Genomic DNA, 115343 nt, shown 5'->3' with positions numbered 1-115343 from the left:
CGGCCGCGAGCTGTATCGCTGGACGACCCTGAGTGTCGACGGAAGCCAGGTGTGGGCCAGCGACGGTCTGCAAATCACCCCCGATGCCTCCATGCACAAAGCCCCGGCCCTGGACACCATCATCGTCTGCGGCGGCGTGGGTATCCAGCGCACCGTGACCCGTGAGCATGTGTCGTGGCTGCAAGCCCAGGCGCGTCAGTCGCGCCGTCTTGGCGCGGTCTGCACCGGCAGTTGGGCCTTGGCCTGCGCCGGTTTGCTCGATGGCTTTGATTGCAGCGTGCACTGGGAATGCCTGGCCTCGATGCAGGAAGCTTTCCCGCGTGTGGCCATGAGCACGCGCCTGTTCACCCTCGACCGTAACCGCTTTACCAGCTCGGGCGGCACCGCGCCGCTGGACATGATGCTGCACCTGATCAGCCGCGACCACGGCCGTGAATTGTCGGCCGCCATCTCCGAGATGTTTGTGTACGAACGCATCCGCAATGAACAGGATCACCAGCGTGTGCCGCTCAAGCATATGCTCGGCACCAACCAGCCGAAGCTGCAGGAAATCGTCGCGCTGATGGAAGCCAACCTCGAAGAGCCGATCGACCTGGATGAGCTGGCGGTCTATGTCGCCGTGTCGCGCCGCCAGCTGGAGCGGCTGTTCCAGAAATACCTGCACTGCTCGCCGTCGCGTTACTACCTCAAATTGCGCCTGATCCGTGCGCGGCAGTTGCTCAAGCAAACGCCGATGTCGATCATCGAAGTGGCCTCGGTGTGCGGGTTTGTGTCCACGCCGCACTTCTCCAAGTGCTACCGCGAATACTTTGGCATTCCGCCACGCGATGAGCGCGTAGGTTCCAACACCACCCAGCAAGTGGCGATGATGCCGATTCCGCAGGCGCTGGTATTGTCACCGTTGTCGGGGCCGATGTCGGCGTTGAGCCAGGCGCGTAATGAGTCGACTTTCGCGAGTGTAAGGCTCTAGACCGAGGTGGCTGCATTCGCGAGCAAGCCCGCTCCCACATTCGACTGCATTTCAAAGATGGAACTCGGTCAAATGTGGGAGCGGGCTTGCTCGCGAATGCGATCTATCAGGCGCCAGAACTCTGCTTGAACTGCACCAAAGCCGGCAACAACTGCTTGTCGATCGCCTGGCGCACAGCCGGCAATATCGTCGCGCTGCCGGTGTACATCTGCTCCACCATGCCCTTTAGCGCCTTGGCGCGTGCGGCGCTCAACCCGCGCACCGCGCACTCGCAAGCCTGTTCGGCGCTGGCGCCGCTGGATACCTCAAAACCCAGCGAGCGCAGTTGGCTCAGCAGGTCATCCTGGTCAATCAAGTCCGCGTGCATCATGACGTTTATCCTGGTGTAGGGAGCGGGGTTGATTGGGATTCTGGTAGGCCCTCGGCCGGTCGGCAAGGGCAGAATCCACGAATGGCTCAGATGGCTATGAACAGGTCGTTTTCGGGTCATTTACCGATTGCAGTAATAGGCACACTGAAGGCCAGGCACGCACCTTGAAGGTTTGGTCACCCTCGGGATGTCACGCTCACACCAAGCACTCTGCCCCGATCCAGTCACGGCTGGCCCGGGGCTTTTTTTGGCTGGGGTTTGTGGTGGCTGTGCTGGCCTTTTCGCGAGCAAGCCCGCTCCCACATTTGACTGCATTCCAACTTTGGAACTCGGTCAAATGTGGGAGCTGGCTTGCCTGCGATGGCCGCACCGCGGTCTACCGCTGCAACACCAGAATCCTTGAGAGCAACTCATCCCGATCAATGTAGCAACCCTGAAAATGCCGCGCCCCCGAAGCCGGGTCAAACGCATTGCGCGCATGCAAAGTGCGGCGGTTATCAAAGCACCACAGTTCACCCGGATTCAGGCGCTTGACCAGGCGGAAGCGGTCTTCGCGCGTCATCGCAATAAAGCACCGATACGCCCGGTACAACAACGGCATCTGCTCCACGCTGGCCTCAAACGGCCCACGCAAAAAGTTGGCCATGCGAATCTCTGCCACATCGCCCAAGGCATCCAGCGCAATAATCGGTGCCAGGCGGCGATAGTCGCTGTGCCGGTCTTTATTGCGAAACTCCACGGGGGTTTCACACAGTGCACGAAACGCCTCGGGATCTTCGCTGCGCAGCGCCTGGGCGATGGCAAACCCGTCGACAAAAATGCTCTCGCCACCATCGGCATCGTTCACCAGGCAATGCAGAAACTGCAGCCCCGGTTGCAGCTCCCGTGTCGGCAAATCACTGTGCAGCGGCAGGTTGAAAGCGGTGTAGGCGTTACTGTCGGCATCGGCCTTGGATTGCACGTTGAATAGCACGCCAAAATTGCTCTCGCGAATAAACGAAATGCGCTTGGCGATCAGCGCCAGAGAGCCTGGCTCGGTGGGCACGCCACGGATTTGCGTAAGGCCGCAGTCACGCACGGCCAACAGCCATTGCAGCAGGGCTTTGGGGTCTTGCATCACCGCAGAGTATTCAAATAAGGGCAGCTCGAATGCGCTGTCCCACAATTGCGACTTGGGTTTGGCCGCACGGCGTTCGGCGCGCGATTGGTCGTCATAGGCGTGGGCGCGCAACCAGCCAGGGTCGTACTGGCTGCGATGGCCGCCGTGCCACTCCACACTCAGAAAACCTTGATCGATGCGCGCGCTGACGGCGCGCAGATGCTCGTCCACATCGACAATTTCCAGCACCTGCTCGCGGGTCACGCTGTACACGCATGCGCTGCACGGGCAGTTATCGCGCAGCCACTGATGATGAAACGGGCTGACACGCCCATCGGCCCACCGCACGCGAATCTGATCGTCCAGCACCTGCGCCTCGGCAAGGTCGCAGATCTTCGGGTAAGTACGGAAATCGGCAACAGCGGTGGCGGTTTGCATATGCGCTCCTTGTTATTTTTTAGGCGGTAATCCAATCACTCGGCCCAGCAAGGCAGGGCGCGGCAGGTCGGCCTGTTCGGCGCTGATGGCGATGAGTTTGTCCAGCGTGGCCTCGGTAAACGGCGCCGAATGCGGCCCCGCCAGATCGACGTGCAGCAGCATCTGTTCGTTGCCGGCCAGTTCCTTCGCATCGCCCACAAGGTGCAGGCTGTGATAGAGGTGCAACCGCTTGGCGTCGTGGGCGATCAGTTGGGTGTGCACCTCCACCTCGGCGCCGAGTTTTACTTCGTGCAGGTAGTTGAGGTGCAGTTCCAGGGTGAACAGCGAGTGGCCGCTGGCTTCGCGGTTTTCGCTGTCCAGCCCGAGGGTGTCCATCAGCGCGTCGGTGGCGTAGCTGAAGATCAGCAGGTAGAACGCATCACGCAGGTGGCCGTTGTAGTCGACCCAGTCGGGCTGGATGTGGGTGGTGTAAGTCGTGAGCGCAGGCATGGTGTGGATTCCGAAAATGTACTCGGTCAATTGTGGGAGCTGGCTTGCCTGCGATGGCAATGGTGGATCTTGCATCGCCATCGCAGGTAAGCCAGCTCCCACAGTGATCAACAGCGGTTATTCAGCGAAAGTCATACCGTGTTTTTCCTTAGTAGTCTTCACCGCCTCAAGCACCGCCAGCAGGCAATCATCACGATAGCGCTCCAGCGCCGAAATGCTGTGCTTACCCAGCTGATCACTGGTGCCATCGACCACATCATCAATCAACTTGTCGGTCAGCTCCGGTGCAGGCAAATACGTCCACGGCAACTGCAACGCCGGGCCGAACTGGGCCATGAAGTGCCGCATGCCGGCATCGCCGCCCGCGAGGGTGTAAGTCAGGAATGTGCCCATGAACGACCAACGCAAACCAGCGCCAAAACGAATCGCATCGTCGATTTCACCGGTGGTCGCCACGCCATCATTGACCAGGTGCAACGCCTCACGCCACAGCGCTTCGAGCAAACGGTCGGCGATAAACCCTGGCACTTCCTTACGCACATGCAGCGGGCGCATGCCGAGGGATTCATACACCTTGATCGCTGCTTGAATCGCCTCCGGTGCGGTGTTTTTACCGCCCACCACTTCCACCAGTGGCAGCAGGTAAACCGGGTTGAACGGGTGGCCGACCACACAGCGTTCCGGGTGGGTTGAACCCTCGTAGAATTCACTCGGCAACAGGCCCGAGGTGCTGGAGCCGATCAGTGCGTTCGGCTTGGCGGCCGCGCTGATCTTGCTGTGCAATTCCAGCTTCAGCTCCAGGCGTTCCGGGGCGCTTTCCTGGATGAAGTCGGCGTCTTTCACGCATTCTTCAATGGTGGCGACAAAGCGCAGGCGGTCCTGGGAGGCGCCTGGTGCCAGGCCTTGTTTCTCCAAGGCGCCCCAGGCGTTGGCGACGCGTTTGCGCAGGGCCGCTTCAGCGCCAGGCGCCGGGTCCCAGGCGACCACATCCAGGCCGTGGGCCAGGGCGCGGGATACCCAGCCGCTGCCGATAACGCCGCTGCCGAGGGCGGCGAAGGTTTTGATTTCGGTGATAAAGCTCATGTCGACAATCCCTGAATAATTCGGTGATCAAGGTGGGAGCTGGCTTTTGGGGGCGCTTCGCACCCCAGCGGGAGCAAGCTCCCTGTAAGCCCGGCTCCCACGGGGTTCGGTGATGTTTGGATAAATCAGCCGCGCTTGGTCAGGCCCATCTTGATGCGGCCTTCCGCCGGGGTCATGACCCGGGCACCGAGGCGGCTGAGGATTTCACTGGCACGTTCCACCAGCTGGCCGTTAGTGGCGAGCACGCCTTTGTCCAGCCACAGGTTGTCTTCCAGACCGACCCGCACGTTGCCGCCCAGCAGCACGGCTTGCGCCGCCATGGGCATTTGCATGCGGCCGATACCAAAACCGGCCCATACCGCGTCGGCAGGCAGGTTGTCGACCATGGCTTTCATGGTGGTGGTGTCGGCCGGTGCGCCCCACGGGATGCCCAGGCACAGCTGGAACAACGGGTTGTCGAGCAAACCTTCCTTGATCATCTGCTTGGCAAACCACAGGTGGCCGGTGTCGAAAATTTCCAGCTCGGCCTTCACACCCAGCTCTTGAATACGCTTGGCGCCCGCCCGCAACTGCGCCGGGGTGGACACGTAAATGGTGTCGCCATCGCCAAAGTTGAGCGTGCCGCAGTCCAGGGTGCAGATCTCCGGCAGCAACTCCTCAACATGGGCCAGGCGCGTCAGCGGGCCGACCAGGTCGGTGTTGGGGCCGAACTCCATCGGGTTCTCGCCGCCGCCGATTTCCAGGTCGCCGCCCATACCGGCGGTGAGGTTGACGATGATGTCGATGTCGGCCTCGCGGATGCGCTCCATCACTTCGCGGTACAGCGCCACATCGCGGCTGAACTTGCCGGTTTGCGGGTCACGCACATGGCAGTGCACCACGGTGGCGCCGGCCTTGGCGGCTTCCACCGCGGCTGCGGCGATTTGTTTGGGAGTGACCGGCACGTGTGGGCTGCGGCTGGTCGTGTCGCCAGCACCGGTGAGTGCGCAGGTGATGATGACGTCGTGGTTCATGAGGCGGTTCCTTACAGGCGGGCGTAGTGATGCCGTTCGCAGCCAACAGCGGCTGCGATACGGTGATGCGAATCAGGTTATTTGCTGGTCAATTGCAGGTTGGCTGCGGCCGGTTTGCCATCGAAGGTGGTCACGCCTTCGAGCCAGCGCTGCTGGTCTTGCGGGTGGTCCTTGAGCCACTGCCTGGCAGACTCGAGGGCGTCTTTGTGATCCAGCAACGGCTGCATCATCCGGCTCTCGTCGGCGGCGGTGAAGGTCAGGTTGGTCAGCAATTTGTGTACGTTGGGGCACTGCTCGGCGTAGGTCGGCGAAGTGACGCTCCACACCGTGGCCATGCCTTCATTCGGGCCCAGGGCGTCGTCGCTGCCGGTGAGGTAAGTCATGGCGACGTTGACGTTCATTGGGTGCGGCGCCCAGCCGAAGAACACCACGGCCTCTTTGCGGCGCACGGCGCGGTCGACGGCGGCGAGCATCCCGGCTTCGCTGGACTCCACCAACTGGAACTTTCCGAGGCCGAATTGATTCTTGGCGATCATCGCCTTGATCTGGGTATTGGCGCCCGAGCCTGGCTCGATGCCGTAGATCTTGCCGCCCAGTTCTTTTTCAAACTTGGCGATATCGGCGAAGGTTTTCAGGCCTTTATCCGCCAGGTAAGTCGGCACCGCGAGGGTGGCGCGCGCATCTTCCAGACTCGGTTTGTCGAGGACTTTGACCTGCTTGGCGTCGACAAACGGCGTGATGGTCTGGGTCATCAGCGGGTTCCAGTAGCCCAGGAACAGGTCCAGGCGCTGGTCACGAATACCGGCGAAGATGATTTGCTGGGAGGCGCTGGTCTGTTTGGTCTTGTAGCCGAGGCCGTCGAGCAACACTTGGGTCATGGCGCTGGTGGCGATCACGTCGGTCCAGTTCACCACGCCCATGCGCACGTTCCGGCAAGATTCTGCGTCGGCCGCGAATACGCTGGTGCTCAAGATGGCGCTGGCGCTGAGTGCAAGCACGCAGCGGCTGATCAGTCGGTTCATGGTGGATCCCTCGGCAGGTCGTTATTGTGGGGTCCGGCGTCTTTGTGCGCCGTGGGATCAAGTTACGCAGCTTGAGGGGAGGCAAAGCGCACGGCGGCGACCAGCTCTTGCACTGCAGCGACCTGTGCTCTTGAATGGCTGGTTGAACTGGCGTATCACAGTGAGCACGCTGCCCGTCCTACGAGAGCGCCACCATGTCCCAGGATTTCTACTTCTTGCTGATGCCGGGTTTCTCGGCCATCGGCTTTATCTCCGCGCTGGAACCGCTGCGCGTGGCCAACCGCTTTCGCGGCGAGCTGTACCGCTGGCACGTGTTGAGTGCCGATGGCGGCGCGGTGCTGGCGAGCAATGGCATGTCGGTGAACGCCGACGCCGCGCTGGAACCGCTGAAAAAGGGCGCGACGCTGATGGTAGTCGCAGGCTTCGAACCCTTGAAGTTCACCACGCCCACGCTGGAACACTGGCTGCGCCGCCTCGACCACGACGGCGTCACCCTCGGCGCCATCGACACCGGCGCCTGTGTGCTCGCCGAAGCAGGCTTGCTCGACGGCCACCGCCTCACCCTGCACTGGGAAGCCATCGACGCTTTCAAGGAATCTTATCCACAGCTCACGGTGACCCAGGAGCTGTTCGAGATCGACCGCCGGCGCATCACCTGCGCCGGCGGCACCGCCTCCATCGACCTGATGCTCGACCTGATCGCCCAGGCCCACGGCCCGGACCTGGCGATCCAGGTCTCCGAGCAATTCGTACTCGGGCGCATCCGCCCACGCAAAGACCACCAGCGCATGCAGATCGCCACGCGCTACGGCATCAACAACAAGAAGCTGGTGCAGGTGATCGGCGAGATGGAACAACACAGCGAACCGCCGCTGAGCACGCTGGCGTTGGCCGAGGCCATCAAGGTCACGCGGCGCCAGCTTGAGCGGCTGTTTCGTCTGCACTTGAACGACACCCCGAGCAACTTCTACCTCGGCCTGCGCCTGGAAAAAGCCCGGCAGCTATTGCGCCAGAGCGACATGAGCGTGCTGGAAGTGAGCATTGCGTGTGGGTTTGAGTCGCCGTCGTACTTTACCCGCAGCTACAGGGCGCGGTTTGCCAAGTGCCCGAGGGAGGATCGGCGACGGGAGGTGGTTTGACGGGCAATTATAGTTAATTATACTCGGCACTATAATTTATAGTCCCTTCCATAATTGAGTATAAACCATGTCGAAGAACAGCGGCTTCGTATTCCGCCGCCCCGCCCTGGCAAGCAGCATTGCCGATGGTTTGGTGGGGGCCGGTATTCAGGATTTTACCTCTGGCCTGTTTCTCGCTGCGCCGCGTCGCACTGGCAAAAGCACTTTTTTGCGCGAAGACCTGATCCCGGAGTGTCAACTGCGGGGTTGGCTGGCGGTGTACGTGGATCTCTGGGCTGATAAAGAGAAAGATCCGGCGGAGCTGATCGCCAGCGCGATTGCCGCGGCTCTGGTGCCCTATGAAAAGGGCATTCGCAAACTGGCCAAGAGTATTGGAATCGAGAAACTCAGCTTTCTGCGTACCCTGTCCTGGGACTTCACCAAGCCTCAATTGCCGGTGGGTGCAACGTTGACTCAAGCCTTGGAGTTGCTCCACAGCGCTGCCGAAAAGCCTGTCGTGCTGGTGATTGATGAAGCGCAGCACGCACTGACCACCGAGTCCGGCATCAACGCGATGTTCGCGTTGAAAGCTGCCCGAGACCAGCTCAACCAAGGCCGTGACGAGGAGGGCAGTGGCTTGCGCCTGGTCTTCACCGGCTCCAATCGCGACAAGCTCGCGCATTTGGTCCTCGGTAAAAGCCAGCCATTCTTCGGCTCCAGCATCACGCCGTTTCCCTTGCTCGGCAAAGAATTTACCCAGGCCTACACCGTGCACCTCAACGCGCATTTGGCCAGCACCAATCAGTTCAACGCTGCGGACATCGACGAAGCCTTCGAATTGGTCGGCCGTCGCCCAGAGATGCTGCGTACCATCATCGGCGAAGTGGCGTTGGAGTTGGGCGAGGCGAGCAACCTGGGCCAACTGCTGCACAGTCGCGCTGAACTGCTGCGTGCCGGCGTGTGGACCGAGTTTGAAAGCGCGTGGAACAACCTCACCATTCCCCAGCGTGCAGTATTGGAGGTGATGGTGGTGCGTTCGCAGAACAACGAACCCTTTGCGCCGTTTACCGATAGCACACTCACTGCTGTGAGTAAGGCACTGGAGGACATGGGCAGCGACGTGGTGCCGGGCACCCAGACCATTCAGGCCTGTATCGATGCCTTGCGTGACAAAGAGTTGGTGTGGAAGTCGAGCCGCGGCGGGTATGCCCTGGAAGACAAATCCTTTGGCGATTGGCTGCTGCACAGAAGCCGTACACCGAACTCCAAGACACCATAAATCAAATGTGGGAGCTGGCTTGCCTGCGATAGCCATAGGTATCTACACAACTTTTGAAGGCCGCCACTTTCTCCTGTGGCGAGCAGGCTTGTCCTGCGTTGGGCTGCGAAGCGGCCCCAAACCCAGACACTGAGTACTTTCAGGAAAATTGCAGTGCCTTTACTGGGGCCGCTTCGCAGCCCAACGCAGGACAAGCCTGCTCGCCACGACAGCCCACCTGCCACAGACTTCGTGCTAACCGGTTGTGTAGATACCCATGCTGCGATAGCGGTAGATCAGGCAGTGTAGCTTTATCTGGCAGACCGCCATCGCAGGCAAGCCAGCTCCCACATTGATTGGTGGTGTGGCTTTATTTCTTTACCAGAGCCGAGCATGCCGCCTTGTAGGCCTCATGCTGATACTTGTTCAGCGTCGCCGGCAGGGCAAAATCGTGCTTCTTGTTCTGCGCATTGATGGTCTGCGGCGACAGCAATGTCACCTCAACGCCGTCGAGCAACTGAAACACCCCTTCAATCTTGAACGTGGTCGGGCCACCGGCGAATTCGCCTTTCTTGCTGCGCTTCTTGATCGCGATGCGGGTGATGGCGTTTTCTTGCACAAACGCCTTCACGTGGGCAGCGAAGGCTTTTACGTTAGCCGCCTCATCGTCGTCATCGAGGGCGATTTTCTTGGTGGCCAGGGCCACATGGGTCAGCGCCTGGTTGTCCAGGGAAGCGACAGCGATGATGGCTTCGCTGCCTTTGATTTCGATGCCGCAAATAGTCATGAAATGGCCTTGGTAAGCGTAAATTGGCGCAGGCATGCCTTGGGTTGCACCTGCGAAATCAGATCAGTACTGTCGATCCTCTTCTTTGTGCCGATAGATTTTGAACAACGTCCAGAACATCAGGGCCTGACATAACGCTATCAGGACGGCGCTGGCGCTCATGATGTAGAAGTTCCATCTGCCGCTGTTGAAATTGGCCTTGAGGTTGTGAACGCTTGGAAACCATTTCGAGTACACCACTTGCACCGGGCTACCGACTTCGTACACGGGGCCGCCGGCGTAGCCGCTGGTGGTGGCCATACCGTCTTGATCTTGTTCGTCGTGTTTGAAGCTGTAATACACGTTGGTGATGGTGCCCCAGTTACCAAAGCTTTCCAGTTGAGTCACTTGCCCGGTCGTCTCCACGGGGGACGCCTTGATCAGGGCATAGGGTGCTCCCCGATCCTTGGAAAGAAACAGCATCAGGGCCAATACCAACGTGGCGACAAACAGCATGACGGCGCGCGTGAACAGAAAGTCCCGCTGCGCTTCGCGTGGGTAGTACATGTGAATTCCTTTTCAAGGGTGCTTCGCGATTGATCCGGCTTATTCCTGCCCGATCGACTCCAAAAACTCCGACCGCTCATCACTCATTCGCGCCAGGCAGTCATTCTGTTGAATCGCGTAGTCCTTGCTGCCATTCACCGCCGGGAAGGTGTCCACTGCGCAATCGGCATCGCGCAGTTTTTCCCATTTTTGCTGGGCGTCCTTCAGACGAGCGGTAATGTCGGCCAGCTGCGACTTGTTGCTGCCATAGGTTGAACCCATGCGTTCCAGCAAGCCCTGGTAGTTATCCTTGAGCAATTGCTCGGCGGTGGTTTTGTTATAGGTGGCGCATTCCAGGGTTTGTTTGTCGTTTTCGATGCCATCGCAAGGCGTGCTGTCGGTGTCTTCGGCGGCGTGAACGCCGGTTGCGATGAGTGCCAAAGCCAGGAAAATCGATTTCATTGCGCCGTCTCATATCAGGTGATGAGCAAATTCTGGCTCAAGCGTGGGACAAAGAACAGCCACCCGTCAGCGATGTCATGTAGGCCTTTGTCGTTGATTGACGCTTTCGGCAATTCCCCTGTCGTTTTTGCACCCGGCTCAGGTTGCCCCTGGGCATATGCTGACCCCAAAGCGCCGGCAGACGATTCGGCGCATGAATCGCCAATAAGGGGACGCCTGATGAGCCCAGCCGAGTTGCACGCCGACAGCATCGTTATCGACGGTCTGATTATTGCCAAGTGGAACCGCGACCTGTTCGAAGACATGCGCAAAGGTGGCCTCACCGCTGCCAACTGCACGGTGTCGGTATGGGAAGGCTTCCAGGCCACGATCAACAACATCGTTGCCAGCCAGACCCTGATCCGTGAAAACAGCGACCTGGTGATCCCGGTAAAAACCACCGCCGACATTCGCAAAGCCAAAGAACAAGGCAAAACCGGCATCATCTTCGGCTTCCAGAACGCCCATGCGTTCGAAGACCAGTTGGGCTACGTCGAGATCTTCAAGCAGCTCGGCGTGGGCGTGGTGCAGATGTGCTACAACACCCAGAACCTGGTGGGCACCGGTTGCTACGAGCGTGACGGTGGGCTGTCGGGCTTTGGTCGTGAGATCGTCGGCGAGATGAACCGTGTCGGCATCATGTGCGACCTGTCCCACGTCGGTTCCAAGACTAGCGAAGAAGTCATCCTCGAATCGAAAAAGCCGGTGTGCTACTCCCACTGCCTGCCGTCGGGCCTTAAAGAACACCCGCGCAACAAGTCCGATGAAGAACTCAAGTTCATTGCCGACCATGGCGGTTTTGTTGGCGTGACCATGTTCGCGCCGTTCCTGGCCAAGGGCATCGATTCGACCATCGACGACTACGCCGAAGCCATCGAATACACCATGAACATTGTCGGCGAAGACGCCATCGGCATCGGCACCGACTTTACCCAGGGCCATGGCCAGGATTTCTTCGAAATGCTGACCCATGACAAGGGCTACGCCCGCCGCCTGACCAGCTTCGGCAAGATCATCAACCCGCTGGGCATCCGCACCGTGGGCGAGTTCCCCAACCTCACCGAGACGTTGCTCAAGCGCGGCCACAGCGAACGCGTGGTGCGCAAGATCATGGGCGAGAACTGGGTCAACGTCCTCAAGGACGTCTGGGGCGAATAAGCCACCGCATTTCTCCCCCGGCCGTTCGTGTCGGGGGCACTACCAAGAATTTTCTGGAGTTAAGTTTCCATGGCCAAAATCGCCCCGCAATTGCCTATCGAAGTCGACAGTGAAACCGGTGTATGGACCTCCGACGCCTTGCCAATGCTGTACGTGCCGCGCCACTTCTTCGTCAACAACCACATGGGTATCGAAGAAGTGCTGGGCAGCGATGCCTACGCCGAAATCCTTTATAAGGCTGGCTACAAGTCCGCCTGGCACTGGTGTGAAAAAGAAGCTGAATGCCACGGCCTGGAAGGCGTTGCGGTGTTCGAGCATTACATGAAGCGCCTGTCGCAACGCGGCTGGGGTCTGTTCAAGATCCAGGACATCGACCTCGACAAAGGCACCGCCAGCGTCAAGTTGGAACACTCGGCGTTCGTCTATGTGTACGGCAAGGTCGGGCGCAAAGTGGACTACATGTTCACCGGTTGGTTTGCCGGTGCCATGGACCAGATTCTGCAGGCGCGTGGCAGCCAGATCCGCACTGTAGCCGAGCAAGTCTACGGAGGCTCCGAAGAGGGCCACGACGACGGCCTGTTCACCGTCAAGCCGTTGTAAGTCGAGGAACCGTGCCATGGCTTTCGAAGCAATGTTTGCGCCGATCCAGATCGGCAAACTGACCATCCGCAACCGCGTGCTCAGTACCGCCCACGCCGAGGTGTATGCCACCGACGGCGGCATGACCACCGACCGCTATGTGAAGTACTACGAAGAGAAAGCCAAGGGCGGTATCGGCCTGGCGATCTGTGGCGGCTCCTCGGTGGTGGCCATCGACAGCCCGCAGGAATGGTGGAGTTCGGTGAACCTGTCCACCGACCGCATCATCCCGCACTTCCAGAACCTGGCCGACGCCATGCACAAGCATGGCGCCAAGATCATGATCCAGATTACCCACATGGGCCGTCGCTCGCGCTGGGACGGCTTTAACTGGCCAACCCTGATGTCACCGTCCGGCGTGCGTGAGCCGGTGCACCGTGCTACCTGCAAGACCATCGAGCCGGAAGAAATCTGGCGCGTGATCGGTAACTACGCCAGCGCCGCCAAGCGCGCCAAGGCCGGTGGCCTGGACGGTGTGGAACTGTCCGCGGTGCACCAGCACATGATCGACCAGTTCTGGAGCCCGCGGGTCAACAAGCGTACCGACGAATGGGGCGGCACCTTCGAGGGCCGCATGAAGTTCGGCCTGGAAGTGCTCAAGGCCGTGCGCGCCGAGGTCGGTGACGACTTCTGCGTGGGCATGCGCCTGTGTGGTGACGAGTTCCACCCGGACGGCCTGTCCCACGAGGACATGAAGCAGATCGCCAAGTATTACGACGACACCGGCATGCTCGATTTTATCGGCGTGGTGGGCTCGGGTTGCGACACTCACAACACCCTGGCCAACGTGATCCCCAACATGAGCTACCCGCCGGAGCCGTTCCTGCACCTGGCGGCCGGTATCAAGGAAGTGGTCAAGGTTCCGGTGCTGCACGCGCAGAACATCAAGGACCCGAACCAGGCCACGCGCATTCTGGAAGGCGGCTATGTGGACATGGTCGGCATGACCCGTGCGCACATCGCCGACCCGCACCTGATCGCCAAGATCAAGATGGGCCAGATCGACCAGATCAAACAGTGTGTTGGCGCCAACTACTGCATCGACCGCCAGTACCAAGGGCTGGACGTGCTGTGCATCCAGAACGCCGCGACCTCGCGTGAATACATGGGCGTGCCGCACATCATCGAGAAATCCACCGGGGTCAAACGCAAAGTCGTGGTGGTCGGTGCCGGCCCTGCGGGGATGGAAGCTGCGCGGGTCGCGGCCGAACGTGGCCACGACGTGACCCTGTTCGAGAAGAAAGAGTTTATCGGCGGGCAAATCACCACCGCCTCCAAAGCCCCGCAACGTGACCAGATCGCCGGCATCACCCGCTGGTTCCAGCTGGAGTTGGCGCGCTTGAAAGTCGACCTGCGCCTGGGCGTGGCGGCGGATGCCGAGACCATCCTCGACCTGCGCCCAGACATCGTGGTGCTGGCAGTGGGCGGCCATCCGAATGTGGAGCAGAACGAACATTGGGGCGCCGCTGAAGGCCTGGTGGTCAGCAGTTGGGACGTGCTCGACGGCAAAGTGGCGCCGGGCAAGAACGTGTTGGTGTACGACACCATCTGCGAGTTCACCGGCATGTCGGTGGCCGACTTCCTGGCCGACAAAGGCAGCCAGGTGGAAATCGTCACCGACGACATCAAGCCAGGCGTGGCGATTGGCGGTACGTCGTTCCCGACTTACTACCGCAGCATGTACCCCAAAGAAGTGATCATGACCGGCGACATGATGCTGGAAAAGGTCTACCGCGAGGGCGACAAGCTGGTGGCCGTGCTGGAGAACGAATACACCGGCGCCAAGGAAGAACGTGTGGTTGACCAGGTAGTGGTCGAGAACGGCGTGCGCCCGGACGAGGCCATTTACTACGGGCTCAAGGAAGGTTCGCGCAACAAGGGCCAGATTGATGTTGAAGCCTTGTTCGCGATCAAGCCGCAGCCGTGCTTGAGCGAGGCGGGTGACGGGTACTTGCTGTTCCGCATTGGTGACTGTGTGGCGCAGCGTAATACCCACGCCGCGATCTATGACGCCCTGCGCTTGTGCAAGGATTTCTAGGCAACCACCGAACCACTGTGGGAACCGGTCAATGTGGGAGCCGGGCTTGCCCGCGATGCAGGCGACTCGGTCTTGAGTGACACCGAGGCGATGCCATCGCAGGCAAGCCAGCTCCCACCTTTATCCGGTTCCCATGCAAGACCTGTGTGGTCTTTGGGAGCTTCACCATGTTGAACACCTTGCTTCCTATTCTCTTGTTTGCAGCCATCGGCCTCGCTGCCCTCGGCGCCCTGCGCCGGGTAAACATGTGGCGCCGTGGGCGTGCTTCCAAGGTCGACTTGCTGGGCGGCCTGCTGGCCATGCCCAAGCGCTACATGGTCGACCTGCACCACGTGGTCGCCCGCGACAAATACATCGCCAACACCCACGTCGCCACCGCCCTGGGCTTTGTGCTGTCGGCGTTGCTGGCCATTCTGGTGCACGGTTTTGGCCTGCATAACCGTATCCTCGGCTACGCGTTGCTGCTGGCCTCGGTGCTGATGTTTGTCGGCGCCACCTTCGTGTACCTGCGTCGGCGTAACCCGCCATCACGCCTGTCGAAAGGCCCGTGGATGCGCCTGCCGAAAAGCCTGATGGCGTTCTCGGTGAGCTTCTTTCTGGTGACCTTGCCGGTGGCCGGGATTCTACCGGCTGATTTCGGCGGTTGGCTGCTCGCGGCACTGTTGAGCGTGGGCGTGCTGTGGGGCGTGAGCGAAATGTTCTTCGGCATGACCTGGGGCGGGCCGATGAAGCACGCTTTCGCCGGTGCCTTGCACCTGGCCTGGCACCGCCGCGCCGAGCGTTTTGGCGGCGGCCGCTCCACGGGTTTGAAACCGCTCGACCTCAGCGACAAATCCGCGCCATTGGGCGTGGAAAAACCCAAGGATTTTACTTGGAACCAACTGCTCGGCTTCGACGCCTGCGTGCAGTGCGGCAAGTGCGAAGCCGCGTGCCCGGCGTTCGCTGCCGGCCAGCCGCTGAACCCGAAAAAACTCATCCAGGACATGGTCGTCGGCCTGGCCGGTGGCACCGATGCCAAGTTCGCCGGTAGCCCGTACCCTGGCAAGCCAATCGGCGAGCACGCCGGCAACCCGCACCAGCCGATCGTCAACGGCCTGGTCGACGCCGACACCCTGTGGTCGTGCACCACCTGCCGCGCCTGCGTGGAAGAGTGCCCGATGATGATCGAGCACGTCGACGCCATCGTTGATATGCGCCGCCACCTCACCCTGGAAAAAGGCGCCACGCCGAACAAGGGCGCCGAAGTCCTGGAAAACCTGATCGCCACCGACAACCCCGGCGGCTTCGCACCGGGCGGTCGCCTCAACTGGGCGGCGGACCTGAACCTGCCCCTGCTTAGCGAAAAAGGCACCGCCGATGTGCTGTTCTGGGTCGGCGACGGTGCTTTCGACATGCGTAACCAACGCACCCTGCGCGCCTTCGTCAAAGTGCTCAAAGCGGCCAAGGTCGACTTTGCCGTGCTCGGCCTTGAAGAGCGCGACAGCGGCGACGTAGCGCGGCGTCTGGGCGATGAAGCCACGTTCCAATTGCTCGCCACACGCAACATCCAGACCCTGGCCAAGTACAGCTTCAAACGCATCGTCACCTGCGACCCGCACAGCTTTCACGTGCTGAAAAACGAATACGGCGCCTTCAACGGTAATTATGTCGTGCAGCACCACAGCACCTTCATGGCCGAACTGATCGGCGAGGGCGCGCTGAACCTGGGCCAGCATGAGGGCAACAGCGTGACCTATCACGACCCGTGTTACCTGGGCCGCTACAACGGCGAATACGAGGCGCCGCGCCAAGTGCTGCGGGCGTTGGGTATCGAGGTCAAGGAAATGCAACGCTCGGGTTTCCGTTCACGCTGCTGCGGCGGCGGTGGCGGTGCGCCGATCACCGATATTCCCGGCAAGCAGCGGATCCCGGATATGCGCATGGACGACATCCGCGAAACCGGTGCCGAGCTGGTCGCTGTGGGTTGCCCGCAGTGCACCGCGATGCTTGAGGGCGTGGTCGAGCCACGGCCACTGATCAAGGACATCGCTGAACTGGTCGCCGACGCGTTGCTTGAAGACGCCACACCGGCCAAGGCACCCATCAAGCGTCAACCTGCGGAGGTGCACTGATGAGCGACATTATCCGCCGCGACCCACGGGCCGAATGGATCGCCCGCAACCGCCTGCACCCGTTGCACGCGGCCATGCAGCCGGTGCAACACAGCTGGATGGGGCCGAACGGCGTCATCCGCAAAAATGTACATGGCGTGGGGTTTATCGGCCCCAACGGCATCAAGCGTATCGACCGCAGCGGCGCCCAGCAGGGCGGCGCGGCCAAGCGCACAGTGGCGGTGCAAGTGCAGTTGCCGCTGCACCAGGTGCCAGCGCCGGCGTTCTACATCAACGTGGTGCCGGACATGGTTGGTGGCCGCCTGAGCAGCCACGACCGCGATTTGCTCGGCCTGGCCCGGCAACTCGCCGGCAGCGACGGTGCAGTGCTGGCGGTGGTGTTTGGCGAACATAAAGAAAGTGCTTTTGCCACGGCGGGCGTCGATCGCCTGCTGGTGTTGGAAGGCCGCGAGTTCGAGGGTTATTCACCGGAGCAGCGCGTCCAGGGCTTGCGGGCTGTGGATAACCAGTTCAACCCACGCCATTGGTTGCTGCCTGACAGCCGCAGTGGCGGCGGCGAATTGGGCCGGCGTTTTGCCGCGAGCCTCAAGGAGCGCCCAGCCACACGCGTCTGGCAGATCAAGGGCGAAGAGTGCATCGGCCGCGCCGGTGCCGGCCAGGAGGATTTGGCCCGGCCATTGCCGCGCCTGATTCTGGCAGCAGTGGAATGCGCCGAGCCAGTCAGCGAAACCCGTCACGAAGCCTTGCCCGTGGAGTTATCCACAGCCTTGGCGCGCAGTTTGGCGCGCATCGAGGATCTCGGCGCCGTGGCGGTCGACCCTGGGGCGATTCCGATGGCCGAGGCGGAGTTTATTTTCTCGGGCGGCAATGGCGTAAAAGATTGGGCTTTGTTCCACCAGACCGCCGCCGCCCTGGGCGCCACCGAAGGCGCGTCACGGGTAGCGGTGGACGATGGCTTTATGGCGCGTGATCGCCAGGTTGGCGCCAGCGGCACCTGGGTCACGGCACGGGTTTACGTGGCCGTGGGCATTTCCGGGGCGATCCAGCACCTGCAAGGCATCGGTGCCTGCGACAAGGTGGTGGCGATCAACCTCGACCCTGGCTGCGACATGATCAAGCGTGCCGACCTGTCGGTGATCGGCGAAAGCGCCGCGATTCTGCAAGCCTTGATCGAGGCGGTGCAGGTGTACCGCAACGGCGCCAAGCGCGATGCAGCCTAGGGACATGACTATGACCACGAATGTAATCAGCCTGGTGTCCATCGGCGCCCACCCGACCTCTGGCCGACCACGTCGCGCCGAGCAAGATGCACGCGCTGTTGAGTTGGGCCTGCAGCTGGCTGGGGATAAGTTGCAGGTGCTGCATGCCGGTGACGTTAACGAGCCGACGTTGCGCAGCTACCTGGGCATGGGCCTGCCGCAGTTGCAGGTGTTGGAACAACCAGCGGGCAGCGACGCCTTGCCGGTGCTCAGTGATTATCTGCGCGATGCCGGTGCCCACGTAGTGCTCACCGGCAGCCAGGCGGAAACCGGCGAAGGCTCAGGCATGCTGCCGTTTCTGTTGGCCGAGCAATTGGGTTGGCCGCTGATTGTTGGGCTGGCGCACGTGGAGTCCATCGACGGCGGCGTGGCCCATGTGCTGCAAGCTTTGCCGCGTGGGCAGCGGCGGCGCCTGAAGGTGCGCCTGCCGTTCCTGGCGACTGTGGATAACGCCGCTCCCAAGCCACGGCAAAGCGCCTATGGCCCGGCGCAACGTGGTGAGCTGGCGGCCCATGAGGTCGAGGTTGAACACGATGAGTTACTCACAGGCGCAGTGTTGCAACCGGCCAAGCCCCGGCCCAAGCGCCTCAAGGTGATCAAGGCCAAGAGCGGCGCGGACCGGATGAAGGCGGCGACCGCCAAGGCCAGCGGTGGCGGTGGCCAAGTGCTCAAAGGTCTTAGCCCCGAGGCGGGCGCGGAAGCGATTCTGAAGCTACTCATTGAAGAAGGCGTGGTGCGCTGATTACCTGTGGGAGCTGGCTTGTGTGGGAGCTGGCTTGCCTGCGATAGCATCACCTCGGTCTGACTAATGGACCGAGGTGCCTGTATCGCAGGCAAGCCAGCTCCCACAGAAAGCTCGCCCGCCACACTGTCTTTACGATGCATCGTCCGGATTACCCACAATCCCTGTTGATCCGCCTGTGGATAACCTGTTCGCGGTTGTCCACACCCCCGGCTAATCAAGCCCTGCAGCCCTCTGTACGAAAAACAACCAGGCTAACTGGCGGTTTTTGCTTGGGTTTTTCCCTGGGTGAGAGTGGAAGCTTGAACAAACTTGCCCCCAAAGTCTGTTGGCGCTTCTGTGGATAAGATGTTCGCTATCGGCTGGGAGCCTTATAAACAAAGGCTTTCAGTGGTGTGATCAAAATATGATCAATTTGGCTTGTTCGCTTGCTGAAACCCCTGAATACCCCCGATTCATGCTGGTTTGGTACGGTTTTCCACAAGGCGTGCAAAGTTGCCCCCAAAGTCTGTTGGTGCTTCTGTGGATAAGGTGTTCGCGTACTGCTGCAGGCCACGTATTCAGTGGGTTTTAAGGGGTTGGTCAATTAGTGATCAGGTGTGTCTGAAACCGCACGACTTGAATAAGTCACGGATTTTCTTCAATTAATTTCGGGGGTTCAGCACACTTGCCCACAATTGCTGTGGGTGGCTTTGTGGATAAGTTGTTGGGCGAAGTCTGGAGGGTAGATTGGCAAAGGGCTGTAAGGGGGTTGATCGAAATTTGAACAGTGACCAATTTACATGTGGGAGCAGGCAAGCCAGCTCCCACAGTTTGATCTTTGGTGTGTCAGTTACTCGTGAGCGGCTACGCCCTTGAGATACGGCGCGGGCGCCGCGCCCAGGTTGTTCAGTAGCCGCTCGCTGTACCAATCGACAAAGTTCACCACACCAAATTCATAGGTCTTGGAGTACGGGCCCGGCTGGTACGCGGTGGAGTTGATCCCGCGCTGGTTCTCTTCGGCCAGGCGGCGGTCCTGGTCATTGGTGGCGTCCCAGACCTGGCGCATGCGGTCCACGTCGTAGTCCACACCTTCCACGGCGTCCTTGTGCACGATCCACTTGGTGGTGACCATGGTTTCCTGGGCGCTGATCGGCCACACGGTGAACACAATGATGTGGTCGCCCATGCAGTGGTTCCACGAATGCGGCAGGTGCAGGATGCGCATCGAGCCCAGGTCCGGGTTCTTGATGCGGCCCATGAGCTTGGCGCAGCCTTGTTTGCCGTCCAGGGTCATCGACACGGTGCCTTTGAGCAACGGCATGCGCACGATGCGGTTACGCAGGCCGAAGCTGGCGTGGGCATAAGGGATCTTTTCGGCGTCCCACGCAGCGGCGGAGGCGGCGACGTGATCTTTAAACGCCTGGTCGGCGCGCGGGTCGGTGACGTCGTCCCATTCCAGCAGGGTTTTCAGCAGTTCCGGGTGCGATGCGTTGCAGTGGTAGCACTCGCGGTTGTTTTCCAGCACCAGCTTCCAGTTGGCCTTTTCGAACAAGGTGGTTTGAATCGCCACCTTGGTGTTCTCCATGTCGTAGGGTTCCATGTAGTGGTTCAACGTCGACAGGAAGTCATCAATGGCCGGCGGGTTTTCGGCCAGGCTGATGAAAATGTAACCGCCGGCCGTTTTCACGTTCACCGGCTTCAAGCCGTACTGCTTCATATCGAAGTCGGCGCCCATCTCGGTGCCGGCGAACAGCAGGCGGCCGTCCAGCTCGTAGGTCCACTGGTGGTAGTGGCAGACGAGCTTGGCGACCTTGCCCTTGTCGCTGGTGCACAGGCGCGAACCCCGGTGGCGGCACACGTTATGGAAGGCATGCACCACGCCGTCGGCGCCGCGGATCACGATGATCGGGTTCTTGCCGATTTGCAGGGTGATGTAGTTGCCCTTGGTAGGGATCTCGCAGGTCATGCCGGCGATCAACCACTCTTTCTGGAAGATCTCCTGCATGTCGATATCAAACAACCGCTCATCAGAGTAGAACGGCTGCGGCAGCGAAAAAGTGCGCTCGCGCTCTTGCAGCATTTGCGCGGTGGCCTTGCGTGCGGGTTCCAGCGGATCGCCCAAGCTTAAGGTTGCGGTGACGTCCATCGTGTGTGTCCTCATGGCCATTCTGTGTGGCCGGCGAAAGTGGCTAATCAGGTTTTGCGGCAAGGCGTAAAGAAAGCGTCGTTGTTGCCAGCGAGTGTGGGGCCGCCGATGCACCGAACCTTGTCCATTAGCGACATGGCCCACTCTGATCCCGACGCGCAAGCCCCGTGGTATGGGGGCTGGTCGCGATAAGTATGTGAATGTCGCAGATAGGTAAATGGGCGGTTCCGGCGTTACGCAGAATCGCCACCATAAAGCCGAGCATCGGCAGTGGAGAGCAAGCATGTCCAACAATTTCCTGAACCCGGTAACCACCCAGACCTGGGCCAATGGTCGGCACATCGTCCGTTGCGTCAAAGTCATCCAGGAAACCTGGGACGTGCGCACCTTTTGCTTCATGGCTGACCAGCCGATTTTGTTCTTTTTCAAGCCGGGGCAGTTCGTCACCCTGGAGCTTGAGATCGAAGGCCAGCCGATCATGCGCTCGTACACCATTTCCAGTTCGCCGTCGGTGCCGTACAGCTTTTCGGTGACCATCAAGCGCGTGCCGGGTGGGCGGGTTTCCAACTGGCTGCACGACACCCTGCATGAAGGGCAGGAGTTGGCAGTGCACGGGCCGGTCGGGCTGTTCAATGCCATCGACTTCCCAAGCCCCAAGGTCCTGTACCTCAGTGGCGGTGTCGGTATCACGCCGGTAATGTCCATGGCGCGCTGGTTCTACGACACCAACGCGAATGTCGACATGACGTTTATCCACAGCGCCCGCTCGCCCAAAGACATCATTTACCACCGCGAGCTGGAGCACATGGCGTCGCGGATCGACAACTTCAGCCTGCACCTGATCTGTGAAAAACACGGTCTGGGCGAGCCCTGGGCGGGTTATCGCGGTTACCTGAACCACAAGATGCTGGAATTGATGGTGCCGGACTTCCTTGAGCGCGAAGTGTTCTGCTGCGGCCCTACGCCCTACATGAGCGCGGTGAAACGCCTGCTGGAGGCTGCCGGCTTTGACATGACGCGCTATCACGAGGAATCCTTCGGCGCTACGCCACCGGAAGCCCGCGCCGATGCGGTGGAACAAGCCGAGCAAGCCGCGGACGCGCCAGAGATCGACCTGGCAGACCTGCATCAGGTGGAATTTATCGCCTCTGGCAAAAGCATTCGTGTGGCGCCAGGCGAAACCGTGCACGCGGCCGCGGCCAAGCTTGGCCTGCTGATTCCCAAGGCGTGCGGCATGGGCATTTGTGGGACCTGCAAGGTGATGAAGCTGGGCGGGGAGGTCGAGATGGACCACAACGGCGGGATCACCGAGGAAGACGAAGCCGAAGGCTACATCCTGTCGTGCTGCAGCGTGCCGAAGGGTGACGTGCGTATCGAGTTCTAATAGGGCGGGACGCGGAGCGCCCCAGGAGGCGTTCCCACGCAGAGCATGGGAACGAGCTGGTTGAGTGTCCCCCCCGATCGTTCCCACGCTCCGCGTGGGAATGCAGCCCGTGACGCTCCGCGTCACACAGTGCCCAGTATCAAGGCATGCCCACAGGGCGGGACGCGGAGCGCCCCAGGAGGCATTCCCACGCAGAGCGTGGGAACGAGCTGGTCGAGTGTCCCCCCCCCGATCGTTCCCACGCTCCGCGTGGAAATGCAGCCCGTGACGCTCCGCGTCACACAGTGCCCAGTATTCAAGTCATACCCACAGGGCGGGACGCGGAGCGCCCCAGGAGGCATTCCCACGCTCCGCGTGGGAACGATCACTAGTGCCACTGTTGAATTTCGATGAGTCCTTCTTGCCCTGCGTAATTGCGCGCACTGGAATACCGCCAGTGTTCGGCTAGGTCCACATATCCTCGTTTCACCGGGTTGTGGTGAATGTAATCAAGCTTTTGGTGCATCACCCCCTCGCTGTACACCAACTCAGCGTGTGAGCCTTCCTGCCAAAGTTGATAAACCCGGTCTGCCTTGTGCGCCCGTTTGCTGAACCGCAGGCGTTGTAATACACGCTCTGCGCCTCGGCGCTGCAAATCATCAATGATGGTACGGGCGGTAAAGGATTTGAATTGGCTCACGCACTTGCCGAGGTCGGGGGCCTGAGCGAGGAAGTGCAAGTGGTTTTCGAGGACGACGTAGCCGAAGAGATTCAAGGCATGGTGGTTTTGTTGATATCGCCAGCAGTCCAAAAGATGACCAACGATGTAGTCACGGGCGAACAGCGGTAGCCACTCCATGACGGTGCAGGTGAGGAAGTGCGGCTTTTCGGGTTCGGTGATGACGTATCGGCTTCTGCCCATGGATTCGTCCTTGAATCTGGGTGCGGCTTGGACGCAGAGCGTCCGGGGATGCATTCCCACGCAGAGCGTGGGAACGATCATGTACATTCGGTTAATCGCCCCCGCGCGAGCGCGGGGGGCGATCGGGTCAGCTTGGTTAGCGTGCGTAGATCTGTATGGCGAACTGCTCACCTGACGCTGTCAGTTCAAAGGTTTTTTCGGTGATGACCAGGGTTCTTGAAGGCTCCCTGATGGTGTCACCGACTTTCGCCAGTTTCCTGAACTCATCCCAGCTCACAAACGTGGTGCTGAGACTGCCTTCCTGCAACGCTTTAGTGTTGTAGCATTGAACTTCCATGGTCTAACCCTCTGCTGGATTTCCGTTTCCGGCCGATTATTCGGCAGGCAGTTTTTCCCGAAAGGTGGCCGCTGCAGCGGCGTTTTCCTTTCGGGTTCCAAGAGGCTAGTCGATGAAAATGGGCTGTGATGCTGTCAGAAACACCAAATAACAGTCTCGGCAATGCGCCAGTATTCGTAAGACTTAAGCGTTCATCACTTCCCTGATGTCTGCGGCTAATTCTCTTACACGTTCCTCTTCGGTATCCCACGCACACATGAACCGTGCGCCACCTTTGCCAATGAAGGTATAGAAGCGCCAGCCCTTGGCCGTCAGCGCCGCGATGGCCGGTTCCGAGAGTTGCAGGAACACGCCGTTGGCCTGTACCGGGAACATCAGTTCCACGCCGGGAATGTCCGCCACCAGGCTGCTGAGCAATTGCGCGCAGTGGTTGGCGTGGCGGGCGTGTTTGAGCCAAGCGTCGTTTTCCAGCAGGCCGACCCATGGGGCGGAGAGAAAGCGCATTTTCGAGGCCAGTTGGCCGGCCTGTTTGCAGCGGTAGTCGAAGTCTTCAGCCAGTTTGCGATTGAAGAACAGGATGGCTTCGCCGACGGCCATGCCGTTTTTGGTGCCGCCGAAACACAGTACATCCACACCGGCTTTCCAGGTCAGGTCGGCCGGGGAGCAGCCGAGGAACGCGCAGGCGTTGGAAAAACGCGCGCCGTCCATGTGCAGGTTCAGGCCCAGCTCTTTGCAGGTGACGCTGATGGCGCGGATTTCTTCCGGGGTGTACACGCTGCCCACTTCCGTGGCTTGGGTGAGGGTGACCACGCGCGGTTTGGGGTAGTGGATGTCCTGGCGCTTGAGCGCGATCTCGCGGATCGATTCCGGAGTCAGCTTGCCGTTTTCGGTGCGCGCGGTGAGCAGCTTGGAGCCGTTGGAGAAAAACTCCGGCGCGCCGCATTCGTCGGTTTCGACGTGGGCGGTTTCCGAGCAAATCACGCTATGGTAGCTCTGGCACAGCGAAGACAGCGCCAGGGAGTTGGCTGCTGTACCGTTGAAGGCGAAGAACACTTCGCAGTCGGTTTCGAACAAATTGCGGAAACCGTCGGCGGCACGGTGGGTCCACTCATCATCGCCGTAGGCGCGTTGATGGCCCTGGTTGGCTTGTTCCATGGCGGCCCAGGCTTCCGGGCAGATGCCGGAATAGTTGTCGCTGGCGAATTGTTGGCTCTTGTCAGTCATGGCCCATTCCTGTGGTCGATGTTGGTGCGCACTGTAACCAAGATTGTCGCGGGTACGCACGCACTGTAAATGCAAAGTCACTGGGGAATTATGCACGGTACACACACGTTGGCTGTCGGACGCGTCCGTGATGGCGCACTGGATCTGCTCAAGTGGCTGGCGCTGCTGAGCATGGTACTGGACCACTTGCGATATGTCGGTTTGAGCCTGGACGGTCTGTACGTGCCGGGACGTCTGGCGTTCCCGTGGTTTTGCCTGGCGATTGCGGCCAATTTGCACCGTGTCGCCCATGCTCCCGTGACCGGCCAATGGCGCTACCTGGGCTGGCTGTTGCTGTTCAGTGTTATCAGTGAAGTGCCCTACCGGCTGTTTATCGAGGATGCCGATACGTTGAACGTGTTGCCGACATTGGCGCTGGGGTTACTGGTTGCCCGAGGATGGCAGCAGAAGGCGTTTTTTGATCGAGGATTGGCGCTGATTGCCCTAGTCATCGCGGCGCTGTTTTCTGCCCAGCTGATGTTCGGGTTTTTCGGTGTGTTACTGCCGCTGGCGATGCTGCTGGTGTTTCGCCGCCCTTGGTATTTCAGCCTGTTGCCGGGTTTGGTCTGCCTGGCGGGTAATCAGTGGCAGATCCTGCTCAATAGCGGCACGCCTGTGGCGCTTATGGGGTTGGCCGCTTGCCTGATTGCACCCTTGGCGGGTCTGGCCTTGTTGCGATACGGCAAAAACGTCTCGCCACCGGCCATGCGTCGCTGGGCGTATGCGCTGTATCCCTTACATTTTTTACTCTTGTGGGTGGTTCGAAAGGCTATTGGCTGACGTCGACCCGAGCCAACAAGGTGGAAACGGATGAGCTGCGTAGAAGTCGCGCATTTTTTGTACGTCGCGCTCGAACCAATCCCGCAGCCATTGGCAATATTGAAGTGAAATAGCCTGCCTGTGCATGGGGTTGGCGCTTTCATCGACAATACATTGCGCAGCCATCATGCCGGACATCAGCGCCTTAAGTACGCCATGTGAGGCGCCCGGGTCCAACCGGCTGGCGGCGTCTCCGATGATGGAATAGCCATTACCCGCCGCCTGATCACAGATTGACCAAGTGACATCGGCCCCCCGGATCGTTCCTTCACAGGGTAATTGTTCAAAGCAGGCCGGAACAGCAGCTATCTTCGGCGATTTATCGTGTAAAAAGCGCAATCGCGTCCAGTGATAAAGCTGCTGGCCGATGTGAGCCGTCCAATACCAGCCCGATGGGTCTGCGAAAATGCCGAGGGCGCTCTCCTGGACTGTTCCTCGCTTATAGCCATACACGGCTGTCAGCGGCGGCGAGCAGCGACGCGAGGTCAGCCTTAATTGGTGTGCCAGCCAGCCATGAGCGCCACTGGCATCAATAAGGTGCCTGCAAAACAGTTGCCCGGCCTGGGTCTGGAGGCCTACCACTCGATCTTTTATCTGCAACACGCTCTTTGCCTGGCAGGGTTGCAGGACGTGGACACCTAAGGCGACAGCTTGATCCAACAGCAACCCGTCCAGCGTTGCTCGGGGAATCTGAAACCCCCGCCATGGTCCGCTTTGGTCTTGCCCGAAAGGCACAAAGTGTCGTTCCTTGTCCCACTTTACCCAAGTACCCGCAGGCCGGATGAAGGTATCGCCACGGATTTTTTCAGCCACGCCCAGTTGCTGAAGCAGCGGCTCTATGCCGGGGTGCAGGGTTTCGCCCGGGCGGTGTCGCGGAAAAGACAGGCGCTCAATCAGTGCCACCTTCAAGCCCTGTTGAGCGCAGGAAATGGCCGCCGAGCAACCCGCCGGGCCGGCACCGATTATGATCACGTCATAGCGGCCTGCGCTGTCGGGCATGGCCAAGCCTAAACGCGCTGCCAGGGTCTGACACCCTGTTGGCGCAACATAACGTGCGGCCATACCAAATACGTAAAGGTTTCCGTCAGCCTGATACGCGCTTGGTCAAACGCGGGTGATTCAACCGGCGTGTAGCGAAACACTTCAATTCGGTAGCCTATGTCGTTGGGGCCAACTTGCAGGTTTGTGTTCAGCGTAACGACGTTGGAGTCGCCGGGCGTTGCCAGGCTGAATGTGTCGATAAACCAATTTCTGGACGTGGCACCCAATGACAGTTTGACTCGCCGAAAGGCATCGATTCGTCGTTGATATTCCTGTGAGTCGACTTTGCCTGTGAGTGCCAATGAGAACTTCCCGTTCAGCGCGTTCTCTGTGTAGTCGGTATAGAAGTAAGTTTCGTACGCTCTGTGGGGCGCGTTATTGGCGACGTATTTTTTTGGAGCGGGTACGCCATCCCACGGGAAACCGCCACTTTTGCCGATCTCCTGATCCAGCATCGGCTTTATCGTTGGGCCCGCTCTGCCTCCCGGCTCATAGGATTGTGCTGAGTCCGGTGCGACAGCTGGCCAGAATGAGCTCAGTGCTGCGCAGAGCTTGGCGTCCTCAGGGAACGGGCTGCCCAGTGTGTAAGCCGCCAAGTGCGCCACCCCGTTCAAATCGTCTCCGTCGAAGCCGATGCCCACATCCCAACCGGGCGCAAACACCCCAGCCCCAGCATCAGTAAGCCAGGAAGCGCGCTTTGCAGAGACTACTTTCGGTTGGCGCACGGCCGAGGAAGGCGAAGTATCAAGCGGGGCCACAATCGCCGTAATGCTCACGTCGGCGCCGGAAAATGACGTCGGAAAAGACTGGATGTTGCCGGGGAAGCGCGAGTCGGACAGGCAGCGCGGTTGAACGGCAAATATATTGCGTCGAGTATCAGGATCCAGAGTTTCGAGCCATTCCAGCAGGTGCCGTTGCTCGCACTGGGGATAAAAGTCAGGTGCACAGACCAGTGAATACGCCGCCACGCGTTTTGGGATCGTGGCGTCCAACGCTGTGCATCGGGCTTGAATCGATCCATCGGCGGTAAAGTCCAGGTAGTGCAAGGCTTTGAAGCCGCCCTTGCGCAGTTGGGTCAGCATGTCTGGCCGACGATTGAGGTTGGTGATGTTTCCTGCACCATCGACTTTATGTCGAATATGCACGAATGCCGGCGAATCAGGGCTCATCGCTAAGCTGGAAACAGAAATGAAGGGGTCATTTGGAACATTGAATGACAAGGGCTTGCCTTGGTATTGAGCCGCTTCAACCAAGTGTTTATGGGGCGTAGCAGCTATTAACCCGAGGCCATAGGCGTGCTCGGGTAGCCAATCGGCGAGGCCTTCGGTTATGACAAAGGGCGGCTGGCTGATATCGGGTTCTGCCCAACCCGAATCTGGCTTCAACTCTAGGTGTATGCGGCGTATTTTTTCGTTTTTGTGCTGTGCGTGGAGTTCCACGTCCAGCGTCATACCGGCAATGCATTCATTGCCGTTGAACAGTTTATGCAATGGCACCCAGAAATCGATCGTTGCGTCATCGGCGTTGACGCCAAAACGCATAGGCCCAAAACGCGCCCTGTCGCCCTTAAGCTGCACGGCGATGTAGGCAGCGTAGCGCGCCGGCAAGACCCGGATAGCGTGATCGTCGCCTTCCACAAAAGGCAGGAAGCCTCTGCTTGAAGCGTCGTACAACGCCGCGGCATTGCCGACCCTTGCTATGCCGGTCCGCGAAAAACACAAATCGGCCTGAACCTTGTGCACCGTGTCCGGTGCTGCGCGGTATTCCAGCGCAAACACGACGACTGCCATGGGCCTTCCATTGGCACGCGCCCTCAGTTGCGCAAGGCTGGGCGCCTGCCGGGCGTAAACGTAGTTTAGGACGGTTTCAAGCTCTGCCGGTGTGGGATACACCTGGAGTGGGCCGCCCTTGGCATCGCTTGTCACGTTGGGGTGGGCCAGTGCGTGGTACAGCAGGCTGTGTGCGGGTTGGCCAGGTTCAATGCCACGTGTTGCGGCCAGGGCAAAGTCTTCAAAGCCCGCCAGTGTGCGGTCTGGTTTCAGTGTTTTACCCAGTTCGGCCTCAAGGTTGGTTGCCAGGATGTCGAGACCGTGGTGAAGCAACAGAGTGTGCCAGCCATGGGGGGCCAGGCGTTTGCAAATAGCCATCACTTGGTTAAGTAGCGCCATGCCTGCATTCCTCGACGGTGTAGGGCGTTCAATCTTCTGGATTGAACAGTGAATGCGTCGAATGCATAAGCTGGCGCTGTTTGATTGGCAAGCGTAGCCAAGTTTTCAGGCGTGCGAGGCTTAAAGTGTCAGGTTTCTGTTTCTAAATCTTCAGGCGGCCCAAGCCATCCCAGTGTTTTATCACCCACCCGTCAAGCCATGTCGTAAACGCACCTTTGCGTGGCGTGCGTAGGCATTTGACCTCTCTGCGCCAGCCCTACCATCGCATCAAAGGGCCCTGCATGGGCCTTAACAATACGAAAGGCTGGGAGAGACGCGATGTTCAGCAAACAAGACCAGATCCAGGGATATGACGACGCACTGCTGGCGGCGATGAATGCCGAGGAGCAGCGTCAGGAAGATCATATCGAGCTGATCGCGTCAGAGAACTACACCAGCAAACGCGTGATGCAAGCCCAGGGCAGCGGCCTGACCAACAAATACGCCGAAGGCTACCCAGGCAAGCGTTACTACGGCGGCTGCGAGCACGTGGACAAGGTTGAAGCCCTGGCTATCGAGCGCGCCAAACAACTGTTCGGCGCTGATTACGCCAACGTCCAGCCGCACTCCGGTTCGTCCGCCAACAGTGCGGTGTACCTGGCGCTGATCAATGCCGGCGACACCATTTTGGGCATGAGCCTGGCCCATGGCGGCCACCTGACCCACGGCGCCAAGGTGTCGTCTTCGGGCAAGCTGTACAACGCCGTGCAGTACGGCATCAATACCGACACCGGCCTGATTGATTACGACGAAGTCGAGCGCCTGGCCGTCGAGTGCCAGCCGAAAATGATCGTGGCGGGTTTCTCTGCCTACTCCAAGACCCTGGATTTCCCACGCTTCCGTCAGATCGCCGACAAGGTTGGCGCACTGCTGTTCGTCGACATGGCCCACGTCGCCGGCCTGGTTGCCGCCGGCCTGTACCCGAACCCGCTGCCGTACGCCGACGTGGTCACCACCACCACCCACAAGACCCTGCGTGGTCCACGTGGCGGTTTGATCCTGGCCAAGGCCAACGAAGCGATTGAAAAGAAACTCAACGCTGCCGTGTTCCCCGGCGCCCAGGGCGGCCCGCTGATGCACGTCATCGCTGGCAAGGCCGTGTGCTTCAAGGAAGCGCTGGAGCCAGGTTTCAAAGCCTATCAACAGCAGGTGATCGACAACGCCCAGGCCATGGCCGAGGTGTTTATCAAGCGCGGCTACGACGTGGTGTCCGGCGGCACCGATAACCACCTGTTCCTGGTCAGCCTGATCCGCCAGGGCCTCACCGGCAAAGATGCAGACGCTGCCCTTGGCCGCGCCCACATCACCGTCAACAAGAACGCCGTGCCGAATGACCCGCAGTCGCCGTTCGTGACCTCGGGCCTGCGTATCGGCACCCCGGCGGTGACCACGCGTGGGTTCAAGGTGCCGCAATGCATCGAACTGGCCGGCTGGATCTGCGACATCCTCGACAACCTCGGCGATGCCGATGTCGAGGCCAACGTGGCCAAGCACGTGTCTGCCCTGTGCGCTGATTTCCCGGTTTATCGCTGAGCGCGGTTTTGGAGTAATGACTATGCAACGCTACTCGGGCTTCGGCCTCTTCAAGCACTCACTCAGCCACCACGAAAACTGGCAGAAAATGTGGCGCACGCCCACGCCGAAAAAGGTCTACGACGTGGTTATCGTCGGCGGCGGCGGGCATGGTCTGGCAACGGCCTACTACCTGGCCAAAGAACACGGTATCACCAACGTAGCAGTGGTCGAAAAAGGCTGGCTGGGCGGCGGTAACACCGCGCGCAACACCACCATCGTGCGCTCCAACTACTTGTGGGATGAGTCGGCGCACCTGTACGAACACGCGATGAAACTGTGGGAAGGCCTGTCCCAGGACCTGAACTACAACGTGATGTTCTCCCAGCGTGGCGTCTACAACCTGTGCCACACCCTGCAAGACATCCGTGACTCCGAACGCCGCGTGAGCGCCAACCGCCTCAACGGTGTGGACGGCGAGTTGCTCAACGCCAAGCAAGTGGCCGACGAGATTCCCTACCTCGACTGCTCAAAAAACACCCGCTACCCGGTACTTGGCGCCACCGTGCAACGTCGCGGCGGCGTAGCCCGCCACGATGCCGTGGCCTGGGGCTTCGCGCGTGCGGCTGACGCCCTCGGCGTGGACTTGATCCAGCAGACCGAAGTGATCGGCTTTCGCAAGGAAAACGGCGTGTGCATCGGCGTCGAAACCAACAAGGGCTTTATCGGCGCCAAGCGCGTGGGTGTGGTCACTGCCGGTAACTCCGGGCATATGGCCTCGCTGGCAGGCTTCCGCCTGCCGATCGAATCCCACCCGCTGCAAGCGCTGGTGTCCGAACCGATCAAGCCGATTATCGACAGCGTGATCATGTCCAACGCCGTGCACGGCTACATCAGCCAGTCCGACAAGGGCGACCTGGTGATCGGCGCCGGTATCGACGGCTACAACGGCTACGGCCAGCGCGGCTCGTACCCGGTGATCGAACACACTATCCAGGCCATCGTCGAAATGTTCCCGGTGCTGTCGCGGGTGCGCATGAACCGCCAGTGGGGCGGCATCGTCGACACCACGCCGGACGCCTGCCCGATCATCTCCAAGACCCCGGTGCCGAACATGTTCTTCAACTGCGGTTGGGGCACCGGTGGCTTCAAGGCCACGCCGGGCTCAGGCAACGTGTTTGCCGCCAGCCTGGCCAAGGGTGAAATGCACCCATTGGCAGCCCCTTTTTCCATCGACCGTTTCCACAACGGTGCGTTGATCGATGAGCATGGCGCTGCGGCCGTCGCCCACTAACAGGAGAAATTCCCTATGTTGCATATCTTCTGTCCTCACTGTGGCGAACTGCGCTCCGAAGAGGAATTCCACGCGTCCGGCCAAGCGCACATCCCGCGCCCGCTGGACCCGAACGCCTGCACCGATGAAGAGTGGGGCGACTACATGTTCTTCCGTGACAACCCGCGCGGGCTGCATCACGAGCTGTGGATTCATGCCGCCGGTTGCCGTCAGTACTTCAACGCCACCCGCGACACCCTGACCTACGAAATTCTTGAAACCTACAAGATTGGCAGCAAGCCGCAATTCACCGCCAAGGCTTCTGGAGAGAAGGTATGAGCCAGATCAATCGCCTGTCCAACGGTGGTCGCATCGACCGTAACAAAGCCCTGACGTTTACCTTCAACGGCCAGAGCTACAAAGGCTTTGAGGGCGACACGCTGGCCGCAGCCCTGCTGGCCAACGGCGTCGACATCATCGGCCGCAGCTTCAAGTATTCGCGCCCTCGCGGCATTTTTGCCGCCGGCGCCGAAGAGCCGAACGCGGTGCTGCAAATCGGCGCTACCGAAGCCACCCAGATTCCCAACGTGCGCGCCACGCAACAGGCGTTGTACCAGGGCCTGGTCGCCACCAGCACCAACGGTTGGCCGAACGTCAACAACGACGTGATGGGCATTCTCGGCAAGGTTGGCGGCAAGCTGATGCCGCCGGGTTTCTACTACAAAACCTTCATGTACCCGCAATCGTTCTGGATGACCTACGAGAAGTACATTCGTAAGGCTGCGGGCCTTGGCCGCTCGCCGACCGAGAACGACCCGGACACTTACGACAACTTCAACCGTCACTGCGACGTGCTGATTGTGGGTGCCGGCCCTGCTGGCCTGGCCGCTGCACTGGCCGCTGCGCGCAGCGGTGCCCGCGTGATCATTGCTGACGAACAGGAAGAATTCGGCGGCTCCTTGCTGGACTCGCGTGAAAGCCTCGACGGCAAGCCGGCGGCCGAGTGGGTTGCCAGTGTGATCGCAGAACTCAAAGCCCTGCCGGACGTGGTGCTGCTGCCGCGTGCCACCGTCAACGGTTACCACGACCATAACTTCCTGACCATCCACGAACGCCTCACCGACCACCTCGGTGACCGTGCGCCGATTGGCCAGGTGCGTCAGCGCATCCACCGTGTGCGTGCCAAACGTGTGGTGCTGGCGACCGGTGCTTGCGAGCGTCCGCTGGTGTACGGCAACAACGACGTGCCGGGCAACATGCTCGCCGGAGCAGTCTCCACTTACGTGCGCCGCTACGGCGTGGCACCGGGCAAAAAACTGGTGCTGTCGACTAACAACGACCACGCCTACCGCGTCGCGCTGGACTGGCTCAATGCGGGCCTGCAAGTGGTCGCCGTGGCTGATGTGCGCCACAACCCACGTGGCGCCCTGGTGGAGGAAGCCCGCGCCAAAGGTATTCGCATCCTCACCGGCAGCGCCGTGATCGAAGCTCGTGGCAGCAAGCACGTGACCGCTGCGCGGGTGGCGGCGATTGACGTCAAAGCGCATAAAGTCACCAGCCCCGGCGAGTGGCTGGACTGCGACCTGGTGGCCAGCTCCGGCGGCTACAGCCCAGTGGTTCACTTGGCTTCGCACCTGGGCGGCAAGCCGACCTGGCGTGAAGACATCCTCGGTTTCGTACCGGGCGAAGCACCGCAAAAACGCGTGTGTGTCGGTGGTATTAATGGCGTGTACGGCCTGGGTGATTCACTGGCCGATGGTTTTGAAGGCGGCGTACGCGCGGCCAGCGAAGCCGGGTTTGCGCCGGTGGAAGGCACACTGCCAAAAGCCTTGAGCCGTCTGGAAGAGCCGACCCTGGGCATCTACCAAGTGCCCCATGACAAACCGACCGCACGCGCGCCGAAGCAATTTGTCGACCTGCAGAACGACGTCACCGCCGCTGCGATTGAGCTGGCGACCCGCGAAGGGTTCGAATCGGTCGAGCACGTCAAACGCTACACCGCACTGGGCTTCGGCACCGACCAAGGCAAGCTCGGCAACGTCAACGGCCTGGCCATTGCGGCCCGTTCGCTGAACGTGACCATCCCGCAGATGGGCACCACCATGTTCCGTCCCAACTACACGCCGGTGACCTTCGGCGCCGTCGCGGGCCGTCACTGTGGGCACATTTTCGAGCCGGTGCGCTACACCGCGCTGCAAGCCTGGCACGTCAAAAACGGCGCCGAGTTTGAAGACGTCGGCCAGTGGAAACGCCCTTGGTACTTCCCGCGCAACGGTGAAGACCTACATGCCGCCGTGAAGCGCGAATGCCTGGCCGTGCGCGACAGCGTCGGCCTGCTCGATGCGTCCACCCTGGGCAAAATCGACATTCAAGGCCCGGATGCCCGCGAGTTCCTCAACCGCATCTACAGTAACGCCTGGACCAAGCTCGACGTGGGCAAGGCCCGCTACGGCCTGATGTGCAAGGAAGACGGCATGGTCTTCGACGACGGCGTAACCGCCTGCCTGGCCGACAACCACTTCCTGATGACCACCACCACCGGCGGCGCGGCCCGCGTACTCCAGTGGCTGGAAATCTACCAACAGACCGAGTGGCCAGACCTCAAGGTGTACTTCACCTCGGTCACCGACCACTGGGCAACCATGACCTTGTCCGGCCCCAACAGCCGCAAGCTGCTGGCGGAAGTCACCGACATCGACCTGGACAAGGACGGCTTCCCGTTCATGACCTGGAAAGAAGGCCTGGTTGGCGGCGTACCGGCGCGGGTGTTCCGTATCTCGTTTACCGGCGAGCTGTCGTATGAAGTCAACGTGCAGGCCGACTACGCCATGGGCGTGCTGGAGCAGATCGTCGCTGCAGGCAAGAAGTACAACCTGACGCCGTACGGCACCGAGACCATGCACGTACTGCGGGCCGAGAAGGGCTTCATCATCGTCGGGCAAGACACCGACGGCTCGATGACCCCGGACGACCTGAACATGGGCTGGTGCGTAGGTCGTACCAAGCCGTTCTCGTGGATCGGCTGGCGCGGGATGAATCGCGAAGACTGCGTGCGTGAAGAGCGCAAGCAGTTGGTGGGCTTGAAGCCGGTTGACCCGAATGTATGGCTGCCGGAAGGCGCGCAGTTGGTGTTCGACCCTAAACAGTCGATCCCGATGAAGATGGTCGGCCACGTGACCTCAAGCTATGCGCACAACTCGCTGGGTTATTCGTTTGCGATGGCGGTGGTCAAGGGCGGCTTGAAGCGTATGGGTGAGCGGGTGTTCTCACCGCAGGCGGATGGCAGCGTGATCGAGGCAGAGATTGTGTCCTCGGTGTTCTTCGACCCGAAAGGCGATCGCCAGAACATCTGATAGACCGAGGCGCCTGCATCGCAGGCAAGCCAGCTCCCACATTTGGAATGCGTTCCCCTGTGGGAGCTGGGCTTGCCCGCGATGAGGCCGCAACAGTCACCACAGAATTCAGAACAGGTGCTTTATGACAGCAGCCAATGTTTACCAACAACGCCCCACCACCGGCGCCAAGGCCGAGTCGTCGCTGCACCATGCCGATCTCGCCAGCCTGGTCGGCAAGGGCCGCAAGAACGCCGGCGTGACCGTGCGGGAAAAGAAACTCCTCGGCCACCTGACTATTCGTGGCGATGGCCACGACGCCGCCTTCGCGGCCGGTGTACACAAAGCCCTGGGTATCGAACTGCCTGGCGCCTTGCAGGTGATCGTCAAAGGCGAAACCAGCCTGCAATGGCTTGGCCCGGATGAGTGGCTGTTGATCGTGCCAAGCGGTGAAGAGTTCGCCGCCGAACAAAACCTGCGCGCTGCCTTGGGTGAGCTGCATATCCAGATCGTCAACGTCAGTGGCGGCCAGCAGATCCTCGAACTCAGCGGCCCGAATGTGCGCGACGTGCTGATGAAGTCCACCAGCTACGACGTGCACCCCAACAACTTCCCGGTAGGCAAGGCGGTGGGCACCGTATTCGCCAAGTCGCAGCTGGTGATCCGCCACACGGCTGAAGACACCTGGGAACTGCTGATCCGCCGCAGCTTCTCGGATTACTGGTGGCTGTGGTTGCAGGATGCGTCGGCTGAGTTTGGCCTGAGCGTCCAAGCCTAATCAAAATTTCGTGGCGAAAGGGCTGTTGTGGCGAGGGGGCTTGCCCCCCGTTGGAGCGCGCAGCTGTCCCAACAAGGTCGACGCGTTTTGTCTGAAACAACCCAGCGACAGGTTTTAGGGCTGCTACGCAGCCCAACGGGGGACAAGCCCCCTCGCCACACAAACCTGAGGATTGAAAAATGAGCCGCGCACCCGATACATGGATTTTGACCGCCGACTGCCCCAGCGTGCTCGGCACGGTGGACGCGGTCACCCGCTACCTGTTTGAGCAGGGCTGCTACGTCACCGAGCACCATTCGTTCGATGACCGCCTTTCGGGCCGGTTTTTTATTCGCGTGGAATTCCGGCAGCCCGAGGGTTTTGACGAGCAGGCGTTCCGCGCTGGCCTGGCCGCGCGCGGTGAAGCCTTTGGCATGATCTTCGAGCTGACGGCACCGAACTATCGGCCAAAAGTGGTGATCATGGTGTCCAAGGCCGACCACTGCCTGAATGATTTGCTGTACCGCCAGCGCATTGGCCAACTGTCGATGGACGTGGTTGCGGTGGTCTCCAACCACCCGGATTTGAAACCTTTGGCCGACTGGCACCAGATTCCCTACTACCATTTCCCCCTCGACCCCAACGACAAGCCGTCCCAGGAGCGTCAGGTATGGCAAGTGATTGAAGAGACCGGCGCCGAACTGGTGATCCTTGCGCGCTACATGCAAGTGCTGTCGCCGGAGCTGTGCCGCAAGCTCGATGGCAAGGCTATCAACATTCACCACTCGTTGCTGCCGGGGTTCAAAGGTGCCAAGCCGTATCACCAGGCCTACAACAAGGGCGTGAAACTGGTGGGCGCCACGGCGCATTACATCAACAACGACCTGGATGAAGGCCCGATCATCGCCCAGGGCGTGGAGGTGGTGGACCACAGCCACTATCCCGAGGATTTGATTGCCAAGGGGCGTGATATTGAAGGACTGACGTTGGCGCGGGCCGTTGGGTATCACATTGAGCGGCGGGTGTTTTTGAACGCCAATCGAACGGTGGTGCTCTGACGGCTGCCATCGCAGGCAAGCCAGCTCCCACATTTGAAATGTATTCACAAATCAAAATGTGGGAGCTGGCTTGCCTGCGATGAGGCCATCAGCATCAACACAAGGAAACAGCATCTGTAACCCGAGCACTTAAACGCGCTGCCTGCCTGGGCGACGCGGTTCCATAAAAACAACAGCGAGGTGAAAGCATGTCTGGTAATCGTGGTGTCGTGTATCTCGGCAACGGCAAGGTCGAAGTACAGAAAATCGACTATCCCAAAATGCAGGACCCCCGTGGCAGGAAGATTGAGCACGGCGTTATCCTGCGCGTGGTCTCCACCAACATCTGCGGTTCCGACCAACACATGGTGCGCGGCCGCACCACTGCCCAGACCGGCCTGGTGCTTGGCCACGAGATCACCGGCGAAGTGATCGAAATGGGCAGCGGCGTCGAAAACCTGAAGATCGGCGACCTGGTATCGGTACCGTTCAACGTCGCCTGTGGCCTTTGCCGCTCCTGCAAAGAACAACACACCGGCGTATGCCTGAGCGTCAACCCGGCCCGTCCTGGCGGTGCTTACGGCTATGTCGACATGGGCGACTGGACCGGCGGCCAAGCCGAATACGTGCTGGTGCCTTACGCGGACTTCAACCTGCTCAAACTGCCGGACCGCGACAAGGCCATGGAGAAAATCCGTGACCTGACCTGCCTCTCCGACATCCTGCCGACCGGCTACCACGGCGCCGTGACTGCGGGCGTTGGCCCAGGCAGCTCGGTGTACATTGCCGGCGCCGGCCCTGTTGGCCTGGCAGCTGCGGCGTCTGCACGCCTGCTCGGCGCTGCGGTGGTGATCATCGGTGACGTCAACCCGATCCGCTTGGCCCACGCCAAGGCCCAGGGTTTCGAAATTGCCGACCTGTCCAAAGACACCCCGCTGCACGAACAAATCGCCGCCTTGCTGGGCGAGCCGGAAGTGGACTGCGCGGTAGACGCCGTAGGCTTCGAAGCCCGTGGCCACGGCCATGAAGGCGTCAAGGCGGAAGCGCCGGCCACCGTACTCAACTCGCTGATGGGCGTGGTGCGCGTGGCGGGCAAAATCGGTATCCCGGGCCTCTATGTCACTGAAGACCCAGGTGCTGTGGATGCCGCCGCAAAAATGGGCAGCCTGAGCATTCGGTTTGGCCTGGGCTGGGCCAAATCCCACAGCTTCCACACCGGGCAAACGCCGGTGATGAAGTACAACCGTCAGCTGATGCAGGCGATCATGTGGGACCGTATCAACATTGCGGAAATTGTCGGCGTACAGGTGATCAGCCTGGATGATGCGCCACGTGGGTATGGCGAGTTCGATGCGGGTGTGCCGAAGAAGTTTGTGATTGATCCGCATAAGCTGTTTAGCGCAGCGTAAGGCGATAGATAAGGGCGACCCAAGGGTCGCCCTTTTTTTATTGCGAATCAGTCTGTGATAAAAAGCCAGCTGATGAACATACCGGCAAGGGAAAGGAAGGTAACGAGTGTCGGTACGACCATCCAGCACTTGAGGTGCAGGGGGATTTTTTCAACGTCCTCAACAAGTACCATGCCTCTCCATTGAATGACTTTTGGGATAAGAATAACTGTGGCCATGGCGAATACGCGTTGAGGCCGTCCTTCAAAGTGAGCATGACGAAGCGTGTGCCTGCAGCCAACTATAAAGGTGCTGTATTGCATATAGCGCTCAGCCTCATCGAGCTTTTTGTACATAGCGGAAAAGACAATCGGGAAGGTGAGTAGCAGGAGGGCGAATGAGCCCACTACAAAATAGTCCAGGTACATCTAATCCTCCACAGCCCGATAGAGCACGTCGCCTACCCATTCTCCACCCTTGCCTCCAATAGTGCCAAAGGCGAGACCGCCCGCAGCCCCCCCGACGATGGCGCATGCCAGCGCTCCGGTGCCGGCCGTGGGGATACCGAAAGCGATCATGCAGGCGACGGTACCGCTATACACGCCTGCAATACCGCCTGCGGATGTGCCACCCACGGCGCCCAATAACTTGCCTCCTTCAACATACTTCGCTTTCGTACATTCTTGCTCACGTTCTCTAGAGCAAGCCTCAGCTATCTCCAACGCAGCCGCCCCAACATCCAGCACGATGCCAATGTAAGTACCTTTCTTCAATAGCTGGGAGGCCTTGGCTACACGCTTGACGGTCTCTTCATACTTGCGAATCTCTCCATGATGCCAATAGCTCTTAGTGGAAATTCCCAGCATTTTCTTGATTGAACTTTCACTCTTCAACCCCGTACCAAAGCGCGCCATCCCCGAGAGTTGGGTATCAAGCCTTGCAAACAACGCCCTGCGTTTAACCAGAAAGTCATTCCTTGCACTCGCGGTGCCCTTCCTCAGGTACTGCCTATGCAGCTCATCGATTTCCTTAAGGGTCGTCTCGATCTGCGCCAAGTGCTTGCTCCAGGCACTACTGGCACTGCCAATGCCCAGGGACGCATGGGCCATGATGGCCTGTAACTGATCGTAGTTTTTGATCAGGAATTGATCCGTCGCGGAGTGTGCGAACAACGCCTGTTTGATGTTCTGCGCCGAGCGCATCAGTTGGGCTTCTTCCGTCGTGCAAGACGCGGTACGCGCATCGGGAATGATCACCAACTGCCCTGGCAATACCACGACGTTGCCAATGTGTTGGTTGAGGATGTCGAACTTGGTTTGAATGTGAGGGTTGAGTGAAAGGTCGAGTTTAAGCAGCGGATAAGGCTGCGGCCGTTCATTAATAAATGCGTAGGGTCCCTGCATAGCGTGCACCTCCAAGTGACTGAGGCGCACGACTATAAGAAGGCGCTACAGGCGAGGTAAGACGCGTACAGGGGCGTTTTTGACGTTTCAGAAAGGGACTACGCAAGTCCCGGCAAACGCTGACGTGTTTGATTCATTTGAGCTTTGTAAGTCGCAGGTACGGGTCGGCCACTTCACCGTTTTTTATCACCCGCTTGCCGCCATAGTCGCAGTGACTTTTACCGTCGAGCCCGTTGATTTCCTCAGGTTTGAGTTCGTACTCCGGGGCCAGATAGTTATCGTTGGTTCCGGCGATAGGGGTCGCCTTGGGTGAGCTGTAGCGATGGTTGAGTTCCGAGTTAAAGACCTGCTTTACGTGTAGGAAAGGGCAACAGGGCGCTGCCCTTCTTTACATCGGGTATTTAAGCCTGCAAACGCCGGCTGATCACATCCAGCAAATCACAGCCATCACGCAGTGGAATGGCACACAGCAGGGCGAAGTCCTGGAGGACGAGGTTGTCGGTGTTCAGGCCTTCGCGAAACGCGAGGTTTTCCATGACTTGGGTGACCGCGCGGATGCGGTAGACGGCGGCGTCGTGGAGCACGTCGAGCGGGACTTGGGTGTCGATGAGCAGGGAGGGAGTGGTGGCGTCGTGGCCGGTGAGCGGCATGTATCGGTTCATGTTTTAACCTTTATTTCAGAGAGTGAGGCTACCACTCACACGTCGCCAAACGAATGGGTGGCAGCTGTACGCAGGTTGGCGAACCGGTGAAATAAAGCAAAGGCCGGCAGACCCGAAGGTCTCCCGCGCACAGCCGCCATAAAGCAGCTCTACGCGTGCAAAAAAACCTGCAAAGGAGCAGGTGCTTTTGCATGCATTATTTCAATCGAGTCGCCAAACCCGTGTCGCCATATGGGCGACCGCCGAACTATAAGCGCCATCCTCCGCCGGGAGCAAGTCGCGCGGCCGCTGAAGCTCAAATGTGGGTCACAGATGGGTGAATGAACACTTGAGGGTGTCCAGGGCTTCGCAATAGGTGCCTCTCCAGTCACCGCTAGGGGTGAGATTCCATCCCGGCACGGGTTTGAGCGTGATCGAAAGGTTTGCGTCGTTACCCATTGGCCCTTTGTAGGTGCAGATGACGGCTGTGTTCTGTGCATCGTATCGGGCATCGTGAAACGTCGAGTCAGCCAGATAGGAGGCGGGCGCCAATGGGTTTTGACCTTTCCAAGTGCGCCCGTCAGCCTGCGATGTTTCATAGCTGAAACCGCCACCGGCCAGGGCGGTTTGATTGATGCTCTGGATCGACGGGCAGGTTGAAGTCGCCGCGATGGCATTCGCTACCAGCCCTGTCATTGCAGACAAACCCGCAAGCATTGCACGCTTCATGTTTGTCTTCCTGTGGAGTGAAGGACAGACATGCTGCGGCTGATACACGGGGTTGGCTACTGTTATAAATAACAGTTCTTTAGCGTATTTTTTTAGGGTCCCGGCGTTGGTTATTTCAAATTCGCCCAATCGACGAAAAGCAAATGTGGGAGCTGGCTTGCCTGCGATGGTGGCTCAGAAAAGGATAAGTTGACTGGCCCACCGCTATCGCAGGCAAGCCAGCTCCCACAGGTATTGAGTTGTGTCAGCGAGAGGCCAGGGCGCCTTGGTACAGCACGGGGCCGGTGGGTTGTCCGGTGGGTGAGCCGCCTTGTGGCTCCAGGCTGACGGCCAGGGTCGCGGGTGCAGTCAGCAGCGCTTGCTGTTCCTGGCTCAGCTGGATTCGGCCTTTACCCGAGGTCGGCACCAGCCCCAGAGAGACGGGTTTGCCACCGGGTGCGATGACCCACAGTTCCAAGGCACGTGTCGGCTCTACAGCCGCCAACGTCAGCGGCTCCACTTGCAGGTGATCGCCAAACGCCTGCACCTGCAACGCCGGTTGCTGGTTAGCGGCCACCAATGTGGCGTTGTATTCGGCGCCGATATCACGCTGATAAAGCACGCCCACCAGCACCGCCACGACGATCGCGCAGGCAGCGGCCAGCAGCCGGACATTCAGCCAGAATGGTTTTTTCGCCGGCACGTGCAGCACTTGCGGTTCAATTCTGGCCTTGATGCCTGCCCACACATGCTCGGGCACTGGCCGCTCGGGCACGGTGCCGGTCAGGCTGGCGAGGGCATCCTGCCAATGGCCGAGCTCCACGCGCAGCGCGGCATCGTCCAGCAGCAGGTTTTCAAAGCGCCGACGCGCAGTGGCGGGCATCAGGCCGATGGCGTAGTCGGCGGCCAGGGCGCGGCGCAGGGCGGTGGTTTGGTAGTTCATGATTCAAGGCACCTACGCAGGCGCTCCATGCCGCGACGAATCCAGGATTTGACCGAGCCCAAAGGCGCCGCCAAGTGTTCGGCCAGTTCCGAGGCCGACAGGCCTTGAAAGTAAGCCACGGTAATCGATTGGCGTTGCATGCCGTCGAGGGTGTCGAGGCAGCGGTTGAGGGCGCGGGCTTCGCGCTCGCTGTCGAGCTGTTCATGGGCGCTGGGGCTGTCGTCGAGCAGGGCGTCCTGCTGGCCGTCGGCTAAGGGTTGTTCGCGGTGTTTGCGCAATTGGTCGATGGCCAGGTTGCGGGTGATGTTGACCATCCACGTCATCGGCGACGCCAAGTGAGCCTGGTAGCGCGAAGCGTTGTACCAGATGCGCACAAAGGCCTCCTGCAACACTTCTTCGGCCAGGTCTGCGCGCCCCATGAAACGGAAGGCAACGCCGTGCAGCCGTGGCGAAACACTGCGGTAAAGGGTTTCGAACGCCTGGCGGTTGCCCAGGGCGCATTGGGCCAGCAAGGGCCGCAACGGGTCAGCATCGTGGACGGAAATAGGGCTTCTCCAGGCTCTCGTTCGAGGGCGACGGGACTGCGCACGGTAGGCAGAGGGTAGTCCAGCTTGAGCATTCATTCCATCCGACTCCGAGCGGTGCATGCTGGATATACGCAGGGACGTGACATTTGGATGCAGATTTTTCTGAACTAATCTGTAGGTGGGAACATTCCTTCGGGACTGTCAGTCAAACGCCTGCTTTTAGCTCCTACATTCAGAGGTTGTCTTGATGAAGATTTCACGCGGTTTTGCCCTGTCTTGCCTGTTGACCATGGCCGCCAGCCCGGTGTTTGCCGCAGGTTTCAGCCTCGGTGACGTGGCCAATGCCGTCTCCGGTGCCCAGGGCAGCAACAACAAGGCGGCGGCTGCAGCGCCTAGCTCTGAGACCGCCGGCCTGCTGAGCGCCCTGACTTCGCAACTGAACATCACCCCCGAACAAGCGGTGGGCGGTACCGGCGCCATGTTGGGCCTGGCCAAGAATAAACTGAGCGGTACCGACTATTCGCAATTGGGCAAGAGTGTGCCGGGCCTGGATCAACTCTCGGGCAGCAACTCCCTGGGCAGCCTCGGCGCCTTGAGCGGGCTGCTCGGCCAGAGTGGCGGCAGCAAGACCAGCGGCCTGGACAGCGTGCTGGGTAACGTGAAGAACACCAGCGACCTGAACACCGCCTTCAGCGCGCTGGGCATGGATAACAGCATGGTCGGCAAGTTTGCTCCGGTGATCCTGCAATACCTGGGCGGCCAGGGCGCCAACCAGTCGGTGCTGGGCAAACTGGCCTCGGCCTGGGGCACTGGCAGCTAAGGCTGCTTAGACGGAATATCTGTTGAGGGTTAAGCCCGGGGAAAAGAAATGGCGACTTGCTGCAGGTCGCCATTTTTTATTGGTCAGGTGAGTGTCAGATGGCTTTTTCATTCAGGGTTTCGCACGGCAAATGCTTTGAACATACACCGCAACATTCCCTGAGGAACCTAATTGGATGTCTCACCACATAAGTGCAAGGCGCGGGCGCACTCATTGGTTGCCGCGCCTTTTGCAACCCAATCAGGCAGGTACACATATGAATAGCATCTCTACAAGCAACCATGCTGCCAATCCGGCATATACCAGTGCCAATACCTTCATCGCAGATGACAGGTGCGGGCCGAAGTTAGATTCCGAAGCCGCCACACGCGACAGGGCCCAAAGGTCGTCTGTCAATAAAGGCCCGTCGAAGCCGGGGACCAATGATGCTACACGGGATGCTGGACTCCCAGATGAGGTAATCAGATGGGCAGTTGATATGTCGATGAGTAGTATGAAACGCCCTCTACGCAGTTTTCTGCATGACTGATCGTCACTGCGCTTGACCGCTACCTTGCTAAGTGCGTGTGTTGATCAACTGCTCGATGCGCGCGTCTTTCTCCATCCAGAGCTGGTTCACCCAGTTCTGGACGGTCTGGCGAAACGCCGGATCATTCTCGTAATCCCCTTGCCATAACGCCGGGTCCAGCTCACGGGTGCGGATATCAATGATCACCTTGGGCACTGTGCCGCAGATCAAGTCCCAGAACCCCGGAATTTTTTGCTGATGTTGTTGAGTTGGATAAACCACGGTCACATCGAGGACCGCGTCCAACTGCTCGCCCATTGCCGCCAGTACGAACGCCACGCCGCCCGCCTTGGGCTTTAGCAGCCGGGTAAAGGGCGAGTCCTGTTGTTGACGTTTGGCCTCGCTGAAGCGCGTGCCTTCCAGGTAATTGACCACCGTCACCGGTTGGCGCTTGAACAGCTCGCAGGCCTCTTTGGTGATCTTCAAATCCTGCCCCGCCAGCTCCGGGTGCTTGGCCAGGAACGCCTTGGTGTAGCGCTTCATGAACGGGTAATCCAGCGCCCACCAGGCCAGGCCCAGGAAGGGCACCCAGATCAGCTCTTTTTTCAGGAAGAATTTGAAGAACGGCGTACGCCGGTTCAGCGCCTGGATCAGCGCGGGAATGTCGACCCAGGACTGGTGGTTGCTGATCACCAGGTAAGACGTATCGCCGCGCAGCTCGTCGCCACCGCGAATGTCCCATTGGGTGGGGATGCACAGCGCGAAAATCAGCTTGTCGATCTCGGCCCAGGTCTCGGCGATCCACATCACGGCCCAGGAGGCATAGTCGCGAAAGCGGCCGGGGGCCACCAGCTTGAGCAGGGCAAACACCATCAACGGGCCGAACAGCACCAGGGTGTTGAGTAATAGCAGCAGTGTGACAAAACAGCCGGTGAGCAGGCGGCGCATAAGTAACTCTTGGAATCGGGTGGGCGGGCCATGATAAGCAAGCTGAGTCTAGAGGCCAAATCGCAAATTGCCGCACGAATGTGATCTTTCCCACGCTTTGCGTGGGAATGCCTCGTGTGACGCTCTGCGTCACGACTTAAGAGCTGACGCGGAGCGTCCAGAGCTGCGTTCCTACGCAGAGCGTAGGAACGATCTAACTAAACAACGCTTTTGCGGTCTAGAATCCGCCTACTTCTTTTCAAGGAAATCACTTCGTGAAACTGCTCCTTGCCTTGCTCGCCCTGGCTGCCGTGCCCGTCATGGCGGCCGAACCGACCCTCTACGGTCGCTACGAATACATCCAACTGCCGGAGATCGGCCAAACCTTCAAGGCCAAGATGGACACCGGCGCGCTGACGGCCTCGCTGTCGGCCCGCAACATCGAAACCTTCCAGCGCGATGGCGACGACTGGGTGCGCTTCCGCCTCGGCGGCAAGGACGCCAGCGACAAGGTCTATGAGCACAAAGTCTCGCGCATCAGCAAAATCAAAAGCCGCGCCGACGAGGACGATGACAAGGACGAAGCCACTGTGGCCAAGCGCCCGGTCATTGACCTGGAAATGTGCCTGGGCAACGTCAAGCGCACCGTGGAGGTCAACCTCACCGACCGCAGCAGCTTCAACTACCCGTTGCTGATCGGCGCCAAGGCCCTGCGTGAGTTCGGCGCGGCGGTAAACCCGGCCCGTCGCTACACTGCCGACAAACCGGACTGCTGATTGAACCCATGCCGCACATCCTGATTGTCGAAGACGAAGCGGCGATAGCCGACACGCTGATCTTTGCCCTGCAAGGCGAGGGTTTTACCACCACCTGGCTGAGCCTTGGCCAGGAGGCGTTGGCCCATCAACGCCAGACGCCTGCCGACCTGATCATCCTCGACATCGGTTTGCCGGATATCAGCGGCTTTGAGACCTGCAAGCAACTGCGCCGCTTCAGCGAAGTGCCGGTGATGTTCCTCAGTGCGCGCGACGGCGAGATTGACCGCGTGGTCGGCCTGGAGATCGGCGCCGACGATTATGTGGTCAAGCCGTTCAGCCCCAGGGAAGTGGCGGCGCGGGTTCGGGCGATTCTCAAACGCGTCAGCCCGAGCGCCGCGCCCGCCGTGTTCCAGGTCGACCTGGAGCGCATGCAGATCAGTTATCGCGGCCAGGCTTTGAGCCTCACGCGGCATGAATTCCGCCTGCTGCAAAGCCTGCTGGAACAGCCCGAACGGGTGTTCAGCCGCGAGCAGTTGCTCGACGCGGTGGGCGTGCCGGCCGATGCCGGCTACGAGCGCAATATCGATAGCCATATCAAAAGCCTGCGCAGCAAACTGCGGAGCATTGCGGCGGATGCCGAGCCGATCCAGACCCATCGCGGCCTCGGCTACAGCTACAGCCCGAGCCACAGCTGATGCGCCTGGGGCTGCGGATCTTTCTGGTGTATGCGCTGTTTATCGGCCTCACGGGTTACTTTGTGCTCAACACCGTGATGAAGGAAATCCGCCCCGGCGTGCGCCAGTCCACCGAAGAAACCTTGGTGGACACGGCCAACCTGCTGGCTGAAATCCTGCGTCTTGACGTAAAAAATGGCACCCTCGGCCAAAGCCACTGGCCTGAATTGCTCAAGGCCTACGGCAATCGCCAGCCCGGCGCGACCATCTGGGGCCTGCCGAAAAACCAGGTCAACCACCGCATCTATGTGACCGACGCCAACGGCATCGTGTTGCTCGACTCCACGGGCGAAGCGGTGGGCCAGGACTATTCACAGTGGAACGACGTGTACCTCACCTTGCGGGGTGAGTACGGCGCCCGTTCCACCCGCAGTGAGCTGGACGATCCCACCTCGTCGGTGATGCACGTGGGCGCGCCGATCCGCGACAACGGGCAAATCATCGGCGTGGTCACGGTGGCCAAGCCCAACAGCTCGTTGCAGCCCTATGTGGATCGCACCGAGAACCGCTTGCTCTGGTACGGCGCCGGGTTGGTGGTGTTGGGCCTGCTGCTGGGCGCATTGCTGTCGTGGTGGCTGAGCGTGGCGCTGCATCGGCTCACGGCGTATGCGCAGGCGGTGAGCGAAGGGCGCCGGGCCGAGTTGCCGCATTACCGCGGCGGCGAACTCAAGCAGCTGTCTACCGCTGTGGAGCACATGCGCACGCAGTTGGAAGGCAAGGCCTACGTCGAACATTACGTACACACCCTGACCCACGAATTAAAAAGCCCGTTGGCCGCCATTCGCGGTGCGGCGGAATTGTTGCAGGGCGATATGAGCCGCGAACAGCAGCAGCGTTTTATCGGCAATATCGACAGCGAAAGCGCACGCTTGCAGCAGTTGATCGAGCGGCTGCTCAACCTTGCCCAGGTGGAGCAGCGCCAGGGTTTGGAAGAACAGACCCGCATGCCGTTGGCGGCCTTGGTCGATGAGGTACTCAAGGCGCAATGTGCGCGAATCGAAGGTGCCGGCCTGCAGGTCGAACAGACGATTACGCCCGATGTAAAGGTGTTCGGTGAGCCTTTCCTACTGCGTCAGGCGCTGGGCAATCTGCTGGATAACGCCTTGGATTTCACTCCGCCGGGCGGCACCTTGCGCTTCAGCGCACAGACGCAACATAACGACGTGCAGGTCAGCCTGTTCAATCAGGCCGCGCCGATTCCGGACTACGCCTTGCCGCGCCTGAGCGAGCGTTTCTACTCGCTGCCGCGCCCGGTCAGCGGGCGCAAAAGCACTGGCCTGGGCCTCAACTTTGTTGAGGAAGTAATGAAACTGCATGGCGGCGTGTTGCAGATCGGCAATGTGCCAGGCGGCGTGCAGGTGGTGCTGCATCTCCACACAGTCTCCACAGTGCCCACATAAATCGCCCACACGCGCGGCTCACGCTCTGCCCATCAAAACAGGGAGAGCCCCATGAACCGCAGCCTGCTTTTCAAACTTGGCGCCATCGCGCTGCTGATCCTGCTGTTGCTGATTCCGCTGCTGATGATCAACGGCATCATCAGCGACCGCCAGCAAATGCGCGACGGCGTATTGATGGATATCGCCCGCAGCTCCAGCTACAGCCAGCGCATTACCGGACCCGTGATGGTGGTGCCGTATCGCAAGACCGTGCGTGAGTGGAAACTCAATGAAAAGCTCAACAAACGCTACGAGGAAACCCGTGAAGAGCGCGGTCGTCTGTATTTCTTGCCGGACCGCTTTGAGCTCGACGGCAAGGTGCAAACCGAGTTGCGATCGCGCGGCATCTACCAGGCGCGCCTGTTCCATGCCGACAACCGCATCAGTGGGCGTTTTGAGCTGCCGGCGCAGTTGGGCATTACGGAAAACTTTGCCGATTACCGGTTTGATCCGGCGTTTCTGGCGGTGGGTATCAGCGACATTCGCGGCATCGAAAACGCTCTGAAGTTGGAGCTGGGCAGCCAACGCCTGGCGTTTTCACCGGGCTCGCAAGTGGACTGGCTGGGCGAGGGTGTGCATGTGACGCTGCCCGAGCAGGACAGCAAACGACCGGGCGTGGTGGACTTCGCTTTTGACCTGCGCCTGCAAGGCACCGAGCAGTTGCAAGTGGTGCCGGTGGGCAAGACCAGCCAGGTGTCACTCGCGTCCAACTGGCCGCACCCCAGTTTTATCGGCAACTTCCTGCCGGCGCAGCGCGAGGTCACTGACAAGGGCTTCAGCGCCAATTGGCAGACTTCGTTTTTCTCCACCAACCTCGAACAAGCCTTGCAAACCTGCCTGGATCGCCAGGGCTGTGAAGACTTCAGCAACCGTAGCTTTGGCGTGAACTTCATCGACCCGGTTGACCAGTACCTCAAGAGCGACCGCGCGATCAAATACGCGCTGCTGTTTATTGCCCTGACGTTTGCCGGCTTCTTCCTCTTCGAAGTGCTGAAAAACCTCGCGGTACACCCGATCCAGTACGCATTGGTGGGCTTTGCCTTGGCGTTTTTCTACCTGCTGTTGTTGTCGTTGTCCGAACACTTGGGCTTTGCGTTGGCCTACCTGATCTCCGCCAGTGCCTGTGTGTTGTTGATTGGTTTTTATGTGTGCCATGTGCTGCGCAGTGTTGTGCACGGCCTGGGTTTTTCGGCGGGGTTGGCGGCGTTGTATGGCTTGTTGTACGGGCTGCTGAGCGCCGAGGATTACGCGCTGCTGATGGGCTCGCTGTTGCTGTTCGGGCTGCTGGGTACGGTGATGGTGCTGACGCGCAAACTGGATTGGTATGGCGTGGGCAAGCGCAAGGATCGGGAGGTGGTGCAATGATCGGCTTACGCGAAGATCAGCAGGTGCGCGCGCAATTGGTCGGAAAAATCAACGCGTTATTTTGTGCGGCAAATGGGCTTTGTGAGGCGAGCGGGCTTGCCCCGCGTTGGGCTGCGCAGCAGCCCCAAAACCTGCCACAGAGGCGTTTCTGGTACACCGCGTTTTACTTGACTGGGGCCGCTTCGCAGCCCAACGCGGGGCAAGCCCGCTCGCCACAAGGGAGCGTATTTCACCCCGTTAGAGCGGTGGCTGAGTCTCCAGCATCGAAGGCCGTTGGCTGACCTCGGCATACCAATCGGCAAGCTTGGGGTTGCTGGCACGCCATTGCAGGTCGGGGTGGCGAAAATCCATGTAACCCAGGGCACAGGCCACGCTGATGGCGGCGATGTCGAAGTGGCTGGCCAGTTCGGCAATTGCATCGGCTTCCAGCTCGGCGAGGGCGCGGTGGATCTTGTTGCGCTGGCCCTCCAGCCATTGGTCCCAGTGTTTTTCTACCGGGCGCATGGCGGTCTCGTAACGCACCAGCACGGCAGCATCCATGATGCCGTCGGCCATCGAGGCGAGGGTGAGGCGGCGCCAGCGGGCCGAGCCGTCACGCGGGATCAGCGGGTTGCCGACGTGCTGGTGGTCGAAGTAATCGAGGATCACCCGGCTGTCGTGCAGCACCGAGCCATCGGCCAGGCGCAGGGCCGGGATCTTGCCCACGGGGTTGTCCTGCACCACCTGTGCATCGGGGTTGACCGGCGTCGGCATGCAGCCATGCAGGGCCACGCGGTCTTGCTGGCCGGTCTCGATCAGCAGCACGCGGACTTTGCGAACAAAGGGTGAAGCGGGGTTGTGAAACAAGGTCATGCTGGGCGCTGACATGGGCATTCCTCGGAAAAGGTAGGGGCTAGCCTAGTAGGATTGTGGTTGTTTTTGAAGGCCCTATCGCAGCGGTGCGACGACTCGACAAGCCAGCTCCCACACTTGACTGCGTACACACATCAACCTGTGGGAGCTGGCTTGCCTGCGATGAGGCCTTCAGCCACGCCGCTTGAGCAAGGCCCAAGCCCCAATTGCCGCCGGAATACCCAACCCCACCCAACTCAACGAATCCCACAGCCCGTCACCCAACAGCGCCGCAAACAACCCCGCCGCGCTGAGCAGGCCTATCCCCAGCGGAATGCCGAACACCTTCCAGAAACTCGACTGGCGCGGCTTCATGACTTGGCCGCCTTGCGCCGCACAATCCACAGGTAAACCCCGCTGCCCAACACGATGATGGTCAGCACATCCAGCACCGCCCAGAGGATCTTCATCGGCATGCCGCCATAGTCGCCAAAGTGCAGTGGCTGGGACATGCCCATGGCGTCCATGTACCACGGCCGTTCGGCGATGGCGGTGACGGCCAGGGTGCTGGCGTCGATCAGCACCGGCGTGAGCAGGTGTGAGGTCAGATGTGTGCTGCCCTTCATGAACACCGCGTAGTGGTGCTCGCTGGAAAAGCGCGTGCCGGGAAAGGCGATAAAGTCCGGCTCCATGCCGGGCGCGGCTTTGGCGGCGATGCTCAGCAGTTCGGTGGCCGGTGCGCGCTGGGTCAGCGGCGGCGCGTTTTTGTATGGCTCGATCATGGCGCTGAGGCTGTCCTGGCGCCAGGCTGCGATGATCAGGTCGGCGCAGGCGCTGATCACGCCAGTCACACCCACCACCAGCGCCCAGGTCAGCGTGACCACACCGATCAGGTTGTGCAGGTCGAGCCAGCGCAGCCGGGCGGATTTGTCTTTACGCACGGTGGCGAATTTCAACCGGCGCATAAACGGCAGGTACAGCACCGTACCCGAGACAATCGCCACCACAAACAGAATGCCCATGAACGCCAGCAGCAACTTGCCCGGCAGCCCGGCGAACATGTCCACGTGCAGGCGCAGCAGGAACAGGGTCAGCCCGCCATTGGCCGCCGGGGTTTCCACGGCCTCACCGGTGCGCGCATCGAGCATGAAGGTGTGGGACGAATTCGGCTCGGTGCCGGCCGTAGCGGCCATGATCGCAATCACGCCGTTCTTGTCGTCTTCGTCCCACGCCAGGTACTGCATGGCCTCGCCGGGGCGATGAGCCTGGGCCTTGGCCACCAACTGCTCAAGGTTCAGTTGCGGCGTATCGGCGGGCATCTGTGCCAGTTCTGGCTCGTTGCCCAGCAGGTGGTCGATCTCGTGGTGAAACACCAGCGGCAGGCCGGTAAGGGCAAGCAGCAGCAGGAACACCGTGCAGATCAGGCTGGTCCAGGTGTGGATAAAGGACCAGCGGCGGATGGTTTTGCTTTTCATTTTCTAGCCTTCAGACACACCGAAGCCGCCCACAGGGGCGGCCCGGTTGTTAACTCAGCCGATTACCACTGATAGGTGGCGCTGGCGACGACGCTGCGTTGGTCGCCGTAGTAGCAATAGAAACCATCGCAGGTTGAAATGTAATCCTTGTCGAACAGGTTGGTTGCGTTCAGTTTCACCGAGGCACCTTTGAGGCTGTTGTCCAGACGGCCGAGGTCGTAGTGCACTGCCGCATCGAACACGGTGTAGGCGTCGGCCTTGCCCAACCACGTATTGCCTTGGTCGCCATAGGTATTGCCGGTGTAGCGAGCACCCAAGCCAATACCGAAGCCGTCGAGGACACCCGTGTGCCAGGTGTAATCTGTCCACAGGCTTGCTTGCTGGTTTGGCATCAGTTGCAGACGATTACCTTTGTAGTCGCCTTTTTGCACCTCGGATTTGGCCAGGGTATAGGAAGCGATAACTTTGAGGTTTTCGGTCACATCAGACACAGCTTCCAGTTCCAGGCCTTTGACTTTCACTTCACCGGTCTGGTTGGTGACTGGAATGCTGCCGGCGGTAGTGGTGGTTACCAGCACGTTTTTCTGGGTCAGGTCATACACGGCGGCACTGAGCAAAGTGTTCGAGCCCGGTGGCTGGTACTTGATACCCAGTTCCCACTGTTTGCCTTCGGTGGGTTTGTACGATTCGGTCGCCGAGACGCTGGCATTGCTCGCAGGTTGGAAGGATTCAGCGTAGGAAATATAGGGTACGAAGCCGGAATCAAACACGTAGCTGAGTGCGGCGTTGCCGCTGAAATGTTTGATTCGGTCGGTATTGGTCGCATCTTTCTGGTTGAAGTACGTGGTGCCCTGATGCACCCAGTCTTCGCGGCCGCCCAAGGTCAGGCGCCATTGGTCAAGCGCCATCTGGTCTTGAGCGTACAGGCCGGTCTGCACGGTTTTCTGGTTGTAGTCGTAATAAGCCCCGGAGCGAGCGGGACGAACGATGGGCTGGCCGTAGATCGGATTGTTAACGTTGGTCTTCAGGCCATCGCCGTAAATCGACAGGTAAGAGGTATCGGTGCGCTGGTGATCCAGGCCGAGCAGCAGGGTGTGTGAGATATCGCCGGTGGCGAAGTCGGCCTGGAAGTTGTTGTCCAGGGCCAATTGGCCGATGTTCTCGTCCACGTTTGTCGACGTGCGGCCGACGTTGCCGTCTGCATCAACCATCGTGTAGGGATACGCACCTACGGTGAGTGTCTGAAATGACAACTCCGATTTGGTGTAGCGCAGGTTCTGACGGAACTGCCAAGTGTCATTGAAGCGATGCTCGAAGGCATAGCCCAATGCGTAGTAGGTGCGGTCGTAGAACTCGTAGTTCGGGTCGCCCAGGTTTTTGTGATGGGAAATATCACCCAGTGGTGATTTGATCTTGGTGCCCTGGATGGGCAAAAACTGGCTGGTGGCGCCGGTATCGTCGCGGGTGAACTGCGACAGGAAAGTCAGCTTGGTATCCGGGTCGATATTCCAGGTCAGGCTCGGCGCAATGTTGTAGCGCTTGTTGTCGATGTGATCGATCTGGGTGCCGGCATCGCGCACCACGCCACTGAGGCCATACAGAAACTGCCCTTCATCATCGATCTTGCCGGTGCTGGCGAAGTTGATCTGGCGGTAGTTGTCACTGCCGTATTGCACCTGGATGGCGCTGCTTTGTTCTGCGCTGGGACGGCGGCTGACCATGTCCAGCAGGCCGCCCGGTGGCGTTTGGCCGTAGACCGACGAGGCCGGGCCACGCAGCAGGGCGAGGCGGTCGAGGTTCCAGGTTTCGGCTTTCGGGTTGGCGTACACGCCGCGTGGCAGTGGCAGGCCGTCGAGGAACTGGGTCGGCTCGAAGCCGCGCACGCGCATCCAGTCATAGCGGGTGTCGCTGCCGTAGCTGGCGGACACGATGCCGGGCATGTATTTAACCGCGTCATCCAGGTTCTGGACGTTGCGGTCCTGCATCTGCTCACGGGTGGCGATGGAGATCGAGCGCGGCGCTTCGACCAGCGCGGTGTCGGTCTTGGTGCCAGCGGCGGTGCGCTTGGCCAGGTAGCCGTCGACTGGCCCCCAGGCGCTTTCATCGCTGCCCTGGGCAATGATGCTGGTCTCCGGCAACGCGACGACGCCTTCCGGAACAGGCACCAGCGTAAACGTCCCGGCACTGCTTTGCTCCAACTGCAACCCGGTACCACGCAACGCCTCGTGCAATGCGCCCTGGGCATCAAACTGACCTTTGACCGGTGCAGAGGTCTTGCCCGCTGCCAGCGAAGGGTTGAGCGTCAGCGCCAAACCGGCCTGGCTGGCGATCTGGTTCAGGGTGCTCGCCAATGGCGCAGCCGGCAGGTTATAGGCGCGCACGCTGGAAGCTTGCTCGGCGGCGATCAGCGCGGTGCTCGTCAGCGGGGCGCTGAGGGCAATGGCGACGGCCAACAGGCTGGGGCGCAACAAGGTATCTAGCGTGCGGGACATAGGGCGGCTCCTGAATGAAAATATTTCTCAATTGCCTAGGTGCCGGACGAGAATCAAAAAGTGATAGGGCTGGGTAAAAATATTTTTCTGAGGTGGCTTTGAGGGCCTCATCGCAGGCAAGCCAGCTCCCACCTTTAACCGTGTTCACACTTCCAAAGGTGGGAGCTGGCTTGCCTGCGAAGGCGATCGCCCTAGCGCTGAAAAACCTAAGGCTTACCCTTCACGGTCACCCACCACGGCGTGTGCTGCTCGATTTGCACCGGCAGGGTCGGCAGCAGGGCATTGAGCGCCAGCGTGGTGTCGTGCAGCGGGAAGCTGCCGGTGATGCGCAGGTCGGCCACGTTTTTGTCCACGCCCAGGTAGCCGGTGCGGTAACGGCTCAGCTCGGCAACCACATCGCCCAGGCGGGCGTTGTCGACCACCAGCATGCCGCGCGTCCAGGCGTCTGCGGCGGGTGTCAGCACCAGCGCAGGGCCGAGGCCGTCGCTGCGCATCAGCACTTGTTGGCCTTGCTTGAAAATCTGCTCCTGATGCAGTGCCTCAGGCTGGGCGGCTACGGCAGATTGCAGCACGCTCAGACGCGTGGCGTCGTCTTCGCGCTTGACGATAAACCGCGTGCCCAGGGCTCGCAGGCTGCCGTCGCGGGTTTGCACGTAGAACGGGCGCGCATCGTTGTGGCCGGTTTCGACCAGGATTTCGCCTTCCTGCAACACGATCAGCCGGCGTTTTTCATCGAAGCGCACGTCAATGGCGCTGTGGGTGTTGAGGTTGATCAGCGTGCCGTCGGCCAGCTTCAGCGTGCGTTGCTCGCCGGTAGCGGTGCGTTGGTCGGCCAGCCAATAGTGGATCGGCACGTAACGCTCACCGGCAAACAGCGCCAGGCCAATCACCAGCGCGATGCTGGCCAAACCGCTGCCCAACTTGCGCACGCGCTGGCGAATGCCTTGGCGTGACTGCAACAACGCTGCCCGCGCCGGGCCAGAGGCTACGCTGAAGCGCTGGTCGAGCATGCCCAGCTGGCGCCAGGCGCGTGCGTGTTCTTCATCACTGGCCAGCCATTTGCCGAACTCTTCTTGTTCCACGGCGCTGCCGTCGCCCGAGTCCAGCGACAGTTGCCAGGCAATCGCCGCATCCAGCACACGGGCCGTGACCGGTTTGGAGCCTGTCACAGCGGCTCGCCATACAGTGCGATGTAGCACTGGCGAATGCCCTGGGCCAGGTACTGGCGCACACGCGGCACCGACACACCCAGGCGCTGGGCGATTTCGGCGTGGCCCAGGCCGTCGAGGCGGTTATAGAGGAAGGCGGCGCGGGCCTTGCTCGACAGTTTGCCGAGCAGGCGGTCGATGGCCTTGAGGTCTTCGAGGATCAGTTGCTGTTGTTCGGGCGAGGGGTGTTCGCTTTCCGGGATCAGCATCAGTTCGGTGAGGTAGGCCTGTTCCAGCGCCGCGCGGCGGAAGTAGTCGAACAGCAAGCCTTTGGCGATGGCCACCAGAAACGCGCGTGGCTCGCGCGGTTCGCGCAGTTCGTCACGGCCCAGCAGGCGCATGAAGGTGTCCTGGCTCAGGTCTTCGGCGCGGCTCGGGCAGGCCACATTGCGTCGCAGCCACGCCAACAGCCAGCCACGATGGTCGCGATACAACGCGCCAACAAGCTCACTGTGTGGGGTTTGGACCGACGACAAGGCATCACCGAATAAACAAGGGGTTTAAACTAACGAGAATTATTCGCGATTGTGTCAGAGGCCGGAAGTCGGCGCAATTGGCGTCTGTCGGGTAGTGGCCTGTCGCGATTATCTAATGTGGCGAGCGGGCTTGCCCCGCGTTGGGCTGCGCAGCAGCCCCAAAACCTGATGGCCTGATTCCACCGGATATACGGTGGCGTATTTGCTGGGGCTGCTTCGCAGCCCAACGCGGGGCAAGCCCGCTCGCCACAAGGTGCGGGGTGTTTAGAAAAAGGGTGTTTGTTTGCGCCGTGTCCATTGGTTCAAGCGCTCTTGCAGCACCTGTGGGCTGTCGATTCCTTGTTGGCGCGCACGGCTGAACAGGATGAGCATCAGCTCTGCGGTGGCCAGCGCATCGGCGCTGGCGTGATGGCGTTCGCCCACGTGCAGCTTGAAGTGGTTGATCCAGTCGTCGAGCCCGGCCTCGCGAATATTCGCATCGGGGCACAACAGCGGGGCGATGTCGGCGACATCGAGGAACGGATGGGCCAGCCGATAGCCCAGGCTGTCCTTGAGCGCCCGGCACAGCATGTGTTGGTCGAACGGCGCATGGAACGCGAGCAACGGGCTGTCGCCGACAAAGTCCATAAAGTCCAGCAAGGCTTCTGCCGGGTCGCTGCCGGCGGCAATCGCGCTGGGGCCGAGGCCATGGATCAGCACGCTGGGGCCAACCTTGGTGTTGGCCCGTTGCAGGGTGCGCTCGAACATCTGCGAGAAATCCACTGCGCCATCCTCAATCACGACTGCGCCGATGGACAGCACCTGGTCGCGGTTGAGGTTCAGGCCGCTGGTTTCCAGGTCGACCACCACCCAGCGTTGCCCGCGTAAAGACCCGTCGCCCAAGGCTGCGGGCTTGGGCAATTGCGCCAGGCGCTGCTGTTGGGTTGCGTCGAGACCAGGCTTGTTCTTACGCAGCCAACCGAACAGGTTCACAGCTGATACCGAAATGTCAGGCTGCTTTGCAGGCGTTGGGCCTGGCGCAGGGATTCGCGCAGGATGCGCCGGTCCAGGTGGTTGAGGCTGTCGGGGTCGACACGGTTGGAATACGGCAAGTTCTCGCGGGTTTGCAACTGATGCTGCTGCATGCGGGTTTGCTGGATAAAGTGATACGCCTCCTCATAGGCGGCGCCATCCAGCGGTTCAATGACCTCCTTGGCCACCAGTTGGCGCAGGCGCTCCAGGGTATTGTTGGCGTGGATACCATTGGCCAGGGCCAACAGGCGCGCGCCATCCACAAAAGGTGTAAGGCCTTGTACCTTGAGGTCGAGCGTGGCCTTTTCGGTGCCTTTGCGCGTCAGCACAAAGTCGCGAAAACGCCCCACCGGCGGGCGCTGGCGCAAGGCGTTCTCGGCCAGCATGCGTTGGAACAACCGGTTATCGGCCACCTGATCGAGAATGCCCTGGCGCAGTTGCTCGCAACCGTGCTCGTCACCCCACACCACACGCAAGTCGAAATAGATGCTCGACCCCAGCAAGTTCTCCGGCGTGGCTTCGCGGATAAATGCACCGAAGCGCCGCGCCCATTCAGCCCGCGACAGGCACAGCTCAGGGTTGCCGGCCATGATATTGCCCTTGCACAGGCTGAAGCCGCACAGCGCCAGGCTCTGGTTGATCTGCTGCGCCAGCGGCAGCAAGCGGCCACGGATCTCGGCGGCTTCGGCGGCGTCCTTGGCCTCGAACAGGATGCCGTTGTCCTGGTCGGTAAACAGGGTTTGCTCACGGCGGCCTTCACTGCCGAAACACAGCCAGCTGAAGGGCACGCCAGGGTCGCCTTTGTCGGCCAGGGTCAGTTCGATCACCCGGCACACGGTATGGTCGTTGAGCAGGGTAATAATGTGGGTGATCTGGGTGGACGATGCGCCATGGGCGAGCATGCGTTCCACCAGTTGGCCGATCTCGCCGCGAATCACCACCAGGTTGTCCACCCGGGGCGCGTTGCGGATGGTGCGCGCCAGGTGCACCAGGTCGACCCGTTGCAGGGAAAACAGGTCGCGCTCGGACACCACCCCACACAAGCGCTGGTCTTTCACCAGGCACACGTGGGCGATATGCCGCTCGGTCATGGCGATGGCAGCATCGAAAGCGCTGTGGTCCGGGCTTAAAAAGAACGGCGCCTGGGTCATATGGCCAGCAATGGCTTGATTGAAATCGCCGGTGCCGTCGGCGACCACCTGGCGCAGGTCGCGCAAGGTGAAAATCCCCAGTGGCGCCTTGTGCTCATCGACGATCACGATGCTGCCCACTTGTTGCTCATGCATCAGCGTCACCGCCTCGCGCAGCGGCGTGGTCGGGCTGCAGGTGACCGGATGGCGCATGGCCAACTCACCCAGGCGGGTGTTCAGCGAATACTGGGTGCCCAGGGTTTCCACGGCCTTTTGCTGCACCTGCTGGTTGACCTGATCCAGCAGACTGCTGACACCGCGCAGGGCAAAATCGCGAAACGGGCTGGAAAGGGCGAACAGCTTGATAAACGCCGGCTTGTTCAGTTGCAGGCAGAAGGTGTCTTCGGCGGCTTTGTGCTCGGTGCGGGTCGCCCGCTCACCCAGCAACGCGGCGAGGGGGAAGCACTCGCCGGTGGTGATTTCAAAGGTGGTTTGCGTTGAGTCCGGCCGTTCGCCGACTACCCGGCCCTGCTTGACGATATAGAAGTGCTCTACCGGCCCGCCGGACGGTTTGAGAATGCTGTCGCCGGGGCCGTAGAAGCGCAGTTGGCACTGTTCGACCAAAAACGCCAGGTGGGCGTTTTCCATCTGGTTGAACGGGGGGAAGCGTTGCAGGAATTGCAGGGTGCCGTGGATGTTCTGCAATACGGCGGTTTTTCCCGCCTGCGTGAAAGCATCAGCTTTACTCATAACAGTGACCGCAGTTTTTTTGTCGTTATCGTCCTGCATGGTCGGCTCCCGCGCGGCGGGTGCCCATTGGACGTAAGTCTAGGTCTCGGCAAAACCCACAACGACTAGGGAAAAACCTTACATGACTATCGTCCAAACCCCGTAGAACGCCCACTAGGCAAACTTTCCGACGAAGTGCACATTGTTCGCCCTTCCGCAGATGTCTGACGAGTGTGCTGGGAGATTGAATAGAACTGCTGAGAAACGTATGTCCGACCACGATATTTTGAGTGATGCCGAGCGCGAGGCGCTGAGCGCCGTGATGCTGGAACCTGATTTGCCGCCACAACGGGTGTTGATTGTCGATGACGACAAGGACGCACGTGAATTGCTCGCGGAAATCCTGGGTCTGGACGGTATTCGCTGCATGACCGCCGACAGTGGCGAGACAGCGTGGGATTTGTTGGAGTCCAGCAGCTCCATCGGTTTGCTGATCACTGATTTGCGCATGGCACCGAGCAACGGCCTGCAGTTGATCAAGCAAGTACGCAGCTCCACGCGCGCAGCGCTGCCGATCATCATCATGTCGGGGGATGCCGAAGCCCGTGATGTGATCGACGCCATGCACATGAGCGTGGTGGATTTCATGCTCAAGCCGATTGACAGCGTGAAGTTGGCGCGGATGGTCAAGCGGGAGCTGGGGATGGCTTCCTGATTCTGTGGCGTATGTGCTGGCGCCATCGCAGGCAAGCCAGCTCCCACAAAGGAATGCATTTCGAAGGTGGGAGCTGGCTTGCCTTATATGCGGCCTACTCGGTTGTCCTGGCGGCCCATTAAAAAAGCCCTGATCTTGCGATCAGGGCTTTTTATTTACAGGCTATTTTTAGCCTTGAACTCCCGACGCCTGCGATGCAACACCGGCTCGGTATACCCATTCGGTTGTTTAGTCCCTTCAATCACCAACTCCACCGCCGCTTGAAACGCGATGTTGCTGTCGAAATCCGGTGCCAACGGACGGTACAACGCATCCCCGGCATTCTGACGGTCCACCACCGGCGCCATGCGCTTGAGGCTTTCCATTACCTGGGCTTCGTTGACGATGCCGTGGCGCAACCAGTTGGCGATGTGCTGGCTGGAGATGCGCAGGGTGGCGCGGTCTTCCATCAGGCCCACATCGTTGATGTCCGGCACTTTCGAGCAGCCGACGCCCTGGTCGATCCAACGGACGACATAGCCGAGGATGCCCTGGGCGTTGTTGTCCAGTTCGTTGCGGATTTCTTCTTCGGACCAATCGGTGTTACTGGCCAGAGGGATGGTCAGGATGTCGTCTACCGAAGCACGCTCGCGTTTGGCCAGTTCGGCCTGGCGGGCGAACACATCAACCTTGTGGTAGTGCAGCGCGTGCAGCGCAGCCGCCGTCGGCGATGGCACCCAGGCGGTGTTGGCGCCAGCCAGTGGGTGAGCGATTTTCTGTTCGAGCATCGCCGCCATCAGGTCGGGCATGGCCCACATGCCTTTACCGATCTGCGCTCGGCCTTGCAGGCCGGTGCTCAAGCCGATATCGACGTTCCAGTTTTCGTAGGCGCCGATCCATTTTTCCGCCTTCATGGCAGCTTTGCGCACCATCGCGCCGGCTTCCATGGAGGTGTGGATCTCGTCGCCAGTGCGGTCGAGGAAACCCGTGTTGATAAACACCACGCGCTCGCTGGCCGCCTTGATACAGGCCTTGAGGTTGACCGTGGTGCGGCGCTCCTCGTCCATGATCCCGACTTTGAGGGTATTACGCGGCAGGTTCAGCACGTCTTCGATGCGGCCGAACAGCTCATTGGTAAACGCTGCTTCTTCGGGGCCGTGCATCTTCGGTTTGACGATGTACACGGAACCGGTGCGGCTGTTCTTGCGGCTGCTGTTGCCATTGAGGCTGTGGATCGCCGCCAAACTGGTCAGCAGGCCGTCGAGAATGCCTTCCGGTACTTCATTGCCGTCTTTATCCAGGATCGCGTCGATGGTCATCAAGTGGCCAACGTTACGCACGAACAACAGCGAACGGCCGTGCAGGGTCACGTCCTGGCCATCCAGGCCGGTGTAGACGCGGTCGGCGTTCATGGTGCGGGTGAAGGTCTTGCCGCCCTTGGCCACTTCTTCGGCCAGGTCGCCCTTCATCAGGCCGAGCCAGTTGCGGTAGATCACCACTTTGTCATCGGCATCGACGGCGGCGACGGAATCTTCGCAGTCCATGATGGTGGTCAGCGCCGCTTCCATCAGCACATCTTTGACGCCGGCGGCATCGGTCTGGCCGACCGGGGTGCTGGCGTCGATCTGGATTTCGAAGTGCAGGCCGTTGTGTTTAAGCAGGATCGCAATCGGCTCGGCCGCAGGGCCCTGGAAGCCGATCAGCTGTGCATCGTCGCGCAGGCCGCTGTTGCTGCCGCCCTTGAGGCTGACGATGAGCTTGCCATCCACAACCTTGTAACCGGTGGAATCGACGTGGCTGCCGGCGCTGAGTGGCGCGGCTTCGTCGAGGAAAGCACGGGCGAAGGCAATCACCTTGTCGCCACGCACTTTGTTGTAGCCCTTGCCCTTCTCGGCGCCGTCGGCTTCGCTGATGGCATCGGTGCCATACAGCGCGTCATACAACGAGCCCCAGCGTGCATTGGAGGCGTTGAGGGCGAAGCGGGCATTCATCACCGGCACCACCAGCTGTGGGCCGGCCATGCGCGCAATTTCGTCATCGACATTTTGGGTCGAGGCCTGGAAATCTGCGGCTTCTGGCAGCAGGTAGCCGATATCTTGCAGGAAGGCTTTGTAGGCCACTGGGTCGTGGGCTTTGCCCGCGTGGGTCTGGTGCCAGGTGTCGATCCGCGCCTGGAAATCATCGCGTTTGGAGAGTAGGGCTTTGTTCTTCGGTGCCAGGTCGTGGATGACCTTGTCGGCGCCGGCCCAGAACTGGTCGGCAGTGATGCCGGTACCGGGAATGGCTTCGTTGTTCACGAAGTCGAACAGGACTTTGGCGACCTGCAGGCCACCGACTTGAACGTGTTCAGTCATTGCTTGCCTCACTCTGCGGAGCTTATGCGCTGTTTCAGATTTTCATTATGTAGTGCACGGTTGGGCATACTACATGATGACTTGCGGTTGTGAAAATTAGACTAAATACGTCGTTTGGCGACTCATTTTGGTCGTACGGTCACAGCGGAGAATCGGATGTTCTCAAAAAACTATTGGATTGTTCCAGATAAATATAAAAATGGTACACGATTTGTTCCTGGCCACTTCTCCAGGCCTTGGCTGTGTGTGGGAGCCTATAATCGATGATCAACCCACAGAGGGCTTCGCCATGGACCATCTTGTACTCACTATTATCGCCGCCGACAAACCCGGCCTGGTTGAACGCATTGCGCAGAACATTGCTGCCCACGGCGGCAACTGGCTGGAAAGTCGAATGGCGCACATGGCCGGGCAGTTTGCCGGGATTTTGCGGGTCAGTGTGCCGACGGAACAGCGTCAGGCCCTGGTGGGCGCGCTAGAGGACTTATCCACACACGGCATTCGTGTGCTGGTGGGCGAGGGCAGCAGCGGCCAGGCCTCGGCGTCCAAGTCGATCATGATGACCTTGGTGGGCAATGACCGCGCGGGCATCGTGCGCGAAATCACGGCGCTGCTGAGCAAACAAGGCGTGAACCTGGCAAGCCTGAGCACGGATGTGCGTCCGGCCCCCATGAGCGGCGACCCATTGTTCAGTGCCGAAGCGCGGTTGCAAGTGCCGGCAGCGTTGTCCCTGGATACCTTGCAGCTGTCCCTGGAAACCTTGGCCGATGATTTGATGGTGGAACTGCACCACGAGGAATAATCGGTCCATAAGGTTATGCATGGAAATCTTGCATGGGCCTGTGGATAACCTGTAGAGACCCGGCGCCAGGCCACGCCGGCCGGGCTTCTCTGTCTATTGAGCAAAAAACGAGCAGTTTCAATGGCTTGTGCACAAATGGCGGGGATCAGGTTGTGGATAACCTTGGGGTGAATGCCTGCAAGCCACGTGCACTGTGGCCTGCAGAGGTTTGTACGTTATTTGATCAGCGTTTGCGCACCGTCAGCCAGGCGTCCAGGCTGTAGACCACCAGGCCCGCCCAGATAAATGCGAAAGCAATCAGCGTGCTGGTCGCCAGGTGTTCACCGAACAGCAGCACCGCCTCCAACAGCACCAGCGTCGGCGCTACGTACTGCAAAAAGCCCAGCGCGGTATAGGGCAGATGCCGTGCGGCGGCGTTGAAACACACCAGCGGAATCAGCGTGACCGGGCCTGCGGCCACCAGCCACCAGGCTTCGGAGGTGCTCCAGAATGCCATCTGTGCGCTGTGGGCGGTCGGGTTAAACAGCAACCATGCCACGGCGATCGGCACCAGCATCCAGGTTTCCACCACCAGCCCCGGCAGCGCTTTGACCGGCGCCTGTTTGCGGATCAAACCGTAAAAGCCGAAGGTCAGCGCCAGCACCAGCGACACCCACGGCAAACTGCCGACTTGCCACACTTGCTGCGCCACACCCACCGCCGCCAGCCCGACGGCGATCCATTGCAGGCGGCGCAGGCGCTCGCCCAGGATCAGCATGCCCAGCAGCACATTCACCAACGGGTTGATGTAGTAACCCAAGCTCGCTTCCAGCATGCGCCCGCTGTTCACCGACCACACATAGGTCAGCCAGTTGGCCGCAATCAACGAGCCACTGAGTGCCAGAATCGCCAGGCGTTTGGGGTTGTCGCGCAGTTCACGGAACCAGCCGGGGTGCCTCCACACCATCAGCAGCAAGCCGCCGAACAGTGCCGACCACAACACGCGGTGCACGATGATTTCGGCGGCGGGAACACTGGCGATGGCTTTGAAATAAAGTGGGAAAAGACCCCAGATGACATAGGCACTCAGGCCCAGGATGTACCCCTTGCGGGGGTTGGCGGCGTGCATTGCAGAATCCTTGCTCAGGCAGCTTACAAAGCCCGATTGTAAGGATTTTTGTCAGCCAATGGATGGGCTTTTCTGTGGGAGCTGGCTTGCCTGCGATGAAATCACCTTGGTGCCACTGATACACCGAGTTGTCTGAATCGCAGGCAAGCCAGCTCCCACACAGGTGGTGTACTGCGCTTTAGAAGAGTTTCAGGGGTTCTTCATTCAGTGCCGACAGTTGCTCACGCAAGGCCAACACCTGGTCGCCCCAATACCGCTCGCTGCCAAACCACGGAAAGCTGTGGGGGAATGCCGGGTCATCCCAGCGCCGTGCCAGCCAGGCGCTGTAGTGCATCAGGCGCAAGGCGCGCAGGGGTTCGATCAAGGCCAGTTCGCGTGGGTCGAAGTCGTGGAACTCCTGATAGCCGTCCATCAATTCCGACAACTGGCCCAGGCATTCCTGACGGTCACCCGCGAGCATCATCCACAGGTCTTGCACGGCCGGGCCCATGCGGCAGTCATCCAGGTCGACGATGTGGAACATCTCGTCGCGGCACATCATGTTGCCGGGGTGGCAGTCGCCGTGCATGCGGATGTTCTTGTGCGGTGTGGCCTTGTACACCTCTTCCACGCGCTTGAGCAGGTCGCGCGCGACGGACTCGTAAGCGGGCAGCAGGCTCTTGGGAATGAAATTGCCTTCAAGCAAGGTGTTGAGTGAATCGTGACCGAAGTTCTTCACACCCAGGGCTTCGCGGTGTTCAAACGGGCGGGTGGAACCCACCGCGTGTAAACGGCCAAGCAATTGCCCGAGGCGATACAGCTGATCCAGGTTGCCCGGCTCCGGCGCACGGCCGCCACGGCGTGGGAACAGCGTGAAGCGAAAGCCTGCGTGTTCGAACAGGCTTTCGCCGTTGTGGACCAGCGGTGCAACCACCGGCACTTCGCACTCGGCCAGTTCGAAGGTGAAGCGGTGTTCTTCGAGGATCGCTTCGTTGGTCCAGCGCTGCGGGCGGTAGAACTTGGCGATCAGCGGCTCGGAGTCTTCGATGCCCACCTGATACACACGGTTTTCGTAGCTGTTAAGCGCCAACACGCGCGCGTCGCTGAGAAAGCCGATGCTTTCGACGGCGTCGAGTACTAAATCGGGGGTGAGTGTTTCAAACGGGTGGGCCATGCGAACTCCTGCGCGCAGCAGGGCGCCGCGTCCGGCCGGGTATGGTAACGCACCAACGCTGAGATAGGTGGCGACTGTGCCATTGCCATCGCAGGCAAGCCAGCTCCCACACTTGAGCGTGGAATGCGCTCAAAGGTGGGAGCTGGCTTGCCTGCGATGAGGCCCTGTCAGGCGCCGACTATTCCGCCATCATCACGCCGAATCGCCATCACCGACGAGCGCGGCTTGCCGTTGGGCAGATGCTCCGGCCAGATCGAACCGCCGGTTTCCCCCGGATGTTGAATCCCCACAAACAGGGTCTTCTGGTCCGGCGAGAAGCTGATGCCTGTAACCTCGCACGCCACCGGCCCGACCATGAAGCGGCGGATTTCCCCGGTGTTGGGGTCGGCGCAGAGCATCTGGTTATTGCCCATGCCGGCGAAGTCGCCCTTATTGCTGTAGTCGCCGTCGGTGAGGATCCACAGGCGCCCGGCCTTGTCGAACCCCAGGCCGTCGGGGCTGTTGAACATGTTTTGCGGGTTGATGTTGGACGAGCCGCCTTTTGGCGTGCCGGCATGCACACCGGGGTTGCCGGCTACCACAAACAAATCCCAGGTGAAGGTGTTGGCGCCGTGGTTATCCGCATCGGCTTTCCAGCGCAGGATCTGGCCGTAGACGTTTTTCTCACGCGGGTTCGGCCCGCCCACCGGCTGGCCGTCTTCGCCGCGTTTGGCGTTGTTGGTGAGCGTGCAATAGACCTGGCCGTCGGTAGGGCTGACCACGATCCACTCCGGGCGGTCCATGCGTGTGGCTTTCACCACACTGGCGGCCAGGCGCGCGTGGATCAGCACTTCGGCCTGGCTGGCAAAACCCGTGCTGGCGTCGATGCCGTTTTTGCCGTGGGTGAGTTCGACCCATTCGCCTTTGCCCTTGGGGTGGTCGGCATTGCCGTCGCCGGCATCGAAAATCGCCACGTACAAGGTGCCGTGGTCGAGCAGGTTCTTGTTGGCTTTGGGGTTGTGATGGTTGATCGGGTCGCGGCTGACGAACTTGTAGATGAACTCGCCACGCTCGTCATCGCCCATGTACACCACGGCGCGGCCATCACGGGTTTCTGCCAGTGCGGCGTTTTCGTGCTTGAAGCGGCCCAGGGCGGTGCGCTTGACCGGCGTGGATTGCGGGTCGAACGGGTCGATTTCCACCACCCAGCCGTGGCGATTGAGTTCGTTGGGGTTCTTGGCCATGTCGAAGCGCGGATCGTGCAGGTGCCAGTTGATCTCGCGGCTGGCGGCCACCACGCCGTAGCGTTTTTGCCCGGCGTCGAAGCTTTGTTGCGGGTTGCTGCTGCCGAAGCAGTCGGTGAAGTTCTCTTCACAGGTCAAGTAAGTGCCCCATGGCGTCTTGCCGTTGGCGCAGTTCTGGAAGGTGCCGAGGGCTTTCTTGCCGGTTTTGTCGGCGCTGGTTTTCAGCCAGGCATGGCCGGCAGCGGGGCCGCCCAGGCGGATCGGCGAATTGCCGTGGATGCGGCGGTTGTAGCGCGAGTCCTGCACGAACTGCCACGTGTCGCCCTTGCGCCGCACCTCAATCACCGACACGCCTTCGCTGGCCTGGGCCTTGCGCACGTCTTCGGCCGATTGCGGCGCGCCGCCATGGGCGTAGAGGTAGCGGTAGTTGGTGTATTCGTTGTTGATCGCCATCAGCGCACGGTTGTTGTCGCCGGGGAAGGCGAACAGGCTCATGCCGTCGTTGTTGTCGCCGAACTGCTGTTCCTGGGCTTTGGCGGTGCCGTTGCCGGTCGGGTCGAAGGCCGGCACGTTGTTGTGCAGCGGTTGGCCCCAACTGATCAGCACCGAGGCGGAGTAACCCGGCGGCAAGGTGATGGCGTCGCTCGTGGCGGCGGCGATGCTGGTAAAACCCAGCAAAGGGCTGGCGGTGGCAGCGTTCACGGCCATTGCGCTGCGGGTGAGCAGGTTGCCGCCCAGGAACATTGCAGCTCCGCACAGGGCGCCGGCGCCGATAAAACGGCGGCGGGTGAGGCCGACCATCTGTTCAAGGTCGGTGGCTTGGTTTTCTTCTAATAGGCTCATTTCAGGCTCCCTGCGGTTTTTGCAGACACCTTAAGGAGCGCTCGTGACGAATTTGTTGCAGCTTGAAGACGGCGGGCGCCTAGGCTGGTGTGCCGAGCAGCACATTGCTGGGTGAAAATTGCACCTGGACCGGCGCGCCTTCGCCGGCACCCAGTGCCTGGAGCGCGGCGGGCTGCGCCAGGGCGCATAAAACCTGGCCGTTGGGCAGGGTGATGCGCACTTCGCTGGGGCCGTCATCGGCGTCGAGAATCGTCTCGATCACACCACTCATGCAATTGTGTCCAGGTGTTGCGATGTGCCCGATAGCGAGCAATTCAAGCCATCCGGCCTTGATCAAGGCGACCACTTCAACGCCGGTTTCCAGCTCCAGCCGCTGCGTGCTGTCGTGCGTGATCTGCGCACTCAGGCTTAAACCGCCCGAAAGTTGCAGGCGAATCAGGTCATTGCGGCCTTGGTGTTCGATGGCGCTGACCTGGCCGTGCAATTGGTTGCGGGCGCTGGTGCGCAGCATCAAGCGGCCGAGCAAGTTGAAGTCGCTCGCGTCCTCATCCGAACCGAGCACCTCGGCCTGCAGCACTAGCAGGCGTTGGTACAGGCGCAGCACGCGCTCACCTTCGGCCGTCAGTTTGGCCCCGCCGCCGCCTTTGCCGCCGACGCTGCGTTCCACCAGCGGCTTTTGCGAGAGATTGTTCAGCTCGTCGATCGCATCCCACGCGGCCTTGTAACTCAGGCCAGCGCTCTTGGCCGCGCGGGTGATCGAACCTTGCTCGGCAATATGCGCCAGCAAGGCGATGCGCTGGGGACGGCGGATGATGTGTTGGCTGAGGGAAGTCGACAGAGACATGTGGATACGCTTCGATAAGGTCAGCGGACGTTGCAGGCGCGGCGCACGGGAGTCAAGTCATGTGCCCGGTTTTGGCGTGCGGGCCAGGCAGTACACATCGACCTGACGGGCACCGGCGGCCATCAATAGCCGGGCCAGGCTGTGGGCGGTGGCGCCGGTGGTGAGTACGTCGTCCACCAGCGCAAAGTGGCGGCCCTGCACCTGGGCGCCCGGTGCCAGCGCAAACGCAGTGAGCAGGTTGCGTTGGCGGGTCTTGGCGTCGAGGGCCTGTTGCGCGACGGTTTCATGGGGGCGTAACAACAGGTGTTCATCGTGTGGGAGGTCGAGGTCTTCGCTGAGCCAGCGGGCCAGCATCAGCGCCTGGTTGAAGCCGCGTTCACGCAGACGCTTGCGCGCCATGGGCACCGGCAGCAGGCAGTCGGGGCGGGTGAGTTCGGTGTTGTCGAAGCGGTGTTGCAGAGACTGTCCCAGCAGCCGCGCGAGCATAAGGCCGAGTGGCCAGCGCGATTGGTGTTTGAAGCGGCTGATTAGCGTGTCGACGGGGAAACCGTAGGTCCAGGGGGCGACCACCTGTTTAAAGGCGGGCGGCTTTTTTTGACAGGGGCCACAGATCAGACCTTCCATCGGCAGTGGCAGGGCGCACACTTCGCAGTGCTCCAACAGCCAGGGCAGCTCGGTTTCGCAGACGTTGCACACCGAGTGACTGGCGTTTGTTGCTTCATCGCAGATTAAACAGGGCTGGTTGTTTTCTAACCAGATGTAAACTTGGTGTTTGTATCCAGGTTGACAGTGCATGAATCTTCCTTAAATATGCCGAGCATCCGTGTCATGCCTGTGGGTATTGCCTTTCCCGCAGCGTAAGCCCAAGCATAATCAAGGAATCGCCCATGAGCGCCAGCACCTCTGCCACCCTGCGTCACGATTGGTCTTTAGCCGAAGTCAAAGCGCTGTTTGTGCAACCCTTCAATGACCTGTTGTTCCAGGCGCAGACCGTGCACCGCGCGCATTTCGACGCCAACCGCGTGCAGGTCTCGACCTTGCTGTCGATCAAAACCGGCGCCTGCCCGGAAGATTGCAAATATTGTCCGCAGTCGGGCCACTACAACACCGGTCTGGAAAAAGAAAAGCTGATGGAGGTGCAGAAGGTCCTCGAAGAGGCCGCTCGCGCCAAAGCCATCGGTTCGACGCGCTTCTGCATGGGCGCCGCCTGGAAGCACCCGTCGGCCAAAGACATGCCCTACGTGCTGCAGATGGTCAAAGGCGTGAAGGCCATGGGCCTGGAAACCTGCATGACCCTCGGCCGTCTCGACCAGGACCAGACCGAAGCCCTGGCCCAGGCCGGCCTGGACTACTACAACCACAACCTCGACACCTCGCCTGAGTTCTACGGCAGCATCATCACCACCCGCACCTACGGAGAGCGCCTGCAAACCCTGGCCTACGTGCGTGATTCGGGGATGAAGATCTGCTCGGGCGGCATCCTCGGCATGGGCGAGTCCCTCGACGACCGCGCCAACCTGCTGATCCAACTGGCCAACCTGCCGGAGCATCCGGAGTCGGTGCCGATCAACATGCTGGTGAAGGTTGCCGGTACGCCGCTGGAAAACGCCGAAGACATCGATCCGTTCGACTTTATCCGCATGCTCGCCGTGGCGCGCATCCTGATGCCGCAGTCCCATGTGCGCTTGTCGGCCGGCCGTGAGGCGATGAACGAGCAGATGCAGGCCCTGGCGTTTTTCGCCGGTGCCAACTCGATCTTCTACGGCGACAAGTTGCTGACCACCGCCAACCCGCAGGCCGACAAGGACATGCAACTGTTCTCGCGCCTGGGGATCTTGCCGGAAGCGCGTGAAGAACACGCCGATGAAGTGCATCAGGCGGCGATTGAGCAGGCGTTGGTGGAGCAAAAGAGCAGCGAGCAGTTTTATAACGCGGTGGTTTAACGCCTCTCTCAACATTTGAAACGCAATCCAACTGTGGGAGCTGGCTTGCCTGCGATAGCGGTCGTCCAGGCACATTGATACTGAATGTGCCGCCGTCATCGCAGGCAAGCCAGCTCCCACATTGGATCGGGTTCAACCTGAACTGCCGAGGCCTGCATGTCTTTTGATCTCGCCGCGCGCCTCGCTGCCCGCCGTGCCGAACACCTCTATCGCCAACGCCCTTTGCTTGAGAGCCCGCAAGGCCCGCAAGTAATAGTGGATGGCCAACCGCTGTTGGCGTTTTGCAATAACGACTACCTGGGCCTGGCCAATCACCCGCAAGTGATCGAGGCCTGGCGCGCCGGTGCGTCCCGTTGGGGCGTGGGCGGTGGCGCTTCGCACTTGGTGATCGGCCATGCCACGCCGCACCATGAACTCGAGGAAGCCCTGGCTGACCTCACCGGGCGCCCGCGTGCGCTGCTGTTTACCACCGGCTATATGGCCAACCTGGGCGCGGTCACCGCATTGGTGGGGCAGGGTGATACGGTGCTCGAAGATCGCCTTAACCACGCTTCGCTGCTGGATGCCGGCCTGCTGTCCGGGGCGCGTTTCAACCGCTATCTGCATAACGACGCCGACAGCCTGGCCAAGCGCCTGGAGAAGGCCACCGGCAATACTTTGGTGGTCACCGATGGCGTTTTCAGCATGGACGGCGATCTGGCCGACCTGTCTGCGCTGGCCCGTGAGGCACGCGCCAAAGGCGCCTGGTTGATGGTCGATGACGCTCACGGCTTCGGCCCGTTGGGCGCTACGGGCGGCGGAATTGTCGAGCATTTCGGCTTGAGCCAGGAAGATGTGCCGGTATTGGTTGGCACCCTCGGTAAAGCCTTCGGCACGGCCGGGGCGTTCGTGGCGGGCAGTGAAGAGCTGATCGAAAGCCTGGTCCAGTTCGCCCGGCCCTACATCTACACCACCAGCCAGCCACCGGCATTGGCCTGCGCCACCTTGAAAAGCCTGGAGCTGCTGCGCACCGAGCACTGGCGGCGTGAGCACCTCAATGGCCTGATCCGCCAGTTCCGTCAGGGCGCCGAACAGATCGGCTTAAAGCTGATGGACAGCTTTACGCCGATCCAGCCGATCCTGATTGGCGACAGCGCCACCGCTATGCGCCTGTCGCAGATGCTGCGCGAGCGCGGCCTGATGGTCACGGCCATCCGCCCACCGACCGTGCCGGCCGGCAGTGCGCGTTTGCGCGTGACACTGACGGCGGCCCACAGCGCGGCCCAGGTGCAGCTATTGTTAAACGGATTGGATGAGTGTTTCCGGTTGTTAAGTATTACGGAGCCCGACCATGCGTGATCGACTGGTATTGCTGCCCGGTTGGGGGCTTGGCGTGTCACCGCTGGAGCCTCTGGCTGCCGCCTTGCAGGGTTTGGACGAACACCTGCAAGTGCATATCGAGCCGTTGCCGGTGCTGGCTTCCAGCGATCTGGATGAATGGCTCGACGAACTTGACGCCACGCTACCGGACAACGCCTGGCTGGGCGGCTGGTCCCTGGGCGGCATGCTCGCCTCTGAACTGGCGGCGCGGCGCGGCGAGCGCTGCTGCGGGCTGCTGACGTTGGCGAGCAACCCGTGTTTTGTCGCCCATGATGGTTGGCCCAGTGCCATGCCCGCCGAGACATTCGACGCATTCCTTGCCGGTTGCCATGCCGATTCTCAGGTCACCCTCAAACGTTTCGGTTTGCTGTGCGCCAAAGGTGCCGCAGACCCACGTGGGCTGTCGCGCCTGTTGGTCGGCGGGGCGCCCAATACGTCGCCAAGCGTGTTGATGCCTGGTCTGGAACTGCTTGCTCAACTGGATACCCGCGCCGCTTTGCAGGCGTATCGCGGCCCGCAACTGCACCTGTTTGCGGGGCAGGACGGGTTGGTGCCCGCTGAAGCTGCAAGTGACCTGTTGGTGTTGTTGCCGGACGTAGAAATCGGCCTGATTGAACAGGCCGGTCACGCTTTTCTTCTGGAAGACCCTCACGGTGTAGCGGGGGCCATCCAGGCTTTTTTGCATGAGTGTGTTGATGACTGATTTATCCCAGCCGCCACTGCCGGGCGGCTTGCCGGACAAGCGCCAGGTGGCGGCCTCGTTTTCCCGCGCCGCAGCCAGCTACGACAGCGTGGCCGAGTTGCAGCGCGCAGTCGGGCATGAGTTGATGTCCCGCCTGCCAGCTGCAATCGCGCCCGGCCGATGGTTGGATGTGGGCTGCGGCACGGGTTATTTCAGCCGTGCGCTGGGCGAATTGTTGCCAGCAAGCCAAGGGGTGGCGCTGGATATCGCCGAAGGCATGCTCAGCCATGCGCGGCCTTTAGGGGGCGCGCAGCACTTTATTGCGGGGGATGCAGAACGCTTGCCGCTGGCAACTGAGCGCTTCGAGCTGCTGTTCTCCAGCCTGGCGGTGCAATGGTGCGCGAATTTCGACGCGGTACTCAGTGAAGCCTATCGTGTGCTGCAACCCGGGGGCGTGTTCGCATTTGCGAGCCTGTGCGTGGGCACCCTGGACGAGCTGCGCCAAAGCTGGCGTGCAGCGGATGGCCTGGTTCACGTCAACCGCTTCCGCACCTTCGAGGCCTACCAACAGCTATGTGCTGCCAGCGGTTTGCGGGTGCTGAGCCTGGAGCGCCAGCCCCATGTGTTGCATTACCCGGATGTGCGCAGCCTGACCCACGAACTCAAGGCTTTGGGCGCGCATAACCTCAACCCCGGTCGCCCGGGAGGGTTGACGGGCCGCGCGCGGATTGTTGCACTGGTGCACGCTTACGAGCAGTTCCGCCAGGCCCAGGGCCTGCCCGCCACGTACCAAGTGGTGTACGCCGTACTGGAGAAACCGTTATGAGCGCCGCTTATTTCATCACCGGCACCGACACCGATGTGGGCAAAACCACCATCGCCGCCGGGCTGCTGCATGCCGCGCGGCTTGCGGGTAAAAGCACCGCCGCCGGAAAACCGGTGGCCTCAGGCTGCCAGCTGACCGCAAAAGGTTTGCGCAACGCGGACGCCTTGGCACTGCTGGCCGAATGTTCACTGCCGCTGACGTATGCCGAGGTCAACCCGGTGGCATTCGAACCCGCGATTGCGCCGCACTTGGCCGCGCGGGAAGCGGGTGTGGCGCTGACGGTGCAATCACTGTTGAAGCCTATGCAGCACATACTCGCGCAGCACGCCGATTTCACCTTGATCGAAGGCGCAGGCGGCTGGCGGGTGCCGTTGGCCGATCAGGACAACCTGTCAGACCTGGCCATCGCGCTCAAGCTGCCGGTGATCCTGGTGGTGGGCGTGCGTCTGGGTTGTATCAGCCATGCCTTGCTCACTGCTGAAGCCATTGCGCGCGACGGTTTGCCGTTGGCGGGTTGGGTGGCGAATATCATCGACCCCAAGACCTCTCGTCTGGAAGAAAACCTCGCCACCCTGGCCGAGCGGTTGCCCGCGCCGTGCCTCGGGCGCGTGCCGAAGCTCAAGCAGGCCAGCGCAAAAGCGGTGGCCGAGTACCTGGAATTGGACCTGCTTGACTGATTTTGGCTATCGCTAAGGCATTATGCCATTAGTGTTTTTGACGGGCGTTTTGCCAGGATGTCTGCTTCAATTCAAGTTCACGATTCTCTAAAGGCAGGCTTACGCCATGGAAATCTCTGGAAGCAGCGCGTTTTATTCGGGGCTGAGCACCATTCAGGCCGGGCAGAACCGCCTCGACCAGGCCGCCGGCAAAATTGCCGGCGCCGCGACGACCCAGCCCTCGGACGCACAAAGTGATCGTCTGCAAGCCAACGATCGCGCCCAGCCGTCCAACTCGGCCAGCAACATGGTCGAAATGGCCCAAGGCAAATTCCAAGTGGAGCTGGGCGCGAAAGTCGCCAAGGCTTCGGATGAAATGCTTGGTACGTTGATCGACACCTACGCTTAACTTTCTATCGGCACACGCCGGCTCTTCTGTGGGAGCTGGCTTGCCTGCGATAGCATCGACTCAATCTTCCTGATATACCGCGGCGCCTGTATCGCAGGCAAGCCAGCTCCCACACAAGCCAGCTCCCACATTGTCCTGCGTCATCTCGCTGAACTTCTAAACTCCTTTTAAGCGTGGCACTGCGCCGCAGGCCTTGCCGTGCCTGGAGTTGACTCACGTCATGACAAACGGCCTCGGTGCGATGCTTGACAACCCCAGGTCGTAAACGTATGTTTCAAACACCTGTTTGACCGCCATAACAAATCCACGCGGTTGTTCATCCCAGATACATCAGCAGAGGTTTATCGCTATGCCTGACTACAAGGCCCCCTTGCGTGATATTCGCTTCGTTCGTGACGAACTGCTCGGTTATGAAGCGCACTATCAGAGCCTGCCGGCTTGCCAGGACGCTACCCCGGACATGGTTGACGCCATTCTTGAGGAAGGCGCCAAGTTCTGTGAGCAAGTGCTGGCACCGTTGAACCGCGTGGGTGACATCGAAGGGTGTACCTGGAGCGAGTCAGGCGTAAAAACCCCTACTGGTTTCAAAGAAGCCTACAAGCAGTTCGTCGAAGGCGGCTGGCCAAGCCTGGCCCACGACGTGGAGCACGGTGGCCAAGGCCTGCCGGAATCCCTGGGCCTGGCCGTGAGCGAAATGGTCGGCGCCGCCAACTGGTCGTGGGGCATGTACCCTGGCTTGTCCCACGGTGCGATGAACACCATCTCCGAGCACGGCACCCCGGAACAGCAAGACGCTTACCTGACCAAGCTGGTTTCGGGTGAGTGGACCGGTACCATGTGCCTGACCGAACCGCATTGCGGCACCGACCTGGGCATGCTGCGCACCAAGGCCGAACCTCAGGCTGATGGTTCCTACAAAGTCTCCGGCACCAAGATCTTCATCTCGGCCGGTGAACACGACATGGCCGACAACATCGTCCATATCGTACTGGCCCGCCTGCCGGACGCACCGGCCGGCACCAAAGGTATTTCGCTGTTCATCGTGCCAAAATTCCTGCCGAACGCAGACGGCTCGGTCGGCGAGCGCAACGCGGTGACCTGTGGTTCCCTGGAACATAAGATGGGTATCCACGGTAACGCCACCTGCGTGATGAACTTCGACGCGGCCACCGGTTTCCTGATCGGCCCGGCGAACAAAGGCCTGAACTGCATGTTCACCTTTATGAACACCGCTCGCCTGGGTACCGCGCTGCAAGGCTTGTCCCACGCCGAGATCGGCTTCCAGGGCGGCCTGAAATACGCTCGCGACCGCCTGCAAATGCGCTCGCTTACTGGCCCGAAAGCGCCGGACAAAGCCGCTGACCCGATCATCGTGCACCCTGACGTGCGCCGCATGCTGCTGACCATGAAAGCCTTCGCTGAAGGCAACCGTGCGATGGTGTACTTCACCGCCAAGCAAGTGGACATCGTCAAATACGGCACCGACGACGAAGCCAAGAAGCAAGCCGACGGCCTGCTGGCCTTCATGACCCCGATCGCCAAGGCGTTCATGACCGAAGTCGGTTTTGAATCGGCCAACCACGGCGTGCAGATCTACGGCGGCCACGGCTTTATCGCCGAGTGGGGCATGGAGCAAAACGTGCGCGACAGCCGCATTTCGATGCTGTACGAAGGCACCACCGGCATCCAGGCACTCGACTTGCTGGGCCGTAAAGTGCTGATGACTCAAGGCGAAGCGCTCAAGGGCTTCACCAAGATCGTGCACAAGTTCTGCCAGGCCAACGAAGGTAACGAAGCCGTCAAAGAATTCGTTGCACCGCTGGCTGCACTGAACAAAGAGTGGGGCGAGTTGACCATGAAGGTCGGCATGGCCGCGATGAAAGACCGTGAAGAAGTCGGTGCCGCCTCGGTGGACTACCTGATGTACTCCGGCTACGCGTGCCTGGCTTACTTCTGGGCCGACATGGCACGCCTGGCCGCCGAAAAACTGGCTGCCGGCACCACCGAAGAGGCGTTTTACACCGCCAAGCTGCAGACGGCGCGCTTCTACTTCCAGCGCATCCTGCCGCGTACCCAGACCCACAAGGTCACCATGCTGTCGGGCGCCAACAACCTGATGGACATGAAAGAAGAAGACTTCGGCCTGGCTTACTAAGCCCAGCCGGTCTCTTGGAAACCGCCGCTGCCTTTGGGAGCGGCGGTTTTTTTATGCGCGATAAAAAACACAGCACAGCACTCAGGGATTGCGCTTGGCTGCCGTTACAGTGATGGCAATGTGATACAGGTCACATTGAATGTGCTTAACTGTGCTCGGTGAAGGCACTGTGCCATCTTTCTGAGTGGGTCGGAGCTTTACCCTTGTCACGCGTGTCCGCCGTACGTTTCAGTCATTTTCTTCCTTCGTTGCTGCTGTTGCTGGCCGGGCTCTCGGCTGCGTATGTCAAAGATCTCAACGTGTTCTTCACCTCACTGTTCAATGTGCTGCCGACTTTGGTGCTGTTGCTCGGCGGAGCCTACTGCGCGGTGTATCGGCGTCAGCGTGAGCTGTTTTTGATGATCACGGTGTACGTCGTTTACTTCCTGCTCGACACCCAGACCGACTACTACCGCGACCACGGCAGCGTTCGCGATGACGCCGCCGTGGTGTTCCATCTGTGTTGCTTGCTGTTGCCGTTGCTGTTCAGCATTTACGCGTTGTGGCAGGAGAAAACCCACCTGTTCCGCGACTTCGTGGCGCGCTGCGCCGTGCTCTTTGCGTTCGGCAGCGTGGCGCTGGCGCTTGAACAGAGCTTTCCCCAGGCCTTACTGAGCTGGCTGGCGGAGATTCGCTGGCCGGCGCTGCATGGCAGTTGGATGAGCCTGATCCAGCTGTCGTACCCGATGTTCCTGATTGGCTTTGTCACCCTGGCGGCGCAGTACTGGTATCAGCCGCGGCCCTTGCACGCCGCGCAATTGGTGGGTTTGCTGGGGCTGTTCTGGATGTTGCCGCAAACCTTCATCCTGCCGTTCACGCTGAACATCATGTGCAGCCAGGTAATGCTGATGATTGCCGCCGGTGTGGCGCACGAGGCTTATCAAATGGCCTTTCGCGATGAACTCACCGGCTTGCCGGGGCGGCGCGCGCTCAATGAACGCATGCAACGGCTGGGGCGCAATTACGTACTGGCGATGAGTGACGTCGACCACTTCAAGCGCTTCAACGACACCCACGGCCACGATGTCGGTGACCAGGTGCTGCGGCTGGTGGCCAGCAAGCTGTCGAAGGTCAATGGCGGCGGGCGTGCGTATCGCTATGGCGGGGAAGAGTTTGCCGTGGTGTTCGCCGGCAAGACGTTAGACGAGTGCATGCCGCACCTGGAAGAGATCCGCGAGATCATCGCCAACTACGACATCAAGCTGCGCAACCCGGACCGCCCTCACGACGACCAACAGGGCCGCCAGCGTCGGGCGGGCAGTGGCGCCTCGAGTGTGTCGGTGACGGTCAGCATCGGCGTGGCCGAGCGCCAGGCCGAACAGCGCACGCCCGAAGAAGTGCTCAAGTCCGCCGACCAGGCGCTCTACGCCGCCAAGGGCGCCGGGCGTAACTGCGTGGTCGCGTCTGGCCAGAACCGCCGTGGCGCGGTGCGCATGGAGAGCGCTGCCGGTTGAGTGATGGCGGTGTATTCAGCGGTTCTACAGTGATTGTTCGGGGCGGTGGCCGGCAGTAGGTTGAAGGTATCTGCTGCCGGAGACATTGCCATGCCTGACTACAAAACTCCCCTGCGCGACATGCGCTTTCTGATCGACAACGTATTTGATTTTCACGGCCATTACGCCGCGCTAGGCGCCACCGACGCAAGCCCGGATATGGTCAGCGCGATCCTCGAAGAAGGCGCCAAATTCTGCGAAAACGTGTTGTCGCCACTTAATCGCAGTGGCGATGAAGAAGGCTGCCACTTCGACAACGGCGTGGTCACTACCCCCAAGGGCTTCAAGGAAGCCTTCGCCCAGTACGTGGAAGGCGGCTGGCATGGCGTGGCGGCGGACCCGGCCTATGGTGGCCAGGGCTTGCCGCTGTCCCTGGGGCTGGTGCTCAGCGAGATGATCGGCTCCAGCAACACCTCCTGGGGCATGTACCCGGGCCTCACCCATGGTGCCATGTCGGCGATCCACGCCCACGGCACCGAGGAGCAGAAAGCTACGTTCCTGAGCAAACTCACCGCCGGCGAATGGACCGGCACCATGTGCCTCACCGAAGCCCATTGCGGCACCGACCTGGGCCTGATCAAGACCCGCGCCGTGCCCCAGGCGGATGGCAGTTACGCGATCACCGGCAGCAAGATCTTCATCTCGGCCGGCGAACACGACATGAGCGCCAATATCATTCACTTGGTGCTGGCTAAACTGCCGGACGCTCCGGCGGGCACCAAAGGTATCTCGTTGTTTATCGTGCCCAAGTTCCACGCCGATTCAGGCGAGCGCAACGCGGTGCACTGCGGCTCTATCGAGCACAAGATGGGCATCAAGGCCTCGGCCACCTGCGTGTTGAACTTTGACGGCGCCAAGGGCTTTTTGATTGGCGAGGCGAACAAAGGCTTGAACTGCATGTTCACCATGATGAACCACGCACGCCTGGGCACTGGCATGCAGGGTTTGTGCAATGGCGAGACAAGCTTCCAGGGTGCGATCAAATACGCCAACGACCGCCTGCAAATGCGCTCGCTGACCGGCGCCAAGGCCCCGGATAAAGCCGCCGACCCGATCATCGTGCACGCCGACGTGCGGCGCATGTTGCTGACCATGAAGGCCTTCAACGAAGGCAATCGGGCGCTGACCTACTTCACCGCGCAATTGCTCGACACCGCGCACTTGAGCAACGACGCCGCCCAACGCCAGGAGGCCGAAGACCTGTTGGCGTTCCTCACGCCTATCTGCAAAGCCTTCATGACCGAAACCGGGCTGGAGGTGACCAACCACGGTATGCAGGTGTTCGGCGGCCACGGCTACATTCGCGAATGGGGCATGGAGCAGCTGGCGCGTGATGCGCGGATTGCGCCGATCTACGAAGGCACCAATGGCATCCAGGCACTCGACTTGCTTGGCCGTAAAGTGCTGGGCAGCCAAGGCAAGTTACTGCGCGGGTTTACCAAGCTTGTGCATAAGTTCTGCGCGGCAAATGCTGAGCATCCGCAGCTCAAGAACCAGGTGGAGCAGCTCAACCAACTGAACCAGCAATGGGGCGAGCTGACGATGAAGGTCGGCATGGCCGCCATGAAAAACCCGGATGAAGTGGGCGCGGCGGCGGTGGATTACTTGATGTACAGCGGTTACATCATTCTGGCGTACCTGTGGTTGCGCATGGCGATCGCGGCGCAGTCACAGGACGACGCAGAGTTCGCCCAGGCCAAATTGGCCACCTGCGATTTTTACTTCAAGCGCCTGTTGCCACGTACCGCAACGCACCGCGCCGCTGTGGAGGCGGGCAGTGAGTGCCTGATGAGTTTGCCTGCGCAGTTGTTTGCGCTGTAAAGGTGACTGATTCACGGTGGTCAAAATGTGGGAGCTGGCTTGCCTGCGATGCACATAGGTATCTACACAGCCGGTTGACACGAAATATGTGGAAGGTGAGCCGTTGTGGCGAGCAGGCTTGCCCTGCGTTGGGCTGCGAAGCAGCCCCAAAACCAGACGCTGAGTTCTTTCAGGGAAATTGCGGTGGCCTGTACTGGGGCCGCTTCGCAGCCCAACGCAGGGCAAGCCTGCTCGCCACAACAGCCTAACCGGTTGTGTAGATACCCATGCTGCGATGCGGGCACCTCGGTGTATCAGGTACATAGAGTTGATGCCATCGCAGGCAAACCAGCTCCCACACAAGTTCACATTGGCATTGGGTTGTGACTAATAAATACCTAATAGTCACTAACAGACCCTATGTGTCTCAAATGTTGTTCGGTTACACTCGGAGCCTGTAAAACCGATCCTATCGAATCACTTTTCCTGTTCTCACGAGGTTTGCCATGGCTGATTACAAAGCGCCGCTGCGTGATATGCGCTTCGTCCTCAACGAAGTTTTTGAGGTCGCCAACACCTGGGCCCAATTGCCGGCATTGGCAGACACCGTAGATGCCGAAACGGTTGAGGCGATCCTTGAGGAAGCCGGCAAGGTCACGGCCAAATCCATCGCGCCGCTCAGCCGTCATGGCGACGAGCAAGGTTGCCGTTGGGCGGACACTGCTGTCAGCACGCCGGATGGTTTCCCACAGGCTTACAAGACCTACGCCGAAGGTGGCTGGGTGGGCGTAGGCGGCGACCCGATCTTCGGCGGCATGGGCATGCCCAAGGCAGTCTCGGCCCAGGTTGAAGAGATGATCAACTCGTCGAGCCTGGCGTTTGGCCTGTACCCGATGCTGACCTCCGGTGCCTGCGTTTCCATCAACACCCACGCCAGCGAGGAGCTCAAGGCCACCTATCTGCCGAAAATGTACTCGGGTGAGTGGGCCGGTTCCATGTGCCTGACCGAAGCGCATGCCGGTACTGACCTGGGCATTATCCGCACCAAGGCCGAGCCGCAGGCGGATGGGTCCTACACCATCAGTGGCACCAAGATCTTTATCACCGGCGGCGAGCACGACCTCACCGACAACATCATCCACCTGGTGCTGGCCAAACTGCCGGATGCGCCGGCCGGGCCAAAGGGTATCTCGCTGTTCCTGGTGCCGAAGTTCATGGTCAATGCCGACGGCAGCCTGGGCGCGCGCAACCCGGTGAGCTGTGGCTCGATCGAGCACAAGATGGGCATTCAGGCATCCGCGACCTGCGTGATGAACTTCGATGAAGCCGTGGGTTACCTGGTGGGTGAGCCGAACCGTGGCTTAGCGGCGATGTTCACCATGATGAACTACGAGCGTTTGGGCGTGGGTATCCAGGGCCTGGCGTCGGGTGAGCGCTCTTATCAGAACGCGATTGAATATGCGCGCGACCGTCTGCAAAGCCGTTCGCCGACCGGCGCCCAAGCCAAGGACAAAGTGGCCGACCCGATCATCGTGCACCCGGATGTGCGCCGCATGTTGCTGACCATGAAAGCGTCGAACGAAGGCGGTCGCGCGTTCTCCACCTACGTGGCCACGCAATTGGACATCGCCAAGTTCAGTGAAGATGCCGCCGCCCGCGAACGTGCGGACAACCTGGTGGCGCTGCTGACACCTGTTGCCAAAGCCTTCCTCAGCGACCTTGGCCTGGAAACCACCGTGCTCGGCCAGCAGATCTTTGGCGGCCATGGCTACATCCGCGAGTGGGGCCAGGAGCAGTTGGTGCGTGATGTGCGCATCACCCAGATCTACGAAGGCACCAACGGCATTCAGGCCCTGGACTTGATGGGGCGCAAGATCGTTGGCAGCGGCGGGGCGTTCTACACCTTGTTCGCCGACCAGATCCGCCAGTTCATCGCGGCTTCAGGCGCCGAGCTGGCTGAATTCACCCGACCGCTCAGCGCAGCTGTGGATAACCTGGATGAGTTGACGGCCTGGGTGCTGGACCGCGCCAAGACCAACCCGAATGAAATCGGCGCCGCTTCGGTTGAGTACCTGCACGCCTTTGGCTATATGGCGTATGCCTATATGTGGGCACGCATGGCCAAGGCCGCGTTGGGCAAAGAAGCGCAGGAAGACTTCTATGCCAGCAAGCTGGGTACCGCGCGTTTCTACTTTGCCCGCTTGCTGCCACGTATTCATTCGCTGAGTGCGTCGGTAAAAGCCGGTAGCGAATCATTGTTTTTGCTGGATGAAGCACTGTTTTAAGGGCTTGGAGGGCGTGTAAGCATTCTCTTACATGACGTGCTGCTATTCGTCCTCTATCGCCAAATTGGATCCACGGATAATCTACTTCACATGGACGTCGCGCAGGAAGCGCAAAGCAACAACAGGGACACGTAGGATTCTGCCAGGATGGCGGAGTGAAATGGATGTCAGGGAAACAGTCTGCAAAGCCCCGCTTCGGCGGGGTTTTCTTTTGCCCGCGAAAAAGTCAGGCGCTTGCCGACGGGGCATTCATCACGTCTTCCAGCAAGGTGCGCAACAGCGCCACCGTCGCTTGCTGGCGCTGTACGTCGCGGCACACCAACCCTACTTTCAGCGGCACTCTTGGTTCACTCAAGGGCTTCCACAGCAGCGCCTGGCTGTTGTGCTGATCCTGGGAGCGCCCCGGCAATACCGTGGCGAGCTGGGTATGGGGCAGGCTGTCGAGAATCCCTGCCATGGTATTCAACTCCGCCTGCACTTGGGGCCGTCGTCCTAAGTTGGATAACTGGCTTTGCCAGATCTGGCGCACCTGAAACTCTTCCCCCAACAGCAGCATCGGCAACTCGGCTGCCTGTTTCAGCGAGACTTTCTTGAATTCCCGCAGTGGATGGTCTTCGGGGATGACGACCTTCAGTTCATCTTCGTACAGCAGCACGCCCGTCAACCCCGGCTGACGGGGTGGCAAGTAGCTGATGCCGATATCCAACGAGCCGTTGAGCAAACGCCGCTCGATCTCAAGCCCAGTCAATTCATAGATCTGCACCACCAGATGCGGTTGGGCTTTGCGCACGCGCTCGAGCATTTGCGGGACCAGGCTGGTGTGCACGGTTTGCAGCACGCCAATGGCCAAGGTGCGCATTGCCTGGCCCTTGAAGTTGCGCAACGCCTCGACGGCTTGCTGCATGCCATCGATCAGCGGCAAGGCGTGGTTGTACAAGGTGTGCGCTGCCAGTGTCGGCAACAGGCGCTTGCTGCTGCGCTCGAACAGGCTCACGTCCAGGTTCTGTTCCAGCTGGCGGATCTGTTGCGACAAGGCCGGTTGTGAGATCGACAGGCGCTCGGCGGCACGGCCCACGTGGCCTTCCTCATACACCGCGACGAAATAACGCAGTTGCTTGAAATCCATAAGACTTACTTATCGAAAAAGCTGGAAAATCGAAATGGCCGATGGCCCCTCGGACGCCTAGTCTAGCGCCTATTCGCAGGGCTTACAGGGCCGGATCGGGCAATGAACAGCGTTTATGTTGATGGCGTTTACATAGGCAAGGCAAAACACCCCCAGTCAAGGTCTGCTGGGCCTGCCGACCAAGGTCCGGTTGCTAACGGGGGTAAATTGTGAATTTGTTCCGTCGACCTGCGCCGAGCCTGGACGATCTGGTTCTGGATATACCGCGTGACGATCTTTCCAGCGAACGCCTGATGCCCACTGTGGCGCGTCCGGCCCAAGTCTTCGTGCGGGGCCAAGGCTCGTGGCTTTCGGACAGCGATGACCGTGCCTACCTGGATTTCAGCCAGGGCGGCGCCGCCAATAGCCTCGGCCACAGCTCGCATATAGTGCTCACGGCCCTGACTGAGCAGATGCAAGCGTTGATCAACCCCGGTGTTGGCCTGTACAGCCAGGCGCAACTCAATTTGGTTGACCGTCTGTGCCATCGCACCGGCAGCGACCAGGCTTACTTGCTCAACAGCGGGTCTGAAGCCTGTGAGGCAGCGATCAAGCTGGCGCGCAAGTGGGGCCAACTGCATCGCGGCGGTGCTCATCACATCATCACGGCCAGCGGCGGTTGCCATGGTCGAAGTTTCGCCACCATGGCCGCGTCGGCGGGTGCTGATAACAATCGTTTCGAGCCGCAATTGCCAGGCTTCAGCCACGTGCCTTTCAACGACCTGCCAGCTCTGCACGCCGCCGTCGATGCGCAAACAGTCGCGATCATGCTGGAACCGATCCAAGGCGCAGCCGGGGTGATTCCTGCGACTGAGCATTACCTCAAAGGCGTTGAACGCCTGTGCCGCGAGCTGGGTATTCTGCTGATTCTTGACGAAGTGCAAACCGGCATCGGCCGCTGCGGGACGTTGCTCGCTGAAGAACAGTACGGCGTGCGCGCAGACATCATCACGCTCGGCAAGGGCCTGGGCGGCGGTGTGCCGCTGGCCGCGCTGCTGGCGCGGGGCAAGGCCTGCTGTTTTGAAGTGGGCGAGCTGGAAGGTACGCATCACGGCAATGCGCTGATGGCGTCGGCGGGTGTCGCGGTACTCGACGCTGTGCTGGAAAGTGGCTTTCTCGAGCAGGTCCGCGAAGCCGGCTTGTACTTGGGAGAAGGGCTTGCCCGTTTGGCCTACCGTTATGACCATGGGCAATTACGCGGCAACGGTCTGATGTGGGGCCTGACGCTGTCGGACGATTGCGCAGAGGCGGTGGTAAAGGCTGCGCTGCACGAAGGCTTGATCCTCACGGCCGCGCAGCCTGACTGCTTGCGTTTTACCCCTGCCTTGAACATCAGCAAAAGCCACATCGACGAAATGCTCCTGCGCCTGGCGCGCGCCTTCTCCCGCGTGCGCACCGCACAACTGCAATGCCGCAAGGGCATCGCTGTTTAACCTCATATTCCTGAACCGTCTCGCGGCATACGCGGCGCCTCCAGCCTGATTCTTTTGGCTGGGGGCGTTTTTTTGTCCGTGAAGTATTTGGATTGGAAACGTTGATTGAGCATTCGTGAAAACAATGGCTTTCTAGCGAGTATCGGCAAGGACTGCCGCTGGGCACAGAAAATTTCTACGTGCTCCATTTCTAATCTGTACCACTGGGTGGTATGTTTCAGGGAAGGGATATCCATGAGGCTTAGGTTGTTCAAGACACGGCATTTTGCTGATGCGGCCGCCAAGGCCTGGATCTGTGACTCGCAGTTAAGAGAGGCATTCAGCGAGATGCTGAAGGGCCAAGCCGATAACCTGGGAGGCGGTGTCTGGAAGAAACGCCTGAATCAAAACCGTCATCGCTCAATTGTCTTGGCCAAGGGCAGACATTACTGGGTTTTTCAGCTGCTATTTGCCAAGCAGAATCAGAGCGATATCAGTCAAAAAGATTTGATTTGGTTTCGTGCGATGGCAAAAAATTATGAAGGCTTAGACGACATGCAAGTCCAGCAATTACTGGATTTAAGGGAGTTTGTGGAGATTCATCATGATCAAAAAATATGAAAGTGAAGCGCTGGAGTCGATTCATAAATCTGCCCTGGCCCTTCATTCAATTGGTGCTATCAGCAAAACCACCCTCCGTGAATATGACGAAGCATGCTTATCGGCCGTGCCGGAACAAATCCCGGCCGAGCAGATCAAGCAGCTGCGTGAAAGCAGCCATGTCAGCCAGCCCGTATTCGCTCGCTACCTCAACACCAGCGCCTCCACCGTGAAAAAGTGGGAGTCCGGCGAAAAACAACCCAGTGGCATGGCACTCAAGTTACTGAGCATCGTACAGAAGCACGGCCTGGAGATTCTAGCCTGAGGATGGCCCAATGCCAGATCCCACTGAACCCTCACGAACGCCCAAGGTCGATTAGCTACACGGCTCACACGAGCCGACTTTTTGGAGCTGACCCATGGACATCATTCGTATCATCATCGCTATCCTGCTGCCGCCACTGGGTGTGTTCCTGCAAGTGGGTTTCGGCGGCGCGTTCTGGCTGAATATCCTGCTGACCCTGTGCGGTTACTTCCCCGGCATCATCCACGCGGTGTACATCATCGCCAAGCGCTGAGGCCGTCAGCCTTTTGCAATGAGCCGTGAGTTGCGCTCGTTGCGAAAGGCCAACTGCTCGATGGTCTGGGTGGCATGTTCGGCTTCTTCCCGCGCCTTGAGGATGATGCCGTGCTGCTCGGACTTGCTGCACACCGGGTCGGCATTGCTCGCATCGCCGGTGAGCATGAACGCCTGGCAACGGCAGCCGCCGAAGTCCTTTTCCTTTTCATCGCATGAACGGCACGGCTCGGGCATCCAGTCGTAGCCGCGAAAGCGGTTGAAGCCGAACGAGTCGTACCAGATGTGCTGCATGCTGTGGTCGCGCACATTCGGAAATTGCACCGGCATCTGTCGGGCGCCGTGGCAAGGCAAGGCGGTGCCGTCCGGCGTCACTGTCAGAAAGATGCTGCCCCAGCCGTTCATGCAGGCTTTTGGGCGTTCCTCGTAGTAATCCGGCGTCACGAAAATGAGCTTGCACGGATGGCCTTCGGCTTCGAGCTTGGCGCGGTATTCGTTAGTGATGCGTTCGGCGCGTACCAACTGTTCCTGGGTCGGCAACAAGCCCACACGATTGAGCTGCGCCCAGCCGTAGAACTGGCAGGTGGCGAGCTCTACGAAGTCCGCCTCCAGTGCGATGCACAGCTCGATAATGCGGTCGATCTTGTCGATATTGTGCCGATGGGTGACGAAATTCAGCACCATCGGGTAGCCGTGCGCCTTCACCGCGCGGGCCATTTCCAGCTTTTGCGCGAAGGCTTTTTTCGAGCCGGCGAGCAGGTTATTTACTTGCTCATCGCTGGCCTGAAAACTGATCTGGATGTGGTCCAGGCCCGCCTTCTTGAAGTCGCTGATCTTCTGCTCGGTGAGACCGATACCCGAGGTGATCAGGTTGGTGTAGAAACCCAGCTTGCGCGCCTCGGCGATCAGTTCGGCAAGGTCCTGGCGCACCAGCGGTTCACCGCCGGAAAACCCCAGTTGCGCGGCGCCCATTTCTCGTGCTTCGCGAAACACCTTGATCCACTGCTCAGTGCTCAGCTCTTTACCCTGCTCGGCAAAATCCAGCGGGTTGGAGCAATACGGGCACTGCAACGGGCAGCGGTAAGTCAGCTCGGCGAGCAGCCACAGTGGCAGGCCGATCGGTGGCTTTTCAGGCAAGTTCGATCCAGTGCTCAGCACGGGCGACCTCCATGAATTGCTCGATATCTTCACCGAGCTCAGGTACGCCAGGGAATTGCTTCTCCAGCTCGACGATGATGGCGGCCACGTCGCGCTCGCCGTCGATCAGCCCGCCGATTAAAGCGGCGCTGTCGTTGAGCTTGATCATGCCTTCGGGGTAGAGCAACACGTGGCCTTTTTGCGCCGGCTCGTACTGGTAGCGATAGCCCTGGCGCCAGGTCGGTGTTTTGCTGCGATCAAAGCTCATAGGGTGATCCCTTTATGCCAGACCCGCTGCTCGGTCACGCTGTGATACGGCGGGCGTTTGAGTTCGTAGGCCATGCTCATGGCATCCAGCATGCTCCACAGAATGTCGAGTTTGAACTGCAGAATTTCCAGCATGCGTTCCTGGCCCTCGCGAGTGGTGTAGTGCTGCAGCGTGATCGCCAAACCATGCTCTACGTCGCGACGCGCCTGGCCCAGGCGGGTGCGGAAGTACTCATAACCCGCCGGGTCGATCCACGGGTAGTGTTGCGGCCAGCTGTCGAGGCGCGACTGGTGGATCTGCGGCGCAAACAGTTCGGTCAGCGAGCTGCTGGCAGCTTCCTGCCAGCTGGCGCGGCGGGCAAAGTTGACGTAGGCATCCACCGCAAAACGCACGCCGGGCAGCACCAGTTCCTGGGAACGCAGTTGGTCTGGGTCGAGGCCGACGGCCTGGCCCAGGCGCAGCCAGGCTTCAATACCGCCGTCTTCACCGGGCGCGCCGTCGTGGTCGAGCAGACGCTGGATCCACTCACGGCGGATCTCACGGTCGGGGCAGTTGGCCAGGATCGCGGCGTCTTTGAGCGGGATGTTCACCTGATAGTAGAAACGGTTGGCGACCCAGCCCTGGATCTGCTCGCGGGTGGCGCGGCCTTCATACATCGCCACGTGGTACGGGTGATGGATATGGTAGAAGGCACCCTTGGCCCGCAGGGCGGCTTCGAATTCGGCGGTGGTCAACGGTGTGTCAGTCACTTCGTCTGCTCCTACAATTCAATGCTCATGCCGTCGTAAGCCACTTCGACATTGCGCCGCACCAGCTCGGCGCGCTCGGGGGAGTCTTCGTCGAGGATCGGGTTGGTGTTGTTGATGTGGATAAGCACCTTGCGCTGCTTGGGTAGTTGCTCGAGTACTTCGAGCATGCCGCCGGGGCCGTTTTGTGCCAGGTGGCCCATCTCGCGGCCGGTGCGGGTGCCGACGCCACGGCGCTGCATTTCATCGTCGTCCCACATCGTGCCGTCCACCAGCAGGCAGTCGCTGCCCGCCATGATTTCCAGCAGCGGCGCGTCGACTTTGCCCAGGCCCGGCGCATAGAACAGCTTGCCGCCGGTGCGCAGGTCTTCGACGATCAGGCCGATATTGTCGCCTGGGTGCGGGTCAAAGCGGTGCGGCGAGTAGGGCGGCGCGGCGCTGCGCAAGGGTAGCGGGGTGAAGCGCAGGTTCGGGCAGGCCGGGATCGTGAAGCTGGCGTCCAGCTCGATACGGTTCCAGGCCAGGCCGCCGTTCCAGTGGGTCAACATGGTGAACAGCGGGAAACCGGTGCTGAGGTCTTCATGGACCATGTCGGTGCACCACACCTGATGCGGGCAACCTTCGCGCAAGCTCAAGAGGCCGGTGGTGTGGTCGATCTGGCTGTCCATCAGGATGATTGCGCTGATGCCGGTATCGCGCAGGGCACGGCCGGGTTGCATGGGCGCAAAGCCTTGCAGTTGCGCACGGATATCCGGCGAAGCATTGCACAGCACCCAGTTCACGCCATCGTCGGAGATCGCGATGGACGATTGGGTACGCGCCTGGGCGCGCAGGCTGCCGTCGCGAAAGCCTGCGCAGTTCACGCAGTTGCAGTTCCACTGCGGGAAGCCACCGCCGGCGGCGGAACCTAGAATCTGGACAAACATGATTGCTCCATCACGCAAAGCTCAAAACAAAAACGCCCCGGGCGAACCGAGGCGTTGTATTACTCAGCCAATCAACGGCTGGCGAAGTACATGGTGACTTCGAAACCGATACGCAGATCAGTGTAAGCAGGTTTGGACCAGGTCATATTCATACTCCTACCAAGGGATGGGACGTTCACTACCAAGTAATACATATAGTCCACCTCCAATCGGAGATGTTCAGATATTGCAGATGAATGTTACGCAATTCTTTTCAAGTTAGCGCTGTCTTGACGGAAAAAGCCTGTTGCAGGGTTGGCAATGATCAGCCGGCTGGCTGCCAGGCGTCGTTGATGCGCGGGCCGTTGGCCACGCAACGCCAGCCGCCGGTCGCGTCGTTGAGTTGCTGGGCGGCGCGCTGTACATCCTCGCGTGTGCGGTTTTGTATCAACTCTTGTAGCAGGTCCAGGTAACCCGACGGATGGCCCGCCAACTGCGCCTGCCACAGCAGCTCGGCGGCTTGGCTGAGCGGCAGTTGCTGGGCATTGAATTGCTGCGCCAGTGCTTGGTTGCCCAGGTCTGGGCTGTTGTCGATTAACGCCGGTAATTGCTTCAGAAAGCTTTGCAGGTGATCGATGATCCCGCTCAGTGAAATGCTGGGGGATTGCACGCCAAATAGCAGCCCGGTTTGCCCGTTGACCTGTCGGATGCCGCTGAATACCGCGTAGCCGATTTGTAGCTCGACCCGCAGACGCTGGTAAAAAGGCCCTTGGAGTAGATGGCCAAGCAGTCGACACGCGGCTTCATCGGCCAGGGAAGGCGTGGCCGTGGGGCAAAACAGCAGCAGAGCAGCTTCGTTGGAATCGGTTTTCACCTCGTGCCAGAGTTTCTGACCGGCGAGGGGCTGCGGCGTGCGTTCAATGCTTGCCGGCTGACCCGGTAGCCGCGCTGCGGCAATTTTGATCGCGGCTTCACAAGCGGCCGGTAATCCAAAACCGAGCCCATGCCATCGAGCCGTCGCCCATGAAGCGGGCCCAGAGCGAGTATCAGTGCAGCAAGCTGGCAGCGCCTTGAGCAACGCTCGGATGGCGATCATCGGTGTCGCGGCGGATGCTGCTTCTGGTGGCTGGCTTAAGCTCTGCGCCAATACGTCCAGAACAGCCGGCATGGGCTGGTGAAGACCGACCATCTTCACCAGGAAATCATTGCCGCTCGTTTCGAAAGACAACTCAACACCGGCCTGCCGGGCATTCTCGCGCAATGGTTGTAACGTATGTTCCAACCCCACGGGCGCGGCGTTATCAAACTGCCATTGCAGATACAGCGCGCCTTCATCGGTGTCATCCGCCAATGCCTGGCTGAATGTCAGCGCCGACACCTCCCGGCGGCCTCGGGAGCGGTCTTGGGCGAAGGTGCGCAAGCCACGGTGGGCGCTGGTCTGGCCACGGATCAGCCCGGCGCGTTGTTCTTTGGCAGGTGGACGCAGGAACGGGTTGCTGGGCGGCAACTGCCAAGGGTGTTGGGACGGTTTGAGGTGCAGCGAGTCCAGCAGCGCTTTCAGTGCGGCAGCGCCTTGTTGCGAAAGGTCTTCACGTTCATTTTGCACCACTGCCAGTGCGCCTTGGATCTGTTGCTGGCGAGCGTTCAACAAGGCGAACTCTTCACGTAAAGGTGTCCAGTCGCTGTGTGCGAAAAAGCTCAGCCAGTCATGCAGCAACGCTTCGATTTGCGTAGCCGAATCGTCTTCAGTATCGAGGGTAAAGTCGATATCCAATACGGCTTGCCCGGCGAACGCATAAAGCACGGACGCCTGCATTGCACTCGCCAGTTTTTGCGCTTTCAGCTCAGCCAGTAAACCACCCGGCGCCGCAGCGTTGAGCCAGGTGCAGAGAAACGCCAGCGCTTGGCGCGGAGCGCCGCAGGTGATGACGTGGTGCAGGTGATTTTTGGCGACGTGTTGATAGCTGCGCGCGTGGCCTGGCATCAATGCAGGCGGTGCGGTTTGTGGGCGCAGCGGGCCAGGGGCCAATTCGTCGCTGAAACGCTGGGCCAACGCTTGCAGCTCCTCCAACGACTGCGGGCCGGCAAGGTTCAATGTCATCTGCCCGCTCTGATAGAACTCGCGGTGAAATTCCCGCAGTGCCTGCTGAAATGCCTCACGTTCCACCGGCAGGCTATCCCGGTTACCGGCATGAAAACCGCGCAGCGGATGGTCGGCCGCCAAGCCCTCCAACAGCGCAACCTGCTGCTGTGCCTTGGCATCCTGGGACCAGGCCACAAACTCTGCCTGTAGCACTTCGCGCTCACGCACTTGGTCTTCAATCGCCAGGCGCGGATGGGTGAGCATATCCGCCAGGCGCTCGAGCCCACCGGCAAAGGTCGGCACCGGCAATTCAAAGAAGAAGTCCGTGGTGCGCTCGCGGGTGCTGGCGTTGACCTGCCCACCCTGGCGCTGCACGTAAGCCATCAAGCCTTCGCTTGTGGGAAAGCGCGCGGTGCCGAGAAACAGCAAATGCTCAAGAAAATGCGCCAAGCCCGGCCACGCCAATGGCACGTCATGGCTGCCGGCGGCCACACGCAACATTGCAGCGCAACGCTTCAAGCGTGGCGCATGGCGCAAGGAAACCCGCAGGCCGTTGGCCAAGGTCAAGTCAAGATAATGAGGGTGGGCCGGCGCAGGCATGGGCACTTCCGAAACGTAGAATGTGCCTATGCTAACAAACCGGCCGGTTCAGGGCTTGTGCAGCGCGCCGTACAACTCTGGACGACGGTCTTGCAGGTAGTGATTGGTCGCGCGGGCATCCAGGATCGACTGGCGATCCAGCGTACCGACGATCAGCGCTTCATCTAATCCCGCCTGGGCGATTCGCTGGCCATTGGGCGCAGCAATACTGCTTTGCCCGCAATACTGAATCTCGCCTTCGTGCCCGCAGTAGTTGGCGTAGGCCACATAGCATTGGTTTTCAAAGGCCCGCGCCCGCACGGTCACGTCGGCAACAAAGTCGAACGGCACCATATTGGCCGTCGGCACCAGGATCATCTCGGCGCCGGCCAGGGCCAGGCGGCGGGTGTTTTCCGGGAACTCCAGGTCGTAGCAGATCAGAAACCCGAGCTTCCAGCCGTTAAGCTCCACCAGTGGGAAATTATCTTCCCCGGCGCTGAACATCGAGTGGTCCAGGTCGCCAAACAGATGAGTCTTGCGGTAGTTGCACAGGCGCTGGCCGTGGGCATCGATCAACTGCACGGCGTTATAGATCTGCCCGTCCTCTGCTCGCTCCGGGTAACCGTAGAGAATGGCCAAACCGGCGCTTTTGGCCAGCTCGGCAATTGCCTGTGCCGACGGCCCATCCTGAGCTTCCGCGAGTGCGCCCACCGCCTCGGCACCGATGTTGTAACCGCTGAGGAACATCTCCGGCAGCACCAGCACGTCGGCACCGGTGGCCTCATGCGCCAATTGATGCAGGCGCTTGAGGTTGCCGGCCACATCCAGCGGCAGCGGTGGGCATTGGTACAGGGCGACACGCATGCGCAACTCCTTAATCGGCCAGGGCGATCGGGCCGATTTCGTCAAAGACATCACCTGGGCCCGGGTTCTCGGGGTGAGTGCTGCCGCCGAAGTGGGTCATGATGCCCCACACCGCGTTCAGTGAGGTTTGCACTGCGCCCTCGACCCACGCAGGCGTCCAGGATACGTCGTCACCGGCGATAAAGATCCCACGCTGTTCGGCAGGCATGTCCTTCTGCATAAAGTGCGCATACATACGCTGGTTGTAGCGATAGTGGCCCGGCAACGCGCCTTTGAAGGCGCCGAGGAAATGCGGGTCGGCTTCCCAGGACACGGTGATCGGGTCGCCGATGATGCGCGCCTTGATATCGACTTTCGGGTAGATCTTTTTCAGCGCGTCGAGGGCCAGTTTCACGCGCTTGTCGATGGGCTGCGGGAGCATTTTCAGCGCGTCGCTCATCCACGAATACGACAGGCAGATCACACCTGGCTTGTCGTCACCGTTGTCGAACAGATAGGTGCCACGAGTAAGGCGATCGGTGAGGGTCATGCTCATCAGGTCGCGGCCGGTCTCCGGGTCTTTGTCTTTCCAGAACGGGCGGTCGACCATCACGAAGGTTTTTGACGATTGCATGTAGCGCGTGCGGTCCAGGGCCATCCACATTTTTTGCGAAAACAGGGTTTCGTCGCATTCGATCTGAGTGGTCAGCAGCCAGCTTTGGCAGGTAGTCAGCACGGCGGCGTATTCGCGGGTGTCACCGTAGTTGTCGGTCACCGCAAAGCGGCCATCGGCAGCGTGGGCAATGCGTTTCACCCCCGCCCGTGGCGCACCGCGATGCAGCGAGCTGAGGCTGGTGCCGGCAGGCCAGTGGGCGCAACGCTCCGGCACATGGCGCCAGATGCCCATGGGCACTTGCGCTACGCCGCCAACCACCAGGTGTTGGTGATCGTCGCAGTTGGTCATGACCACGCGGAAGATTTCCAGCATTGAATTGGGGAAATCCGAGTCCCAGCCGCCAGTGCCGAAACCCACCTGGCCAAACACTTCGCGGTGCGCGAACGACAGTTTGGCGAACGCCTTGGAAGTGGCGACGAAGTCATAGAAGGTGCGGTCGTCCCACAGCGGTACCAGCTTGTTCCACAGCGCCTTGAGGCGCGGCACGTCACGGTCGCGAATAGCTTGCTGGATATCACCGAACTGCGAGCCGGCCTCCAGCGCATCCGCCCAGGCATCGGCCACTTCCTGGAATAGCACCGGCAGGTCCGAGAGTTTCTGCGCGTAGTGGGTCTGGCCTTCGAGGTCGACCACTGTGCTGCCGGAAGCCGGCGTCAGTGGGTTAGGAAAAGGCTTGGTCTCCAGGCCCAGCTTGTCCACATAGTGGTAGAACGCGGTGGACGACACCGGAAAGCGCATGCCGCCCAGCTCGGCGATGATGCCTTCGGCGCCTTCAAAGGCCTGGGAGCGCAAACGCCCGCCCATCTTCGAGGCCTCGTATACCACCGGCTTGAGGCCCAGCTTCATCAGCTCGTAGGCCGCCACCAGCCCGGCGATCCCGGCACCTACAATCGCCACTTCCGCACCATGGTTGGCGGCGGGAATACTACCCAGGCCAGCCGGGTGTTCGATCCAGTCATCAAAGGCAAACGGAAAATCCGGGCCAAAGATGGTGATAGGTTTTTTACCGTCGGCGGGATGGCGATTGGTCTTGCTGATGGTGCTGGACGGAATGCTCATGGCTGACCTTACTGACGACTCGGCGGGGTTCGGCCCGTTGAGTATAGGAAAAGATGGCAGCCAGTTTAGGGAGCGTAGCGTTCGTTATTAAGACGCAATGTGTCGTCGGATTGGATTGTTTTTAGTCAGAGTGACGAAGTTGCTGGTCAAAGTGGCTGGCCACGGTCCAATTTGTTACTGAGGATGATCGACGTGGTGGTTTTTTCCACGCCCTCGACGCTGCCGATCTGGTCCAGCAACTGGTCCAACTGCTCCGGCGAATCAGTGCGCAGCCAAGCCACGTAATCGAACTCGCCACTCACCGCACACAACTGCTGCACCTGCGCCATGGCGCTCAACCGGCGCAGCACTTCCTTGCCCGAGCGCGCTTGCACGGTAATGCCGACATACGCCTGCAACCCCCCATCGACCACACGCTGCCCGAGGCGCACGCCATAACCGGTGATCACCTGAGTTTTCTCCAGACGCGCCAGGCGCGATGTCACCGTGGTGCGCGCAATCCCCAACTGCCGGGCAAGCATGGCGACGCTTTCGCGGGCGTTGATCTGCAAGGCGGCGATCAGTTGGCGATCGATTTCGTCGAGGGCGGGCAAGGGGTAGGGCTCCGGTGCGAGGGCAATGAGGCGGTATGTTACAGACTTCCAGACACGAAAAAGCCGCGCATTGCGCGGCTTTCTTGTTTGGTGGGCCCAGTAGGACTCGAACCTACGACCAAGGGATTATGAGTCCCCTGCTCTAACCAACTGAGCTATAGGCCCTCAGTAGGACGCGGATTATAGCGACGGTTTCCGTGCTGTGCCATCCGAAAAGTCTGAAACCCGCATATGAAGAAAAGTCTCGGCAAAAAGCTCCGGCGGCAGTGGCAGGCTGACGATGTAGCCTTGCATCTGTTCGCAGCCTTCGGCGGCCAGGAAGGCTTGTTGTGCGGGGTTTTCCACGCCTTCGGCAATGATGGTGAATTGCATGCTGTGGCCCAGGGCGATGATGGCGCGCACGATGGCGGCGTCGTGGGGATCGTCGGGCAGGCCGCGGACGAAGGACTGGTCGATCTTGAGGAAGTCCAGTGGCAGGCGCTTGAGGTAGCTGAGGGATGAATAGCCGGTGCCGAAGTCATCGATGGCCAGTTGCACGCCCAGGTGCTTGAGTTGATGCAGCACTTCGAGGGCTTCTTCGGCCTGGCTCATGATGAAGTTTTCGGTGATCTCCAGTTGCAGGCAGCCGGGCTCCAGGTCGTAGTCGTGCAGCAGTTGTTCGATGCGCGCCAGCAGGTTGGGGTGACGCAGTTGCGCGCCGGCGAGGTTGACTGACAGCGGGCCGAAATCATCAAAGGCGTGTTTCCACGTGTGCATCTGGCGGCAGGCCTGTTCCAGTACCCAGTCGCCAATCTGCAGGATCATGCCGTTCTCTTCGGCCAGGGCGATGAAGTGTTCCGGCGGCACGTCACCAAAGGTCGGGTGGTGCCAGCGAATCAAGGCTTCGGCGCCGATCAGTTCCTGGGTGACCAGGCTGAGCTTGGGTTGGTAGTACAGAAACAGCTCTTCACGCTCGATGGCGCGGCGCAGTTCGTGCTCGAGGGCAACGCGTTCGTTGGCCTGGGCGGTGAGGTCCTGAGTGTAGCTTTCGACCCGGTTGCGGCCTTTGGCCTTGGAGCGGTACATCGCGGCATCAGCATTTTTAACCAGGGTGGCGACGTCGCTGCCGTCCTGTGGGTAGAGGCTGGTGCCGATGCTGGCGCTGATAAAGAACTCATGCTCGCCAGCCTGGAACGGCGGGGTGAAGCAGGCGAGCAGTTTATTGGCCAAGTGCTCGGCATCGCTGGCTTGTTGCAGGCCGGGCAGCAGGATGATGAATTCGTCGCCGCCCAGGCGTGCCACGGTGTCGATGTCGCGTAGTTGCTCCTTGAGGCGCACGGCGATGTCCTTGAGCAGCAGGTCGCCGACGGGGTGGCCGAGGCTGTCGTTGATATGCTTGAAGCGGTCCAGGTCGAGGAACAGCACGGCGCCTTGGTTACCGGTTTCTTTCTGGCTATTGAGGGCGGCCTGCAGTCGGCTTTCAAACAGGGTGCGGTTGGGCAGGCCGGTCAGTGGGTCATGGTGGGCCTGATAGTCGAGGCGAGCCTGGGCGTGCTTGAGGCTGGAGATATCCGCAAACACGGCAACAAAGTGCGTGATCAACTGGTCGCGGTTGCGCACGGCGCTGATGGTCAGCCAACTGGGGTACAGCTCGCCGTTTTTGCGACGGTTGGAAATCTCGCCCTGCCAATGACCGTGGGCGGTCAATTGATGCCACATCGCCGCATAGAACGCGCTGTCATGCAGGCCGGAAGCGAGCAGGCGTGGCGTGCTGCCGAGGGCTTCGGCTTCGCTGTAGCCGGTAATTTCGCTGAAGGCACGGTTGACGGCGCTGATGTTCTGCCGGGTGTCAGTGATCAATACCCCTTCGGCGGTGCTCTCGAATACTGTGGCGGCCTGTTGCAGTTTTTCCTGCATCACTTGGCGTTCGGTGATGTCGCGGGCGATGGTCAACATGCAGTCTTCTTCGCCGATGGGCAGCGGGCGGCTGGACACTTCGCACAGGCGAATCAAACCGTCGGCGCGGCGGATATGGCAGACGAAGTCGCGCACAAAACCGTCGCGTTGCATCAGTTCCAGCATGTGTTTGCGTTCGTTGAGGTCGACCCAGATGCCCAGTTCCAGGGTCGACTGGTCGAGCGAGTTCGCACTGGTAAAGCCCGTCAGGCGGGTGAAGCCTTCGTTCACTTCAATCAAAAGCCCATCGCGTTGGCGGCTGAGCAGCAAGCCGTCGGGTGAGGCGTGGAAGGCCTTGGCGAATTTCTCTTCGGAGGTTTGCAGCAGTTGCTGGGTTTCCTTGAGTTGGGTGATGTCACGCACCACTACCACCAGGGCTTCTGTGGTGTCGAGTTGGAACGGCTCGGCGGAGATCAGCCCAGTAAACGCCTGGCCATTGCTGCGCAGAAATGGCATTTCCAGGTTGCGGATGCTGGTGGTCTGTACGCGTTGCAGCAGGTCGGGGCCGACGCCTTGAATGCCCCAGATGTTCAGTTCGGTGGCGGTTTTGCCCACCACCTGTTCGGCGCTTAGCCCAATCTGGTCCTCGAATGCCTTGTTTACTTCCAGCAGGCAGCCATCAGAGAGGCGGGCGATGACCAGGATGTCCGGGCATTGCTGAAACACCGAGGCAAATTTCTGTTCGGAAAGCTGCAACGCCTCTTCAGTACGCTTGGCTTCGCTGATATCGATCATCAAGCCGCGCAACACCGGCTCATGGCCGTGCTCGATCAGGCTGACGATGTCGCGCACCCACAAGCAACGGCCGTCAGCGGTAATCACCCGGTAATCGAGGCTGTGATCGCGGTTGGCACGGGTTTCCTGGTAGCAGAATGCCTCCGCTCGGGTCAGGTCGGCGGGGTGGATGATGTTGCGCCAGAAGCCTGGAATCAGCCAGTGGGCGCGGGGGTAACCCAGCAGGTCCTCGGCGTGGGGCGACACATAGCTGTAGGTGAAGTCGGTGATACTGGCTTCCCAGGCAATCGCAGACAGACTCTCCACCAGGCCACGATAATGGTATTCGCTGCTGCGCAATTCTTGCTCAAGGGCAACCCGCCGGGCAATTTCCGAGCTGAGCCGGCGGTTGATACGAATCACGATGGCCAGCACGGTGCTCAACAGCAGCACCGCTGGCAGGCCGTACATCAGCAAATCGGCCCAGAAGGTGCGGTGATCGGTGAAGCTGCCGACCCAGTGTTGCTGGATCGCGTCGGTTTCGTCGGAGCTGAGGTCAGCGAGGACTTTGTCCAGGATGCCCACCAGTATTTTCTGGTCGCGCGGCACGCCCATCGCCAACTGGTAGCGATAGGGCGTTTCGCCGCTGACGTATAAACCATCCAGCTTGAGCTGGCGCAGGCTCCAGACGCTGGAGGCGAGGTCGCCGACAACCGCATCCACTTCATCGGTGGCCAGGGCTTGCAGTGTCGAGCTGACGTTGGGCATGGCCACCAGGTTGAGGTCAGGGTGGTGGGTGCGCAGTAATTCGTGCGGCGCGTAGTTGTCCACCACGGCAATCTTCAGGCCGTACAGGTCTTTGAGGTTGCGCGGTTTCGCGCCGCCCTCATGGGCGAGGATGACGATGGGAAAATCCAGGTACGGGCGCGTAAAGGCCAGGTAATTCTGGCGCTCGGGCGTCGACATGATGCCGGGCAGCAGGTCGAGCTGGTTGTTTTTCGCCTGGTCGAGTACGGCGGTCCAGTTTGCCGGCTCGATCAGCTTGATCCGCACGCCCAGGCGGTCCTGGATCAGGCGGACATAGTCGGCAGCGAGGCCTTGATAACGGCCATTTTCATCACGGTATTCGAAGGGCGGCCAAGAAGCGTCCACCCCCAGGCGCAGCTCCTGATGGTCCGCCAGCCAGCCACGCTCATCATCAGTAAGAGTCAACGCGCCAGCCGTTGCGGTCCAGGTCAGCAGCGACAGCAGTATCACGGTCGGCAGTCTGGGCATAACGGTCTCGTTATGGCACGGGGAATGTTTCGAGTGTAGACGGGCATTGCGGGGGAGGGGTGTTGCGGAGGAAGTTAATCCATAGAAATTAGTCTATAGAAAACAAAACCCCCGGCCTGGGCCGGGGGTTCTGGTATCACTCGTCGAGGAAGGAGCGCAGATGCTCGCTTCGCGTCGGGTGGCGCAACTTGCGCAGCGCCTTGGCTTCGATCTGACGGATCCGCTCGCGGGTCACGTCAAACTGCTTACCGACTTCCTCAAGGGTGTGGTCGGTATTCATGTCGATGCCGAAACGCATGCGCAGTACCTTGGCTTCACGGGCAGTGAGGCCGGACAGTACGTCGCGAGTCGCTTCTTTAAGGCTCTCAACAGTGGCGACATCGATTGGCGACTGCATGGTCGAGTCTTCGATGAAGTCACCCAGATGGGAGTCTTCGTCATCACCAATCGGCGTTTCCATGGAGATCGGCTCTTTAGCGATCTTCAATACCTTGCGGATTTTATCCTCAGGCATTTCCATGCGTTCGCCCAGCTCTTCCGGGGTCGGTTCGCGACCCATTTCCTGCAACATCTGCCGGGAAATACGGTTGAGCTTGTTGATCGTCTCGATCATGTGCACCGGAATACGGATGGTGCGGGCCTGGTCGGCGATCGAGCGAGTGATCGCCTGACGGATCCACCAGGTGGCATAAGTCGAGAACTTGTAACCGCGACGGTATTCGAACTTGTCCACCGCCTTCATCAAGCCGATGTTGCCTTCCTGGATCAGATCGAGGAATTGCAGGCCACGGTTGGTGTACTTCTTGGCGATCGAGATCACCAGACGCAAGTTCGCTTCAACCATCTCTTTCTTCGCGCGGCGGGCCTTGGCCTCACCGATCGACATGCGACGGTTGATGTCTTTGATCTCTGCGATCGTCAGACCGGTTTCGGTTTCAAGCGCGGTCAGCTTCTGCTGGCAACGGATGATGTCCGGTTGCAGGCGACCAATGGCTTCGGCGTATTTCGCCTTGCCTTTAGCCAGTGCATCGGTCCAGCTTTCGTCTACTTCGTTGCCCGGGAACTGGCGCAGGAAGTCGGCACGCGGCATACGTGCATCACGCACACACAGCTGCATGATTGCGCGTTCTTGAGCACGCAGGCGCTCAAGAGCACTGCGAACACGTTCAACCAGGCCTTCAAATTGCTTTGGCACCAGCTTGATCGGCATGAACAGCTCAGCCAGGGCCACCAGCTCGGCAATTGCCTGCTTGTTGGACCGGCCGTGCTTTTTCAAAGCCTTGCGGGTGATTTCCATTTGATCGGAAACCGCACCGAAACGCTGGGCAGCGATGATCGGGTCCGGGCCGCTTTCAACTTCGTCTTCGTCGTCGCTGCTGGCTTCAGCATCGTCGTCTTCGGCATCGTCGTCGGCTTTCGCGGCTTTCGCATCGACAGGCGGCGGCACTTCGGCGGCAGGCGGCGCAATGCCGTCGTCCGGGTCGATATAGCCACTCAGAACGTCGGACAGGCGGCCACCTTCGGTGGTCACGCGGGTGTACTCGGAGAGAATGTGGTCAACCGTGCCTGGGAAGTGCGCGATTGCGCCCATCACTTCACGGATGCCTTCTTCGATACGCTTGGCGATTTCAATTTCGCCTTCGCGTGTCAGCAACTCGACCGTACCCATTTCGCGCATATACATGCGCACAGGGTCCGTCGTGCGACCGATATCGGTCTCCACTGCTGCCAACGCTGCTGCTGCCTCTTCGGCCGCAGCTTCGTCGGTATCGGCGTCGGCCAGCATAAGGGAATCCTTATCTGGCGCAACCTCGAATACGTTGATCCCCATGTCGTTAATCATGCGGATGATGTCTTCCACCTGCTCTGGATCTGAAATATCCTCAGGCAGGTGGTCGTTGACCTCCGCGTAAGTCAGGTAACCCTGCTCACGACCCAGTGTGATCAACTCTTTGATACGAGACTGCTGTTGCGCTTTTCCGGACATAACACCCTATCCACTGAAGGTCTTGGCGGGCAAAAAACAAGCCGAGGATTATACCCGAGCTATGACCTCACACGCCAGCTGAGGTCGGGTTTGATGCGCAAACATTCTGTTTTAAGAGGTCGCGCATCTGTTTTGCTATCTGAATTTGCTCTTCAGCCGACAATCCCGGCTGCCTTGCACGCTTGATCAGCTCATCCAGGGTCTGCGTATGCTGACCTGCGGATAACCTAGTAATGGTGTCTAAAAACTGTTGTTCAAGGTTGTCGCCGTCAATTAGCCACTCCTTTTCCGCCAGTGCTTTAAGCAAGCGCCCTTGTTCGGTGCCATGCCAACGAGCCATCAATTGAATTGAGTTTAGCTTAGGATTTTTCTGCACCGCCTCGATCAAGGCGATCAGTACCTGAGCATAAGTGTTGCTCTCGTTGGCAAAGTGATCGGCGCTCTCAACTTTTTTCGCCAATTGCGGGTGGTGAATAAGTGTGCGCAGTGCAATGAGCGTTGGAGCTTCGACGGCGACAGGAGTTCGCGGTGCGTAAGCCTCGTCGCGATCACCGCGCTTGCCGTTCTTGTTCCAGGGCTTTTTGTCCCATTTTTTGCCGCCCGCGCCGGGTTTCTTCGGCGTCCACTCCTGCTGGGGCGCGTAGGCCTCCTGCGGTTGGTGGAAGTCGGAATAATCCGGCATGGCGTCGTAATCCATGCCTGGGTCGTAGGCCGGCGGTGCTTGCTGCGGCGCGCTGTGCACCAGCTGGCTGACGGCCTCGCCACTCAAGCCGGTGATTTCCAGCAGGCGCATGCGCATCAGCGATTTCAGGTTGGCGCCCGGCACTTTATCGATCAGCGGCGCTGCGAGCGTGGCCATGTGGGCCTTGCCTTCGAGGGAGCGTGGGTCGGCTTCTTCGGTCAGTTGCTGGAAGAAATAGTCCGCCAGCGGCTGCGCATGTTGATTGATGCGGGCGCGGAAGGCATCGGTGCCTTCGGAGCGCACCAGGGTATCCGGGTCTTCGCCTTCGGGCAGGAACAGGAAGCGCGCGCGGCGCCCGTCCTGCAGGCTCGACAACGTGGCTTCGAGTGCACGCCACGCGGCGTTGCGGCCAGCCTGGTCGCCGTCAAAACAGAACAGCACGTTGGGCACCACGCGAAACAGGCGCTTCATGTGTTCTTCGCTGGTGGCGGTGCCCAAGGTGGCGACGGCATTGCGCAGGCCCTGCTGGGCCAGGGCAATCACGTCCATGTAGCCTTCCACCACGATGATTTCATCGAGGTTGCGATTGTTCTTGCGCGCTTCAAACAGGCCGTAGAGCTCCTGGCCCTTATGAAACACCGGCGTTTCCGGGGAGTTCAGGTACTTGGGCTTGTCGTCACCCAATACGCGACCACCAAAAGCAATGATGCGGCCACGGCTGTCGCGGATCGGAAACATCACGCGGTCGCGGAAACGGTCATAGCGCTTGCCGGTCTCGGCGTTTTCCACCAGCAGGCCGGCATCGATCATGGCCTTCTGCTGTAGTGTGTCGCTGCTTAAATGTTTGTACAGGTTGTCCCAGCCCGGCGGGGCGAAACCCAGGCCAAAATCCCGGGCGATCTCGCCGGTGAGGCCACGGCCCTTGAGGTACTCGACGGCGGCCTTGCGCTGCGGATGGCTTTTAAGCGCCTGACGATAGAAGTCGGCAGCGGCCGTCAGCAGCGGGTACAGCGGCGAATCGGTGGGTTGGCGCGGCTTGTGCGGGCGGCCACTTTCTTCGCGGGGGATTTCCATACCGGCGGCTTTAGCCAGTTCCTCGACAGCCTGGGGGAAGTCCAGGTTGTCGTGGTCCATGATAAAGCCGAGGGCGTTGCCGCCTGCGCCACAACCGAAGCAGTAGTAGAACTGCTTGTCGGGGCTGACGCTGAATGACGGGGTTTTTTCTTTGTGGAACGGGCAGCAGGCGGTGTAGTTCTTGCCGGCCTTCTTCATTTGCACGCGCGAGCTGACAACATCGACGATGTCGGTGCGGTTAAGAAGGTCGTCAATAAAACTCTGGGGAATCAGCCCGGCCATGGCGTTCTCGTCATCACTGCGTGTAAATGAGGGCCCGTGAAGTGATCAAGCGCACGTATCGAGTGCTCGAACATCTATCGTTTATATGGGGAGTGTATCTGCCGAGCATTCACTGACGTTAATTTCTATCAGTCTTCGGCTTGGAATGTTGCCCGTGCGTCCGGTGTTGGCCAATAGTGGCCTCGGAAACGCCTTGATGGGCACAGCCGACACAGTTGATCGTCTGTTTGTAGAAATCTGTGTTGCAAGAAAAAGGGGTGTGCTCGTCAGTAGCCTTGTTAGGCTCGTCAGAAGAGACGCGCACCGCTGGCAGAAGAGCCAGTCCTGACGTGTGAAGCAGTGTCTCGGTCGCGTGTGCGGCGTCGACGGTGAAGCATCAAGCGATATCCGCAAATGCCAACAGCCCGGCTGAGGGCCGGGCTTGGCAGAAGCTTGCTACGTAAGTCTGTGTATTAGTACAGACGAACGGCGCGGCGCTGTTCGCGCTGAACTTTCTTGGCGTGACGCTTAACAGCGGCTGCTGCTTTACGCTTACGCTCAGAAGTTGGCTTCTCATAAAATTCGCGGCTACGAACTTCAGCCAGAACACCGGCTTTTTCGCAGGAGCGCTTGAAACGACGCAGAGCTACGTCGAAGGGTTCGTTCTCTTTTACTTTGACGGCTGGCATCCAGAGCTACCTTCTTTCATTACCGGGAATCAACGTTCTCGTCGCAAAAAATTCGCGGCTGAGGTCGTCGGTTTTTAAGGGTTGCGGATGTTAACCCCTCATTGACCGGAATGCAAAGCCTCTGATCGAAAACCGCTAGTCGGGAGGGGGAGTGGCGACTATTATGCGCGCCTTCGAATTCAGCCTCTACAAGGCGCAAACCCATGCTAGTACTGGGACTTGAAACCTCCTGCGACGAAACCGGTGTCGCACTTTACGACAGTGAACGCGGGCTTTTGGCCGATGCGCTGTTCAGTCAGATCGACCTGCACCGCGCTTATGGCGGGGTAGTGCCGGAGCTGGCCAGCCGTGATCACGTCAAGCGCATGCTGCCCTTGATTCGCCAGGTGTTGGACGAGGCCGGCTGCGTGCCGACCGAGATTGATGCGATCGCCTATACCGCAGGCCCAGGATTGGTTGGAGCCCTTCTGGTTGGGGCCTCTTGCGCCCAGGCGCTGGCATTTGCCTGGGGCATTCCAGCCCTCGGTGTGCACCATATGGAAGGCCATTTACTGGCGCCGATGCTGGAAAAAACACCGCCGCAGTTCCCGTTCGTCGCTTTGTTGGTTTCGGGCGGCCACACACAGTTGGTTCAGGTGGATGGAATCGGCCAATACACGCTTTTGGGTGAGTCGCTGGACGACGCCGCCGGCGAAGCTTTCGACAAAACCGCGAAGATGATGGGGCTCAATTATCCCGGTGGTCCGGAAATCGCGCGGCTGGCCGAAAAAGGCGTGCCGGGCCGCTACACCTTCCCGCGTCCGATGTGCGACCGCCCAGGCCTGATGTTCAGTTTCAGCGGCTTGAAAACCTCCGCGCTGAACACTTGGCAGCAAAGCGTCAGCGCCGGGGACGACAGTGAGCAAGCCCGTTGCGACATCGCGCTGGCGTTCCAGCAGGCCGTGGTGGAGACTTTGACCATCAAGTGCAAGCGCGCCCTGAAGCAGGCGGGTATGCAGCGCCTGGTGATCGCAGGCGGCGTCAGCGCCAACAAGGCATTGCGCGCCTCGCTGGAAAAAATGCTCGGCGACATGAAGGGCGATGTGTTCTATGCGCGCCCTGAGTTTTGCACCGACAACGGCGCAATGATTGCTTATGCCGGTTGCCAGCGCTTGCAGGCCGGGCAGCACGAAAGCCTGGCGATCAGCGTGCAGGCGCGCTGGCCCATGGAGCAGCTTTCGCCGCTTTAGGTGGCTTGGCTTGCGCCGGGCTCATCAACGGTATTTAAAAATGCCGTTCGCGCCCGGCAAACAGGTCGCGTAAATTGCCGCGGTGGCGCCAGACGATCAGCAATGTCAGCACGCTCATCGGCAGCAGCGCCGCCGGTGCTTGCCAGGCCAGCAACGGCAGGGTGAGTGGCGTTGCGATCAGGGCGGCCAGCGAGCTGGTGCGGGTCAGGTAGAACGTCAGCAGCCAGGCCAGCACGGCCAGCAGCGCTGCCGGAGGGTAAACCCCCAGCAGCATGCCGGCCGCGGTGGCGACGCCTTTGCCACCGCGAAAACGGAAGTACAGCGGAAACAGATGGCCCAGGACGGCGCACACGCCCACCCAGGCCTGCTGTTGCAAGGTAAGACCGGCGAAGCTGGCGATCAGTACGGGCAACAAGCCCTTGCAGAGGTCGCCCAGCAGCGTCAGTACGGCGAGTTTCTTGCCGGCCAGGCGCAACATATTGGTGGCGCCGGCATTGCCTGAGCCACTCATTCGCGGGTCGGGATTTCCCGTCAGGCGGCTGAGCAAAATGGCGAAGGACAGCGAGCCGAGCAGGTAGGCGAGAATCGCCAGTAACCAAAACATGCTAACTATTCCGGGCGAGGACGCCCTGATTCTAACGGGGCAATGCGCCCTTGTCGTGCTGCGGAGAAGAGCTTGGACAGAGTGTTTATCGAAGGCCTGGAAGTCGACACCGTGATCGGGGCCTACGACTGGGAGCGCGGCATCAAGCAATGCCTGCGCCTGGACCTGAGCTTTGCCTGGGACAATCGCCCGGCGGCTGCCGGTGACGACCTGACCCTGGCGTTGGACTACGCCAGTGTGTCCACGCGTATCCAGGCCTTTGCCGAGCAATCCCAGTACCAACTGGTGGAAACCTTTGCCGAGCGGCTGGCCGAAGTGCTGATGAGCGAATTCCAGATTCCCTGGCTGCACCTCAAATTGACCAAGCCCGGCGCCGTACCGGCTGCCAAAGGCGTGGGCGTGGAGATCGAGCGCGGATGTCGCTAACTCAGGTTTACCTTGGCCTTGGCAGCAATATCGAGCGCGAGCCGCACCTGCGTGCCGGCTTGGACGCGTTGGCGAGCTTCTTGACCGATGTACGCTGCTCTGCGGTGTTTGAAAGCCAGCCGGTAGGCATCAAGAGCGGGCCATTTTTCAACCTCGTTGTGTCGGCGTATACCGACCTGCCGTTGATGGAGCTGGATCGCCGTTTGAAATTCATCGAAGCCGACAATGGTCGTTATGCCCCGGACCGCAAAGGGCTGCCGTTGGATATCGACGTGCTGCTGTATGGCGACCTGGTGGGGAATTTCGATGGTTTGATCCTGCCGCGCGCCGAGATCCTGAAGAATGCTTTTGTGTTGTGGCCGTTGTCGTTGATGGCGCCGGATCGTGTGCACCCTGAAGCCGACAAGACAATGGCCGAGTTATGGCGCGATGCCCAGATCGACCAGGTGCTGGCGCCAGTTGCGTTTGAATGGCGGGGCCAGCAGTTGACCCCGGCGGATCTCCTGTAAAAGCCGGGTTCGAATGTTGGAGTTGGCTTGCAAACCCTCTGTGGCGAGCGGGCTTGCCCCGCGCTGGGCTGCGAAGCGGCCCTAAAACAGGCACTGAGTTTTATCAGGGAAATTTCAGTGTCTTTACTGGGGCTGCTGCGCTGCCCAACGCGGGGCAAGCCCGCTCGCCACAACAAGCTCCCTGGCCACAACAAGCTCCCTGGCCACAACAAGCTCCCTGGCCAAAAAGAGTAACGACTACAGGTTCTGTTGTTCTTTGTAGGCTTTGAGCACTTTAAGCCGCTCACGCTTGAGCGCCTCGCCCAGCTCGGGGCCTTTGAAACCTTTCTCCAGCAAGGGTGCCACCGGTACTTCGCGAGCGGCCTTGGCTGCGCCGCGTAAATAATCCGCCTGTGGATAACTTCTCTGCTCCAGGCCCTTGCGGCCACGGGCGTCCATTTCGCAACTCACCACAAACTCTTCAAAGCGCTGCGGCCGGCGATACACGTCAAAACTTTGCAGCAGCTCCAGCAAAGTCGAGGCTTTGAGCTCCAGCGCACGGTGACCATGGGTGTGATATTGGCCGACCAGCAGGGCCAGTTCCTGGCAATCCTTCGGCACCTTGAAGCGTTCATTGACCGCCTTGATCAGCTTCAAACCCGTATGTTCGTGGGCAATGTGCTGTGGCAACTTATCCTCAGGCGTCAAACCTTTGCCCAGGTCATGCAGCAGGCAGGCCCAGCGCACGGTCAGCGGTTGCTGATGCAAGGCGGCCTGTTCGAGCACGCTCAAGGTATGAATGCCGGTGTCGATTTCCGGGTGATGGGCTTCGGGTTGTGGCACGCCAAATAGCGCATTCACTTCGGGCATCAGGGTTTTCAGCGCGTCGCAGTCGCGCAGTACCTGAATGAACACCTGGGGGTGATCCTCCATCAGCGCCCTGGAAATCTCTTTCCAGCTGCGCTCCGGGGTCAAGGCTTGCAGTTCTCCGGACTCGCTGAGTTGGCGCATCAGTTCCAGGGTTTGCGGGGCGACGGCAAAACCCAAGTGAGCGTAACGTGCGGCAAAGCGCGCAACACGCAGCACTCGCAGGGGATCTTCGGCGAACGCGGGGGAAACGTGACGCAGAATCCGTGCTTTAAGATCGCTCTGGCCGCCATAAGGATCTGTCAGGTTGCCGTCATCATCTTCGGCCATGGCGTTGATGGTCAGGTCGCGGCGAATCAGGTCTTCTTCCAGCGTGACCTCGGGGCTGGCGTGAAACACAAAGCCGCCATAACCCCGACCGCTCTTGCGTTCGGTGCGGGCGAGGGCGTATTCATCGCCATTCTTTGGGTCCAGGAATACCGGGAAGTCAGCGCCGACTGGCTTATAGCCTTTGGCGAGCATTTCTTCAGTGGTCGCGCCCACAACGACGCGGTCGATATCGGTGACCTTAAGGCCAAGCAGGCGATCACGTACTGCACCGCCGACTGTGTAGATTTTCATGCAAAAGCCTCCATTAGCGGCACAGGATACCGCCTGTGCCTGACCAATGGAGGCTTTGCTGTTTCAGAGGTGTACGACGGCCAGGTCCAGGCGGCCGTAGTCGTTATCGTTGTGGTCGGTGCGTGGCGGCACATGATGGGTTTTCATCACCTGATCGCCTTGCAGGGTTTCCAGATGAATGTCGAAACCCCATAGCCGGTGCAGGTGTTTGAGCACTTCCTCGGTGGATTCGCCCAAAGGTTTGCGGTCGTGCTGTTGGTGACGCAAGGTCAGCGAGCGGTCGCCACGCACATCGATGCTGTAGATCTGCACATTGGGCTCACGGTTGCCCAGGTTGTACTGCGCCGCCAGGGTTTCACGGATGGTGCGGTAGCCAGGCTCATCGTGGATGGCGGGCACCACCAGATCATCCTTGAGGTCGTCATCGAGAATGCTGAACAGTTTGAGGTCGCGAATCACCTGGGGTGACAGGTACTGCAGGATGAAGCTCTCATCCTTGAAGCTGCTCATGGCGAACTTGATGGTCGACAACCAGTCGCTGCCGGCGATTTCCGGGAACCAGCGGCGGTCTTCTTCGGTGGGGTGCTCGCACATGCGCCGAATGTCGCGGTACATGGCAAAGCCCAGCGCGTAGGGGTTGATGCCGCTGTAATACGGGCTGTCAAAGCCCGGCTGGAACACTACGCTGGTGTGGGAGGTGAGGAACTCCATCATGAAGCCGTCGGTGACCAGGCCTTCGTCGTACAGGTCATTCATCAGGGTGTAGTGCCAGAACGTCGCCCAGCCTTCGTTCATCACCTGTGTCTGGCGCTGTGGGTAAAAGTACTGGGCGATCTTGCGCACAATGCGCACGATTTCCCGCTGCCATGGCTCTAGCAGCGGCGCGTGTTTTTCCAGGAAATACAGGATGTTTTCCTGAGGTTCGGCGGGGAAGCGTGCATTGTCCTTGTCGCTGTTTTTACCGGCTTTTTTAGGAATCGTGCGCCACAGGTCGTTGATCTGCTTTTGCAGGTGCTCCTCGCGCTCCTTCTGGCGCAGGCGTTCTTCCTCGGCAGAAATCGGATACGGGCGTTTGTAGCGGTCAACGCCGTAGTTCATCAGCGCGTGGCAGGAGTCGAGCAAGTCCTCTACCGCGTCGATGCCATGGCGCTCCTCGCATTGCATGATGTACTGCTTGGCGAACACCAGGTAATCGATGATCGAACTGGCATCGGTCCAGGTGCGGAACAGGTAGTTACCCTTGAAGAAACTGTTATGCCCGTAGCACGCGTGGGCCACCACCAGCGCCTGCATGCAAATGGTGTTTTCTTCCATCAGGTAGGCAATGCACGGGTCGGAGTTGATCACGATCTCGTAGGCCAGGCCCATTTGGCCACGGGTGTAAGACTTCTCGGTGCTGAGGAAGTGTTTGCCGTAGGACCAATGGTGGTAGCCCAACGGCATGCCGACCGAGGCGTAGGCATCCATCATCTGTTCGGCGGTGATCACTTCGATCTGGTTGGGGTAGGTGTCCAAGGCATAACCCGCCGCGATGCGGCTGATTTCCCGGTCATAGGCCTGGATCAGTTCAAAGGTCCACTCGGAGCCAGTGGAAATGGGTTGGCGCTTATGCTCTTTTTTGGCGGTCATGTCACTAACCTGCGCTGGAAGAGTTCACGGAAGACCGGGTAGATATCGCCGGCCGAGACCAGTTGCTGCTGGGCGAACGTATCGGCAAAGGCTTCACCGATGCGCTCGTATTCAAACCACAGTGCCTGGTGCTCACGAGGGGTAATTTCGACGTAGGTGTAGTACTGCACAAACGGCATGATCTGGTTGATCAGGATGTCGCGGCAGATCGGCGAGTCGTCGTTCCAGTTATCGCCGTCGGAAGCTTGCGCGGCGTAGATATTCCACTCATTGGCAGGGTAGCGCTCGGCCATGATCTCCTGCATCAGCTTCAAGGCGCTGGACACGATGGTGCCGCCGGTTTCCCGCGAATAGAAAAACTCTTCTTCGTCCACTTCCCGGGCGCTGGTGTGATGACGAATGAACACCACGTCGATCTTGTCGTAGTTACGCTTCAGGAACAGGTACAGCAGGATGAAGAAGCGCTTGGCAATGTCCTTGGTGGCCTGGGTCATGGAGCCGGACACGTCCATCAGGCAGAACATTACCGCCTTGGAGCTGGGGTTGGGCTGCTTTACCAGCAGGTTGTATTTGAGGTCGAAGGTGTCGAGGAACGGCACACGGTGAATGCGCGCGCTGAGTTTCTCGATTTCCACCTCGATTTGCTGAATATCGCCGAAGTTATCCGGTTCCTCGCGCTTCAAGCGCGCCAGTTCTTCCTTGGCTTCCTTCAGTTTGGCGCGGCTGCTGCCCGACAGCGCAATACGCCGTGCATGGGCCGAGCGCAGTGTACGAATGATATTGATGCGGGACGGGTTGCCTTCGTTGCTGATCCCCGCGCGCACAGTCTTGAAGGTATCGGTGCCGGTCAGGTTGCGTTTGACCAGGTTGGGCAGTTCCAGGTCTTCGAACATGAACTCGAGGAATTCTTCCTGAGTGATCTGGAACACGAATTCATCCATGCCCTCGCCGGAATTGCCGGCTTTACCCGGGCCTTTGCCGCCGCCACCGCCTTGCGGGCGCTGGATATGCTCGCCGGTGGTGAATTCCTTATTGCCTGGGTGTACGACAGTCTGTTTGCCGCCCCGGCCGTGGTGCAGCACCGGTTCGTCGATGTCGCGTCCGGGAATGCTGATTTGTTCGCCATGCTCCATATCGGTGATGGAGCGGCGGCTGACGGCCTCTTCTACGGCCTTTTTGATGTGGTCACGGTAACGCCGCAGGAAACGCTGACGGTTTACCGTGCTTTTGTTCTTGCCATTGAGGCGTCGGTCGATCACATAGCTCATGGGGAGCCCTCCGGGCAGCTTCACGTTACAAGCTTCAAGCCGCGAGCTGGAAGCTTAGAGACAAGCGGTCGGCCGCCGGGCCAGAAGCCCGGCAGCACACGCCTGTCGCTGCCTTACTGTGATTTACGCACCCGCAGGTACCATTCGGAAAGCAGGCGTACCTGTTTGTCGGTGTAGCCGCGCTCGACCATGCGTGTAACAAAGTCGTTGTGTTTTTGCTGATCCTCTTTGCTGGCCTTGGCATTGAAGCTGATGACCGGCAGCAGGTCCTCGGTGTTGGAGAACATTTTCTTCTCGATGACCACCCGCAGCTTCTCGTAGCTGAGCCAGGTAGGGTTCTTGCCGTTGTTGTTGGCGCGGGCGCGCAGCACGAAGTTGACGATTTCGTTGCGGAAATCCTTCGGATTGCTGATGCCGGCCGGTTTTTCGATCTTCTCCAGTTCCTCGTTGAGGGCTACGCGGTTGAGGATCTCGCCGGTTTCCGGGTCGCGGTATTCCTGGTCCTGAATCCAGAAGTCGGCGTACAGCACGTAGCGGTCGAAGATGTTCTGGCCGTATTCGCTGTAAGACTCCAGGTACGCAGTCTGGATTTCCTTGCCGATAAACTCGATGTAGCGCGGCGCCAGGTATTCCTTGAGGAAACGCAGGTAGCGTTCGCGGGTTTCAGCCTGGAATTGCTCCTGTTCGATCTGCTGTTCCAGCACATAGAGCAGGTGTACCGGGTTGGCGGCGATCTCGTGTGGGTCGAAGTTGAAGACTTTGGAGAGGATCTTGAACGCAAAGCGTGTCGACAGGCCGTTCATGCCCTCGTCCACACCCGCCGTATCGCGGTACTCCTGGATCGACTTGGCTTTCGGGTCGGTATCCTTGAGGTTTTCGCCGTCGTACACGCGCATCTTCGAGTAGATGTTCGAGTTTTCCGGCTCCTTGAGGCGTGAGAGCACGGTGAATTGCGCAAGCATCTTCAGGGTGTCAGGCGCGCAATGCGCCTTGGCCAGGGAGCTGTTGAACAGCAGCTTGTCGTAAATCTTGATTTCATCGCTGACCCGCAGGCAGTACGGCACCTTGACGATGTAGATCCGGTCGATGAAAGCTTCGTTGTTCTTGTTGTTGCGGAAGGTATGCCATTCCGATTCGTTGGAGTGGGCCAGCAGGATCCCGGTAAATGGAATCGCGCCCAGGCCTTCGGTACTGTTGTAGTTGCCTTCCTGGGTGGCGGTAAGCAGTGGGTGCAGCACCTTGATCGGCGCCTTGAACATCTCCACGAACTCCATCAGGCCCTGGTTGGCCCGGCACAGTGCGCCCGAGTAGCTGTAGGCGTCGGCGTCGTTCTGTGGGAATTCCTCGAGTTTGCGGATATCGACCTTGCCCACCAGCGCCGAGATGTCCTGGTTGTTCTCGTCGCCGGGCTCGGTCTTGGCCACGCCGATCTGGTTGAGAATCGATGGGTAGAGTTTCACCACGCGGAACTGGCTGATGTCGCCGCCAAACTCCGACAGGCGCTTGGTGGCCCATGGCGACATGATGGTATTCAGGTAGCGGCGTGGGATGCCGAAGTCTTCTTCGAGGATCGCGCCATCTTCCGTGGCGTTGAACAACCCCAAAGGCGACTCGAACACCGGCGAACCCTTGATCGCGTAGAAGGGCACCTTCTCGATCAGTTGTTTGAGTTTTTCCGCCAGGGACGACTTGCCGCCGCCGACCGGGCCGAGCAGGTAGAGGATTTGTTTCTTCTCTTCCAGGCCTTGGGCGGCATGCCGGAAGTAGGAGACGATCTGGTCGATGCATTCTTCCATGCCATGGAAGTCTTCAAAGGCCGGGTAGCGGCGGATCACCTTGTTGGAGAATATTCGCGACAGGCGCGAATTATTCGAGGTGTCCACCAGCTCCGGCTCACCAATTGCCAACAGCAGGCGTTCGGCGGCAGATGCGTAGGTGCTGCGGTCCTTTTTGCACAGCTCGAGATACTCCTGCAGGGTGAGTTCTTCCTGCTGGGTGGACTCGAAGCGTTGTTGGAAGTGGCTAAAGATACTCATGACGTCGTCACCTCGCTCGATACGTGGAGCCGACGCCGGATCAATCAGTCGATGCTGGCAGCCATTGGCGATCGCCACTGGCTGTTTTCCCCCCAGAACACCCTGAAACGCTACCGATGACCCGCACGCCGGTGTACCGGCTCTCCCCTGATTCGGATGGCCTGCGCTTAAGGATAGTTCGGAATCCGGGAGGTCAAGGCGCGATGCGCAATTAGTTTGGCTGCGCCGTTCGTCAGAAACGGCGCAAGCCCAAGCGTCACGCGGGGTGGCGGGGTGTGAAAAAAATTATTGCGAATTGTCGGAGGCGATTTCTGCAGGATAGGTCGTACGCCACAGCTCGAAGCCACCGTCCAGGCTATAGACGTCGGAGAAGCCCTGGCTGATCAGATAGGCCGCTGCGCTCTGGCTGGAGTTGCCGTGGTAGCAGGCTACGATCACCGGCGCGTCGAGGTCGGCCGCGCGGATGAAGTCTTGGATGTTGTGGTTGTCCAGATGCTGCGCGCCGCTGATGTGGCCTGCTGCATAGGTCGGCTGGTCGCGGATGTCGACCACAACGGCGCCTTGCTCGCGCAGGACCTGGGCTTGTTGGGGAGGGATGCGTTTGAATTCGCTCATGGCGGGCTCCTAGGGCTTGGCGCCCGACAGTATTACAGAAGGGGGAGGTTCGCACTGGCAGCTCAGCCGCTCGCCGGTGTCGATGTTCATCAAGGTCATGCTGCCACCCCACACACAGCCGGTGTCGAGGGCGAATACGCCGGGTTCGTTGCACTGGCCTTCAAGGGCGGCCCAGTGGCCGAAGACGATCTTGGTGTCGCGGGTCTTGCGTTCTTTATGCGCGAACCAGGCTTTGTAGCCCGGCAGCGCGGCGTCGGCGCCTTCCTTGCTCTTGAGGTCCAACTTGCCTTCGGCGGTACAGAAGCGCATGCGTGTGAAGTAGTTGGTGATCACCCGCAGGCGGGCCACGCCGGTGAGGTCGTTGTCCCACTTGACCGGCTCGTTGCCGTACATGCCATCCAGATAAGCCGTGTAGAGGTTGTCATCGGCCAGGGCGCTTTCGACTTCGGCGGCGCACTTGAGGGCTTTTTTCAGCGTCCATTGGGGCGGGATGCCGGCGTGCACCAAGGCCATGTTGCGGTCTTCGTCGTAATGCATGAGCTTTTGGCGGCGCAGCCAGTCCAGGAGCTCGGTACGGTCCGGAGCTTCAAGAATCTCGCGCAGGGTGTCGCCCTTTTTCAGGCGCTCGATGTTATTGCCGGCCGCCAGCAGGTGCAGGTCATGGTTGCCCAGCACGCACACCAACGAGTCACGCATCTTATAAAGAAAGCGCAGGGTCTGCAGGGACTCGGGGCCGCGATTGACCAGGTCACCGACCAGCCACAGGCAGTCACTCGCCGGGTTGAAGGCTACGCGCTCCAGCAGGCACTTTAGGGGTTCCAGGCAGCCTTGCAGGTCACCGACCGCGTACGTCGTCATCAGTGCAGGGCCCCGGGCACTGCCAGGCGAAACGGCGCGATGATGGCGTCGAACAGTTTTCCGTCGGTGGCTTTCATCTGATACGAGCCCTGCATGGTGCCGACTTTGGAGGTCATCACCGTGCCGCTGCTGTAGGTGTGGCTGGCGCCGATGTCGATCAACGGCTGCTGGCCAACCACGCCGGCACCGCGCACTTCCTCGACCTGGCCGTCACCGTCGGTGATCACCCAGTGGCGCGACAGCAGCGTGGCCGGCACTTGCCCGTTGTTCTTCACCGTGATGGTGTAGGCAAAGGCGAAACGGTTGTCTTCGGGGTGTGATTGGTCCGCGAGGAAGCGGGTGACGACGCTGACGTCGATCTGGTAGCGAGGATCGGACATGCAAGAGGCCTTAAGAGCAAAAGCGGAGGACAGCAGATGCGGATCAGTCTAGGCCATGAGCGGGGCACTAGGCCAGACATGTGTCGGGCGGCCGGCAAGCGTTATCGGTATAACGCGCAGCAATTGTGGGAGCGGGCTTGCTCGCGAAGGCAGTGTGTCAGTCACTGAATGTGTAACTGATGCACCGCCATCGCGGGCAAGCCCGCTCCCACATGGGTCTCGAGTTGCAGCTTATTCCACGGTCGGTGCAGGCTGGATCGCAAGCTGATCAGCCAGGCGCACAAACGCGGCCAGGTCCAGTTGCTCAGGGCGCAGGCCACCGTCGACACCGGCAGCTTCGATCTCGGCGTTGCTCAGCAGTGCCTTGAGCGTGTTGCGCAGGGTCTTGCGGCGCTGGTTGAACGCTTCACGTACCACTCGCTCCAGCAACTTGTGGTCCTTGGCCGGGTGCGGCAGCACCGCGTGCGGCACCAGGCGCACGATGGCCGAGTCGACCTTCGGCGGCGGGTTGAAGGCGCCAGGGCCGACGTTGAACAGGTGCTCTACGCGGCAATGGTACTGAACCATGATCGACAGGCGGCCCCAATCACCACCGCCTGGGCCTGCGGCCAAACGCTCAACCACTTCTTTTTGCAGCATGAAGTGCATGTCGCGGATGATCCCGGCATTGTTGAGCAGGTGAAAAATCAGCGGCGTAGAAATGTTGTACGGCAGGTTGCCGACCACCCGCAGGCTGTTGGGCGCGGCGTTGAGGCTGTTGAAGTCGAACTTCAGAGCGTCGCCCTGGTGCAGGTTGAAGTTGGGCATGCCGGCGAATTGCTGGTTGAGGATCGGGATCAGGTCCTTGTCCAGTTCAACCACGTCCAACTGGCCGCCACTGTTAAGCAGGCCCTGGGTCAATGCGCCCTGGCCCGGGCCGATTTCCAGCAGGCGGTCTTCGGGCTTGGCATGGATGGAGCGCAGGATACGGTCGATCACGCCAGCGTCGTGCAGGAAGTTTTGCCCGAAGCGCTTGCGCGCCCGGTGTTGGTAATGCTCAGTCATATACGGGTCTCGGCCATCTGATAGGCGGTTTCCAGGGCCACGTGCAGGCTGCCGGTATCGATCTTGCCGCTGCCCGCCAGGTCCAGGGCAGTGCCATGGTCGACGGAGGTGCGGATGATCGGCAGGCCCAGTGTCACGTTGACTGCGGCGCCGAAGCCTTTGTACTTCAGCACGGGCAGCCCCTGGTCGTGGTACATCGCCAGCACTGCGTCGCAGTGCTCCAGATATTTGGGGGTAAACAGAGTGTCTGCAGGCAATGGGCCACGCAGGTCCATGCCTTCTTGGCGCAGGCGCTCTAATGTCGGTTCAATGATGTCGATTTCTTCATGGCCCAAATGGCCGCCTTCACCGGCGTGCGGGTTGAGCCCACAGACCAGGATGCGCGGTTGGGCAATGCCGAATTTGTGTTGCAGGTCTGCGTGCAGGATACGTGTGACGCGCTCTACACGCTCGGCAGTGATGGCGTCGGCGATATCACGCAACGGCAGGTGCGTGGTCACCAGCGCTACCCGCAGGCCGCGAGTGGCCAGCATCATCACCACTTGTTCGGTATGGGTCAGCTCGGCGAGGAATTCGGTATGGCCGGAAAAGGCAATGCCGGATTCGTTGATCACGCCCTTGTGCACCGGAGCGGTGATCATGCCGGCGAAGTCGCCGTCGATGCAGCCTTGGCCGGCGCGTGTCAGGGTTTCCAGCACAAACGCCGCATTGGCCTTGTCCAGTTGCCCGGCAACCACCTTGGCCGCGAGCGGGGTGTGCCACACATACAGGCTGCCAGCGGGTGCGGGCAAGTCGGGCCAGTTGCCTGGCGCCACGTCCAGCAAAGTGACAGCCACACCCAGCTGCGCGGCTCGCTCAAGGAGCAGGTCGCGGCTGGTAATGGCAATCAGGGGGTGTGGCTGAGGGTGCGAGGCGAGCAGCAGGCACAGGTCTGGACCAATGCCGGCCGGCTCGCCGGGTGTTACCGCGAAACGCTGGGGTTTCACTGTGCTGCCTGGTCGGTGCCTGTTTGCTCGGCGCCTGGCAGCTTGTTCTCTACGTAGGCTTCGTCACGGATCTGACGCAACCAGGTTTGCAGCTCTTCGTCGTACTTGCGGTTACGCAGTACGGTGAGGGCTTGTTGCTCGCGAGCCTGGGTGGTGTTGTCGGTGGCGCGACGGCCAAGGACTTCCAGGACATGCCAGCCATATTGAGTGCGGAACGGCTTGGACAGAACGCCTTGCGGA

103 protein-coding genes and 1 tRNA gene (2 of these 104 only partly in view) are annotated in these 115343 nt (G+C 60.2%); 42 read left to right on the top strand and 62 right to left on the bottom strand.

Annotated elements, in window-relative coordinates:
- Positions 1-970, top strand: the 3' portion of a protein-coding gene (gene gbdR, locus P5706_RS30485) for a choline metabolism transcriptional regulator GbdR (protein WP_285684039.1). The gene continues 134 nt to the left of window position 1, outside the view; 970 of the gene's 1104 nt are visible here — the last part of the coding sequence; its start codon lies off the left edge, out of view; the stop codon is at positions 968-970.
- A gap of 106 nt (positions 971-1076) precedes the next feature.
- Here gbdR and P5706_RS30480 read toward each other — a convergent pair whose 3' ends face one another.
- The 6 genes from P5706_RS30480 to P5706_RS30455 form a co-directional block, all read right to left on the bottom strand.
- Positions 1077-1340: a hypothetical protein gene (locus P5706_RS30480; protein ID WP_017139371.1), complete on the bottom strand. Its 264-nt coding sequence runs from the start codon at positions 1338-1340 to the stop codon at positions 1077-1079.
- Between the two features lie 376 nt (positions 1341-1716).
- Positions 1717-2877, bottom strand: coding sequence for a gamma-butyrobetaine dioxygenase (locus tag P5706_RS30475; protein ID WP_285684035.1), 1161 nt, complete (start codon positions 2875-2877; stop codon positions 1717-1719).
- 12 nt (positions 2878-2889) lie between these two features.
- Positions 2890-3366: a thioesterase family protein gene (locus P5706_RS30470; RefSeq protein ID WP_285684033.1), complete on the bottom strand. Its 477-nt coding sequence runs from the start codon at positions 3364-3366 to the stop codon at positions 2890-2892.
- A gap of 117 nt (positions 3367-3483) precedes the next feature.
- Positions 3484-4449, bottom strand: a complete 966-nt coding sequence (locus P5706_RS30465; protein WP_017476440.1) for an L-carnitine dehydrogenase — start codon at positions 4447-4449, stop codon at positions 3484-3486.
- A 125-nt stretch (positions 4450-4574) separates the two neighbouring features.
- Positions 4575-5462 carry a 3-dehydrocarnitine:acetyl-CoA trimethylamine transferase CdhC gene (cdhC, locus tag P5706_RS30460; protein WP_017139368.1) on the bottom strand — a complete coding sequence of 296 codons (888 nt, stop codon included), beginning with the start codon at positions 5460-5462 and terminating at the stop codon, positions 4575-4577.
- A gap of 77 nt (positions 5463-5539) precedes the next feature.
- A complete protein-coding gene (locus P5706_RS30455; RefSeq protein ID WP_285684029.1) occupies positions 5540-6484 on the bottom strand; it encodes a choline ABC transporter substrate-binding protein in 945 nt (314 codons plus the stop codon).
- Between the two features lie 194 nt (positions 6485-6678).
- On the opposite strand from P5706_RS30455, the gene P5706_RS30450 reads away from it, so the two are divergent.
- Positions 6679-7623, top strand: coding sequence for a GlxA family transcriptional regulator (locus P5706_RS30450; RefSeq protein ID WP_285684026.1), 945 nt, complete (start codon positions 6679-6681; stop codon positions 7621-7623).
- A 67-nt stretch (positions 7624-7690) separates the two neighbouring features.
- Entirely contained in the window at positions 7691-8881 is a 1191-nt protein-coding gene (locus tag P5706_RS30445) for an AAA family ATPase (protein ID WP_200430379.1), read from the top strand.
- A 349-nt stretch (positions 8882-9230) separates the two neighbouring features.
- On the opposite strand, the gene P5706_RS30440 is transcribed toward P5706_RS30445, so the two are convergent.
- From P5706_RS30440 to P5706_RS30430, 3 genes are all read right to left on the bottom strand, one after another.
- The gene (locus tag P5706_RS30440) at positions 9231-9647 is read right to left on the bottom strand and encodes a DUF3010 family protein (protein WP_285684936.1); all 417 of its coding nucleotides are present in this window, start codon (positions 9645-9647) and stop codon (positions 9231-9233) included.
- Between the two features lie 63 nt (positions 9648-9710).
- Positions 9711-10193: a hypothetical protein gene (locus P5706_RS30435; RefSeq protein ID WP_285684022.1), complete on the bottom strand. Its 483-nt coding sequence runs from the start codon at positions 10191-10193 to the stop codon at positions 9711-9713.
- 39 nt (positions 10194-10232) lie between these two features.
- Positions 10233-10634, bottom strand: a complete 402-nt coding sequence (locus tag P5706_RS30430) for a lysozyme inhibitor LprI family protein (RefSeq protein ID WP_017139363.1) — start codon at positions 10632-10634, stop codon at positions 10233-10235.
- Positions 10635-10853: 219 nt separating this feature from the next.
- On the opposite strand from P5706_RS30430, the gene P5706_RS30425 reads away from it, so the two are divergent.
- The 6 genes from P5706_RS30425 (at position 10854) to etfB (ending at position 18620) form a co-directional block, all read left to right on the top strand.
- The gene (locus P5706_RS30425) at positions 10854-11831 is read left to right on the top strand and encodes a dipeptidase (protein ID WP_015373138.1); all 978 of its coding nucleotides are present in this window, start codon (positions 10854-10856) and stop codon (positions 11829-11831) included.
- Positions 11832-11900: 69 nt separating this feature from the next.
- Positions 11901-12431, top strand: a complete 531-nt coding sequence (locus tag P5706_RS30420) for a DUF5943 domain-containing protein (protein ID WP_219269688.1) — start codon at positions 11901-11903, stop codon at positions 12429-12431.
- A 16-nt stretch (positions 12432-12447) separates the two neighbouring features.
- Positions 12448-14508, top strand: a complete 2061-nt coding sequence (dgcA, locus tag P5706_RS30415; RefSeq protein WP_200430376.1) for a dimethylglycine demethylation protein DgcA — start codon at positions 12448-12450, stop codon at positions 14506-14508.
- Positions 14509-14675: 167 nt separating this feature from the next.
- Positions 14676-16619 carry a dimethylglycine demethylation protein DgcB gene (gene dgcB / locus P5706_RS30410; protein WP_285684018.1) on the top strand — a complete coding sequence of 648 codons (1944 nt, stop codon included), beginning with the start codon at positions 14676-14678 and terminating at the stop codon, positions 16617-16619.
- Entirely contained in the window at positions 16619-17839 is a 1221-nt protein-coding gene (etfA, locus tag P5706_RS30405) for an electron transfer flavoprotein subunit alpha (RefSeq protein WP_285684016.1), read from the top strand. Before dgcB ends, etfA begins: the two co-directional genes overlap by 1 nt.
- A gap of 10 nt (positions 17840-17849) precedes the next feature.
- Complete coding sequence (etfB, locus tag P5706_RS30400; protein WP_285684012.1) at positions 17850-18620, top strand: electron transfer flavoprotein subunit beta; 771 nt, start codon at positions 17850-17852, stop codon at positions 18618-18620.
- 832 nt (positions 18621-19452) lie between these two features.
- Here the strand turns inward: etfB and gbca are convergent.
- Entirely contained in the window at positions 19453-20748 is a 1296-nt protein-coding gene (gene gbca / locus P5706_RS30395) for a glycine betaine monooxygenase oxygenase subunit (RefSeq protein WP_200430372.1), read from the bottom strand.
- 283 nt (positions 20749-21031) lie between these two features.
- Here gbca and gbcB point away from each other — a divergent pair, with 283 nt between their 5' ends.
- Positions 21032-22132 (top strand): glycine betaine monooxygenase reductase subunit, encoded by a 1101-nt coding sequence (gene gbcB / locus P5706_RS30390; protein WP_200430371.1) that lies wholly within the window; start codon positions 21032-21034, stop codon positions 22130-22132.
- A 367-nt stretch (positions 22133-22499) separates the two neighbouring features.
- Here the strand turns inward: gbcB and P5706_RS30385 are convergent, their stop codons facing one another.
- The 3 genes from P5706_RS30385 to P5706_RS30375 all read right to left on the bottom strand — a co-directional run bounded on the left by P5706_RS30385 (position 22500) and on the right by P5706_RS30375 (position 24594).
- Complete coding sequence (locus P5706_RS30385) at positions 22500-23033, bottom strand: REP-associated tyrosine transposase (protein WP_285684010.1); 534 nt, start codon at positions 23031-23033, stop codon at positions 22500-22502.
- A 136-nt stretch (positions 23034-23169) separates the two neighbouring features.
- Complete coding sequence (locus P5706_RS30380; RefSeq protein ID WP_017137985.1) at positions 23170-23370, bottom strand: hypothetical protein; 201 nt, start codon at positions 23368-23370, stop codon at positions 23170-23172.
- Between the two features lie 183 nt (positions 23371-23553).
- Entirely contained in the window at positions 23554-24594 is a 1041-nt protein-coding gene (locus P5706_RS30375) for a threonine aldolase family protein (RefSeq protein WP_058422311.1), read from the bottom strand.
- A gap of 90 nt (positions 24595-24684) precedes the next feature.
- Between P5706_RS30375 and P5706_RS30370 the strand changes: the two genes are divergently transcribed.
- Complete coding sequence (locus tag P5706_RS30370; protein WP_285684007.1) at positions 24685-25413, top strand: TraX family protein; 729 nt, start codon at positions 24685-24687, stop codon at positions 25411-25413.
- On the opposite strand, the gene P5706_RS30365 is transcribed toward P5706_RS30370, so the two are convergent.
- Entirely contained in the window at positions 25378-26451 is a 1074-nt protein-coding gene (locus P5706_RS30365; protein WP_285684006.1) for an NAD(P)/FAD-dependent oxidoreductase, read from the bottom strand. The genes P5706_RS30370 and P5706_RS30365 overlap by 36 nt on opposite strands.
- 8 nt (positions 26452-26459) lie before the next feature.
- Positions 26460-28661 (bottom strand): hypothetical protein, encoded by a 2202-nt coding sequence (locus tag P5706_RS30360; RefSeq protein WP_285684004.1) that lies wholly within the window; start codon positions 28659-28661, stop codon positions 26460-26462.
- A 318-nt stretch (positions 28662-28979) separates the two neighbouring features.
- Between P5706_RS30360 and glyA the strand changes: the two genes are divergently transcribed.
- The 7 genes from glyA to fdhA all read left to right on the top strand — a co-directional run bounded on the left by glyA (position 28980) and on the right by fdhA (position 38020).
- On the top strand, positions 28980-30233 hold the full coding sequence (gene glyA / locus P5706_RS30355) for a serine hydroxymethyltransferase (protein ID WP_285684003.1): 1254 nt from the start codon (positions 28980-28982) through the stop codon (positions 30231-30233).
- Positions 30234-30255: 22 nt separating this feature from the next.
- Entirely contained in the window at positions 30256-31506 is a 1251-nt protein-coding gene (locus P5706_RS30350) for a sarcosine oxidase subunit beta (RefSeq protein ID WP_010207084.1), read from the top strand.
- Between the two features lie 15 nt (positions 31507-31521).
- Complete coding sequence (locus P5706_RS30345; RefSeq protein ID WP_056857790.1) at positions 31522-31824, top strand: sarcosine oxidase subunit delta; 303 nt, start codon at positions 31522-31524, stop codon at positions 31822-31824.
- Positions 31821-34838: a sarcosine oxidase subunit alpha gene (locus P5706_RS30340; protein ID WP_285683999.1), complete on the top strand. Its 3018-nt coding sequence runs from the start codon at positions 31821-31823 to the stop codon at positions 34836-34838. Before P5706_RS30345 ends, P5706_RS30340 begins: the two co-directional genes overlap by 4 nt.
- 124 nt (positions 34839-34962) lie before the next feature.
- A complete protein-coding gene (locus tag P5706_RS30335; RefSeq protein WP_101273317.1) occupies positions 34963-35595 on the top strand; it encodes a sarcosine oxidase subunit gamma in 633 nt (210 codons plus the stop codon).
- A 179-nt stretch (positions 35596-35774) separates the two neighbouring features.
- Complete coding sequence (purU, locus tag P5706_RS30330; protein ID WP_200430364.1) at positions 35775-36632, top strand: formyltetrahydrofolate deformylase; 858 nt, start codon at positions 35775-35777, stop codon at positions 36630-36632.
- 188 nt (positions 36633-36820) lie between these two features.
- A complete protein-coding gene (fdhA, locus tag P5706_RS30325; RefSeq protein ID WP_200430363.1) occupies positions 36821-38020 on the top strand; it encodes a formaldehyde dehydrogenase, glutathione-independent in 1200 nt (399 codons plus the stop codon).
- Between the two features lie 47 nt (positions 38021-38067).
- Here the strand turns inward: fdhA and P5706_RS30320 are convergent, their stop codons facing one another.
- From P5706_RS30320 to P5706_RS30295, 6 genes are all read right to left on the bottom strand, one after another.
- Positions 38068-38427 carry a hypothetical protein gene (locus tag P5706_RS30320; RefSeq protein WP_200430362.1) on the bottom strand — a complete coding sequence of 120 codons (360 nt, stop codon included), beginning with the start codon at positions 38425-38427 and terminating at the stop codon, positions 38068-38070.
- Positions 38428-39402 (bottom strand): hypothetical protein, encoded by a 975-nt coding sequence (locus tag P5706_RS30315; RefSeq protein WP_285683992.1) that lies wholly within the window; start codon positions 39400-39402, stop codon positions 38428-38430. It abuts the gene before it with no gap.
- A gap of 401 nt (positions 39403-39803) precedes the next feature.
- Positions 39804-40064, bottom strand: coding sequence for a hypothetical protein (locus P5706_RS30310; protein ID WP_017137997.1), 261 nt, complete (start codon positions 40062-40064; stop codon positions 39804-39806).
- Positions 40065-40370: 306 nt separating this feature from the next.
- Positions 40371-40772, bottom strand: a complete 402-nt coding sequence (locus P5706_RS30305) for a DUF3757 domain-containing protein (protein ID WP_200430359.1) — start codon at positions 40770-40772, stop codon at positions 40371-40373.
- A gap of 244 nt (positions 40773-41016) precedes the next feature.
- Positions 41017-41694 carry an anti-sigma factor gene (locus P5706_RS30300; RefSeq protein ID WP_200430358.1) on the bottom strand — a complete coding sequence of 226 codons (678 nt, stop codon included), beginning with the start codon at positions 41692-41694 and terminating at the stop codon, positions 41017-41019.
- The gene (locus tag P5706_RS30295) at positions 41691-42317 is read right to left on the bottom strand and encodes a sigma-70 family RNA polymerase sigma factor (protein WP_244657742.1); all 627 of its coding nucleotides are present in this window, start codon (positions 42315-42317) and stop codon (positions 41691-41693) included. Before P5706_RS30295 ends, P5706_RS30300 begins: the two co-directional genes overlap by 4 nt.
- A 151-nt stretch (positions 42318-42468) precedes the next feature.
- Between P5706_RS30295 and P5706_RS30290 the strand changes: the two genes are divergently transcribed.
- Positions 42469-43041, top strand: a complete 573-nt coding sequence (locus P5706_RS30290; RefSeq protein ID WP_200430357.1) for a DUF2780 domain-containing protein — start codon at positions 42469-42471, stop codon at positions 43039-43041.
- Positions 43042-43597: 556 nt separating this feature from the next.
- Here P5706_RS30290 and yihG read toward each other — a convergent pair.
- Complete coding sequence (gene yihG, locus P5706_RS30285; protein ID WP_200430356.1) at positions 43598-44497, bottom strand: 1-acylglycerol-3-phosphate O-acyltransferase, YihG family; 900 nt, start codon at positions 44495-44497, stop codon at positions 43598-43600.
- 254 nt (positions 44498-44751) lie between these two features.
- Between yihG and rloA2 the strand changes: the two genes are divergently transcribed.
- The 4 genes from rloA2 to creD are packed head-to-tail and all read left to right on the top strand — an operon-like array spanning position 44752 to position 48772.
- Entirely contained in the window at positions 44752-45252 is a 501-nt protein-coding gene (gene rloA2 / locus P5706_RS30280) for a retropepsin-like aspartic peptidase RloA2 (RefSeq protein ID WP_138813559.1), read from the top strand.
- An 8-nt stretch (positions 45253-45260) separates the two neighbouring features.
- Positions 45261-45929, top strand: coding sequence for a two-component system response regulator CreB (gene creB, locus P5706_RS30275; RefSeq protein WP_285683986.1), 669 nt, complete (start codon positions 45261-45263; stop codon positions 45927-45929).
- The gene (gene creC, locus P5706_RS30270; protein ID WP_285683984.1) at positions 45929-47368 is read left to right on the top strand and encodes a two-component system sensor histidine kinase CreC; all 1440 of its coding nucleotides are present in this window, start codon (positions 45929-45931) and stop codon (positions 47366-47368) included. The genes creB and creC overlap by 1 nt, the downstream gene beginning before the upstream one ends.
- A 51-nt stretch (positions 47369-47419) precedes the next feature.
- On the top strand, positions 47420-48772 hold the full coding sequence (creD, locus tag P5706_RS30265) for a cell envelope integrity protein CreD (RefSeq protein WP_285683982.1): 1353 nt from the start codon (positions 47420-47422) through the stop codon (positions 48770-48772).
- 237 nt (positions 48773-49009) lie between these two features.
- Here creD and P5706_RS30260 read toward each other — a convergent pair whose 3' ends face one another.
- From P5706_RS30260 to P5706_RS30225, 8 genes are all read right to left on the bottom strand, one after another.
- On the bottom strand, positions 49010-49639 hold the full coding sequence (locus P5706_RS30260; RefSeq protein WP_285683981.1) for a glutathione S-transferase: 630 nt from the start codon (positions 49637-49639) through the stop codon (positions 49010-49012).
- Between the two features lie 156 nt (positions 49640-49795).
- Positions 49796-49978: a hypothetical protein gene (locus P5706_RS30255; protein WP_170036884.1), complete on the bottom strand. Its 183-nt coding sequence runs from the start codon at positions 49976-49978 to the stop codon at positions 49796-49798.
- Positions 49975-51078, bottom strand: coding sequence for a PepSY-associated TM helix domain-containing protein (locus P5706_RS30250; RefSeq protein WP_285683977.1), 1104 nt, complete (start codon positions 51076-51078; stop codon positions 49975-49977). The genes P5706_RS30255 and P5706_RS30250 overlap by 4 nt, the downstream gene beginning before the upstream one ends.
- Positions 51079-51140: 62 nt before the next feature.
- Positions 51141-53570, bottom strand: coding sequence for a TonB-dependent siderophore receptor (locus tag P5706_RS30245; RefSeq protein WP_285683975.1), 2430 nt, complete (start codon positions 53568-53570; stop codon positions 51141-51143).
- 206 nt (positions 53571-53776) lie between these two features.
- Entirely contained in the window at positions 53777-54739 is a 963-nt protein-coding gene (locus P5706_RS30240) for a FecR domain-containing protein (RefSeq protein ID WP_285683973.1), read from the bottom strand.
- Positions 54736-55254 (bottom strand): RNA polymerase sigma factor, encoded by a 519-nt coding sequence (locus P5706_RS30235; RefSeq protein ID WP_058420525.1) that lies wholly within the window; start codon positions 55252-55254, stop codon positions 54736-54738. The genes P5706_RS30240 and P5706_RS30235 overlap by 4 nt, the downstream gene beginning before the upstream one ends.
- Positions 55255-55518: 264 nt before the next feature.
- Positions 55519-56226, bottom strand: a complete 708-nt coding sequence (locus P5706_RS30230; RefSeq protein ID WP_285683970.1) for a 3'-5' exonuclease — start codon at positions 56224-56226, stop codon at positions 55519-55521.
- Positions 56223-58145: a putative nucleotidyltransferase substrate binding domain-containing protein gene (locus P5706_RS30225; RefSeq protein ID WP_352231473.1), complete on the bottom strand. Its 1923-nt coding sequence runs from the start codon at positions 58143-58145 to the stop codon at positions 56223-56225. The genes P5706_RS30230 and P5706_RS30225 overlap by 4 nt, the downstream gene beginning before the upstream one ends.
- Before the next feature lie 247 nt (positions 58146-58392).
- On the opposite strand from P5706_RS30225, the gene P5706_RS30220 reads away from it, so the two are divergent.
- The gene (locus P5706_RS30220) at positions 58393-58839 is read left to right on the top strand and encodes a response regulator (protein WP_200430346.1); all 447 of its coding nucleotides are present in this window, start codon (positions 58393-58395) and stop codon (positions 58837-58839) included.
- A gap of 155 nt (positions 58840-58994) precedes the next feature.
- Here P5706_RS30220 and P5706_RS30215 read toward each other — a convergent pair whose 3' ends face one another.
- A complete protein-coding gene (locus tag P5706_RS30215) occupies positions 58995-61172 on the bottom strand; it encodes a malate synthase G (protein WP_285683965.1) in 2178 nt (725 codons plus the stop codon).
- Positions 61173-61461: 289 nt separating this feature from the next.
- On the opposite strand from P5706_RS30215, the gene P5706_RS30210 reads away from it, so the two are divergent.
- Complete coding sequence (locus P5706_RS30210; protein ID WP_285683963.1) at positions 61462-61974, top strand: glycine cleavage system transcriptional repressor; 513 nt, start codon at positions 61462-61464, stop codon at positions 61972-61974.
- 223 nt (positions 61975-62197) lie between these two features.
- Here P5706_RS30210 and rarD read toward each other — a convergent pair whose 3' ends face one another.
- The 5 genes from rarD to P5706_RS30185 all read right to left on the bottom strand — a co-directional run bounded on the left by rarD (position 62198) and on the right by P5706_RS30185 (position 67940).
- On the bottom strand, positions 62198-63082 hold the full coding sequence (gene rarD, locus P5706_RS30205; RefSeq protein ID WP_285683961.1) for an EamA family transporter RarD: 885 nt from the start codon (positions 63080-63082) through the stop codon (positions 62198-62200).
- Positions 63083-63260: 178 nt separating this feature from the next.
- On the bottom strand, positions 63261-64235 hold the full coding sequence (locus tag P5706_RS30200; protein ID WP_056857817.1) for a serine/threonine protein kinase: 975 nt from the start codon (positions 64233-64235) through the stop codon (positions 63261-63263).
- A 167-nt stretch (positions 64236-64402) separates the two neighbouring features.
- Positions 64403-66301, bottom strand: coding sequence for a PhoX family protein (locus tag P5706_RS30195; protein ID WP_285683956.1), 1899 nt, complete (start codon positions 66299-66301; stop codon positions 64403-64405).
- 79 nt (positions 66302-66380) lie between these two features.
- Positions 66381-67145: a TOBE domain-containing protein gene (locus tag P5706_RS30190; RefSeq protein ID WP_285683954.1), complete on the bottom strand. Its 765-nt coding sequence runs from the start codon at positions 67143-67145 to the stop codon at positions 66381-66383.
- Between the two features lie 57 nt (positions 67146-67202).
- Entirely contained in the window at positions 67203-67940 is a 738-nt protein-coding gene (locus tag P5706_RS30185) for a ComFC family protein (protein ID WP_200430341.1), read from the bottom strand.
- A gap of 92 nt (positions 67941-68032) precedes the next feature.
- Here P5706_RS30185 and bioB point away from each other — a divergent pair, with 92 nt between their 5' ends.
- The 10 genes from bioB to P5706_RS30135 all read left to right on the top strand — a co-directional run bounded on the left by bioB (position 68033) and on the right by P5706_RS30135 (position 80792).
- Positions 68033-69088 (top strand): biotin synthase BioB, encoded by a 1056-nt coding sequence (bioB, locus tag P5706_RS30180; RefSeq protein ID WP_017138024.1) that lies wholly within the window; start codon positions 68033-68035, stop codon positions 69086-69088.
- 156 nt (positions 69089-69244) lie between these two features.
- Entirely contained in the window at positions 69245-70426 is a 1182-nt protein-coding gene (gene bioF, locus P5706_RS30175; protein ID WP_285683949.1) for an 8-amino-7-oxononanoate synthase, read from the top strand.
- Positions 70419-71150 (top strand): alpha/beta fold hydrolase, encoded by a 732-nt coding sequence (locus tag P5706_RS30170; RefSeq protein ID WP_285683948.1) that lies wholly within the window; start codon positions 70419-70421, stop codon positions 71148-71150. Before bioF ends, P5706_RS30170 begins: the two co-directional genes overlap by 8 nt.
- Positions 71143-71955: a malonyl-ACP O-methyltransferase BioC gene (gene bioC / locus P5706_RS30165; protein ID WP_200430338.1), complete on the top strand. Its 813-nt coding sequence runs from the start codon at positions 71143-71145 to the stop codon at positions 71953-71955. Before P5706_RS30170 ends, bioC begins: the two co-directional genes overlap by 8 nt.
- The gene (gene bioD, locus P5706_RS30160) at positions 71952-72632 is read left to right on the top strand and encodes a dethiobiotin synthase (RefSeq protein ID WP_200430337.1); all 681 of its coding nucleotides are present in this window, start codon (positions 71952-71954) and stop codon (positions 72630-72632) included. Before bioC ends, bioD begins: the two co-directional genes overlap by 4 nt.
- Positions 72633-72738: 106 nt before the next feature.
- Positions 72739-73020 (top strand): pyrroloquinoline quinone biosynthesis protein PqqE, encoded by a 282-nt coding sequence (locus P5706_RS30155; protein ID WP_285683943.1) that lies wholly within the window; start codon positions 72739-72741, stop codon positions 73018-73020.
- A 349-nt stretch (positions 73021-73369) separates the two neighbouring features.
- Positions 73370-75175 carry a phenylacyl-CoA dehydrogenase gene (locus P5706_RS30150; protein ID WP_219269575.1) on the top strand — a complete coding sequence of 602 codons (1806 nt, stop codon included), beginning with the start codon at positions 73370-73372 and terminating at the stop codon, positions 75173-75175.
- Positions 75176-75378: 203 nt separating this feature from the next.
- Complete coding sequence (locus P5706_RS30145) at positions 75379-76668, top strand: GGDEF domain-containing protein (protein ID WP_200430336.1); 1290 nt, start codon at positions 75379-75381, stop codon at positions 76666-76668.
- A gap of 90 nt (positions 76669-76758) precedes the next feature.
- Positions 76759-78528: an acyl-CoA dehydrogenase C-terminal domain-containing protein gene (locus P5706_RS30140; RefSeq protein ID WP_285683939.1), complete on the top strand. Its 1770-nt coding sequence runs from the start codon at positions 76759-76761 to the stop codon at positions 78526-78528.
- A gap of 485 nt (positions 78529-79013) precedes the next feature.
- Positions 79014-80792 (top strand): acyl-CoA dehydrogenase C-terminal domain-containing protein, encoded by a 1779-nt coding sequence (locus tag P5706_RS30135; protein ID WP_285683937.1) that lies wholly within the window; start codon positions 79014-79016, stop codon positions 80790-80792.
- A gap of 226 nt (positions 80793-81018) precedes the next feature.
- Here the strand turns inward: P5706_RS30135 and P5706_RS30130 are convergent, their stop codons facing one another.
- Positions 81019-81918, bottom strand: a complete 900-nt coding sequence (locus tag P5706_RS30130; protein ID WP_285683934.1) for a LysR family transcriptional regulator — start codon at positions 81916-81918, stop codon at positions 81019-81021.
- A gap of 209 nt (positions 81919-82127) precedes the next feature.
- Here P5706_RS30130 and P5706_RS30125 point away from each other — a divergent pair, with 209 nt between their 5' ends.
- The 4 genes from P5706_RS30125 to P5706_RS30110 all read left to right on the top strand — a co-directional run bounded on the left by P5706_RS30125 (position 82128) and on the right by P5706_RS30110 (position 84547).
- Positions 82128-83390, top strand: coding sequence for an aspartate aminotransferase family protein (locus tag P5706_RS30125; protein WP_285683932.1), 1263 nt, complete (start codon positions 82128-82130; stop codon positions 83388-83390).
- Between the two features lie 234 nt (positions 83391-83624).
- On the top strand, positions 83625-83990 hold the full coding sequence (locus tag P5706_RS30120) for a type II toxin-antitoxin system RelE/ParE family toxin (protein WP_285684933.1): 366 nt from the start codon (positions 83625-83627) through the stop codon (positions 83988-83990).
- Positions 83974-84294, top strand: a complete 321-nt coding sequence (locus P5706_RS30115) for a helix-turn-helix domain-containing protein (RefSeq protein ID WP_285683930.1) — start codon at positions 83974-83976, stop codon at positions 84292-84294. The genes P5706_RS30120 and P5706_RS30115 overlap by 17 nt, the downstream gene beginning before the upstream one ends.
- A 94-nt stretch (positions 84295-84388) precedes the next feature.
- Positions 84389-84547, top strand: coding sequence for a YqaE/Pmp3 family membrane protein (locus P5706_RS30110; protein WP_003194776.1), 159 nt, complete (start codon positions 84389-84391; stop codon positions 84545-84547).
- Positions 84548-84552: 5 nt separating this feature from the next.
- Here P5706_RS30110 and pqqE read toward each other — a convergent pair whose 3' ends face one another.
- The 14 genes from pqqE to rpsU form a co-directional block, all read right to left on the bottom strand.
- A complete protein-coding gene (gene pqqE / locus P5706_RS30105) occupies positions 84553-85683 on the bottom strand; it encodes a pyrroloquinoline quinone biosynthesis protein PqqE (protein ID WP_017138040.1) in 1131 nt (376 codons plus the stop codon).
- Positions 85676-85951 carry a pyrroloquinoline quinone biosynthesis peptide chaperone PqqD gene (gene pqqD, locus P5706_RS30100; RefSeq protein WP_200430331.1) on the bottom strand — a complete coding sequence of 92 codons (276 nt, stop codon included), beginning with the start codon at positions 85949-85951 and terminating at the stop codon, positions 85676-85678. The genes pqqE and pqqD overlap by 8 nt, the downstream gene beginning before the upstream one ends.
- Positions 85948-86700: a pyrroloquinoline-quinone synthase PqqC gene (gene pqqC, locus P5706_RS30095; protein ID WP_017138042.1), complete on the bottom strand. Its 753-nt coding sequence runs from the start codon at positions 86698-86700 to the stop codon at positions 85948-85950. The genes pqqD and pqqC overlap by 4 nt, the downstream gene beginning before the upstream one ends.
- 11 nt (positions 86701-86711) lie before the next feature.
- Positions 86712-87623 (bottom strand): pyrroloquinoline quinone biosynthesis protein PqqB, encoded by a 912-nt coding sequence (pqqB, locus tag P5706_RS30090; RefSeq protein ID WP_010207003.1) that lies wholly within the window; start codon positions 87621-87623, stop codon positions 86712-86714.
- 71 nt (positions 87624-87694) lie between these two features.
- Positions 87695-87769: a pyrroloquinoline quinone precursor peptide PqqA gene (gene pqqA / locus P5706_RS30085; RefSeq protein ID WP_003194766.1), complete on the bottom strand. Its 75-nt coding sequence runs from the start codon at positions 87767-87769 to the stop codon at positions 87695-87697.
- Positions 87770-87927: 158 nt separating this feature from the next.
- Entirely contained in the window at positions 87928-90285 is a 2358-nt protein-coding gene (gene pqqF / locus P5706_RS30080) for a pyrroloquinoline quinone biosynthesis protein PqqF (RefSeq protein ID WP_285683924.1), read from the bottom strand.
- 48 nt (positions 90286-90333) lie between these two features.
- Entirely contained in the window at positions 90334-91128 is a 795-nt protein-coding gene (locus tag P5706_RS30075) for a carbon-nitrogen hydrolase family protein (protein ID WP_285683922.1), read from the bottom strand.
- 10 nt (positions 91129-91138) lie between these two features.
- Positions 91139-92821, bottom strand: a complete 1683-nt coding sequence (locus tag P5706_RS30070; protein WP_065929487.1) for a flavin monoamine oxidase family protein — start codon at positions 92819-92821, stop codon at positions 91139-91141.
- A gap of 167 nt (positions 92822-92988) precedes the next feature.
- Positions 92989-93435 (bottom strand): Lrp/AsnC family transcriptional regulator, encoded by a 447-nt coding sequence (locus tag P5706_RS30065; protein WP_200430327.1) that lies wholly within the window; start codon positions 93433-93435, stop codon positions 92989-92991.
- An 88-nt stretch (positions 93436-93523) separates the two neighbouring features.
- Positions 93524-93600: transfer RNA gene (locus tag P5706_RS30060), tRNA-Ile, on the bottom strand.
- Between the two features lie 15 nt (positions 93601-93615).
- A complete protein-coding gene (locus P5706_RS30055; protein ID WP_200430326.1) occupies positions 93616-97359 on the bottom strand; it encodes an EAL domain-containing protein in 3744 nt (1247 codons plus the stop codon).
- Positions 97360-97495: 136 nt separating this feature from the next.
- On the bottom strand, positions 97496-99346 hold the full coding sequence (gene rpoD / locus P5706_RS30050; RefSeq protein ID WP_200430325.1) for an RNA polymerase sigma factor RpoD: 1851 nt from the start codon (positions 99344-99346) through the stop codon (positions 97496-97498).
- Positions 99347-99413: 67 nt separating this feature from the next.
- Positions 99414-101384 (bottom strand): DNA primase, encoded by a 1971-nt coding sequence (gene dnaG, locus P5706_RS30045; RefSeq protein WP_285683917.1) that lies wholly within the window; start codon positions 101382-101384, stop codon positions 99414-99416.
- A 452-nt stretch (positions 101385-101836) separates the two neighbouring features.
- A complete protein-coding gene (gene rpsU / locus P5706_RS30040; protein ID WP_002551877.1) occupies positions 101837-102052 on the bottom strand; it encodes a 30S ribosomal protein S21 in 216 nt (71 codons plus the stop codon).
- Between the two features lie 203 nt (positions 102053-102255).
- Here rpsU and tsaD point away from each other — a divergent pair, with 203 nt between their 5' ends.
- Positions 102256-103281 (top strand): tRNA (adenosine(37)-N6)-threonylcarbamoyltransferase complex transferase subunit TsaD, encoded by a 1026-nt coding sequence (tsaD, locus tag P5706_RS30035; RefSeq protein WP_056857844.1) that lies wholly within the window; start codon positions 102256-102258, stop codon positions 103279-103281.
- A gap of 34 nt (positions 103282-103315) precedes the next feature.
- Here tsaD and plsY read toward each other — a convergent pair whose 3' ends face one another.
- Complete coding sequence (gene plsY, locus P5706_RS30030; protein WP_056857845.1) at positions 103316-103885, bottom strand: glycerol-3-phosphate 1-O-acyltransferase PlsY; 570 nt, start codon at positions 103883-103885, stop codon at positions 103316-103318.
- 72 nt (positions 103886-103957) lie between these two features.
- On the opposite strand from plsY, the gene folB reads away from it, so the two are divergent.
- Both folB and folK read left to right on the top strand, forming a co-directional pair.
- Positions 103958-104311 carry a dihydroneopterin aldolase gene (folB, locus tag P5706_RS30025; protein ID WP_078739419.1) on the top strand — a complete coding sequence of 118 codons (354 nt, stop codon included), beginning with the start codon at positions 103958-103960 and terminating at the stop codon, positions 104309-104311.
- Entirely contained in the window at positions 104302-104820 is a 519-nt protein-coding gene (gene folK, locus P5706_RS30020; protein WP_285683913.1) for a 2-amino-4-hydroxy-6-hydroxymethyldihydropteridine diphosphokinase, read from the top strand. Before folB ends, folK begins: the two co-directional genes overlap by 10 nt.
- Positions 104821-105057: 237 nt before the next feature.
- On the opposite strand, the gene P5706_RS30015 is transcribed toward folK, so the two are convergent.
- The 10 genes from P5706_RS30015 to P5706_RS29970 all read right to left on the bottom strand — a co-directional run.
- Positions 105058-106287, bottom strand: coding sequence for a multifunctional CCA addition/repair protein (locus P5706_RS30015; protein WP_285683911.1), 1230 nt, complete (start codon positions 106285-106287; stop codon positions 105058-105060).
- Positions 106288-106350: 63 nt separating this feature from the next.
- Positions 106351-107916: a SpoVR family protein gene (locus P5706_RS30010; RefSeq protein ID WP_017138056.1), complete on the bottom strand. Its 1566-nt coding sequence runs from the start codon at positions 107914-107916 to the stop codon at positions 106351-106353.
- Positions 107913-109184 carry a YeaH/YhbH family protein gene (locus P5706_RS30005; RefSeq protein ID WP_285683907.1) on the bottom strand — a complete coding sequence of 424 codons (1272 nt, stop codon included), beginning with the start codon at positions 109182-109184 and terminating at the stop codon, positions 107913-107915. Before P5706_RS30005 ends, P5706_RS30010 begins: the two co-directional genes overlap by 4 nt.
- Positions 109185-109297: 113 nt before the next feature.
- Positions 109298-111220: a PrkA family serine protein kinase gene (locus tag P5706_RS30000; RefSeq protein ID WP_026013778.1), complete on the bottom strand. Its 1923-nt coding sequence runs from the start codon at positions 111218-111220 to the stop codon at positions 109298-109300.
- Between the two features lie 285 nt (positions 111221-111505).
- The gene (gene glpE, locus P5706_RS29995; protein WP_285683903.1) at positions 111506-111835 is read right to left on the bottom strand and encodes a thiosulfate sulfurtransferase GlpE; all 330 of its coding nucleotides are present in this window, start codon (positions 111833-111835) and stop codon (positions 111506-111508) included.
- A gap of 9 nt (positions 111836-111844) precedes the next feature.
- A complete protein-coding gene (locus P5706_RS29990) occupies positions 111845-112693 on the bottom strand; it encodes a symmetrical bis(5'-nucleosyl)-tetraphosphatase (RefSeq protein ID WP_285683901.1) in 849 nt (282 codons plus the stop codon).
- Entirely contained in the window at positions 112693-113073 is a 381-nt protein-coding gene (gene apaG, locus P5706_RS29985) for a Co2+/Mg2+ efflux facilitator ApaG/CorD (RefSeq protein ID WP_200430319.1), read from the bottom strand. Before apaG ends, P5706_RS29990 begins: the two co-directional genes overlap by 1 nt.
- A 231-nt stretch (positions 113074-113304) precedes the next feature.
- Positions 113305-114117 (bottom strand): 16S rRNA (adenine(1518)-N(6)/adenine(1519)-N(6))-dimethyltransferase RsmA, encoded by an 813-nt coding sequence (rsmA, locus tag P5706_RS29980; RefSeq protein WP_056857851.1) that lies wholly within the window; start codon positions 114115-114117, stop codon positions 113305-113307.
- On the bottom strand, positions 114114-115103 hold the full coding sequence (gene pdxA, locus P5706_RS29975) for a 4-hydroxythreonine-4-phosphate dehydrogenase PdxA (protein WP_200430318.1): 990 nt from the start codon (positions 115101-115103) through the stop codon (positions 114114-114116). The genes rsmA and pdxA overlap by 4 nt, the downstream gene beginning before the upstream one ends.
- Positions 115100-115343, bottom strand: partial view of a peptidylprolyl isomerase gene (locus P5706_RS29970; protein ID WP_285683896.1) — the final stretch only. 1097 nt of this gene lie beyond the right edge of the window; 244 of the gene's 1341 nt are visible here — the last part of the coding sequence; its start codon lies off the right edge, out of view — the gene reads right to left on this strand; its stop codon occupies positions 115100-115102. Before P5706_RS29970 ends, pdxA begins: the two co-directional genes overlap by 4 nt.

The sequence above is a fragment of the Pseudomonas sp. ChxA genome, assembly GCF_030263855.1.
Taxonomy (GTDB): domain Bacteria; phylum Pseudomonadota; class Gammaproteobacteria; order Pseudomonadales; family Pseudomonadaceae; genus Aquipseudomonas; species Aquipseudomonas fluorescens_CB.
Note: the sequence above shows the minus strand (reverse complement) of the source record. Positions and strands in the feature narration are given on the sequence as shown.

Excerpts from the sequence above, each read along its gene's own strand:
- P5706_RS30220 (WP_200430346.1), top strand. The coding sequence starts at position 58,393 with ATGTCCGACCACGATATTTTGAGTGATGCCGAGCGCGAGGCGCTGAGC.
- P5706_RS30215 (WP_285683965.1), bottom strand. The coding sequence starts at position 61,172 with ATGACTGAACACGTTCAAGTCGGTGGCCTGCAGGTCGCCAAAGTCCTG.
- P5706_RS30335 (WP_101273317.1), top strand. The coding sequence starts at position 34,963 with ATGACAGCAGCCAATGTTTACCAACAACGCCCCACCACCGGCGCCAAG.
- gbca (WP_200430372.1), bottom strand. The coding sequence starts at position 20,748 with ATGGACGTCACCGCAACCTTAAGCTTGGGCGATCCGCTGGAACCCGCA.
- P5706_RS30455 (WP_285684029.1), bottom strand. The coding sequence starts at position 6,484 with ATGAACCGACTGATCAGCCGCTGCGTGCTTGCACTCAGCGCCAGCGCC.
- P5706_RS30345 (WP_056857790.1), top strand. The coding sequence starts at position 31,522 with ATGTTGCATATCTTCTGTCCTCACTGTGGCGAACTGCGCTCCGAAGAG.
- fdhA (WP_200430363.1), top strand. The coding sequence starts at position 36,821 with ATGTCTGGTAATCGTGGTGTCGTGTATCTCGGCAACGGCAAGGTCGAA.
- P5706_RS30480 (WP_017139371.1), bottom strand. The coding sequence starts at position 1,340 with ATGATGCACGCGGACTTGATTGACCAGGATGACCTGCTGAGCCAACTG.
- P5706_RS30245 (WP_285683975.1), bottom strand. The coding sequence starts at position 53,570 with ATGTCCCGCACGCTAGATACCTTGTTGCGCCCCAGCCTGTTGGCCGTC.
- P5706_RS30350 (WP_010207084.1), top strand. The coding sequence starts at position 30,256 with ATGCAACGCTACTCGGGCTTCGGCCTCTTCAAGCACTCACTCAGCCAC.
- rpoD (WP_200430325.1), bottom strand. The coding sequence starts at position 99,346 with ATGTCCGGAAAAGCGCAACAGCAGTCTCGTATCAAAGAGTTGATCACA.
- P5706_RS30470 (WP_285684033.1), bottom strand. The coding sequence starts at position 3,366 with ATGCCTGCGCTCACGACTTACACCACCCACATCCAGCCCGACTGGGTC.
- P5706_RS30155 (WP_285683943.1), top strand. The coding sequence starts at position 72,739 with ATGGAAATCTCTGGAAGCAGCGCGTTTTATTCGGGGCTGAGCACCATT.
- P5706_RS30110 (WP_003194776.1), top strand. The coding sequence starts at position 84,389 with ATGGACATCATTCGTATCATCATCGCTATCCTGCTGCCGCCACTGGGT.
- glyA (WP_285684003.1), top strand. The coding sequence starts at position 28,980 with ATGTTCAGCAAACAAGACCAGATCCAGGGATATGACGACGCACTGCTG.
- P5706_RS30370 (WP_285684007.1), top strand. The coding sequence starts at position 24,685 with ATGCACGGTACACACACGTTGGCTGTCGGACGCGTCCGTGATGGCGCA.
- P5706_RS30010 (WP_017138056.1), bottom strand. The coding sequence starts at position 107,916 with ATGACCGCCAAAAAAGAGCATAAGCGCCAACCCATTTCCACTGGCTCC.
- P5706_RS30435 (WP_285684022.1), bottom strand. The coding sequence starts at position 10,193 with ATGTACTACCCACGCGAAGCGCAGCGGGACTTTCTGTTCACGCGCGCC.
- P5706_RS30445 (WP_200430379.1), top strand. The coding sequence starts at position 7,691 with ATGTCGAAGAACAGCGGCTTCGTATTCCGCCGCCCCGCCCTGGCAAGC.
- P5706_RS30075 (WP_285683922.1), bottom strand. The coding sequence starts at position 91,128 with ATGCGTGTCGCCCTGTACCAATGCCCACCGCTGCCGCTGGATGTGGCC.
- bioD (WP_200430337.1), top strand. The coding sequence starts at position 71,952 with ATGAGCGCCGCTTATTTCATCACCGGCACCGACACCGATGTGGGCAAA.
- P5706_RS30005 (WP_285683907.1), bottom strand. The coding sequence starts at position 109,184 with ATGAGCTATGTGATCGACCGACGCCTCAATGGCAAGAACAAAAGCACG.
- P5706_RS30295 (WP_244657742.1), bottom strand. The coding sequence starts at position 42,317 with ATGAATGCTCAAGCTGGACTACCCTCTGCCTACCGTGCGCAGTCCCGT.
- etfA (WP_285684016.1), top strand. The coding sequence starts at position 16,619 with ATGAGCGACATTATCCGCCGCGACCCACGGGCCGAATGGATCGCCCGC.
- purU (WP_200430364.1), top strand. The coding sequence starts at position 35,775 with ATGAGCCGCGCACCCGATACATGGATTTTGACCGCCGACTGCCCCAGC.
- P5706_RS30260 (WP_285683981.1), bottom strand. The coding sequence starts at position 49,639 with ATGTCAGCGCCCAGCATGACCTTGTTTCACAACCCCGCTTCACCCTTT.
- P5706_RS30475 (WP_285684035.1), bottom strand. The coding sequence starts at position 2,877 with ATGCAAACCGCCACCGCTGTTGCCGATTTCCGTACTTACCCGAAGATC.
- P5706_RS30200 (WP_056857817.1), bottom strand. The coding sequence starts at position 64,235 with ATGGCCCACCCGTTTGAAACACTCACCCCCGATTTAGTACTCGACGCC.
- P5706_RS30315 (WP_285683992.1), bottom strand. The coding sequence starts at position 39,402 with ATGCAGGGACCCTACGCATTTATTAATGAACGGCCGCAGCCTTATCCG.
- P5706_RS30360 (WP_285684004.1), bottom strand. The coding sequence starts at position 28,661 with ATGGCGCTACTTAACCAAGTGATGGCTATTTGCAAACGCCTGGCCCCC.
- creB (WP_285683986.1), top strand. The coding sequence starts at position 45,261 with ATGCCGCACATCCTGATTGTCGAAGACGAAGCGGCGATAGCCGACACG.
- P5706_RS30450 (WP_285684026.1), top strand. The coding sequence starts at position 6,679 with ATGTCCCAGGATTTCTACTTCTTGCTGATGCCGGGTTTCTCGGCCATC.
- P5706_RS30310 (WP_017137997.1), bottom strand. The coding sequence starts at position 40,064 with ATGAACCGATACATGCCGCTCACCGGCCACGACGCCACCACTCCCTCC.
- P5706_RS30140 (WP_285683939.1), top strand. The coding sequence starts at position 76,759 with ATGCCTGACTACAAAACTCCCCTGCGCGACATGCGCTTTCTGATCGAC.
- P5706_RS30225 (WP_352231473.1), bottom strand. The coding sequence starts at position 58,145 with ATGAGTAAAGCTGATGCTTTCACGCAGGCGGGAAAAACCGCCGTATTG.
- glpE (WP_285683903.1), bottom strand. The coding sequence starts at position 111,835 with ATGAGCGAATTCAAACGCATCCCTCCCCAACAAGCCCAGGTCCTGCGC.
- P5706_RS29990 (WP_285683901.1), bottom strand. The coding sequence starts at position 112,693 with ATGACGACGTACGCGGTCGGTGACCTGCAAGGCTGCCTGGAACCCCTA.
- yihG (WP_200430356.1), bottom strand. The coding sequence starts at position 44,497 with ATGCGCCGCCTGCTCACCGGCTGTTTTGTCACACTGCTGCTATTACTC.
- P5706_RS30365 (WP_285684006.1), bottom strand. The coding sequence starts at position 26,451 with ATGCCCGACAGCGCAGGCCGCTATGACGTGATCATAATCGGTGCCGGC.
- P5706_RS30425 (WP_015373138.1), top strand. The coding sequence starts at position 10,854 with ATGAGCCCAGCCGAGTTGCACGCCGACAGCATCGTTATCGACGGTCTG.
- P5706_RS30130 (WP_285683934.1), bottom strand. The coding sequence starts at position 81,918 with ATGGATTTCAAGCAACTGCGTTATTTCGTCGCGGTGTATGAGGAAGGC.
- plsY (WP_056857845.1), bottom strand. The coding sequence starts at position 103,885 with ATGTTTTGGTTACTGGCGATTCTCGCCTACCTGCTCGGCTCGCTGTCC.
- P5706_RS30115 (WP_285683930.1), top strand. The coding sequence starts at position 83,974 with ATGATCAAAAAATATGAAAGTGAAGCGCTGGAGTCGATTCATAAATCT.
- bioF (WP_285683949.1), top strand. The coding sequence starts at position 69,245 with ATGTCTTTTGATCTCGCCGCGCGCCTCGCTGCCCGCCGTGCCGAACAC.
- P5706_RS30375 (WP_058422311.1), bottom strand. The coding sequence starts at position 24,594 with ATGACTGACAAGAGCCAACAATTCGCCAGCGACAACTATTCCGGCATC.
- creC (WP_285683984.1), top strand. The coding sequence starts at position 45,929 with ATGCGCCTGGGGCTGCGGATCTTTCTGGTGTATGCGCTGTTTATCGGC.
- pqqB (WP_010207003.1), bottom strand. The coding sequence starts at position 87,623 with ATGTTTGTCCAGATTCTAGGTTCCGCCGCCGGCGGTGGCTTCCCGCAG.
- P5706_RS30150 (WP_219269575.1), top strand. The coding sequence starts at position 73,370 with ATGCCTGACTACAAGGCCCCCTTGCGTGATATTCGCTTCGTTCGTGAC.
- P5706_RS30195 (WP_285683956.1), bottom strand. The coding sequence starts at position 66,301 with ATGAGCCTATTAGAAGAAAACCAAGCCACCGACCTTGAACAGATGGTC.
- bioC (WP_200430338.1), top strand. The coding sequence starts at position 71,143 with ATGACTGATTTATCCCAGCCGCCACTGCCGGGCGGCTTGCCGGACAAG.
- P5706_RS30340 (WP_285683999.1), top strand. The coding sequence starts at position 31,821 with ATGAGCCAGATCAATCGCCTGTCCAACGGTGGTCGCATCGACCGTAAC.
- P5706_RS30000 (WP_026013778.1), bottom strand. The coding sequence starts at position 111,220 with ATGAGTATCTTTAGCCACTTCCAACAACGCTTCGAGTCCACCCAGCAG.
- P5706_RS30380 (WP_017137985.1), bottom strand. The coding sequence starts at position 23,370 with ATGGAAGTTCAATGCTACAACACTAAAGCGTTGCAGGAAGGCAGTCTC.
- rsmA (WP_056857851.1), bottom strand. The coding sequence starts at position 114,117 with ATGACTGAGCATTACCAACACCGGGCGCGCAAGCGCTTCGGGCAAAAC.
- P5706_RS30385 (WP_285684010.1), bottom strand. The coding sequence starts at position 23,033 with ATGGGCAGAAGCCGATACGTCATCACCGAACCCGAAAAGCCGCACTTC.
- pqqF (WP_285683924.1), bottom strand. The coding sequence starts at position 90,285 with ATGCCTGCGCCGGCCCACCCTCATTATCTTGACTTGACCTTGGCCAAC.
- rpsU (WP_002551877.1), bottom strand. The coding sequence starts at position 102,052 with ATGCCAGCCGTCAAAGTAAAAGAGAACGAACCCTTCGACGTAGCTCTG.
- P5706_RS30015 (WP_285683911.1), bottom strand. The coding sequence starts at position 106,287 with ATGAAAATCTACACAGTCGGCGGTGCAGTACGTGATCGCCTGCTTGGC.
- P5706_RS30185 (WP_200430341.1), bottom strand. The coding sequence starts at position 67,940 with ATGCACTGTCAACCTGGATACAAACACCAAGTTTACATCTGGTTAGAA.
- creD (WP_285683982.1), top strand. The coding sequence starts at position 47,420 with ATGAACCGCAGCCTGCTTTTCAAACTTGGCGCCATCGCGCTGCTGATC.
- cdhC (WP_017139368.1), bottom strand. The coding sequence starts at position 5,462 with ATGAACCACGACGTCATCATCACCTGCGCACTCACCGGTGCTGGCGAC.
- P5706_RS30465 (WP_017476440.1), bottom strand. The coding sequence starts at position 4,449 with ATGAGCTTTATCACCGAAATCAAAACCTTCGCCGCCCTCGGCAGCGGC.
- P5706_RS30290 (WP_200430357.1), top strand. The coding sequence starts at position 42,469 with ATGAAGATTTCACGCGGTTTTGCCCTGTCTTGCCTGTTGACCATGGCC.
- P5706_RS30420 (WP_219269688.1), top strand. The coding sequence starts at position 11,901 with ATGGCCAAAATCGCCCCGCAATTGCCTATCGAAGTCGACAGTGAAACC.
- rarD (WP_285683961.1), bottom strand. The coding sequence starts at position 63,082 with ATGCACGCCGCCAACCCCCGCAAGGGGTACATCCTGGGCCTGAGTGCC.
- P5706_RS30440 (WP_285684936.1), bottom strand. The coding sequence starts at position 9,647 with ATGACTATTTGCGGCATCGAAATCAAAGGCAGCGAAGCCATCATCGCT.
- P5706_RS30135 (WP_285683937.1), top strand. The coding sequence starts at position 79,014 with ATGGCTGATTACAAAGCGCCGCTGCGTGATATGCGCTTCGTCCTCAAC.
- apaG (WP_200430319.1), bottom strand. The coding sequence starts at position 113,073 with ATGTCCGATCCTCGCTACCAGATCGACGTCAGCGTCGTCACCCGCTTC.
- P5706_RS30300 (WP_200430358.1), bottom strand. The coding sequence starts at position 41,694 with ATGAACTACCAAACCACCGCCCTGCGCCGCGCCCTGGCCGCCGACTAC.
- bioB (WP_017138024.1), top strand. The coding sequence starts at position 68,033 with ATGAGCGCCAGCACCTCTGCCACCCTGCGTCACGATTGGTCTTTAGCC.
- gbcB (WP_200430371.1), top strand. The coding sequence starts at position 21,032 with ATGTCCAACAATTTCCTGAACCCGGTAACCACCCAGACCTGGGCCAAT.
- dnaG (WP_285683917.1), bottom strand. The coding sequence starts at position 101,384 with ATGGCCGGGCTGATTCCCCAGAGTTTTATTGACGACCTTCTTAACCGC.
- P5706_RS30430 (WP_017139363.1), bottom strand. The coding sequence starts at position 10,634 with ATGAAATCGATTTTCCTGGCTTTGGCACTCATCGCAACCGGCGTTCAC.
- P5706_RS30170 (WP_285683948.1), top strand. The coding sequence starts at position 70,419 with ATGCGTGATCGACTGGTATTGCTGCCCGGTTGGGGGCTTGGCGTGTCA.
- P5706_RS30320 (WP_200430362.1), bottom strand. The coding sequence starts at position 38,427 with ATGTACCTGGACTATTTTGTAGTGGGCTCATTCGCCCTCCTGCTACTC.
- P5706_RS30305 (WP_200430359.1), bottom strand. The coding sequence starts at position 40,772 with ATGAAGCGTGCAATGCTTGCGGGTTTGTCTGCAATGACAGGGCTGGTA.
- P5706_RS30190 (WP_285683954.1), bottom strand. The coding sequence starts at position 67,145 with ATGTCTCTGTCGACTTCCCTCAGCCAACACATCATCCGCCGTCCCCAG.
- dgcB (WP_285684018.1), top strand. The coding sequence starts at position 14,676 with ATGTTGAACACCTTGCTTCCTATTCTCTTGTTTGCAGCCATCGGCCTC.
- folK (WP_285683913.1), top strand. The coding sequence starts at position 104,302 with ATGTCGCTAACTCAGGTTTACCTTGGCCTTGGCAGCAATATCGAGCGC.
- P5706_RS30120 (WP_285684933.1), top strand. The coding sequence starts at position 83,625 with ATGAGGCTTAGGTTGTTCAAGACACGGCATTTTGCTGATGCGGCCGCC.
- etfB (WP_285684012.1), top strand. The coding sequence starts at position 17,850 with ATGACCACGAATGTAATCAGCCTGGTGTCCATCGGCGCCCACCCGACC.
- pqqD (WP_200430331.1), bottom strand. The coding sequence starts at position 85,951 with ATGAGCTTTGATCGCAGCAAAACACCGACCTGGCGCCAGGGCTATCGC.
- tsaD (WP_056857844.1), top strand. The coding sequence starts at position 102,256 with ATGCTAGTACTGGGACTTGAAACCTCCTGCGACGAAACCGGTGTCGCA.
- dgcA (WP_200430376.1), top strand. The coding sequence starts at position 12,448 with ATGGCTTTCGAAGCAATGTTTGCGCCGATCCAGATCGGCAAACTGACC.
- P5706_RS30250 (WP_285683977.1), bottom strand. The coding sequence starts at position 51,078 with ATGAAAAGCAAAACCATCCGCCGCTGGTCCTTTATCCACACCTGGACC.
- P5706_RS30255 (WP_170036884.1), bottom strand. The coding sequence starts at position 49,978 with ATGAAGCCGCGCCAGTCGAGTTTCTGGAAGGTGTTCGGCATTCCGCTG.
- P5706_RS30055 (WP_200430326.1), bottom strand. The coding sequence starts at position 97,359 with ATGCCCAGACTGCCGACCGTGATACTGCTGTCGCTGCTGACCTGGACC.
- P5706_RS30210 (WP_285683963.1), top strand. The coding sequence starts at position 61,462 with ATGGACCATCTTGTACTCACTATTATCGCCGCCGACAAACCCGGCCTG.